Genomic DNA, 114,737 nt, shown 5'->3' with positions numbered 1-114,737 from the left:
GAGGCCGGCGTCAGCCCGAGGTCCAGGTTCACCCCGGCGCGGGGGCCGTCGACCTCGGTTCGGGACGCCGTGAGGCTCACCGCGCCGAGCGACGCGACGAGCGGCCGGCAGCGACGCGCCGCGTCGTCGAGTCGGGTGTCGACGACGTTCAGGCTCACGCTCGTGACCAGGGCTTGCTCGACAGGGGACATCACCGCGGAATGGTAGGCGTCGGGGTGGGGCGGCACTACGGGTTTATCACCCCGACGAAGCTCAGCGGTACGCGTCCAGCAGCGCCAGGACGGCCGCCGGATCCTCCACGTGCGCGTTGTGGCCGAGACCGGGCAGCGTGGCGACCGGTACGCCGTACTCCTTGAGCTGCGCGTCGGTGACCATCGGATCGTGCTCGCCGCGCGCCAGCAGCACCGGCACGTCGATCGCCGCCAGCAGCGCGCTCAGGTCGGGCTCGCCGACGGCGAAGGCGTTCGGATCCATGGCGAGACGCCACCGGCCGTCGACCTGACGGAGACCGGCGTCCACCACCGGGTGGTCCGGCGGGAGCAGGCCGGCCAGCCCGGAGACACGCAGGTAGCGGCGGGCCGCCTCGGTGCGGCTGGCGAACCAGCTCACCGGGCGGGCGGCCAACTCGGCGGCGCGGTCCAGCTCGGTGGGCGACCAGAGCGCCTTGATCCCCAACCCGACCACCGCGTCCACGGGCATCCCGGCGTCGCGCGCGGCCAACGCGAGGCCGACCACACCACCCAGCGAGTGCCCGAGCACGACGAGACGATCGTCGAGGGCGAGGGCCGGCGCGATCCGCCGGGCGAAACCGGCGAAGGAGTACGACGGCAGCGGCGGCGTCCAGCCGTGGCCGGCGAGGTCCGGTGCCAGCCACCGGCCGGGCCAGTGTCGTTCCAGGTGCGGCGCCCACGGCAACCACACGTCACCGGTCGCCCCCATGCCGTGCAACAGCAGCAGGACCGGCCGTCGACCGGTGTGACCACCCGATTCATCCACCACGGCCGCAGTCTCCCACGGTTCACGGTCCCGGACGAGAGTCGTCGACGGGGGCGTACCCCGGACCGGCGGGAGAGACACCACGGGCGCCGGCCCCTCGTGAGGGACGGCGCCCGTGGCGGTCAGCGTGCCTGGGTCAGGCGGAGTAGCCCCGGCTGGCGATCCAGTTGGCCAGGTCGATCGTGGTGATCCAGTACGACGGGTCGGACGGGTTCGCCGAGTCGGCGATGCGTACCGTGCGGCCGTTGTCCTTGTAACCCACGACGGCGACGTAGTGCCCCCCGCCGTAGGAGTGCCAGCTGCCGTCGGTGTCGGTGGCGTCCCCGACGACGTTGGCGACCACGCCCCGGCCGTCGGTGATGGCCTTGACGACGTCGGCCTGGAGGCGGTCCATCTGGGCCGGGCTGGGCGCGCCGGCGAACATCCGGGTCCGGTACGGGGAGCCCTTCACCTCGGCGTTGAGCACCCGCGTGGTGTCCTCGGCCGAGTTGGTGCCCATCTCGGTGGTGCCCAGCTCGGCGCCGAGTTCCTCCTGGGTACGGTCGATCCCGGTGGCGCTGAGCGCGTTGCGGGTGGCCGCCGGGCCGCAGTTGTAGTAGGTGTTCTGCGCCTCGTACTCGTAGTCCAGCACCTTTGTCGCCGGCGGCTTCGGCCGCTCCGGCTTGCGGGTCAGGTCCGGGTTGCTGCTCGCCTTGGCGGCGGGCGCGGCGGCGCTGGTGGCCGGGGCGGCGCTCGTCGGCGCGGCGCTGGCCGACGGGGAGGCGTCTCGCACCTCGCCACGGGAGGCGGCGACGTCGCTGCGCATCTCGGCGACAGTGGTCGCGGTGCGCTGGCCGGCCGGCGCGTCGTCGGTGGTGGCGAGCAGGGTGCCGGTGGTGGTGGCGATCACGAGGGCCGCGGCGGAGGCGGCGGCGATCTGGTACGGGCGCTGGGTGGCGATGCGGCGGAGCTGACGCTGCATGGTGTGCTTCACGGGGTCCTCCACGGATCGGGGGGAGAGCGGCACACCGGGGCCGGGCCGGTATCCGGGCAGGGGCCAGCGCGCGGACGATGGTCCGCGGATGGTGAACCGCTCAGGGGAACACCCGGCGTGGCCGGGCGGTTGGGCGATGACCCGGGGGTCAGCTCACCGTCACGTGACCGATGAGCGGGGGCACCGCTACGCCGTGGAGGCGAGGGAACAGCCGAGGGGTGGAGAGATGCTGCACGAGGATGGAACTCCTTCCGAGACCGCCTACCGGGTTAGCTGACGGATTCGGGCGGGAAGATCGCCCTACCGCGGGCCGTGGCTCGCGGATTCACCCCGGACTTACTGATGGGTCCCCGGTTCGTTCATCACGATTGAGCGGGTCGGCGCGGCGTCGCCTCTTGCGATCGGTTACCGCACCGGACGGGACGACACTACTGGCCCGTTCACACCCTGCCAAGCCAGGTTCACCTGCGTAAACCCGGATCGGCGCAGCAATTTCTCCGCGTCTGGCCGATGACGTGACTCGATGGGACAAGCGGTTACGGTGACGCCTACGGGCGACAACCGGACAGGTCGCCAAAAGTGCGGCCACAATCCCGGGAACAATCGAGCCGATCGTGCCGGACGCCCGATTTCGGAATGCGGTGAGCGGGCTCACATAACGGATCGAGCTCAACCCGCACGGGCGGGACGCCAGCGTGTCACGACGGCGGGGCGGGCAGCCCCGGGCACCAGCCGGCGGGCCGGTGCCCGGCTGGGCCGCAGCCGGGCCGCTGCCAAAGCCGCCTCCTGGGCAAGGACGCGCGCCGACTCGGCGGCCAGTTCCGCGGCCCGCCAGGCGGCCCGCTCAGCGTCGGCGGCGGCCTGGTGGTCGGCCCGTCGCGCGTCCCGGATCGCCCGGCTGAGCAGCGCTTCCTGCTCGACCGGGTGCCGCCGGGGATCCCAGCCGTGCCGCCGCCCGAACACGTCGCTGAGCTGCGCCATGCTCAGGTCGCCCCGCCAGTACGCCGCCGTCGCCGCACGGTGCAGGTAGCGCTCCCGGGCGGCGTACTCGGCCGGGGTGCGGGGGGTGCCCGGGGTGGGCAGCGCCCCGGATCCCGCGAAGCGGCGCGCCGCGGTGTCCGCCTCGTCGTACCGCGCCCAGGCCCGTTCCGCCTGCTCCTGACTGATCAGCCAGGCATCGCGCCGCCGCTGGGCCGTCCTGGCCGCGCCGGCCGCGGCGACAGCCACCTCCTCGGCGTACCGGCGCCTGTCGACGACCTCGGCCGCGGCCACCTCGCGGGCGGTCGGTACGGCCGGCGACGGGTCACCGATGGGACGGTCCCGTTCGGGCCTGGCGACCAGCACGGCGAGCACGCCCAGCGCCAGGAGGAACAGGGCCGACCAGATGGCGGCGGCCTGCGGTACCTCGGTTACGAACTGGTAGAAGACGGCGGTCTCCATAGTCGGCACCTCGCGGAGGAAGCAGAGCGATGAGGGCCCCGCGAGTCCCCTGGCCACGGGCGGGCCAAGGGTCGGCGGGGTGCGGAGCTGGTCTGTCGACAGGGCGCGGCGACGGGACGCTCGTCCCGGTGGCTCAGCGCCCGGGTGGACCCCGGGGCGCCCGGCTGCGGGAGCCGTCGACGAGGGGCAGCCGGTCGGACCCGGCCGCGCGCACCCGCAGCGCGCCGGTCACGACGGCGCCCTGGCCGCCGGGGAGCGCCGGTTGCGCGTCGACCGACCAGGCCGGGGAGGCCTCCCCGGCGACACCCGCACTCGGCCCGGCGCCCACGGTCGGCGCGGCGCTCAGGCTCGGCGCGACGGACGGGCTCGACGCGGCGCTCAGGCTCGGCGCGGCGCTCAGGCTCGACGCGGCGGACGGGTTCGGCACGGCGGCCGCGGCCGCGCCGGCGCCGAGCGCCAGGGCCGCGACGACGGCGAGGCTGGTCAGCACCCGGGTCGCCCAGCGCGCCACCCACCACAGGGGACAGGTGAACGCGACCGGAAGCACGTCCCCACGCTACCGTCGTGCCGACCCGGGCGCATCGACCACGGGCGTGTCGACGCGCGCCGCGCCGAGCCCGCTGACCAGGGTGGATGGCGTCAGCGCGTGTCCGCGTACGTGGATCGATTGTCGGTCTGGTCGGGCCCGCCGGCCTCGGTGCGGGTCCCCACGCCGGTCTCGGGGGCGTCGTTGCCGGCGGCCCGGCTGGGGGCCGTGCGTTGTCCGGGGACGGACGCCGCTCGGGCCGGACGGCGCGGTGCGAGCCGGCGCATCATCGGGGTTTCGACGTAGCGATGCAGCAGCCCGGCGAGGAGCAGTGTCACCAGCAGGAAACCGAGCACCACGACCGGGCCGCGCCAGCCCTCGAAGCCGGTCCCCCAGTCGCCGGTGAAGCGCAGCACGCTCGTCATCACCAACACGTGGACCAGGTAGAAGGCGAAGGAGACCTCGCCGAGCCAGACCAGCGGGCGGGACCGCCACGGCGACCGCCGGTCCCGCACGTCCGCGTCCGCGGCGGCGGTGATCACCAGCAGGTACGCGACCGCGAGCAGCGTGGTCCACAGCTCCGCGGGAATCCACTGCGTGGCAACCGCCCAGGTGCCCACGAAGATGACGCTGGCCCAGGTCAGCCCCGGGCCGCGCCAGAGTCCCCGGCGCATCAACTCGGCCGCCACCGCGCCCAGCCAGAACTCCAGCGACCGGACCGGCGGGAAGATCTGGGTGAACCACCACCGGCTCACCTCCGGCACCAGGTGCTGGGCCGGCCAGAGCGCGAGGATCAGCAGGGGCAGCGCGACGATCAGCACCACGAGCAGCTTCGGCCGGGCCCGGCGCAGCAGCGGCAGCGCCAGCGGCAGGCAGAGGTAGAAGAAGAACTCGCAGGAGAGCGACCAGCTCACCGTGTTGAGGCTGTAGAACCAGCCCGGCCGGGGATCCCACGCCTGCAACAGCAGCACGTTCTCCAACGCGGCCGCCGGCAGGACCGGGTCGGCGAACCACCAGGCGACGAGCAACGTCGCCCCGAACAGCACCAGGTGGTTGGGGTAGATCTTGGCAATCCGACGCCGCCAGAAGGTACGCCGGGAGTCGCCGACCCGGGCCGACCAGACCAGCACGAACCCGCTGAGGATGAAGAAGAACTGCACCCCGGACAGACCGAGACCGAACAGCTTGTCGACAACGGCCTTGTAGTCCGGCTCGGCGATGATCCGCATGGTGCCCGCGTGGAACCCGAAGACCAGCAGCGCGGCGATCCAGCGCAGCCCGGTCAGCGAGGGCAGCCGGGGCGGTGCGGGGGCGGGCCGGGCGGTCGACGGCGCGGCGGCGCTCGTCATGAGCGGATACCGAGGCTTGGCAGGGTCACCAGCACGTTCGTATCCTCCTCGGCACGGCGTGGACGGCCCGGCGGCGACGCCCGCGACGGCCCGGCGGGGCCGCACCCGGGGCACCCTACCGGGTCACTCCCGGGTGAACCGGACGAGTCCCACCGGTCCCGGGCGTGGTGGGGCGGGCGGCGTTAACCTTCCGCTGGGTGGGAGTTCAGCGACTCCACCATCGGCGGTCACGTGCGGTTCCGGGGCCGGCCACCCGGGTCGTCGAAGGTGGCGGGCGTGGTCAATGAGCCGACGCACGCACCGCTGCTGAGCATCGTCGTGCCCGTGTACGGCGTCGAGGCGTACCTGTACCAGTGCCTCGAGTCGATCCGGGCCGACATCCCGGCCGGCGAGTCGGACGCGGTCGAGTTGATCGCCGTCGACGACGCCTCCCCGGACGGCTGCGGCGAGATGCTCCGCTCGTACGCCGCCGGCCACGACCGGGTCCGCGTCGTGCACCTGAGCAGCAACGTGGGTCTGGGTCTGGCCCGCAACGCGGGGCTCGACGTGGCCACCGGCCGGTACGTCTGGTTCATCGACAGCGACGACTGGGTGCCGCCCGGCACGATCCCGGCGGTGCTGGACCGGCTGCGCCAGCACCAGCCCGACGTGCTGATGCTGGATCACCTGCGGGTGCACGAGGACGGCCGGCGGGAGGTCGACGCGAGCAGTCACCTGCTGCGCGGGATCGCCGACGTGACCCGCCTCGACGACCAGCCGCACCTGCTGCGGGTGCAGCACACCGCCTGGAACAAGGTGGTCCGCAGGGACTTCCTGGACCAGTTGGAGCTGCGGTTCTTCCCCGGCTGGTACGAGGACATCCCGTTCAGCCACCCGCTGCTGATCGGCGCGGAGAAGATCTCCGTGCTGGACCGGGTCTGCTACCTGTACCGGCAGGGCCGGCACGGCGCGATCACCTCCACCCGCAGTGGCCGGCACTTCGACGCGTTCGCCCAGTACGAGCGCCTGTTGGACTGGGTCGCCCGCAGGCACCCCGACGAGCTGTTGCGGGCCGAGTTGTTCCAGCTGATGATCAGCCACTACCTGGTGGTGGTGGGCAACGACGACCGGCTGCACCCGCACCTGCGGCGGGACTTCTTCCGCCGGGCCGCCGCGCACTACCGCCGGTACCGGCCCACCGGCGGCTATCCGCTGCCCACCGGCGTGACCGGGCTCAAGCACCGCCTCGTCGGGCGCGGTGACTGGCTGGCGTACTCGGCGCTGCGCCAGGCGCACCGGGTCGCCGGTCGTCTGCGCCGCGGCGCCCCGGCGGGTGGCGTCGGCACCGCGGCCAGCCCGGTGAACGCCGACGAGGACCCGGGGCGAGGGGCGGACGTCGCGACGACGCGGGACGGCGGGATCACCGCGGATCGGCGCGACGCGCTTGCCGGGAGCCGCCTGCCGTGACCACCGCACACCACGCCGGGAGCCGGAGCGACTCCCGGCGCACCGGTTTTCCAGGTCGTCCGCCCGCCGGGTGGACGACGACAGCGGCACCACCGCACGCGGGTGCGGGCAAACCTGAGCAGAGGTCGGAATGACGGCGACAGTCAAGATCGGACCGCACCTGGTCGGTGCCGGGGAGCGACCGTTCGTGGTGGCCGAGATGTCCGGCAACCACAACGGTGATCTGAACCGGGCGCTGGCCATCGTCGACGCGGTGGCCGAGAGCGGGGCGCACGCGCTGAAGCTCCAGACGTACCGGCCCGACACGATCACGATCGACGTCGACACCCCGGCGTTCCGGATCTCCACCGGGCACGAGTTGTGGGGCGGGGAGAACCTGTACCGCCTCTACGAGCGGGCGCACACCCCGTACGAGTGGCACGCGCCGATCTTCGAGCGGGCCCGCGAGCGTGGGCTGACCGTCTTCTCGTCACCGTTCGACGCGACCGCCGTGGAGCTGCTGGAGTCGCTGGACGCGCCGGCGTACAAGATCGCATCTTCGGAGCTTGTCGACCTGCCGCTGATCCGGCTCGTGGCCAGCACCGGCAAGCCGATGGTGATCTCCACGGGGATGGCGACGGTCGCCGAGATCGACGCCGCGGTACGCACCGCCCGGGACGGGGGCGCGGCGGGCATCGTCCTGCTGGCCTGCACCGCGTCCTACCCGGCGCCGCCGGCCGACAGCAACCTGCGCCGGCTGCCGGTGCTGGCTGGCGCGTTCGACGTGCCGGTCGGGCTCTCCGACCACACGCCCGGCATCGGGGTGGCGGTCGCCTCGGTGGCGCTCGGCGCCTGTTTCATCGAGAAGCACGTCACGCTGGATCGTGCCGACGGCGGCGTGGACTCGGACTTCTCGCTGAACCCTGCGGAGCTGACGGCGCTCGTCGCCGAGTCCGGCCGGGCGTACGAGGCGCTGGGTGGCACCGCGATCGGCCCGACCCCGGCCGAGCGGGAGGGACTGCGGTTCCGCCGCTCGCTCTTCGTGGTCGAGGACGTGCGCGCCGGTGACCAGGTGTCCACGCAGAACGTGCGCTCGATCCGGCCGGCCGGCGGCCTGCCCCCCGTGGAGATCGACCGGGTGTTGGGCCGCACCTTCACCACCGACGTCTCCCGCGGCACTCCCCTGAGCTGGGATCTCATCTGACCGTCGTCTGACCGTCGTCCGAGGCCGGGTCGCCGAGTGGGTGCGGCCCGGCCCGGTGCACTCCCCTGAGCGCCTGTAGAGCTGCCCCAGATGTGGGGCACGGGCAGCCGGCCACCGCGAGCCCGGGTCGGGGACACCACGGCGGGCGACGCCCCACACGTGGGGCAGCTCTACAGGACGCAGCCACCACCACCAGCACCCACCCCGTCAACAGCACCTACCCCGTCCGGAAACGCAACGACGGGCGACGTCCCACACATGGGGCAGCTCTACAGGGAGCGACGACCGACAGCAGCACCCCGATCGTCGGGCACGAAGCCGACGGTGACCACCAGGTCGGCCAGCCAGAGGGTCCGCCAGACCGCGGACCCGTCGGCCGGCGTACTCAATCCGTGCCGACGCCACCACGCCGCCACCGGCACGTTGGTCAGCTTGCAGCAGCACTCGGCGCGGGTCCACCGCGCCCAGAAGTCCTCAACGCCGAACCTGCGGGCCAGCGCCGGGGGCACCGGGGCGTCGGCCCGTTCCGCGTCGATGGCCACCCGCCACCCCGGCGTCCGCGGGCCGTACCAGCCGACGCAGCGTCCGTCGTCCAGGTGACTGCGGGTCACCGCGTCGGTCAGGGCGGCGGGAGCACCGATGCGCAGGTGTCGTTCGGCGACGGCCAGCAGCCCCGGCACCGGACGGGGCCGGAGCTGCCGGTCCAGGTCAGATGGCGGCGGCACCGTCCACCACGATGACCTGGCCGTTGATGTTCGTGTGCTCCCGCAGCAGCATCCGCACCACGGGCGTGACCTCCGCCGGCTCGGTCAGGTGACCGGTCGGGGTGCGGCGCACGATCTGGTCGAGCTGGGTCGGGCCGAGCACGGCGGACATCTCCGAGGCGAAGAAGCCGGGAGCGACCGAGTTGACGAGCATCCGGCCGCCCAACTCCCGGGCGAGCGAGCGGGTGGCGGCGTCCATGCCGCCCTTGGTGGCGGAGTACGCGACCAGGCCCGGAAAACCGCGCTGCCCGCAGATCGAGGTGATGTTGACGATCCGCCCGCGCATGCCCTTGCCGAGCATCCGGCGGACCACCAGCCGGGTCAGCTGCAACGGGGCGGTCAGGTTGGTCTCGATGATCCGGGCGATGTCGTCGGTGGCGGTGTGCACGTGCAACGAGTCCTGCCCGACGGCGGCGTTGTTGACGATGCCGTCGATGGGGCCGAGGCGTTGCTCCACCTCGCGGACGAAGCTCTGCGCGGCCCGCAGGTCGGTGACGTCCACCGAACCGACGTGCACCCGGTCGGGGTGTTCGGCGGCGAGTTTCGCCAACTCCGGCGTGACGGTACGGGCGAACGCCGCCACCCGTACGCCGGCGTCGAGCAGGTCGGTGACGATGGCCAGGCCCAGGCCCCGGGAACCGCCGGAGACGAGGACCACCGTGCTGGGCGGGACGAGCGGGGTGACGGCGGGATCAGACATCGCTCTTCAGGGTCTCCTTGACGGGAATGTCGGTGAGCACGCGGATCCGGCGGGGCACCGCGTGCTCGGGAAGCCGGTCCGCGCACCAGCGGACAAGCGCGGCCTCGTCGGGCACACCGGTGCCGACCGAAGGCGGGCCGGTGGAGTCGGTGGGACTGAGGACCACCTCGGCGACCACCATCCGGCCGAGCACCGGGGCGCGGCGGCCGGTCACCCGGGCCCAGGCCACCGCCGGATGCCCGGCCAGCACCGCGCGGACCACGCCCGCGGAGACCTTGCTGCCGCCGACGTTGATCTCGTCGGAGTCGAGGCGGCCGGTGATCAGCACCCGGTCGTCGAGCACCTGCGCCCGGTCCCCGGTGTGGATCGGGCCGGAAAGCCCGGCCCCGTGGTGCGGGGAGGTGACCACCAGCTCGTCGTCGCGGACGGAGAGCGTGGGCCGGCCCGGGGTGTCCCGGTCCAGCCAGTCGACCGGGAAGCCGGCGCGCCCGTCGTGCACCACAATTGACGCTCCCACCTCCGACGAGGCGTAGATCCAGGAGATCCGCGCCGAGGGGAACACGTCCCGGAGCTGGTCCAGGATCGCCTGGTCCACCGGCTCCCCGCCGAGGGTGATCTGGCGCAGGGGCACCCGGGCCAGCGCGGCGGCATCGCGGTAGAGGGTGCGCCGCCAGAAGGTCGGTGTGCCGGAGGCGGCGTCGACCCCGTACTCGGCGGCGATGCCGGGCCAGTCGTCCAACTCGTCGGGCTCGACCACCACGAGGTGCTGACCGGGCTGGGTCAGCGACAGGGTGACCACCTGCCACCAGGCGTACGTGCCGGGCGCGTACGGGCAGAGCCAGGTCCGGTCGGGCTGCTCGGCCCGCACGGTGGTCAGCGTGTCGAGGGTGTGCCCGACCCGCTTGGGACGCCCCGTCGAGCCCGAGGTCAGCAGCCACAGCCGGCCGGCCTCGGGGGCGCGGGGCCGGGCCGTCGCGCTCGGGTGTGCTCCGTCGTCGTCGAGGACGCCGACGGTGAACCCGGCCTCCCGCAACTCCGCGCGCATCGCCGTGTCGACCCGACTCGCGGTGCTGAGCAGTAGCTCGGTGCCGTGCACGGCGTGCTGCCGAGCGGCGGTGAGCGCGTGCACGCCACGGTGGGCGAGCACCGCGGCCGGGTCGGGCAGCGTCGGCGTGGGCAGTGCCCGCCAGGTCAGCGCGGTGCCACCGACGACGATCCGGTTGTCGGCGCCCGCCGGCTCCCGGGGCGTGGGTGCCGTGTCGCGCGCGGTCGCGACGGTCACTGGTGTTGAAGCTCGACGAGGAAGTCGAGGACGTCTCCGACGGTGGCGATGCGGCGTAGGCCGGGGGCGTCGAAGTTGAGCTCCTCCCCCGTCTCGTCCTCCACCCGCAGGGCCAACTCGGAGAAGTCGAGCGACCGGAACCCGATCTCCCGCAACTGCGCCGCGTCGTCCGCGGGCAGCTCCTTGTCCTGGTTCTTCAGCACCTGAGCCATGAGGTCGCGGATCTGCGCGCGACTCAATTCGTTCATGCGGCGCAGTCTACAACCCAACGAATGCATATCTGCTTTCCCGGTGCGCCCGGGTAAGGTGCTCCGACCGGACGTGAACAGCTAGGAAAGCGAGACGCACGTGCTGCGCGAAGCGACGGCGGACGACGTTCACCTGATGTTGTCCTGGCGTAATCAGGAAACGAACCGTCAGGTCAGCAAGACCAGCCACGAAATCACCGCCGACGAGCACGACCAGTGGTGGTCGGCGGTCCGCGACGACAGGTCCCGGCGGGTGCTGGTGTACGTCCGCGACGACCGGCCCTGTGGCGTCGTCACCTTCTTCGACCTGCGGTTCGACGGTCCTCGCACCGGTGCGTGGGGCTTCTATCTGGACGCCGACGGGCTGGCCGGGCGGGACGAGACGCTGCCCGCCTGGCTGGGGGTCATGCGGGAGGCCGTCGAGTACGCCTTCGACGGGCTGCACCTGGACCGACTCGACGGCGAGGTGCTCGGGCACAATACCGTCGTACGACAGATGAACCGGCGTTTCCGATTCGTCGAGGGCACCCCGAGACAGGAGTTGTCCGACGGTCGGGAAATCACCGTCATCCCGATTTCCCTGGCTCGGGCCGACCGCCGCCAACGCTGATTGTCGTACTCATTCGGGTCATGGTCCCGAATCATTAACCGATGGTGTTCCCGGTGGACATCCGCCGTTCACGACTAGCGGTGTCCACCGGGGTCAGGCCCGCCGCCAGGCCGCCCAGTGCTGCGCCGGGTTGCCGCCGAGCCGGACGAAGCCGTACGCGGCGCCGTCCCAGTCGTCTGGCTGGCCGGGCGCCCAGCGGGCGAAGACCACCTGCGCCGCGGCCGGCGGCTGCTCGCCGAACCACCGGACGTCGGTCCAGGTCACCTGGTGGCTCAGGTTGAACCGCAGGGCGTAGTGCACGCCGGTCGAGGCCCAGACCCGCTCGCCGGGGCGCACGCCGACGTCGGCGACCCGGGGCGTCGGCGCGGTGCTCGCGACGGCGGGCCGCACGACGCGGTGCTCGATCACCTGCATGGCGACGAGGTTGGCCACGACGAGCACGCCGAACATCGGCAACCGCAGTCGGGGCACCAGCGCGGCGGCGACGAGCAGCAGGCAGCCGCCGATCCCGACGAGTGACCCGAGCACCGGGCGCATCTCCCGCCAGCCCCCGGTCAACGCCGCCAGGTCCGGCGCGCTGAAACCGCCGTAGCGCAACCGGTGGCCCTGGCTGGCCACGTACGCGAGGCGGACGGCGATCAGCGCACCGCCGCCGACCAGCAGGGCCACCGCGACGGCCGCCCGGCGCAGCACCACCCGGCGCCCGGCGGTGAGCAGCACCCCGAGCCCGACCAGCAGCCAGAACGGCGCCAGCATCTGCACGTAGCGGCCGTAGATCGCGTCCAGCGGCTTGCCGGTGATGCCCGCCAGGATCACCGACGCCCCGCCGGCCACCCCGACGGTCACCACGAGCGCCACGCCCATCGTCCAGCGGGCGGCGTCGCCGTGCCGTGGACGCCACAGTTCGCGCACGGCGGCGGCCCAGGCCACTCCCGCCATCCCGAACGTGATCACCACGAGGTACCAGAGCTGGGTGGCGACGCCCGCGCCGACGCGGACCACGCCCTGGACGGAGGCGACCGCCTCGACCGTGCCGCCGCCGGGGGTGCTGCCGAGCAGGTAGACCCTGTCGCCGAGGTAGCGGATGGCGGCGGCGTTGACGAGCGCCATGGCGAGCACCGGCAGCAGCGCGGCGAGCACCGCGGGCGGGCCGATCCGGCGGCGGACGAGCAGCAGCAGGACCAGTCCGGCGTGCACCGCCACGATCACCAGGCCGCGCGAGTGCAGCAGGTGGAACCCGCCGACCAGCAGGCCGACGGTGGCGGCGGCGAGCGGGCCGGGCCGGGAGATCCAGCGGTGCACGGCGAGCAGCCAGGCGACGACGAGCGGGGCCATCACCGTGTCGATCATCGCGATGCCCGCGTAGAAGGCGGTGGCCGGCAGGGTCGCCGCCGCGACCGCGCCGAGCAGCGCGTACGAGCGGCGCAGTCCGAGCAGGCGGCGACCGAGCAGGTACGCCAACGGCAACAGCGTCGAGTTCACCATCGCGTTGATCAGCTGGACGATCCGGTAGCTGTCGCTGAAGTCCCGGTCCCCGAGGAACGCCGGCGAGATGAGCATCGGGTAGCCGACCCGGCGCAGCAGGTCGTTCTCACTGCTGAAGCCGCCCGGCCCGCCGGCCAGCGCGCGGGCGGTGTTCAGGTAGCTGTCCTCGTCGGTGTGCGCGATCGGCAGCACGATGTGCCGGGACAGCCACATCCGCCAGGCGACGCTGAGCACCCAGCCGACGACGAGCAGCAGCGGCACCAGCCAGCGCCGCGCGGGTGCGGGGTCCGGTGTCCGCGCCGGCGCCGCCGGCCGGTCGATCACGTCGCTACCGGATGCCATGAACGCCTCCAGAACTGCCGGCCGGACCGGTCCCCGCGTGGACCGGCCGGGCCTGTCGGCCGGCGCCGGTGACGCGTGGGATGACCCGCTCGCACCGAGCCGATGCGGATGTCGGGTGAACGCGCGACCGGCCGCAAACCGGGCTGCCGGGTCACTCGCGCGGTCACTGTAGCGGCCCGATCCGGCCTGGTCAGGCCGGTTACGGGCCGACCGGAAGTGTTTGCCTACGCGGTGCTCGGCATTCACAGGAGCAGGGGGCGCGGTTCACCCGCGAGCGTCGGGGAGTTAACCCGCCATGGTTAGCGTCTCACCCCGGTCGGCCGGCCGAGGGCCGCCCGTTCATCCACGATCACGGGAGCACCACATTGAGTGAGTTGAATGGATCGTCCATTCTGATCACCGGGGGAACGGGTTCCTTCGGCAGGACCTTCCTCCGGCACATCCTCACCGAGGCCGACCCCGCCCGCGTGGTCGTGTTCTCCCGCGACGAACTCAAGCAGTACGAGCTGCGCCAGCAACTCGGCGACGACCCCCGGTTGCGGTGGTTCATCGGCGACATCCGGGACCGGCACCGCCTCACCCGGGCCATGCACGGCGTCGACCACGTGGTGCACGCCGCCGCGCTCAAGCAGGTGGACACCGCGGAGTACAACCCCTCCGAGTACATCGCCACGAACATCACCGGTTCCCAGCACGTCGTCGACGCCGCGATCGAGGCCGGCGTCCGGAAGGTCATCGCGCTCTCCACCGACAAGGCGTCCAGCCCGATCAACCTGTACGGCGCGACGAAGCTGGTCGGCGACAAGCTGTTCGTCTCGGCCAACCACTACGCCGCCCAGCACCCCACCCGGTTCGCCGTGGTGCGCTACGGCAACGTGGTGGGTAGCCGCGGCTCGGTCGTCCCGCTGTTCCGCCGGCTGGCCGCCGAGGGCAAGAGCCTGCCGATCACCGACAAGCGGATGACCCGTTTCTGGATCACGCTCGACCAGGCCGTGCAGTTCGTCATGGACTCGTTCGACCAGATGCAGGGCGGCGAGTTGTTCGTGCCCCGCATCCCGAGCATGCGCATCCTCGACCTGGTCGAGGCCGTGGCCCCGGACGCCACCACCCACGAGATCGGGATCCGGCCGGGCGAGAAACTGCACGAGGAGATGATCGCGCCCGACGACAGCCGCCGGACGCTGCGCGCCGACGGCCGGTTCATCGTCCAGCCGACGATCGCGACCTGGGGCTACCAGCCGCCGGTCGACTGCGACCCGGTGCCGGACGGCTTCGCCTACCAGTCGGACACCAACGACGAGTGGCTCACCGTCGAGCAGCTGCGCGACATGCTCGGCCTCACCGCATGACGGGGATGCTCCCGTACGGCCGACACTCGATCACCGAGGACGACATCGCCGCCGTCGCCGACGTGCTGCGCGGCGACTGGCTCACCACCGGCCCGCAGGTCGACGCCTTCGAGGCCGACCTCGCCCGGTGGACGGGCGGGGTCGGAGTCGCCGCCGTCGCCAACGGCACCGCGGCCCTGCACGTGGCGTACGCGGCCGCCGGGGTGGGACCGGGCGACGAGGTGGTGGTCCCGCCGATGACGTTCGTGGCGACCGCCAGCAGCGCGGTAGCCCTCGGCGCGACGATCGTGTTCGCCGACGTCGACGACGAGACGTTCTGCCTCGACCCGGCCGCGGCCGCCGCCGCCGTCACCTCGCGGACGACTGTCGTCGCCGCGGTCGACTACGCCGGTCACCCCGCCGACTACGACGCGCTGCGCGCTTCGGTCGCGGGCAGCGACGCGTTGCTCCTGGCCGACGCGGCGCACTCGATCGGCGGGACGTACCACGGTCGGCCGGTCGGCTCACTCGCCGACCTGACCACGTTCTCGTTCTTCCCCACCAAGAACCTGACCACCGCCGAGGGCGGCGCCGTCGCCGCGCTGGACCCGCGGCTCCTCACGCGGGCCCGCCGCTTCCGTGGCGTCGGGGTGGTCCGCGAACGCGACGAGCTGCGCTTCGGCGACGAGGGCGGCTGGCACCAGGAGGTGCACGAGTTCGGGCTGAACTACCGCCTGCCGGACGTGCTCTGCGCCCTGGGCCGCAGCCAACTGCGCCGGCTCGGCGAGTTCAAGGCCCGACGCGCCGCCCTGGTCGCCCGCTACGACGAGGCACTGGCCGACCTGGACGGCGTACTCCGGCCGACCCGGCGGTCCTGGGCGGAGCCGGCCTGGCACCTCTACCCGATCCGCGTGCTCGACGGGCGTCGCCGCGAGGTGTACGACCGGATGCGCGCCGCCGGCATCGGCGTCCAGGTCAACTACCTTCCGGTGCACTGGCATCCGGCCTTCGCCGACCTCGGCTACCGGCGCGGGTCCTGCCCGGTGGCCGAGTCGTTCTACTCCCAGCAGTTGTCCCTGCCGCTCTACCCGGGGCTCAGCGACGCCGAGCAGGATCGCGTCATCGACGCGCTGACCGCGGCCCTGCGGGTCGGCTCGGTGCGTTCCGCCGCCTGATGGGAACCTGATGCACCACGCCAACCACTTCTACGGCCACGCGCACGTGCTGGCCCGCTACGCCGGTCTCGGCGACCGGCACCCACCGCGGATCAACGGGTACGTGCAGCACGGCTGGAACATCGGCGACGGCCTGGCGCCCGGTCACCCGTACGCCGAGCGCGCCCCGAGCCTGCTCTGGTCGGAACAGACCCGCCGGCGGGCCTGGTCGGTGGGGCGGCGCAACGTGGTCGTCATCGGCGCGCCGTTCGCCTACCTGCTGGCCCTGCGCCCCGAGGACCCGCCGGCGGAGGAGCGGGAGGGCACCATCTGGTATCCGTTCCACGGGTGGGAGGGCCAGCACGTCAAGGGCGACCACCGGAAGTTGATCGCGCTGATCCAGGACACCGAGCCCGGCCCGGTCACCGTCTGCCTCTACTGGCACGAGTACCGGATGCGCAAGGTCCGCCGGCTCTACGAGCGCGCCGGCTTCCGGGTGATCTGCCACGGCTACCGGGGACACTGGTGGAAGGACACCGACCCGGAGTTCCTCGACAAGCAGTTGACCGAGCTGCGTCGGCACCGCCGGGTAGCATCCAACCGGCTGACCAGTGCGATCTTCTACGGCATCGCGGCCGGCTGCGAACCGGCGGTCTACGGCGACCCGATGATCCTGTCCAACGAGGACCCGACCTTCGGCGGGACGGCCCGCATCCGGCGGCAGTGGCCGCAACTGCACGGCACCGAGGTCGACATGCCCACCGCGGTCGAGATCGCCCGCGCCGAGCTGGGCACCGACCACCGCTGCACGCCGGCAGAGCTGCGGGAGCTGCTCGGTTGGGCGAACCTCCAGGAGGAAGAGGACCACAGTGACGACTGAGACGGCATCCGCCGGCCGGATGACCCTTCCCGGCGGCGAGATGCTGGCCTGGTCCGACCTGCCGCGGCAGCGCCTGGCCGACGGTGGACCCGTCGCCGCGCTGGCCGCCCGGCTCGTGCCGCCCGGCGCCCGGGTGCTGGTGGCCGGGCCACACGATCCGGCCCTGCTCGACCAGCTCGGCCACGCCGAGGTGACAGGCCTGCTGCGCAGCCACCCGGACGCGGTCGCGCTCGCCCAGCGGGCCGCCCACCTGGTGGTGGGTGGGCCGGCCGGGTTGCCCGACGACGAGACGTACGACGTGGTGATCGCCGCGGCCGGGCTGGACCCGGTGGAGTCGGTGGAGGGCGCCCGCCTCGGTTGGGACGGCGTGCTGGCGCGACTGGTCGCCGCCCTGCGTCCGGGTGGCGCGCTGGTGCTGCGCGTGGACAACCCGCTCGGCCTGCACCGACTCGTCGCCACCACCCCCTGGTACGCCGGCCGGGACGATTCCGCGTGGACGATCGGCGGGGTCCTCGACCGGACCCACCCGGCCAACCGGGACCAGCTCCGCGAGCGGCTCACCGCGGCGGGGCTGCGGCCGGGCGCGTGCTGGGCCGCGTACGCCGACGCCGACGCCCCGACGGCGCTGCTCGACGCCGACCACCTCGACTCCGACACCGGCTCCGGGCTCTTCGACGCGGTGCTGCACGGCGCGTGCGCCGGTTTCCCGAGCGACACCGTGCTCCAGGACCCGTCCCGGCTGGCGGTGGACGCGCTGCACGCCGGCCGTGCCGCCGACCTCGCGCCGGGTTGGCTGGTGCTCGCCCACCGGCCCGCCGACCCGGCGGAAGCCACCCCACCGGCCGTCGACCGGGACCTGCCGGTGGTGCTCGTGCAGACCGGGCGGCCCGGGGTCGGTGTGCTGGAGGTGCTGCACGGCCCGTCGGGATGGCGGTGGGGGCGGATCGCGACCACCGAAACGGACCTGCCGGCCGCCGCGCCGTTCGCCAGCCGCGAGGCCGCGTACCGGGACGCCGGCGCGCTGTCCGGGCCGGTGCCGGCCGGCCGACTGCTGCGTACCCTGCTGCTCGACGCGGCCCTGCGCCGCGACCTGGCCACCCTGCGCACGCTGCTGCACGGGTACGCGGGCTGGCTCGCCGACCAGGCCGACACCGACGGCCGGATCCCCGGCGCGGCGGCGCTCGCCAGCGCCGACAACGTGGTCGTCGACGGCGAGCGGTACGCGGTGCTCGACCCGAGCTGGCGGGCCACCGAAGCGCTGCCCGCCGACGTGGTGCTGGCCCGCGGGCTGTGGCGCTTCGCGACGGCCCTGCTCACCGGCGGGTACGCCCACCCGTGGCCGTCCACCCTCGACGTCGCCGGCCTCACCGTGGTGCTCGGCGGCCTCGCCGGCCACGACCTGAACCGCGCGACGGTCGCCGAGGCGGTGGAGGCCGAGGCGGCGATCGCCGCGGCGCTGCACGGGCTGGACACCGACGGCAGGATCCACCTCGCCACCGAGCTGCACGCCGTCACACCCACCGACCCGCCGGTCGGCGCGCGCAGCTACCAACAGCTCCGCGAGGCGTGGCTGCGCCAGCGCGAGGAACTCGCCCGGCTGGCGGCACTGACCGCGTGGACCGAGGAGCTGCTCACCTCACGGGAACGGGCGCTGCGTAGGGCGGAGACGACAATCGGCCTGCTCAGCGGGTCGTTGAGCTACCGGGTCGGCCGACTCGCCATCACCCCGGCCCGGCTGGCCAAGCGGGGCGCCCGCGCCGCCAAGCGCCGGGCCACCGCCGCGCTCACCCCGAAGGAGGAGCAGCAGTGACCGGCGTACCGGCCGACGGGGTGCCTCCCACGCGCGAGGTGGCGCCGACGGACGGGGTGGCCCCGACGCACGGCGCGGCTCCGACGGACGGGCTGGCCTCGGCGGGCGGCGCGGGAGCCCGGATCATCGGCATCGTGCAGGCCCGGATGGGTTCGTCCCGGCTGCCCGGCAAGGTGCTCCGCCCGCTCGCCGGACGTTCCGTGCTGGGCCGGGTGGTGCGCGCCGCACGCGACAGCGGCGTCCTGGCCGACCTGGTGGTCGCGACCAGCACGGACCCCGTCGACGACGCCGTGGTGGCCGAGTGCGCGCGGTTGGGCGTGGCGTGCCACCGCGGGCCCGTCGACGACGTGCTGGGCCGATTCGTGGGTGCGCTCGCGGCGTACCCGGGCGACGCGGTCATGCGGTTCACCGCCGACTGCCCACTGCTCGACCCGGAGATCATCGCCCTGGTCGCGTCGGTCTACCGGGCGGTCCCCGGGCTCGACTACGCGAGCACGTCGATCGCCCGCACCCTGCCCCGCGGCCTGGACGTGGAGATCATCGCGGCGGAGACGCTGCGCACCCTGGACCGGCTCGCCACCGATCATCACCGGGTGCACGTGACCTCGTACGCGTACACCCATCCGGAGCTGTTCCGGGTGCTCGGGGTGACGCTCACCCCGGACCTGTCGGCGCTGCGGCTGACCCTCGACACCGAGCGGGACTGGGCGCTGGTCAGCGCGGTCGTCGACCACTTCGGCGACGTCAGCATGCCGCTGGCCAAGCTCGCCGACTGGCTGCACGGGCAACCCCACCTGCGTGCGCTCAACGCCGACGTCCGACAGAAGCGGCTGGAGGAGTGCTGAGCACGCCGCGGGTCGGGCTGCGCTGCGACGCCAGCCCCCGGCGGGGCGTCGGCCACCTCGTCCGCTGCCTGGCACTCGCCGAGGAGTTCCTCGCCCGAGGCGCCCACGTCGCCGTGTTCGGCACCGTCGAACGGCTCCCCTGGGCCACCGCGGAGCTGGCCGCGCGGGGCATCCCCCTGCACCCGGGCCCGGACTCGCCGGCCGAGCTGGTCGAGGCGGCCCGCCGACACCACCTCGACGTGCTGGTCCTCGACTCCTACGAGCTGGACCCGGCCGGGGCGGGCGCGCTACGCGCCGCCGGCGTGTTCACCCTCGCCGTCATCGACGGGGACAGTCGGGGCCAGGTCGCCGACCTCTACCTCGACCAGAACTTCGGCGCGGAGCTGCCGGGCCTGGGTTCCGCGGCGGAGCCGCCGGAGCTGCCAGGGCTGCCGGCGTCGCCGGGGCCGCCGGGGCTGCCGGGGCTGCCGGGGCTGCCGGGCCGGCTGCTCGCCGGGAGCGATTACGCCCTGCTGCGCGACTCCGTGATCTCCGCCCGGCCGGCGGCGCCCCCGCCCGCCACGACGGTCAGCCGACCACGGGTGCTGGCCTTCTTCGGCGGCACCGACGCGGTCGGCGCGGCACCGGTACTGACCCGGGTGCTCGTCGCCACCGGTCATCCGATGGACCTCACGGTCATCGTCGGCCGACCCGAGATCGAGGCCGAGGTCGAGGACGTCGCCCCCGGCCGCGGGCAGATCATCCGGCCGGTGCCACCCACCAGCTCACTGCCCGCCCTGATCACCGAAGCCGACCTGGTGGTCAGCGCCGCCGGCACGTCCACCTGGGAACTCTGCTGCCTCGGCGCACCCGCCGCGCTGGTGTGCGTGGTCGACAACCAACGCGAGTCGTACACCCGGGTGGTGCGGCACGGCCTCGCCGCCGGCCTCGGTGAGTTGCCGGAGCTGACGGCCGCCGGCGTCGCCGGACGCGCCGCCCGCGCGGCGGCGGCACGGACCCTGCTCGGGCTGCTCAGCTCACCGCAGCGCCGCGCGACGCTCGCCGCGCAGGCCTGGTCCACCGTCGACGGGCGGGGCCGGTCCCGGGTCGTGGACGCGGTGTTCGACGCCGTACGCGCCGCCGCCGGTCCCGGCCGACCGCCAACGGTCCGTCGCTAGCACGGGTGTACGAAAGTGCTGCTAGGGTGGCCGTATGACGCAGGCCGCCTACCAGCCGTCGATGCTCGACCTGGCCGACGCCGGGCCGACCCTGGGGCCGCTGCCCGGCCTGGTCCGCCGCCACCGGCTCAGCCGGGGCGCCTGGGTCGACCACCTCCCCGGCTGGGTGCACGGCTCCGACGCCGTCCTCGACACCCTGCTCACCGAGGTCCCCTGGCGGGCCGAGCGGCGCACCATGTACGACAGCGAGGTCGACGTGCCCCGCCTGCTCTGCTGGTATGACGGCGACCGGCAACTGCCGCATCCCGTGCTCACCGAGGCCCGGGCCGCGCTGACCCGGCACTACGCCCCCGAGCTGGGCGAGCCGTTCGTCACCGCCGGCCTGTGCCTCTACCGCTCGGGGCGCGACAGCGTGGCCTGGCACGGCGACACCATCGGCCGCTCCGCGCACACCGACACGGTCGTCGCGATCGTCTCCTTCGGCGCGCCCCGGCCGCTGCTGCTGCGCCCTCGTGGCGGCGGCGACAGCCTGCGCTTCCCGGTGGGCCACGGCGACCTGATCGTGATGGGCGGCTCCTGCCAACGCACCTGGGAACACGCCGTCCCGAAAACCGCCCGCCCGGTCGGCCCCCGGGTGAGCGTCCAGTTCCGCCCGGTCGGCGTGGCCTGAACTCAAGCCCCACCGTAGGTGGGCTAGAGAAGGCCGGCGAGTTTGTAGAGGACCAGCGATCCGGCGACGGCGACGTTCAGGCTCTGGCCGTGCCCGACCATGGGAATCTCCACGGCCGCGTCCAGGTGGTCGAGGGCCTCGGGCGGGATGCCTGTCGATTCGTGCCCGAGCAGCACCACGGTGCGCCCCCGAGCGGCCGGCAAATCACCGAGTCGGACGGCCTCGTCGGCCAACTCCACCCCGAGAATCCGGGTACCGGCGGCCCGTTCGGCGTCCAGCCACCGCAGCGGACTGCCGACCCGGTGGACACAACCCGGCCGGCGCAGGGTGTTGCCGCGGGCGAGAGCCTCGTCCACCCACCGAAACGGCGGCACTGCCAGGCAGGCACCGACCGCGTCGCAGGTACGCAGCAGGGTGCCCAGGTTCGCGCCGTGCAGCGGCCAGAGCGGGGCGGCGATCAGGTGGCCCCAGCAGCGATGCTGGCGGGGTCGGCGGGCGGCACGCAGCTCGCGCCTCGGCCGGACCCGGATGGCGGCGCTCACGCCGCGTCGGCGACTCCGCCGGACAGAAGAAAGGTCATGTGAGAGGTGCTTGGCGGCGCACCCAGGCCATCACCGACAACAGGAGCCCTCACCATACCGCCCCCGGGGCCTCCCTCCACATGATCGTGCTCCATCCAGGATCGAGTGGTATCGCCTCGTCGGTGATGCCACTACTTCCAGGATCGAGCGCGATCATGCGGAGGTGCGAACGTCAAGATCCGCGCAGCTTCCGGTAGATGCCGCCCGCGGCATGTCGGAGGCAGCACCTACCCGGAAGTCGCGCGGATCCCTCGGGCGAGACACACCCCGGGGACGGCAGGTTGAGATCAGTCGCGTTCGATCACGTGGCCGACCACGGTTGGGCCGAGCATCACCGCGAAGCCGGAGCCGTCGCGACGGGGATCCGCCGCCGGCAGCTCCACCGGCTCACCGGTGCCGGTCGCGCCGACCGGGCGCGGACCCACCCAGGCGACGACCACGTCCGTCTCACCCTTGAGGAAGCGGTGCGCACGCACGCCGCCGGTCGCCCGACCCTTCGCCGGGTACGACTTGAACGGCGTCACCTTGACCGTCGCCCCGGTGGAGGTGACCACCATCGGCTCGCCGTGCCCCGGGTCGTCGGTGCGGACCCCGCCGAAGAACGCCACCCGCGCCCCGGCCGGCAGGTTGATGCCGGCCATCCCGCCGCCCTTGAGGCCCTGCGGACGGACCAGCCCGGCCGGGAAGCGCAACAGCGACGCCTCCGACGTGACGAACGTCAGCGATTCGGTCCCATCGGCCAACCAGGTCGCACCCACCACCTCGTCGCCGTCGCGCAGGCCGATCACCTCGAACTCGTCGGAGCGCACCGGCCACTCCGGCGCGCAGATCTTCACCACGCCCTGCCGGGTGCCCAACGCCAGCCCCGGTGAGCCCTCCGCCTGCCCGCCCAGCGGGGCCAGGCCGACGACGGTCTCCCCCGCCGCCAACGGCACCAGCTCGGCCGCGGACATGCCACCCCGCAGCGACACCGTGCCGGCCTGCTCGGGCAACACCGGCAGCGGCAGGACGTCGACCTTGAACGCCCGACCGGCGCTGGTCAACAGCAGCACCCGACCACGGGCCGTCGAGTGCACGATGGCGCGTACGGTGTCGTGCTTGACCCGGCCGTTGCGCCGACGCCCCTCGGCGCTCTCCTCCGACTCGGCCGCGGTCCGGGCGACAAGCCCCGTCGCCGAGAGGATCACCTGGCACGGGTCGTCGGCGACCTCCAGCGGGCCGGCCGGCGCGGACGCGGCCAACACCTCCTTCAGGTCACCGTCGACAAGCGTCGTCCGCCGTTCGGTGCTGAACTGCTTGACCACGGCCGCCAGCTCGTCGGAGACCACCTTCCGGAGCACCCGCTCGTCGTCGAGGATCTTGCTCAACTCGGCGATCTCGGCGCGCAGCCGCTCCTGCTCGGTCTCCAGCTCGATCCGGTCGAACTTGGTCAGCCGGCGCAACGGAGTGTCCAGGATGTAGGTGGCCTGAATCTCGGACAGGCCGAACCGGCTCATCAGCCCGTCCTTCGCGGCCTGCGCGTCGTCGCTGCCCCGGATCAGCCGGACCACCTCGTCGATGTCCAGCAGCGCGATCAGCAGACCGTCGACCAGGTGCAGCCGCTCCTGACGCTTCCGCCGACGGTACGAGGTGCGTCGGGTGACCACCTCGTACCGGTGCGCCAGGAAGACCTCCAGCAGCGCCTTGAGCCCCAGCGTGCGCGGCTGCCCGTCGACCAGGACCAGGTTGTTGACGCCGAACGACTGCTCCAGCGGGGTCAGCCGGTAGAGGTCGGCGAGCAACGCCTGCGGGTTGACCCCGACCTTGCACTCGACGACGAGTCGGGTGCCGCTCTCCCGGTCGGTGAGGTCCTTGACGTCGGCGATGCCGGTCAGCCGCTTGGTCTTGGTGACCTCGTTGGTGATCGCCGCGATGACCTTCTCCGCGCCGACGCCGTAGGGCAGCTCGACCACTGTGATCGCCTGGCGGCCCCGGCTGCCCTCGATCGGGCCGATCTCCACCTTGCCGCGCATCCGCACCACACCGCGCCCGGTCTCGTACGCCCGGCGCACCTCGTCCAGGCCGAGCAGCACCCCACCGGTGGGCAGGTCGGGGCCGGGGACGAACTCCATGAGCTTGTCCAGGGTGGCGTCCGGGTGGTTGATCAGCCAGCGGGCCGCGGAGACGACCTCGGCGAGGTTGTGCGGGATCATGTTGGTGGCCATCCCGACCGCGATCCCGGACGCGCCGTTGACAAGCAGGTTGGGGAAGGCGGCCGGCAGCACTGTCGGCTGGGTCAGCGACCCGTCGTAGTTGGGCTCGACGTCGACGGTGTCCTCGCCCAGCTCACCGACGAGCAGCATGGCCTCGCGCGACATGCGTGCTTCCGTGTAACGCGAGGCAGCCGGGCCATCGTCTGGGGACCCAAAATTTCCATGTCCGTCGATGAGTGGCACGTTGAGCGAGAAGTCCTGCGCGAGGCGGACCATCGCGTCATAAATGGCCGTATCACCATGTGGATGATACTTTCCCATTGTATCCCCGACAATTCGGGCAGACTTCACGTGCCCGCGATCCGGGCGGTAGCCCTGCTCGTACATCGACCAGAGGATGCGCCGGTGCACGGGCTTGAGGCCGTCGCGCGCGTCGGGCAGGGCGCGGGAGTGGATGACCGAGAACGCGTACTCCAGGTAGGAGTCGGAGACCTCGGTGACCAGCGGGTTGTCGAAGACCCGCGCGCCGGCCTGGTCGAACGAGGAGAGATCGACCTTGTTTTCCTTACGGCGTGCCATGACTCAGCTCTCCACGGGAACTGGAAGTGGAACGGAACGGGCGCTCACGCGTCGATCGCTTCCCGGTCGACCCGGTCGGCCGAGTCGATCAACCAGTTGCGGCGCGGCTCGACCTTCTCGCCCATCAGCAGTTCGAGGATGCGTTCGGCGGCGTCGACGTCGTCGAGGGTGATCCGGCGGACGGCCCGGGTGGCCGGGTTCATCGTGGTGTCCCACAACTCGTCGGCGTCCATCTCACCGAGACCCTTGAACCGCGGGATGGGCGTGACGATCTGCTTGCCGGCCTTTTCCAGCTTGCGGACCGTCGTCTCCATCTCGGCCTGGGTGTAGGTGTAGACGGTCTGCGGGTTGCGCCCCCTGGTGGTGATCTTGTGCAGGGGCGGCATCGCGGCGTAGAGCCGACCGGACTCGATGAGCGGCCGCATGTACCGGGCGAAGAGAGTGATCAGCAGGGTACGGATGTGCGCGCCGTCCACGTCGGCGTCGGCCATGATCAGCACGCGGCCGTAGCGCAGCGCGGACAGGTCGAACGTACGCCCCGAGCCGGCACCGAGGACCTGGACGATCGCGGCGCACTCGGCATTGTCCAGCACCTGCTGGAGGTTGGCCTTCTGCACGTTGAGGATCTTGCCCCGGATCGGCAGGAGCGCCTGGTATTCCGACGATCGTGCCATTCTGCTCGTCCCGAGGGCGCTGTCACCCTCGACGATGAACAGCTCACTGCGTTCGACGCCGGTGGCCCGGCAGTCGACGAGCTTGGGTGGCATCGACGCGCCCTCCAGGGCGGTCTTGCGCCGGGCGGCGTCCTTCTGTTGTTTCTGGGTGAGCCGCACCCGGGCGGCGTCGACGATCTTCTGCAGGACGGTGCGGGCCTCGGCCTTGGTGCGCCGGTCCTCCAGCCAGGCCTTGACGTGCGCGTCGACAAGGCCCTGGAGCACCTTGGTGATCCCGGGGGTGGAGAGCTCGTCCTTGGTCTGCGAGGTGAACTGCGGCTCGGGGATGCGCACGTGCACCACTGCTGTCATCCCCTCCAGGACGTCGTCCAGCAGGGGCGGCTCTTCCTTGGCCTTGAGCAGGCCGCGGGTGTTGCGGACCGCGTCGGCGAGGGCGCGCACGAGGGCGCGCTCGAAGCCCTTGCGGTGGGTGCCGCCGTGCGCGTTGCGGATCGTGTTGGTGAAGCACTCGACAGTGCGTTCGTAGCCGGTGCCCCAGCGGAACGCCACCTCGACCTCGGCGCGCCGCTGCACGTTCGACTGCATGACACCGTTGGCGTCGGCGGCGTTCTCCCGGTAGGTCCCCTCGCCGTTGACCAGCAGGGTGCCGGAGACGGGCCGGTCACCTGCCGGCGCCAGGAACTCCACCATGTCGCTGAGCCCGTTGGGGTAGTGGAACCGCTCCTCGGCGGGCGCCTCGCCGGTCAGGTCCCGCAGCAGGTAGGTCACGCCGGGGACCAGGAACGCGGTGTTGCGCAGCTTGGTGCGGACCGCGTCCACGTCGAGCGCGGCGCCGGTCTCGAAGTAGCGGGCGTCGTGCCACCAGCGGATCGAGGTGCCGGTGCGCTGGTTGCGCTTCATGGCGCCGCTGACCTGGAGGCCGGGGCCGGCGGTGAAGGGCGCGTCCGGTCCGGGGCCGTCGAAGACGCCCGGGACGCCGTGCCGAAACGACATCGTGTGGATCTTGCCGGCTCGGCGGACGGTCACGTCGAACCGTCGGGACAGCGCGTTGACCGCCGAGGCGCCGACGCCGTGCAGGCCGCCGGAGGTCTTGTAACCGGAGCCGCCGAACTTGCCGCCGGCGTGCAGCCGGGTGAGCACCAGCTCGACCCCGGAGATGCCGGATTTGGCGTGCACATCGGTGGGGATGCCCCGGCCGTCGTCGTCGACCTGCACCGAGCCGTCGGTGTGCAGGATCACCTCGACGGAGCTGGCGTGGCCGGCGACACCCTCGTCGGTGGAGTTGTCGAGGATCTCGTTGACGAGGTGACCCACGCCACGGCTGTCGGTGGAGCCGATGTACATGCCGGGCCGCTTACGGACGGCGTCCAGCCCCTCAAGGTGGGTGAGGTCATCGGCCCCGTACAGGGTGTCAGGCTCTGCGGTCAACTGGTCGTACTCCCCGGTCTCGGCTGTGTGCTGCCGGTCACCGGCGACATCAGCCGGCGTGGCGCGCCGCAGCGAGCCTAGCCCGAGGCTAGGACAACTCCCGGAGGACCTACGCGACCCGCCGCGCGGCAGCCGCCGGACGTGAGCCAGCGAACAGTCAGCCGGTGAGCACGGGAGCACGCAACGCAAGGCACGATCACGGTCGGTTGGGGCGCACGGCTTCGGAAAGCGACCGGAGTGAGCCACGTGTCTTTCATCGAACGATTCTGTTACGGGCCATTGACGCCCGTTGCACGAGGGTGATCTGATCGCGCTCTCAGAGAATCTTTCATCTTTCGATGGATGGGGGCCCCATGCCCAGGTTCCGCCGTACCGCGCTCGCCGCGGGACTAACGATCGCCCTGGCCGCGCTGTCGACAGCCGTCGCGCTGCCCGCACCCGCGTCCGCCGCGCTACCCACCGCCGCGGTGGCGCTCGGGGACAGCTTCATCAGCGGTGAGGGCGCCGGGGCGTACACCCCTGTGGTCGACGTCAACGGCGTCGCCCAGGGCTTCCCCGGCTGGACTGCCGCGAACAACAACGCGTTCTTCTGCCACCGCTCGGCGAACGCCTCGCTCAACCAGGCCAACCTGCCGGGCATCCAGAACCGGTTCAATCTGGCCTGCTCCGGTGGCCAGCCGCACGACATCGCGACCGCCTCGCAGGCGCGGACCAACGGCCGTACGGTGGCCTCGCAGCTCGACCAGCTCCGCGCCGTCGCGCAGACCCAGGACATCGACCTGGTGCTGATCGGCCTGGGTTCCAACAACAGCTCGTTCACCTTCGGCAGCGTCGCGGAGAAGTGCGCCAACCGGTTCATCGCCGACGCGTGGACCGGCTGGTGGGAGTTCTGGGCGTACCTGAACGGCCCGGTCGAGCAGAAGCCGTGCAGCGACGCCGACCTGGCCACCGCCGCGCAGATCAGCGCCGCGACCGCCGAGACCACCGCCGCCGTCCGCCAGGTGCTGACCACTCTGGACCAGATCGACCCGGACGGGCAGCACCGGGTGGTGTTCCAGGACTACACGAACCCGCTGCCGCTGGACCTGAACCCGGCGTACTACGAGGAGGACGGCCGGGACGACACCCGGGACAAGTTCCGTGACCTCGGTGCCGAGCGGTACGCGGGCGGCTGCCCGATCCACCGCGCCAGCCTGGCGCCGGGCCACCGCTTCTCGCAGGCCCTGGGCGCCATCGTGAAGTCCACGCGGGACACCCTGGCCGCCGAGTTCCCCGCCGACGACCTGGTGTACCTGAACGTGCAGCAGGCCTTCAACGGCGCCCGGCTGTGCGAGCAGACGAGCAGCCCGACGGGTTCGCTGGCCACGCCGATCCGGTTGCAGGACGGCGCGAGCGGCACCTTCGTCACCAGCCTCGCCGGCAAGGACAAGATCGCCATCCAGCGGATCGCCAACACCTGCGTCAGCTACTTCCAGACCTGCCAGGAGTCGTGGCACCCGAACGCCACCGGGCACCAGGTGCTCGGCCAGTGCCTGAGCGGGGCGGCCTCCACAAGCGCCCGCGCGGTGGCCTGCGTCCGCGCCGGAAACGGGACGATCTCCGTCTCCTGACCCGTCGCCAACCGGAGGGCTCCGCCACGGCGGGGCCCTCCGTCGCGTCCGAGCGCCGTCGGCTACCCGCCGGTAACGCCGGAGCCGTAGGCTGGGCCGGTGGACGCAGACCCGGGGTACGCGCAGGAGTTCGTCGACGTCGACGGCGGCCGGTTGGGTGTGCAGGTCTACCCGGAGCCGGTGGGCACGACGGGCGCGCCGGTGGTCGTGATCTGGCCCGCGATGGGTGTGCGGGCCCGCTACTACCGGCCCTTCGCGACCGAGCTGCGCGCCGCCGGGCTGGCCGTGGTCGTCGCCGACCTGCGCGGGAACGGGGCGAGCACCCCGACGCCGAGCCGGGCCGACCGCTACGGCTACGCCGAGTTGGCCGACGACGTCGGCGCCGTGCTGGGCGCGCTCAAGCCACGGCTGGACGGGCGTAACCGGCTGCTGGTCGGGCACTCGCTCGGCGGCCAGGCCGCACTGCTGCACCTAGCCCTGCACGGCGCCGACGAGGTGGACGCGTTGGCGCTGATCGCGGTCGGCATCCCGTACTGGCGGAGCTACCCAGGGCTGCGCGGCCTCGGTGTGCTGCCGTACACCCAGGGGATCGCCGCCACCGCGGCCCTGCTCGGGGTCTGGCCGGGTTGGGGTTTCGGCGGGCGGCAGGCACGCGGCGTGATCCGCGACTGGGCGTACACCGCGCGGACCGGCCGTTTTCCCCGGCTCGACGGTACGGACACCGAGGCGGCGGTACGCGCGGTGCGTACACCGGTGCTGGCGGTCAGTGTGGACGACGACCAGTACACCCCGCACGAGACGATGGACGACCTCTGCGCGAAGCTCACCGCCGCCCCGCTCACCCGGGAGCGTTACACGGCGGCGCAGGCCGGTGCCGCCCTGGACCACTTCTCCTGGGTCCGCGCGAGCACCCCGCTGGCGCGGCGGATCGCCGGTTTCGCCGGCGACCTGCCGCCCCACTGAACCGCACCGGGTCACGGAGGGGCTCAGTCGTCCTGGTCCAGCGGCACCAGCTCACCGTCGCGCTCCACCTGGATCTCCGCGTGCTCCTTGCGGGGCGCGACCTCCGCGGTGTTCCGGTGTGGGTCGTTGTCCGGGTGCATGAGCACCGCGTCGGTCTTGGGGGTCTTCTCCCGACTTTCGTCCGGCTGCGACATCCCGTTCCCCTCTCCGTCAGCGTCGCTCGGGATCTACCCGCCACCGCGCGGACGACTCCTGCCGGCGGCGATGGTCGACGTCGAAGCCCGAACGTCCCGGTCGTGCCGTCGCGGCGCGGATCAGCCGCCGGGCGACGGGGTTAGCCGCCCGGGCGGCGGGTAAGCCGCAGCGCCCAACACGGCGGAAGGGGATCACATGTCCGAACGGCATACCGCACTGCGCTCGATGCACGATCTGGGTCTCGCGGCCTGGTTCGGCGGCTCCCTCATGGGTGCCTTCGGCGTCAACGGCGCAGCCGCGAAGATCAGCGACTCGACCCAGCGACTCTCGGTCGCGTCGGCGGGATGGTCCAGATGGACCCCTGTCAACGCCGCCGCCATCGGCGCGCATCTGGCCGGTGCGGTCGGCGAACTGGTGACCGAGAGCCCACGCGTGGCGGCTCAGTCGGGGGTCGGCCGGACCAGCGCCATCAAGACGGCGTTGACGATCGGCGCGCTCGCCGTGACCGGCTACAGCCGGTTGATCGGCATGCGCCTGGAGAAGGCCGGCGCCTCACCGGTGAGCGGGACGACGGAGCCCAACCACCAGACCCCGGCGAGCGTGGCCTCCTCGCAGCGGCAGATGAGGATGCTCCAGTGGGCCATCCCGGCGCTGACCGGGGCCCTGGTCGTGGTCACCGCGTACATGGGTGAGCAGCAGAAGCCCGGCCAGGTCTTCAAGGGGATTCTCGGTCGGGGCAGCAGCATGAAGGGCGCCTCGAAAGGCATGATCAAGATGGCCGGCATGAGTAACGGCAAGCGGCCGATGGCGATGGCCGGACGCTGAACGCCGGGCCGGCCGGCGTCCCGCCGCCCTCTCGACGGCGGGACGCCGGCCGGCCCAGCGCGCGCAGCGCCGCGACGACCCTCGGGTGGCGACACCGCGCGACCTGAGAACAGCACACCGTCCGCCGACCGCGGCGGACCGAGGAGCGGGGTGGCCATGACGGCGCACAAGGGACGCAGCGGTGACAACGACCGGCAGGAGCCGGAGGCGACCCAGCCGTGGGGCGGCGGCGACGGCGTCGACGCCGACGCGCCCTGGGGCACCGACGAGGACTCGCCGATGGACGAGGGCAGCGAGCAGACCGCGGTGCCCGAGGGACGACGCGGGGAGCGGCGGGCGGGCGCCCCGGCGGGACGGACCGACCCGGCGGGACGGCACGGCTTCGGCTCGGTGGAGCCGACCCGCACGACGATGGCCGGACCCGGTGCCCCACCGGACCCGGCGCCGAGCGGCCGGACCTTCCCGGACGACGCCGACATCGGCGAGTCGACGCAGGACGCGCTGCGCAGCCGGGGCCGACGCTCCTGACCCCACCGGGGACGGTCAGCCGCTCGATCCGGCCGCGACGCTCCGATCGGCGATCATCGTCTCGGTGAGCAGTTGCGCCAACCGGGTGGCGTCGCGTTGGGCCTGACCGGCGCAGCAGTTGTTGAACAGCACGTGCAGGTCGTCGGTCGCGCCGGCGAGGTCCGCGAGCAGGCCGGCCCAGTGCCGCAGCTCGTCGTCGCCGTAGGCGTACCGGAACTTCTCCTGCTTGTCGCCGTCACGCCAGGCCTGGCTGTGACCGTGGAACCGGACGATCACCGGCTCGGCGGTCCCGGTCAGGATCGGGGGCACCGACGACGGGTGCCCCTGCGGCATGTCGACGCAGACAAGTGACAGGTCGTGCGCGCGCAGCAGGTCCAGTGTCCGGGCCGCGGCCGGACCGTCGAACCAGGAGCCGTGGCGCAGCTCCACGCCGACCCGCCACGGGCGGCAGCGCTGCGCCAGCTCGACGATCCGGCGTTCGGCCGCGGCGCCGCGTGCCAGCCAGGGTGGGAACTGCAACAGCACCGCGCCCAGCTTGCCGGCCGCCGCGATCGGGTCGAGGGCCGCGCGGAACCGGGCCCACAGCTCGTCGTACGCGCGCTCGGGCAGGTCACGACGGCGGATCCGGCTCGGGCCACCGGCCGGACGCAGGTCCCGGGGTAACGCGGCGACAGGCGTCGGATGGCCGGTGAAGAGACTGAACGCCTTGACGTCGAAGGTGAAGTCGTCAGGTGTGGCGTCGACCCAGCCGTGCGTGGTCTCCGGGACGGGGACCGCGTAGTAGGAGGTGTCCACCTCGACGAGCGGGAACCGGCTGGCGTAGAAACCGAGTCGACGGGCCGGCGTGTTGGCCGAGCGTGGGTACCACCCGGAGCGCAGCAACGACTGGTCGGCCCAGGACGACGTGCCCACCTTAATCACACCCATGTCATTCAGTGGACCGCCACGGACGCGGATCGGCAACCGCTGGCGAATTACGCGTCGCACGCGGTGTCCGACACCGGAAGTGTCGGTGCCTCGCCCTAGGGTGGGTGAACATCGACGAGGGGTGGCGGCATGACCAGCACGGAGCAACTCACCGGTGAGCGGGCCGATCTACTGCAGACGCTCCGCCGGCACCGGGGTTTCCTCCTGCACACGGTGAACGGGCTCACCGACGAGCAGGCGGCCACCCGGCCGACGGTCAGCGAGCTGAGCCTCGGCGGCCTGGTCAAGCACGTGGCAGGCGTCGAGCACCGGTGGATGCTCTTCGCCGTGGGCGGAGCGGAGGCGATGCAGCGCGAGGAGATCGACTGGGTCGGTCAGTTCCAGATGACGCCGGGCGAGACCCTCGCCGGTCTGGTCGCGCGGTTCCAGGAGGTGGCCGACCAGACCGACGCGCTGATCGCCACCCTCGACCTGGACTCGGCGCACCCGCTGCCGCAGGCGCCCTGGTTCGAGCCGGGGGCGAGCTGGACGGTCCGCCGGGTGCTGCTGCACCTCATCGCCGAGACGTCCCAGCACGCCGGGCACGCCGACATCCTGCGGGAGTCGATCGACGGCACGAAGACGATGGGCTGACCGGCGAGGCCTATCGACCCTTGCCCGCGGACGCGTCGATCAGGCCGCGCACGTAGGCGGCCTGGCCGACGTGTTGCAGGTCGTCGTCGACGATGCTGACCAGCCGGACTCCGAGGGTGACCGGCGGGTCCCACGACTCGTCGACCACCCGGTCCAGGTCCGCCGGGCGCAGGCCGACCAGGAACGATCCGGTCCGCGACGCCACCGCCTCGTAGTAGTCGACGAGCGCCTGCGCGCTCTCCGGCCGCACCGTCTCGACCTGGTCGGCCGAGTGACCGTAGCCGGTGTTGTCCGGGTCGGCGGTGAGCCCGAACCGGCCCGCCCAGTCGCCGCTGACCCAGACCTGGTCGGCGTCGAGCAGGTCGGCGACGTGGTGATCCTGGACCCGGGTCAGGTGCCAGACGAGCCAGCCGATCGAGTTGGCACCCGGGCCGGGCGCCCAGCGCAGGTGCTCGGGTCCCAGCCCGTCGACCGCCGCGCGCACGAGGTCGGGCAGTCGGTCGTACGCCTCGGTCAGCAGGTCACTCACGTTCACTGGCACGCCCTTCGGGTCGGTTTCCTCCTCAGGTACCGCTGGGGCGTGCGATCAAACCTCGGCCACTACGGTGATCGGGTGGTCGCCGCGTTGGAGTTGTATCTGGACCCGGACGCCACCCGGCGGATCCGGGCCCTCTGGGACGCCCTGGAGGCCGAGGGCGTGCAGAGCATGCGTTCGCTGTGGGAGCGGCGCCACCGGCCACACGTCTCGCTCGCGGTGGCACCCCGCTTCAACCCCGAGCAGGTCGCCGAGGCGCTGCACGGCACCGTCGTCGCGGCCCCGCTGCGACTGGACTTCCAGCACGCCGGGCAGTTCGTCGGCCGGGTGCTCTGGCTCGGCCCGGCCCCCACCTCGGAGCTGCTGACCCACCAGCGGATGGTGTCCGACCGGCTCACCGCCGCCGGCATCCCCCTGACCGAGCACTACCGGCCGGGCCGCTGGGTGCCGCACTGCACGCTCTCCATGCGGGTGCCGAACACGCTGATGGCCGCGGCGGTGCGCCGCTGTCTCGAGGTGTTGCCGCTGGCCGCGACCGTTGTCGGCGCGGCGCTCACCGACCACGCCCGGGGCATCGCCCACCCGCTGCCCTGACCACCGCCGGCCCCGCGCCGACCGGACCGTCGTCCGACGTGGACGGGGTGGTCACCTGTCGCGCCGTCGTCGTGCGGAGACCGTCGCCGCCACCGCGGCGGCGAACGGTACCGACGCGCCCGCCACCAGCAGCAGGCGGGGACCCAGCGGGGCGAGCGCCCCGGCCAGTCCGATGCCGAGCGAGCCGGCGGCCCCCCGTAGCGCGGCCGTCGACACGAACACCTGCGCCCGCACGGCCTCCGGCGCGTACGCCGACCGCGCCGCCAGGGTGGCCACGAACAGCGGCGCCGTCGCCGCCCCGGCCAGGGCGAACACGACGACCGCCACCGGAAAGCCGGGTACGGCGGCGCAGAGCGCGAGCCCCACCGAGCTGAGCGCCGCCCACCGCAGGGCGAGTCGCTCCGGTTCGCCGACCAGCGGTAACGCGGTGACCAGGAGCGCGGCGGCCAGGTTGCCACAGCCGTACGCGGCGGCCAGCAGCGCGCCGGAGACCGCCTCCCGACCGAGGTCCGCCGCCAGCATGACGGCGAGCACCGGCACCGTCCCGCCGGTGAGCGCGGCGAGGGTGGTGACGCCGGTGACCCGGCGCAGTGGCCCGGGTCCGAGCAGCGCCCGGATCGCGCCACGAGCGGCAGGCCCGCTGCGCTCCGGCTTGCGCGGTCCGGGCACGCGCGCAGGCTCCCCCGACCCCGACCCCGGCACGCGCGCCGGCTTGCGCGGTCCGGGCACCCGCGCCGGGTCCCCCGATCCCGGCACGCGCGCCGGCTCCCGCGGTCCGGGCGCCCGCGCCGGCAGGGTGGCCACCAGGGCCGCCGCCAGCAGGGTGGCGGCACCCAACCCGACCAGGGACATGCGAGGTCCGGCCAGGACGGCGAGGGCGGCCACCGCGCCCGGTCCGGCACTGCCACCCACCCCGTACGTCACCGCGTCCCAGCCCTGACCGCGACGTTGCACCCGTTCGTCGGGGTCGAGCAGTCCGGCGAGCCGACTGCTCAGACCCCCGGTCAACAGCGGTCCGCAGGTCCCCGCGACGATCAGCAACACCGCGGGCACACCAACCGGTACCCGACCGAGCAGCAGCCCGGCCGCCGCGACCGCCGCGGCGTACGTGGCGAAGCCGGCCGCCAACCGGCCCCGGCCGTCCGGCGCGCGGTCCAGCCAGCGGGCCAGCAGCGGCCCGAGCAGGTGCGGCGCGGTCAGACAGGTGGCCAGCAGGCCGCCGAGCAGCGCCGGACGGGCCGCCCCCACCGCCGGCAGGGTGGCCAGCAGCACCACCCCCACCGCCGCGCCGGCGTCCGCGCCTCGGGCCAGCGTCGCGGCGGCGAGGTAGACGGGCAACGCTCGGCGGACGGGGACGGCGGGCGAGACCATCTCGGCGGCTCGGGTCACCCGGTCTCGCTACCCAGTCGTCAGGTCCGTCCAACGTCGATGCGTAATGTCCGGTTTGGCAGGGCGCAGTCGGAAACCCGTAAAGAAGCGGTGCGAATATGGCCGAACGTGGGAAGGTTCGAGTGGCTGTCGTACCGGTGGAGCGTGGACGTCGCGCCGCCGACGAGGGCTTCGACGAGGAGAGGCGGGGCCCATGCAGGCTCAGCGCAGACCAGCACGTGCGGAGCGGAGCCAGGCCCGGGACGACCGGACCGGCGGCGGCATGACCGGGGCGGCGACGCCACTGACGATCTGGGCCGCCGCCGTCCTGTTGGGCCGAATCGCCGCCGGCGACGACGACGTCGAGGACGAACGGCACATCCTGCGCGGCATCGAGTGATCCCGACCGCGCGGTTCACAGCCAGCCGCGCCGCTTGAAGATCACATAGAGGGTGCCGCAGACCAGCAGCATCAGCAGCAGCGCGAACAGGTAGCCGAAGCGCCAGTTCAACTCCGGCATGTGGACGAAGTTCATCCCGTACACGGTGCCGATGAGTGTGGGAGCGAACAGGATCGCCGCCCAGGACGAGACCTTCTTCAGCTCCTCGTTCTGCGCGTAGCTGGCCGCGGTGAGGCTGCGCATCTCCTCGTTCTGCTGCTGCGAGACGAGGGTCGCGTTGACGGTGAGGATGTTCTGCAACAGGTGCCGGAAACCGTCCACCCGCTCCACCACCTGGGTCAGGTGGTCGGTCACGTCCCGCAGGTAGCGGCGCAGCTCCTCGTCCGTGCCGGCGCTGCCGGCCCCGTCGGCGAGCGCGTCGAGCACGGCGAGCAGGGGGCGGGCGGCCCGCTGGAACTGGATGACCTCGCGGCTGAGGCCGTAGATGCGCCGGCTGGCGTTCGGGTCGCCGCCGAACACCTGGGTCTCGATCTCGTCGATGTCGTTCTCCAGCCCGGCCACCACCGGCGCGTACCCGTCGACGACCTGGTCGAGGATCGCGTACAGGACCGCCTCCGGGCCCCGGGCGAGCATCGGCGCGTCGGTCTCCATCCGCCGCCGCACCGCGGCCAGGTCCGGGACCTCTCCGTGCCGGACGGTGATCACGAAGCCCGGCCCGATGAACAGGTGCAGCTCGGAGAACTCGACCTCCTCGCGCAGGTCGTCGTAGCGGGCGGCGCGCAGCACCACGAACAGGGTGTGCCCGTACCGCTCCAGCTTGGGTCGCTGGTGGGCGTTTATCGCGTCCTCGACCGCCAGGTCGTGCAGCCGGAACTCCCGGGCCAGTGACGTGATCTGTTCGATGTCGGGTCGGTACAACCCGATCCAGGCCATCGCGGCGTCCTGCTCCTGCAGGCAGCGGTACGTCTCGGCGAGCCCGGACGGCGAGGCGAAGCGGTGCCCTCGGACGTAGACGGCGCTGTCCACCAGACCGCCGGTGGGCTGGTCGGGCGGCACCGTCGTCGGCGGCGGCACGCCAACCGGGGTCTCGTACTCGTCCAGTTGGCGACCGAAGCCACCACCAGGGCGGAAGCGACGGCCACCGACCATGCCTGTCCCCTCCCCGGCGCCGTCCGGCCCGGTGCGCTCCCGCACACCCGGGGGCGCTGCATCCCCCGTGTCCTCCGCCCGAAACCCCGGCCCGCGTCGGGTGGGTTCCGGGCACCAGGGGACGGGCGCGGCCCAACGGGCGGATACTCACGGTGACCATGGGCGGATGACGGGGGACGCGCCGATGGAGGTCGACAGGCGCGGCGGCCGGCTGCGGGGGTGGTTGCTCGACGCCGGCTCGGACCAGGCCGTGCGGCATCCGGGGCCACACGGACGCCCCCCGGAGCACCGGCAGCATCCGTGGTGGAAGGTGATGTGCCTGACCGGCGTCGACTACTTCTCCACGCTGGGCTACCAACCGGGCATCGCGGCGCTGGCCGCCGGGGCGCTGTCGCCGGTGGCGACCCTGGTGCTGGTGCTGGTGACGCTGCTGGGCGCGCTGCCGGTCTACCGGCGGGTGGCGGTGGAGAGCCCGCACGGTGAGGGTTCCATCGCGATGTTGGTACGCCTGCTCAGCTACTGGCCGGGCAAGTTACTGGTGCTGGTGCTGCTCGGCTTCGCGGCCACCGACTTCATCATCACCATCACCCTGTCGGCCGCCGACGCGACCGCGCACATCGACGAGAACCCGTTCTGGCCGGACGGGTTCAGGGGACACGAGGTGCTTGTCACCCTGGTGCTCGTGTCGCTGCTGGGCGCGGTGTTCCTCAAGGGATTCACCGAGGCCATCGGCATCGCCGTCGTGCTGGTGGCGGTCTACCTGGCGCTGAACGCGGTGGTGGTGGTCGACGCGCTGTGGCGGGTGGTGACGCACCCGAGCGCGGTCGAGGACTGGACCACGACGCTGACCACCGCGCACGGCGATCCCTGGCTGGTGGTCGGGCTGTCCCTGCTGGTCTTCCCGAAGCTGGCGTTGGGCCTGTCCGGCTTCGAGACCGGGGTGGCCGTGATGCCGAGCGTACGGGGCGACCCGCGGGACTCCGAGGCTCGACCGCTGGGCCGCATCCGCGGCGCGCGCCGACTGCTCACCACGGCCGCGGTGATCATGAGCGTCTTCCTGATCACCAGCAGCGTGACGACCACCATCCTGATCCCGGCGGAGGACTTCCGGCCGGGCGGGCCGGCGAACGGCCGGGCGCTCGCCTACCTGGCGCACCAGCACCTCGGGGAGGTGTTCGGCACCGTCTACGACCTGTCCACCATCGGGATCCTCTGGTTCGCGGGGGCGTCGGCGATGGCCGGCCTGCTCAACCTCGTCCCCCGCTACCTGCCCCGCTACGGCATGGCACCGGCCTGGGCGCGGGCCGTCCGACCGCTGGTGCTGGTCTTCACCGCGGTGGCCTTCCTGATCACTGTCGTCTTCGACGCCAGCGTGGACGCGCAGGGCGGCGCGTACGCCACGGGTGTGCTGGTGTTGATCACCTCGGCGGCGACGGCGGTGACGTTGGCGGCGGCCCGGCGGCGGCAGCGCGGTCGCACCGTCGCGTTCGGCGTCATCGCGGTGGTCTTCGTCTACACCACCCTGGCGAACGTGGTGGAACGCCCCGACGGCGTCAAGATCGCGGCCTGTTTCATCGGCGGGATCATCGTGGTGTCGGTGCTGTCCCGGGTGTCTCGTGCCTACGAGCTGCGGGTGGACCGGATCGAGCTGGATCCGGTCGCCACCCGGATGATCGACGAGCGTGCCGGACGGCGAATCCGGCTCGTCGCCCACGAGCCAGACCGGCACGACGAGGCCGAGTACCGCGCCAAGTTGGCACAGACGATGGCGGACAACGACTTCCCCGACGACAGCGACGTGATCTTCGTCGAGGTGCACGTCACCGACCCGTCGGACTTCGAGACCGAGTTGCTGGTACGCGGCGTCCTGGCCGACGACCGCTTCGCGGTGCTCAGCCTGACCAGTTCCTCGGTGCCCAACGCGCTCGCCGTCCTGCTGCTGGAGATCCGCGACCGGACGGGGCGGCGACCGCACATCTACTTCGAGTGGAGCGAGGGTGGCCCGGCCCGCAACTTCCTGCGCTACCTGGCGTTCGGGCAGGGCGCGATCGCCTCGGTGACCCGGGAGATCCTGCGCCGCCAGGAGCCCGACCCGTGTCGCCGGCCGCACGTGCACGCTGGTTGACCGGCGGCTTGACATGATCGGCTAGCTTGCCCGGATGAGCTACGACATGGTCGTCCAGCGGTTCGAGCAGGGCGATGCGGCACCGATGGCGGGTGCGGCGTTCCTGGCCGTCTTCGCGCCTCGCGTCGACAGTCGAGAACCCGAGGACAACTACTGGCACGTCAGCGCCGACGACGGCGGCACGGCGGACGTCTACGCCGCCCCTGCCGGCGGCACGCTCGGCAGCCTCATGATCAGCCATTTCTCGCCCGGCGCCATTCTCGACCTGCTCGTCGAGTACCTCGGGCTCGCTGATGCCGTCGTGCTTCCGCCCGGCTGCCCCACCCTGCTCGCGCACGAAGGGCAGCGGCGCCACCTTCCCGACGTGCTTCGCGCCGACGCCCTGGTCGTGAAGGCGGGTGCGGACATCGAGCGCGTCCTGCGGAGCTGCTAATTAGTCGTTGGGCTCGCGCCCCAGCAACCGGATCTCCTCGTTGTCCAGCGCGGCCTGAAGCTCCTGTAGCACCAGGTCGTCGATCTCCCGGTTGTCGCGCAGCCGGGTGACCTCCCGCCGCTTGTGGGCGAGGACCCCGAGGCGCAGTCGACGTTCCACGCGACGTTCCTCGGCGGTGCTCCCCCCGGTCTCGTTGACGTCCGCCAGGTGCCGTTGGTACTCGGCCTGCAACCGGCGCACCGACTCCTCCCGGGCACCCACCTCGGCGGCGACCTGCGGCAGGGCGGCCAGGCCCGCCTCGGTGGCGCGTCGCCGGGCGTGCCTGGTCTCGTGGACGCGTCCGGGATCGCCGACCAGTCCCGCCCAGCGCACCACAAGCGGCAGGGTGGTGCCCTGGAGCAGCATGATCAGCACGATCACCAGCGCGGTGACGAAGATGATCAGATCGCGTTCGACCACCGGCCGGCCGGCGACCGTCATCGTCGGGACGGCAAGCGCGGCGGCGAGCGACACCGCGCCCCGGAAACCGGACCAGCCGCCGACCACCCCCACCCGCCAGCCGGGGGAATCCTGGGCGTCGTCCACCATCCGGCGACGCCGCAGCCGCGCCGACAGCGCGGTGAGGTAGATGAAGACCAGCCGGGTGGCCACGACGACAAGGGTCACCACCAGCACGATCACCAGAGCCCGCTCGGGCGAGGTGCTGGTGATGCCCCGCACCGCCCTGGGTATCTGCGTACCGAGCAGGACGAACAGCCCACCGTTGATCAGGAACGTGGTCAGGTCCCAGAACGCGTACGCCAGCACCCGGGACCGGGCGCGGATGACCCGCGGGCCGGCGTAGGCCAGCACCAGCCCGGCGACCACCACCGCCAGCACCCCGCTGGCGTGCACCGAGTCGGCGAGCAGGAAGGCGCCGAACGGTGTCAGCACGCTCAGCGCGCCCTCGCGCAGTGGATCGTCGAGCCGCTTGCGGATCAGCACCACGGCGGCCCCCACCAGCAGGCCGGCGACCACGCCGCCGACGCTGGCGCCGACGAACTCCTCGCTGATGCCCAGCACGCCCGGCTTGGCGCTCTGGCTGAGCAGACCCACGGCCACCGCGAAGGCCACCAGGGCGGTCCCGTCGTTGATCAGGCTTTCCGCGTGCAGGGTGGTGAGGAGCTTCCGGGGCAGCCGCTTGGCCAGGCCGGTGACCGCGGCGGCGTCGGTCGGCGCGAGGACCGCGCCGAGCACCCAGGCGGCGGCGGGATTCACGCCGAACGCCTGCGCGGTGAACGACACCGTGACCATGGTGAGCACCACCAGCACCACGGCGAGCAGCCCGATCACCGGCAGGTTGGCCCGGATCTCCCGCAGGCTGATGGTGAGGCTCTCCCGGTAGAGGATCGCCGGCAGGAAGATCAGCAGCACCAGGTCCGGTTCCAGGGTCACCTCGGACAGCGGCGGCGTGAGCCCGAGCAGCACCCCGAACGCGATGAGCAGGACCGGCGGGGCGACCCGGTACCGACCGCCGAGGGTGGTGCCGATCAGGACGGTGCCGCCCAGCACCACGATCAGGACGAGCACCTCCACGCGTACCCCCTCGATCGTCGGCGCGACGGTGCGCGCGCCGGTGGTTACATCTGACCGCACCCCGGTTGCCGGTTCGGCACGTTCGGGCAAGTCGCCAGGGCCCGAGCGCCGGCGTGCCGTGCGGCACGTGGACGGGTACCCGGGGGAAGCGTGCGGCCGGGGAAGGAGAGCTTCGGAATCCAGCCGGGGTTGCCGGTCCGTTCGATGGGGTTTCCAGACGAGTCAGTCGCCGTCGAGATAGGGCGCCACGACCTCCCGGGTATCGGCGCTGTGCACCACCGGAACGATCTCGAACGTGACGCCCGCGCCGCGCCACCCGAGCACCCACTGCTGGAGCAGTCGCAGGTCGTCGCATCGCATGAGCTGGAAGCAGCGGCCGAAGGTCGGCTCGACCCAGCTGTCCACGTATTCCAGTCCGTCCGGGAGCTGACGGCCGCGGTCGCGGACCGCCCGGTATACCGGCACCATGTCGTTGTCGCGGAACCGCTCGATCACCATGAAGAGCATCGGGCATGGTAACCGCCTCGCCGCGGCGCTCAGGTGGGGCCGGCGGCACGGACGCGCGCGGTGAGCGCGTGGGCGGTACGGCGGTGCGCGGCGGCTTCCTCGTCGCGGCCCAGAGCGGTGGCCAGCTCGGCGAGGTGCCCGGCCACCGGGCCGGCGGTGACCATTCCGCTGCCGGCGGCCAGCTCGGCGGCGGCCGGCCGGAGCGCGGCGGCGACGCGTTCCATGGTGGGCCGGTCGCCGATGGCGAGCGCCGCCCGAGCGGTGAGGCACAGCCGCACCTCCCGCAGCAGGTCGTGCGGCCCGTCCGGGAGGGCCCGCAGCGCCGCCCGGGTGGCGACCCGGTCGCCGGCGGCGGCGAGCAGCAGCGGCCGGACCCAGGGCTCGTGCGGACCCCAGTCCAACCTCGCCCAGTCCTCGTCGTCCGGCCCGGGAATCGGGCGCTGACGCCCGGGGTCGGGCCCGGCTTCGCTGACGGCGTCGGCCAGTCGCAGGCCGAGCAGGGCGAGTGGCAGCAACCCCCGGGCCAGGCCCGGCATCGCGTCGGCGGGCAGGCGTTCGGCGGCGGCCCGGTACGCGGTCGCCGCAGCGTCCCGGTCGCCGCCCACGGCCAGGCGCAGCGCTGCGTACCAGCCGGTGAAAACCCCGACCAGCGGCAGCTCGTAGCGCTGCGCGAGGCGGTCGGCGGCGCGGGCGTGCGCGTCCGCGCCGGCCCGGTCGGCACGCGCGCAGCAGGACTGGACCAGGACGAGGTGACCCAGCACCTCGAAGGTCACCAACTGCTGCGGGGTGGCCAGGTCGACGAGCTCCGCGCCGATCCGGGCCCGCTCGTCGGCCAGCCCGACACGGTGGAAGGCGTGCATGAAACGCGCGTTCAGTGCGAATGCCAACAGCCCGGGATCCCCGACGGTCCGGGCGATCCGCTCGGCCTCGGCCGCGGCCCGGCGGCCACGGTCGCCGGTGGCGCCCCGCAACTCCAGCGCGAGCGTGCTCAGCAGCCGGCTGCGGTGCGCCGAGCCGGTCGGGCCGAGGCCGGTCAGGGCGTGCTCGGCGGCACGCACGATCCGCTCGGAGAGCGCGTCGTCGTCATTGCGGGTCCAGATGGCGGGCACGTCGAAACCGGCGAGTACCTCCGCGGTCAGCCGGGGGTCGCCGACCGCCTCGGCGTCGGTGATCGCCGCGGCGCGATGCCGCCGCGCCTCAGCCAACCGACCCGTCACCGCCAGCCCGCGCCCGAGGCCCAGCACCGCGCCGAGCCGCTCGCGCCGCTCGTCCCGCCCGGCCCGGTCGTACGCGTCGATGACCTGCGCCCACAGCCGGGCCGCCTCGTGCGGGTTGCCGTCGCGTTCGGCCTGTTCGGCGGCGGTTCGGGCGTAGCCGGCGGCGCGGTGGGCGGCCTCCTGCCCGCCGGCGTGCAGCAGGTGGTGGGCGAGCGCGGCGGGGTCGACGGGCTGCTGCCGTCGCATCGCCTCGGCCACGGCCGCGTGCCAGGCCGCGCGACGCGACGCGGACAGGTCGGCGTAGAGCGTGTCGCGGACCAGGATGTGGGTGAACCGCAGCCGCCCGTCGGACTCCTGCTCGGTCAGGAACCCGGCCTGCAACCCACGGTCCACGGCGTCCAGCACTGCCGCCGGGTCGTCCGCGAGCGCGCCGAGCACCGCGGGGTCGAGGTCCCGGCCGAGCACCGCCGCCTGCCGCAGCACGGTACGGGTCGGCGCGGGTAGCTGGGCGAGGCGGTGCCGGATCACGTCGCGCACCCCCGGTGGCACCGCCGCCAGCGCCGCCTGACCCGCGCTAGCGGACAACTGGGCCAGCTCCCGGACGAAGAACGGGTTGCCGCCGCTGCGGTGGTGGATCAGCCGGACGGTCGACGCATCCAGCTCCGACCCGGCGACGGCACGGGCCAACGCGCCGGTCGCCTCGCCGGACAGTCCGCCGAGGTACTCCCGCACCGGTTCGAGTCCGGCCGCGCGGGCCAGCGCGGCGGTCAGCTCCGGGCTGATCTCGGTGGCCCGGTAGGTGCCGAGGACCAGCATCGGGCCGGTGGCCGGCTGCGGGCCGGCGAGCAGGCCGGTGAGCAGGTCCAACGTGTCCCCGTCGGCGCGGTGCAGGTCGTCCAGGACCACCAGCAGGGGTCCCCGGGCGGCGACGGCGGAGACCAGCGCCGCCACCGCGCGGTGCCGACGGAACCGGGCCACGGCGGGATCACTCGGGCCATCGGTCACCGCCGGCTCGGCCAGCGCGCCGCCCACCGGCCCGGCCGGCTCGCCGTCCACCGGCCCGGCCGGCTCGCCGCCCACCAGCCCGCCGCTCACCGATCCGGCCGGCTCGGTGAGCGCGTCGGTGATCTGCGTCCACGGCCAGGCGGCCGGGGCGCCGTCGTACTCGGGGCTGCGACCCCATGCCGTGGTCCAGCCCTCGGCGACGAGCTGTCGGCTCAGCTCCTCGGCCAGGGCGGACTTGCCGGCGCCCGGGTCCCCGCTGAGCAGGGCGAGCGTTGGCCGACCCGCCCGGGTGGCGGCCTCGGCGGCGTGCCGCAGCCGCGCCAACTCCGCGTCCCGCCCGACGAACGGTCGCCCCGGCGGCGAATCCGACCCGCCACCGCGAACGGCACCGGCCGCGACGGCCACCGCGGGGGTGGGGGTGAGGTGTGCCGCCTGGGCCAGGATGTCGGCCTCCAGCCGGCGCAGCTCGGGCCCCGGGTCCACCCCCAGCGCGGACACCACGGCGTCGCGGGCTTCGCGCAGCGCGGCCAGCGCCTCGCCCTGCCGGCCGGCGCGGTAGCGGGCCAACGCGAGCAGCCGCCAGGCGTCCTCCCGCAGCGGATGGCCGGCGAGGTGGGCGGGCAGGTCGGCGGCGGCCTCGTCCGGCCGACCCAGCGCGAGCAGGGCCTCGGCCCGCCGTTCGACGGCGAGCAACCGCAGTTCGTCCAGCCGGTTGGTCTCCGCGACGGCCCAGACGGCGCCCACGCAGTCCGCGTACGCGGGTCCGCGCCAGAGCCCGAGCGCCGCGTCCAGCGCGGTCAGGGCCGGCGCGGGCAGGTCGGCGGCCAGCAGTCGTCCCGCCTCGCCGACGGCCGCCTCGAAGCGTGCCGCGTCCACCGCGTCCGGGGCGGTCCGCAGCGCGTACCCCGAGGGTTCGGTGAGCAGGAGGCGGGGTGGCTGCCGGGGGGGCCGGTCGGGCTCCAGCGCCCGGCGCAGGTCGGCGACGAAGGTCCGGATCGCGCCCACCGCGCCGTCGGACGGGACCTCCCACAGGTCGTCGACGAGGCGGTCCACCGGCACCACCCGGCCGTGGGCGATCAACAACCGGGCCAGCACCAGGCGCTGCCGGTGCCCCCGCAGCGGGACCGGGCCGCTCTCGGTGGCGGCGGTCACCGGCCCGAGTACGCCGAACGTCACCCGCGCCGGTGACGTCGACTGCCTGGTCATGACACCAATCTAGGCGGCCGTGCCGGCGGGCACTGATGCGGCGCTGACCGGGCTCTAGCCGGCCGAGCCGCCGGCCGGGTCTTCCGCGCCGTCCACCACGGAGCGAACGCAGGCCAACCAGTCGTCCCACGCGGCGGGGTCCGTTGGTCCGCCGTCTGCCTCGATGTGGATGTCTCCCAGAAGCGTGAACAGGTCGTCCCCGGCCCGGTTCGCGAACTGCCACACGAAGCGGGACATCGCCACGAATGCCTCGCGCTCGTCCATCGAATAGCGGCTCATCGGACCTCTTCCCGCGGGCGGAACCCGCTCTGCGGCTGTGATCGTCATCGTGCCGAGTGGGGCACAGGTGTGGCCACCGATAATGATCGTGGTGGAGCAGGGACGACGGTAATACCTCCGAAACGTGAGCGGGCCGCCGGACGCTCCCGTGCCGGAAGACCACCGAAGGTGGCCCTGACCTGCGGAAATGCGACTCTGCGCGGGTGGACGCGAACCGGTCGGCGGTGATACACAGGCAGATACCGGCAGCCAACGGCGGCGAGTCGCCCATCGACCGTCCAGCTGCACCGCCGCCCTCGGGCTTCGCCGCACGGACCGCCCCGCGGTCGCGACCCACCCCACGGCACAGGCCCGGTGTCGGTCTGGCGAGCACGGTCCTCGACCAAGGAGTCGCCGTGGGGCATCTGCGCAACCGCGCCAAGCACCAACCGTTCGAGGTGGCCGCGTTGATCACGACACCCGTCTGTGGTGTCCTGCTGCTCGCGCTCGACGTCCGGCCACCGTCGGTCCAACTGTCCATGCCGGAACCCATCCAGCTCGGTTGGGAGGTCGCCCTGATCGCCGTCGGCGTGGGCGGGCTGCTGGGCATCCGGTGGCCCGGTCGGCTCTCCACGGGCCTCGGCATCGAGTTCGCGTCCGTGCTGATGCTCGGCACCATCACCGGCATGTACGCGGTGGCGGGTCAGCAGGGCATCGTCGCCGCGTCGTTGATCAGCGCGGTGGTGCTGGGGTCCTTCTGGCGGATCGCCCAGATCGCGTCCGACCTCCGCTGCCTGGCCCACGGGCACCGGTGCACGACTCACCGACGGGTCGTGGGAGGTGTCACGTGATCTCGGTATCGACACCCGAGGCACCGCACTGGGTCCAGGTGTTGCTCAGCCTCCTCGGCGTCCTCGGCGGCACGACCGGCCTGGCCGCCATCGCCACGGTCGTGTCGCAGCGGGGCAAGTTCAAGGCCGACGCCGCCGACACGCTCACCGAGGCCGCCCTGACGCTCGTGCAACCCCTGCAGACGCGGATCACCGAGTTGGAGAGCGAGGCGGTGAGCGCCCGGTCGGAGTTGGGGCTGCTGCGCGAGCAGGTCAACCAGTTGCAGTACGTGGTCCGGGTGCTGACCCGCACGCTGGACAGGTGGCGTACGGCAGTGCACGCCCCCGACGCCACCCTGCGCAAGATCCGCACGGTGGTCGCGGAGTCCGAGCGACTGTCCGAGGACCGGTGAGGCTCATTCCTCGTCCGACCGGCGCAACCGGCCGGCGAGTTCCCGCAGGGCCGCCCGGAACTCGGGCGCGGACTCGTCCGGGTGGTGCCCGCGCAGCGGTGGCGGTCGACGCTCCCCCGGTGCGGGCAGCAGGTCCCGGGGGTCGCGCAGCCTCCGGTCGACACGCCCGGCCGGGTCGGCGGCGTCCGGCGGCGGATCCCCGGGCCGGTGCGCGGCGAAGATCCAACCGCCGACCGGGTCCGTGTCGCGCCAGAGGTTGAGCCACCGCCAGCCGACCCGCTCCCCCACCTCGCGCAACACGGTCTCGTTCAGGTACGCCGGAAAGAGCCGGGCGTAGAGGCGGTCCAGCGGGGAGCCGTAGGTGAGCAGCGCGACCCGTCGGCGTGTTCGCGGCGGCAGCCGCAGCACCGCGAGGGCCAGCAACGCCGAGCCGTGGCTGTGCCCGCACAGCACCACCCCGGCGTGCCGCTCGGCCAGTTGGGTGATCCGGTCGGCCAGCTCCGGCACCGCGCGGTCGGCGTAACTCGGGGGCGCGAACGGGTGGGCGGCCCGGGGCCAGAAGGTGCCCAGGTCCCACAGGATCCCGACGTGCCGGCGGAACCATGCCGTCCGGTAGGCGAACACACCACCCGACAACAGGACGAGGACCACTGCGGCGATGACGTAGGTGCCCACGGTGAGCGCCATCCCGACGAACCCGGTCGGCAGCCCGAAGACCTGCCACGCCACCTCGTCCGGTTCGCGCCCGAACTGCCCGAGCAGACCCGCGGCCAGCCCGACCACGGCGAGCACCGCGTACCCGGTGGCCAGAGGGCCCAGCCACTCGGTGAACCGCGCCCGGGCCACGGCCCCGGTGACCTCCCGCAGCCGTCCGGTCGCCTCCGGCGGCGGCGTGGGGAAGTCGCGGGCGGTGATGTCCGCCGCCGCATGCCACCGGCGACGCCGGGACAGGACGGTCAACGCGGTGCACACCAGCGCCGCCGCGACCAGGTGCAGGAACACCGCCAGGATCGTCCAGCGGTACGGCAGCGGCGGCTCGTCGTCGGCGCGATAGCCGCCGAGCAGCACCCCCGTCTGATAGACGAGGTCGGCGGAGAACGCGCCGGACAGACCGACCGCGATGGCCGCGATGACCGTCGCACCCAGTCCCCGCGGCAGGGCAGACCGGCGCCGGACGTGACCGTGCCGCCACAGCACCAGCCCGCAGAGCAGCACGAGCAGCACCATCTGGCCGAGCAGCGCCGCGCCCGTGATCGCGCCGTAGCCGGGGAGCGTGGCCGAGGATGCCCAGCCCCGCTCGTCGCCCGCGACGGCGACGAGGGTCGCCACGGTCAGCCCGGCCGCGACCACTCCCGCCGCGCGGGCGGCCCAGGTGGACATCCGTGCGGTCGCCGCCCGGTCGATAAGCCCCGGCACGGCGAGCAGACCGACGCAGGCCAGCAGGACCGCCGCGCTGAGCGTCAGCAGCAGCGTCGTCGCGGGCGTCGCGCCGCCGCCGCGGCGGGCCACGAGCAACAGCAGATCGAGTACGGCGAACGCGGCCGCGACGTGGATCGCCCGCAGCCGCCCCACCAGCGGCTCCACCGCCCACAGCGGGTTGCCGGACGGGCGGGACCTGCGGGTTCCGAGCAGCCGCAGGAGCGCGACCGCGGCGATCGGCAGCAGCGCCAGCACCGCCAGCCGCTGCCCGACGTGTCGGTCGTCGAGCCCGGCCAGCGTGTCGAACGGCGCCCGGCAGTCCGCCGCGCCGAGACAGCGCCAGGCGAGCAGGTCGAGGCCGACCCCGGCGATGGACACCACGTAGACCACTGTGAGGTTCAGCGCGAGGAGCCGGCACAGGACGGTGACCCCGGCGGCGGCGCGGCCGGCGGGCCGCATCCACACCGCCAGGTTGCTGAGCATGAACGGCAGCAGGAAGACCAGGGAGAGCGTCCGCGCCACGGTGCCCGAGGGCAGGTCACCCCAGCGGTACGCCTCCAGCGTCAGGCCGTCCGCGTCGGTGCCGTCGGGCCCGGCGCGGCGGTGGAAGCCCCCGCTGTCGTCGCCCGCGACCTGCCGCACCCTCGCCTCACGCAGCACGACCGAGGGTCGCGCCCCGGACACGCCGTGCACCCGCAACTCCACCACGTCGTCGCGTCGCGGTTGGTCGCCGTGCCTCGGTGGTCTCTGCGGCATCGGGCCGGCTACCCGGCCGCCACCAGCTCCGCCGCCACGTCCCAGAGCCGCCGCGCGTTGCCCGGATCGAGGGCGTACGCCGCCACGCCCGTGTAGTCGGCTGGCCGCTCGGTGACGACCGGGGCCTCGGCGCAGTCCTCGAAGTAGCGACCGCCGACGCCGTCGAGCAGCGGGGACGCGGCGAGCAGCACCGAGGTCGCGGCGCCCTGTTGCGGGGTCTTCTGGCGTTCCCTGGGCGTACGCAGCCCGCCGGTGTGCTTCTGCAGGCCGGTGGCGATCGCACCCGGGTTGAGCGCGTTGGCGTAGATGCCCTCGCCGGACCAGCGGCGGGTCGCCTCGACGGCGAGTAGGGCCTCGGCGCTCTTGGACTGCCCGTAGGCCAGCAGCGGGTCGTACGGCCGGAACGCGAAGTGCAGGTCGTCGAAGATCACCGGGGAGAAGAGGTTGCCACTGGAGCTGACCGACACCACCCGGGCGCCACCGGCGGCGGCGAGCGCGTCGTGCAGGCCGACGGTCAACGCGTAGTGCCCCATGAAGTTGGTGGCGAACTGCATCTCCCAGCCCTCGGCGGTGCGCTCCAGCTCGGGCAGCGCCATGATCCCGGCGTTGTTGACCAGGATGTGCAGCGGCTGGTCCCAACCGGCGACGAACCGGCGTACCGAATCCTGGTTGGCCAGGTCCAGCTCGCGGACGGTGACCCGGTCCGCGCCCAGGCCGGCCGCGATGTCCGCGGCGGCCTGCTCGCCGGCGCCGACCCGACGGACCGCGAGGACGACCTCGGCGCCGGCGGCGGCCAGCGAGCGGGCGGTCTCGACGCCGATGCCGGCGGCACCTCCGGTGATGAGGGCCCGTTTGCCGGTCAGGTCGACTCCGGCGAGGACCTCGTCGGCGGTCGAGGCGAACCCGAACGGGGTCGTGAGTCGCTCGCTCATCTCTGTCCCATCTCTCGTTGGTGCGTACGCCCCAAACTGTCACCCCGCCGGCCGGCGTTAGCCGGGTTCCTGGTTTTCCTGGTAGTGGCAGGACCAGGATGGGCGGCCGGTGGCCACTCCTAGGATGGGTTGGTGCGCACGGCCGGTCCGCTCGGTGAGTACCTGCGTGCCCGGCGCGAGCTGATCAGGCCGGGCGACGTCGGGCTGCCCGCGCACGGCCGTCGGCGGGTGCCCGGCCTGCGGCGCGAGGAGGTGGCGCTGGTGGCCGGCGTCAGCGCCGACTACTACCTGCGGCTGGAGCAGGGGCGTGACCGGCACCCGTCGACGCAGGTGCTCGACGCGCTGGCCCGGGCGTTACGGCTGGACGCGGCGGCCACGACGCACCTGCACCGGCTGGGCGAGCAGGCGTCCACCGGCCGCCCGGCGCGACGGCCCGAACGCGTGCCGGTGGGCATCCGACAGCTCGTCGGCTCGTGGACCCACACACCTGCCCTGGTGCACGGCCGGCACCTGGACGTCCTCTTCGCCAACCCGGTGGCGACCGCGCTGGCCCCGATCTACGCGGTCGGCGTGAACCTGCTGCGCGCGGTCTTCCTGGACCCGGTCGTGCCGTCGCTCTACCCCGCCTCGGCGGCGGTCGCGGCGAACGCGGTGGCCGGCCTGCGCGCGCAGGTGGGCGCCGAGGTCGACGACCCGCGGCTGACCGACCTGGTCGAGGAGTTGTCCGCCGGCAGTGAACGGTTCCGGCGGCTGTGGGCCCGGCACGACGTGGCCGCCCGCGCCGGTGGCGGGGTCCGGGCGTTCCGTCATCCGAGGGTGGGCGAGCTGGAGCTGCGCTACGAGAAGCTCACCATCGCCGGCACGACCCAGTCGCTCGTCGTCTACCACGCCGAGCCGGGCAGCCCGTCGGCGCGCGCGCTCGCCCGGCTGGCCCGGCACGCGGTGGGCACGTCGCCCGGTCCGGCCGGACACACGCCCTAACCGGCCGGACACACGCCCTAACCGGCGGTGGCCCGGTCGGCGACCACCACCGAGATCCCGTCGAGGACGCGTTGCAGGCCGAACTCGAAGGCGTAGTCCGGGTCGTAGGGGGCACCGTGCTGTTGGCCGGCCGCCGTGCCGACCCGCGCGGCGGTCGGGTAGGCACCGGCCGTCAGGAACGTCTCCAGCCAGGGCGCGTGCGACTGCCACCACTGCCCGTCGGTCATGCCGGTCTCGCGCTCCAGGTCGACCACCTCGCTGGCGGCACGGGCGGAACTCTTCACGTGCCCGAGGACGAGCGTGAGCACCGCGTCCATCTCGACGTCGGTGAGCCCGATGTCGGCGACCGCGCTCAGCTCGCGGTCGTACTTGGCCAGCAGGTGGGGGCCGAGCACCGGCCGGGTCGTCTCGGCCCGGAGCATCCACCGATGCCGCAGGTAGAGCGCGAGATTGTCGCGGGCGACCCGCTCCAGCCGGGCCCGCCAGTCCCCCTCGGCGGCGGGGTGCGGCATCTCGCCGTACGCGGTGTCGATCATGACGGCGACGAGTTCGGCCTTGCCCGGCACGTAGGTGTAGACCGACATGGTGCCGACGCCCAACGCCTCGCCGACCCGGCGCATGGTCAGCGCGTCGAGCCCCTCGGTGTCGGCGATGTCGATCGCGGCCCGGACGATCCGGTCGACGCTGAGCCCCGGGCCGGCGCTGCGGCTCGCCGGTTCCCGGGTGCGCCAGAGGATGGCCAGGCTGCGGGCCGGGTCCGCGGTCCCCCTGCGTTCACTCGCCATGATCCGGTCATCCTAACAACGCGGGCGTACGCCGTACGTCGCCCGCCGGCCCGACCTCACAGCTCCTCGCGGTCGTCGGACAACGTCGGGCCGGCGGCGGCGGGCACGAGGTGCCGCACCTCCGGTTCGTCGTCGGTCAACTCCCGGGCCCGTTCCTCGGCCGCGCGATCCTCGCCGGTCAACCGACCGCCGTGCTGACGCAGGTGTTCGTCCCAGGACGGCACCAGGTACACCTCGACGAACCGGTCCGTCGTCTCGGCCGGCCGGAACAGCCCCCACCGCATCGCGCCGGTCCGCTGCCGCGCGCCGCGCACCTGGTCCATCGCCGCGAGGAACGATCCGGCCCGCTCCGGCCGGACGGTGTACTGCACCGTCACCAGCACCGGCCCCACCCCCGGGTCCGGTTCCCGCGCCAGGTGCAGTTGCGGCCAGTAGGCCGCCGGCTCACGGTTGACCGACCGCAGGTCCGGCAACGGCCAGAGCCGGCTGGTCGCGGTGCCGACGAGCATCAGCGCCGCCGCCGCGAGATAGGCGACGACCAGCCCGGCCATGTCGGCCACCAGTCCCCAGACCAGAGCGCCGACCGCCTGCCCACCGGCGAAACACACCTGGTAGACGGCCAGGCCCCGGGCCCGTACCCAGCTGGGCAGGAAGAGCTGCATCTCGGCGTTGACGTTGGCCAGCACCGTCACCCAGGCCATCCCGGCGGGCAGCAGGGCGAGGAGCACCAGGGGTACCACCCGCACGGTGCCGACCACTGTCAGCGCGACGGTGAACAGCACGCCGGCGATCAGCAGGAGCTGGTTGGCCGACAGCCGGGTGCGGATCATCGCCAGCAGCACACCGCCGGTGATGGCACCCACGCCGAGAGCCGCCAGCAGCAGCCCGTACCCGCCGGAACCCAACCCCAGCCGCCGGGCGGCCACCAGCGGCAGCAACGCCCACAGCGCGCTGGCCGGGACCACGAAGACCAGCGCACGACGCAGGAGCCGGCGCACGGTCGGCGAGTGGCGTACGTACCGGCTGCCGGCGCGCAGGGCGGCGGTGAACCGCTCGGGCACCTCGACCGCGCGGGCGTTGCGGGGCCGCCAGCGCCACAGCGCGTACGCGAAGATCCCGAAGGCGACCGCGTTGATGCCGAAGACCGGGGCGACGCCGGTACGGGCGATCAGCACGCCGGCCACCGCGGGCCCGACGGCCCTCGCCACGTTCACGCTTATCGAACCGAGCGCGGACGCCGACCGGAGCTGATCCTGCGGCACCAGCTCCGGGATCACCGCCGCCCAGGCCGGCAGGGTCAACGCCTGCCCGACCCCGAACGCGAAGGTGAGGGTGAGCAGCAACGCCGGCGGCATCCGGTCGGTCAGGGTGAGCAGCGTCAACGCCACCGCCACGGCGACCAGGAACAGCTGCACGGCGATCAGCAGGTGCCGGCGGTCGAAGTTGTCGGCCAGCACCCCGGCGGGCAACGCCAGCAGCAGCACCGGCAGCAGGCTGGCGGTCTGGACCAGCGCGACGAGAGTGGAGGCGTTGGAGTGGTGGATCAGCAGCCACTGGGCGCCGACCGTCTGCATCCAGGTGCCGATGTTGGCGGCGAGCAGGGCCAACCACAGGTTGCGGTAGACCGCGGTCCGCAGCGGCGCCCAGGCCGACGCCGGACGGTCGTCGGGTCCGGCTCCGGCCGTCACCACCGCCCGTCCGCGCGCAGCACGCGCTCACCGGACACGTAGAGATCGTCGGGTTCGAGCAGCAGCAACCGGACGACCTCGGTGGCGACCTGTTCCGGCAGGGCGTACACCTCGTCCAGGAACTCGGCGCCCACCCGTTCCTGCAACCGCGTCGGCATCGGACCGGGGTGCAACTGCATCACCTTCACCCGGTTGCTGTGCTGCGCCTCGGCCAGCGAGTCGACGAGGCTGTTCCCGTAGCTCTTGGTGGCCCGGTAGACGGGGATGCCGGGCCGGGGGGCCGCCAGCGCCAGTGCGCCGATGTACACGACATTCCCGTGGCCCTGCCGGTGCAGGTGCCCCACCACCTCCCGCAGCAGGTACGTGAGGCCCAGAACGTTGATCTCCACGGCTCGGCGGATGTGCTCCACCGACAGGTCCCCCAGCTCGCCGCCCGCCCACATCGAGGCGCAGGCCGCCACCCCGTCGATCGTGCCGTAGCGCTCGACCACCTCGGCGAACCCGTCGCGGACCTGCTCGTAGGAGGAGATATCGCAGACCGCGCCGTCGCACCCCAGCTCGTCGGTCGCGGCGGCGACCTCGGCCGGCACGTTGCCGAACACCACGACCTGATGCTCGTCGACGAGCAGCCGGGCCACCGCGAGGCCGAGGCCACTGGTACCGCCGACAACCACGAAGGTTCTGGCACCCATGTCTCTCCAGCCGCTGCCCGGACAGGTCACGTACGCCGCGTTCTTCCCGTTTCCGGAGGCCGCACACGCGATGGGTCGGTAGTGCTGGACCTACCTCGGAAAGGGGATCTGGACGGCTGGGGCACCAGGTCGTGCCCGATTAGCGTCATCGGCATGACCCCGGAACCCCCTACTCGGCTGGACGAGGCGCTGCGTCGCCGCACCTGGCTGGTCTCCGCCTGGCCCTGGCGGGCGCTGGTCTACCTGATCAGCACCGTGCCGATCGCGGGCACGCTCTCCGTCGGGCTGCTCATCATCGGCGCGCCGCTGCTGGCCGCCGCCAACGGGTTGCTGCTGCACGGTCGGCCGCCCGGCGTCGCGCTGCTGCTGTTCCTGGCGGTCGGCAGCCTCAGCCTGCTGGCGGTCGCACCGATCGTGAGCTTCCCGGTGGCCGTCATCGAGCGGTGGCGGCTCCGGCTCGTGGACAACCGCCCGCTGCCCGCGCCGCCGTGGCCGGGTCTGGTCGCCCGCTACCGCAGCGCCGGGGCCTGGCGAGAGGTGGCGTACCTGTTCTGCCTGGGCGGGCTCGTGCCCGTCGTGTACTGGTTCTTCCTGCTGCTGGTGCTGCTCGACCTCGGGATGATCACCAGTCCCTGGCTGGCCGGCGACGCCGAGCCGGTCGTCATCTGGCAGCCGATCGAGACCACCGGGGAAGCCATCCCGTACGCGATCGTGGCGGTGCTGCTGCTGCCCGTCCTCTGCTACGCGGCCGGTCTGATCGCCGCCGCACAGGCAGCCGTGACCCGGTGGGCGCTGGCCTGGCCGGTGAACGCGGCGGCCCTGCGCGAGGTCGCCCGTTCGCGCAGCCGGCTGGTCGGCGCGTACGAGGCGGAACGGCGCCGGATCGAACGGGACCTGCACGACGGCGCGCAACCACGACTGACGAGCCTCACCCTCCAGCTCGGCCTGGCCCGGTTGGACGTACCCGAGGACTCCCCGGCGGCCCGACCCCTCGCCGTGGCACACGACCAGGCCCGGGGCCTGATGGTGATGTTGCGACAGTTGGTGCACGGCATCCGCCCGCAGAGCCTCACCGACCTCGGTCTGGCCGGCGCCGCGAGCGAGCTGGCCGACGTCGCCACCATCCCGGTCACCGTGCACGCCGACCTGCACGGCGAGTTGCCGGAGATCGTCGAGACGACCGCCTACTTCGTGGTGTCCGAGGCGCTGGGCAACGTCGTCCGGCACGCCGGGGCGACCCACGCCGAGGTACGCCTCGGCCGGTCCGGTGGGGACCTCGTCGTCGAGGTGACCGACGACGGCCGTGGCGGTGCCGACCCCACCCGGGGCACCGGCCTGACCGGTCTCGCCGACCGGGTCGCCGCCGTGGACGGCCGGCTGCTGCTGTCCAGCCCGCCCGGCGGGCCTACCCTGGTCCGGGTGGAGCTGCCGTGTCGTCGGTGACCCGAGTGGTCCTCGCGGAGGACGAGGTGCTGCTGCGGGAGGGCCTGGTCGCGCTGCTGACCCGCTTCGAGTTCACGGTGTGCGCCGCCGTCGGCTCCGCGCCCGAACTGCTGGGCGCGGCCCGCGAACACCAACCGGACCTGGTGCTCACCGACATCCGGATGCCGCCGGGCCGTCACGACGACGGGCTCCGGGCGGCCGTCGCGTTGCGCGCTGAGCGACCCCACCTGCCGGTGGTGGTGCTCAGCCAGTACGTGCAGACCGGGTACGCGGCGGCGCTGCTGGACAGCGGCGACGGTCAGCGGGTGGGTTACCTACTCAAGGACCGGGTGGCCGAGGTCACCGAGTTCGTCGACACGCTGCGCCGGGTCACGGCCGGCGGCACCGCCATCGACCCGGACGTGGTGCGGCAACTGCTGCACCGCCCGCGCGATCCGCTCGCGGCGCTCTCCGCCCGCGAACGCGAGGTGCTGGCGCTGCTGGCCGAGGGCCGGTCGAACGCCTCGATCGCCGGCCGACTGCACGTCACCGAGGCGGCGGTCGGCAAGCACGTCGGCAACATCCTGCTGAAGCTCGACCTGCCGCCCAGCGACGACACCAACCGCCGGGTGCTCGCGGTGCTCACCTACCTGCGCCGCGACCCGACGGGCTGACCAGCACCGGGCCGAGGTCGGGGCGTAGATTCGACGCGCGGTGCCGCCGCCACCGATGGGCGCGGGCCGGCGAGACGGGGGTACGGGCATGGCGGAGGCGCTGCGGGTCGGTCTGCTGGGATATGGGCTGGCGGGTCGGGTGTTCCACGCGCCGCTGATCGCCGCGACCCCCGGGCTGCGGCTCGACGCGATCGTGACCCGCGATCCGCAGCGGCGCGAACAGGCCCGGCAACACTTCCCGGACGCCCGCCTGGTCGACGACGCCGACGAGCTGTGGCGTACCCCGGACGCTCTGGACCTGGTCGTGGTGGCGACACCGAACCGGCAGCACGTGCCGATGGCCCGAGCGGCACTGGCCGCCGGGCTGCCGGTGGTCGTCGACAAGCCCCTCTCCCCGACCGCCGCGGAGGGTCGCGCCCTGATCGGCGAGGCCACCGAGCGTGGGGTGCCGCTGACGGTCTTCCAGAACCGGCGCTGGGACGGCGACTTCCGGACCGCCCGCCGACTGGTGGAGCAGGGCGAGTTGGGCCGCGTGCTGCGCTTCGAGTCCCGGTTCGAGCGGTTCCGACCGACGATCAAGCCGGGCTGGCGGGAGCTTGCCGGTCCCGAGGAGGCCGGCGGCGCCCTCTTCGACCTCGGCGCCCACCTCGTCGACCAGGCGGTGCAACTGTTCGGCCGGGTCGAGCGCGTCTACGCGGAGGTGGACCGCCGCCGCGCGGGCGCTGCCGTCGACGACGACGCCTTCGTGGCGTTGACCCATGCCAACGGGGTGCGCTCGCACCTGTGGATGGGCGCGGTGACCGCGCAGCTCGGGCCCCGGCTACGGGTGCTGGGCGATCGGGCCGGCTACACGACGTACGGCCTCGACGTACAGGAGGCGGCCCTGCACGACGGCGGCCGACCGGGCCAGCCGGGGTGGGGCGAGGTTCCGCCGGAGCGGTACGGCCTGCTCGGCGTGGATGGCGACCTGCGGACGGTGCCGACCGAGCCCGGCGCGTACCAGAGCTTCTACGCGCAGGTGGCGGCGGCGCTACGCGACGGCACGCCGATGCCGGTGGACCCGCGGGACTCGGTCGCCACCGTCGAGCTGATCGAGCTGGCGCACCGGTCGGCCGCCGAGGGCGCGGTGCTGCCGGTCCCGCCCGCCTGACCGAGGCGAGCACCGCCGGCCCCGCCCCGCCCCGCACCGACCCGACCCGCCCCGACCCGCCCCGACCCGGCCCGGCCCGTTCATGATCGACTCGGTTTCCGTGAAGTCGGGGTGTCAGACCGCCCCGGACACACCGACGTCACCGAAGGCGAGTGGACCTACTGGTCGGCGTTCAGCTCGGAGGGGGCCTCGTCCGGCACTCGCGCGTCGTCGTCGGTCAGCGCGTCGTCCGACGAGGCGGTGAGGTTGCCGAGCCGACGCTCGGCTTCCCGGACCTCCTCGTCGAGGCCGGAGTTCTCCTCGTCGGGGCTCTGCGACATGGGCGACCTCCATCGGGCACGACCGGCAGGTCTCCGTGTACCCGGCCTGCGGGCGGGAACACGGACCGCACGCGGCGTCCCTTGATCAGGTGATGAAAAGGAGTCGAATCCGCCCTCGGACACCTACTTTTCGTCACTTGATCGAGGAGAATCCACGTCCTCGGCGACCCACAGTCCACGGCCCTGAAGAGCCGGAGCATTGCTGGCCGATGAGCCGAGCGCCGGGCCGGCCGGGGAGCGCACCGGGCGGGGAACCCAGGAGCGTTTGCCGGCCCGGCCCGGTGCCGGATCAGCGCTGCTTCAGCTCGCGCCAGGATGGGTGGGTGCCGCGCCAGGCATCGGCGAGGATGGCCGCCGAGGCCCGGCTTGGGCACTGCTGCACCCGCTCACGACCCGACGCCCCACCGATCTGGGCGCGGACCTCCCAACCCTGCCCGTCAGTACGGATATACACGTCCCGGCGTCCGCGCGGGGTCGTGTCTCCGTTCCACCAATGCTCCTCGACCTTCATTCGCCGACCGTATAGCAAATTTTGCGCCGGGGGTACGGCGCAGGTGGGCTTATACCAGGGCGATAGCCGTAATTCCGGCGCATTTCGGCCTATGCGTTGACGAGGAGGACCCGCATCGGCGGATCCTCCCCGTCCTGAGCGACCAATCAGCGGGTGCTCACATGTCGCCGAGCACACCGGCCAGGGTGGCGGCCAACGCGTCCTGGCCTGCGGGGCTGGGGTGCGGCGAACCACCCTCGGCAGTGATCTGGATGTCGCCGGGCGTGAACGGCGGCGGGGTCGCCACCCGCACGGCCGGGTCGAACGGCACGCCGAGCTGGACCGCCCAGTTCAGATCGCTGATCACTGTCCGCACGGTGCCCACCCAGAGCGGGTCGATGAGCGGTTGCAGCGTCGACACCGGGGCCGCCGGCAGGTAGGACTGCAATCCGGTCGGCAGCAACGACCTGAGCTTGGCCCAGGAATACTGACCGATGTCGACGTTGGCCGGGGTGATGTCGTAATACAGCATCCAGACGACCTTGTCCGCGCCGGCGGCCAGCAACGAGTTGACGATTGTGGTGGCGTCGGCGGTGATGCCGGCGTACTGAGCCGGGCCGTTGTACCGCGGCACCCCGATGTTGATGTAGTAGTCCTCGCCGGCCGGCAGGTCGAGCCAGAAGTTGCAGCCCCCACCGTTGGTGACGATGCCCTGCTTGCCGCCGACGGCCGCCCACTCGAAGCGGAACAGACCCGTGGGGTTGAGGCTCTCCCCGGCGAACTCCAGCGCGCGACACATGGCCAGCCGGATCAGCACGGTGTTCCAGTTGGTGTTGTTCACCCCTCCGGTGGTGGCGTGGTACGCGTGGTGCCCGTCCGCCTTCGCCTTCGCGATCCGCGCGGTGGCGAGGCCGAGTGGGCTGGCCACCCGACCCCAGGCGTTCCCGCACGCGTCGGGGCCGGCGCGACCGGCGATGATGTCCCCGGTGCCGTACCCGGTGCGCGCGTAGTTGTCGTAGTCGACGACGCTGCCGTCCAGGTCGAAGTACCGCCGGCCGTAGCTGTAGACGCCGTTGTTGCCGGGCATGCCGCGGCCGTCGAACGAGGTCATCGGGCAGCCGGGGCCCACCCCGAAACCGAACTGGTGGTGCGCGGAACTGATCGAGTCACCGGTCAGGGTCAGCACCGTGTCGTCCGTGACCGTCTGCACCTCCCGGCAGCGGATCCGGTCCTTGTTCGCGTCCACCAGCGTGGGGTTGCCGGCCACGTTGGGGCAGCCGGTCGGCGGCGGGGGTGGTGGCGAGGGCGGCCCGCCGGTGGGCGGGTCGGTCGGGTTGGGCGGGTCGGTCGGCTCCGGCGAGCCGCTGCCGCTGGGCGACGCGGACCCGGACGGCGACGCGCTACCGGACGGCGAGGAACTGCCCGACGGCGACGCGCTCCCCGAGGGCGACGCACTGCCCGACGGCGACGCGCTGCCCGATGGCGACGAACTGCCCGACGGGGACGCGCTGCCCGACGGCGAGGAACTGCCGGACGGCGACGCGCTGCCCGACGGCGAGGAGCTGCCCGAGGGGGACGCACTACCCGAGGGCGACGCACTGCCCGACGGCGAGGCGCTGCCGGATGGGGAGGCACTACCGGACGGCGACGCGCTGCCGGAGGGGCAGGGCGTGCCGGTGGGCGAGGCCGTCGAACTGGGTGACGTCGTCGAACTGGGTGACGCCGTCGTGGTGGGTGCGGTCGCGGTGGCGGCCGGGGCACGCTTCGCGACCGGCTCCGCCGTGACGGGCGGCCGGGTCGCCCGGGTCGGCGCGGTCGAGGCCGACGGCGATCCGGTCGGGTCCGGGCAGTCGGCCGCCTCGGCCGCGTGCTGGGTCCGGATCTGCGCGAGCCGCGCCTCGACCTCCACCGGAAGCTTCCCGCCCGGCTTGACGCACGGGTCGAGCAGCCAGGTCGTACCCTCCAACTCGCGGGTGCACGGCGGCGTGTCGTACGACGCCCGCTCCGCACCGGCGGCGGCGGGGCTGGCCGGTGCGCCGCCGGCGGCCGGGGCGACAAGTGCGGTGACCGTGGCCACCGCCACCGCCACCCCGGCGGCGAAGAGAGCATTGTGGACGCGGGGCGACCTGGTGCGTCGCGGTCCTGGCGGTCCACCCGGGTGCAATTGGCTCATGCCGTCCTCCAGGGACTGAGGTGCGCCGGTAGTTGTTACCGCACGGTAGGCAGGTGTGCGGTAACCCGGTAGATCAGTCGCCCTTACCTACTGTGGAGGATCAATCGCGCCCGGTGACCTGTCCGATGCCCCCGCTCGGTCGTGGCCGAGCACCACTGCCAACTCCCGGCGGTTGCGCACACCCAGCTTCGTGAAGACGCGGGCCAGGTTGTTGTTGACGGTGTTCACCGACAACCCCAGCCGGTCGGCGATGCTGCGGCTGGGCAGGGTCACCGCGAGCATGGCCACGTCCCGCTCCCGGCGGGTCAGCGTCGCCTCCTCGGCGCCCGCGGCGGTCGCGGTGAGCAGGGGCGTCCGGACCGCTCGGCACTCCCGGGCCAGCGTCGCGGCCCGCTGCGCCACCGCCACCCGTGGTCGGCCGCGCCGCGCGTACGCCCGGGCGGCGGCACCGAGCGCCTCGGCGGCGAGCAGGGTGTGGCCACGGGCGACGAGCTCGCCCGCGGCGGTCTCCAGTGCCGGCCCGTCATCGCGGACCAGAGCGTCGGCCGCGCCGGCGAGCGTCGACGCCAGCCCGCCGAGCCGTTCGGCGAGAGCGCCCAGCCGCTCCCGTACCGACTCGGGCGCGCCCAGCCGCGCGCACTCGTAGAGCGCCACCGCCTCGATTGTCGGCTGCTCGCTGCCCCGAGCCAGGTCGGCGGCGGTGCGGGCGGTACGGATCGCGGCGGTAAGATCACCCTCGGCCACCTGCACCCAGGCGCGATCCAACTCCACCCACGGGTGGAAGATCCGGTTCGCGGCGCGCTCCCGCGCGTCGGCGGCGGCCAGCCAGCGGCGGGCGCCGGACGGGTCGCCGGCCAGCGCGCGGACCCCCGCCAACGCCGCCCAGTACGTGCGCACCAGGTGGTACTGGTCGTTCTCCTCGACGAGCGCGATGGCCTCCCGCAGGTCCGCCTCGGCGGCGTCGAGCCGTCCCTGGGTCTTGGCGACGATCCCCCGGAACCCGGCCCACACGGCGACCATTCCCCGCGCGTCGCTGGCCACCGCCGCGGCATAGCCGTGATCGGCCAGGTCGGCGGCTGCGGTCAGCTCGCCGGCAGCGTACTGGGCGTAGCAGAGCCCCAACCCGACCTGCGCCTCGTTCCACGGCATCGGCTCGGGTTCGGCGGCGAGCACCGCCCGGCCCCGCTCCGCCAGCTCGGCGGCGAGCCCGAGCCGACCGAGCATCCCGGCCGCCGACGCCGCGCCCATCGTCGCCCAACTGGCCGCCCGTACCCCGGTGTCGGGCCGGGCCAGCACGGCCTGGCCGACGGACAGCGCGGCCTCGCACCGGCCGTCGTAGAACAGCACCCACGACCGGGTGGCCTCGGCCAGGTCGTGGCCGGGCGAGCCCGCCGGCACCATTTGCAGCGTCTCGTGCGCCTCGTCGATCCGGTCCAGGCCCCAGTAGAGCAGGCCGGCGCGGGTGATCGCCCACATGGCGAGGCGCTTGCTGCCCGGCGGTGGGGCCGGCGGAAGCATGTCGAGCGCCTCCTGGCTGCGCGCCTGGTACTGCAACACCCGGGCCAGCAGCCACTGCGCCTCCCAGCCCGGCGCGGCGTCGTACGCCGTGCGGGCCAACCGCTCGGCCAGGTCGATGTCGAACCTGTCGATCGCCTGCCGGGCGGCGGCCAGCGCGATGCCCGGATGCCGGACGCTGCCCGAACGGAGCTGCCACACCCCGGCGACAAGCGCGTCGTCCCGTCGCCGCAGCGGCATGCTGGCCAGCACGTCGGCGAGTTGCCCGAACACGGTGCGGGACCGGCTGGCCGGCATGCTGGCGCGCAGCGCCTCCCCGTAGAGCGGATGGGCCATGCGCAGCGCCGTACGGGCGCCGGAGCGTTCCGCGACCACCATGCCGCTGCGTTCGGCGGCCTCGATCGCGGCCGGGTCGGTGAATCGTTCCAGCAGCGCCAGGGAGAGCGGTTCGCCGCAGGCGACCACCTCCAGCACCTGCCGGGCGGCCGGTTCCAGGGCGCGCAGCCGGGCACTGACCAGCTCGGCGAGCCGGGGGCTGCCCGAGGCGGTGCCGCGCCACCGCCAGACCCCCCGCGACTCGCGGAGCCCCCCGGTGTCCATGGCGTCGGCCAACAACTCCCGCAGCAGCAGCGGGTTGCCGTCGGCGAGCCGCGTCAGCCGCCGGCGGCTGATCGCGTCGAGCGGTCCGGGCGCGGCCTCGTCGAGCAGGTGTTCCACTGCGGTGGCCGGAAGCGGGCGGACGTCGAGTCGCCGGCCGGACCCGGTCCACAGCGAGGTGAGCGCGTCGGAGAGCGGGAGGCCCGCCCGGACGGTCGCCACCGCCACGGCGAGACCGTGTACGGCGAGCTGGTGCAGCAGCCCGGCGGAGGGTTCGTCCAGCAGGTGGGCGTCGTCGATGCCGATCACGATGGGGTGGTCACCACCGCGCCGGGCGAAGTCGCGTTCGACGGTGCCGACCAGCCCCACCGGATCGGCACGCGGTCGGGTCTGCGCGGGGATCAGGTGCGAGACCGCGCCGAACGGGATCGACCGGGCCGCTCCGGTCGCGGAGACCCAGTGGCACTCGACGCCGTCCTGGGCCGCGCGGGCCAGTGCCTCCCGCAGCAGCCGCGTCTTTCCCACCCCGGCGGCGCCGACGAGCACCAGCCCCGGCAACCGCGACGACACGACGTCCTCGATGATTTTCAGCTCGTCGTCGCGGCCGACGAGCGTCCATTCGCCACGTCCCGGCATGACGACCCTCACCTCGCCCTCGGGCAGCCCTACCACTCACCCTAGGGGGAGTTCCGGCACTCCCGCTCGACAGACGTCGATGCGAGGCCGGGTCGGCGGGCACGGCGGGCCGGCGGGGCGCGGCGGGCGGGCCGGGCGCGGCGGGGCGGGGCGGGGCGGGGCGCTCAGCTCTGAGTGGTCAGCAGGTAGTCGTCGGCTTCTGGGCTCCACCGCAGGTCGACCACGCCACCGGTGGCCGCGGCCTTGCAGAATTGCAGGAAGCTGCGGTAACCGAGCTTCTTCTCGCTGAAGTCGGGCCGGGCCCGGCGCAGTTGGTTCTTCAACCCGGACAGCGCCACCGGGTTACCGCTGCTGCCCAGCTCCGCCACCACGCCACGGAGCAGGCCGAACGCCACCTCCCGGTCGCCGTGCTCGGGCAGCGAGACCTCGGGGTCGCCCTTCGCGGGCCCCTCGGCCAGCTCGATCACGGTGTGCTCGGCGAGGTGCCGCAGCAACTCCCCGAAGGTGCGGAACCCGTAGTCGGACTCGCTGAACGTCGGGTCCTTGCGCAGCAGGGTGCGCTTGAGCCGGGACGCGGTGACCTCACCGTTGGCGCTGCCCTGCAAACCGGCCACCGTCTGGGCGACGAGCACGGCGAGCGCGTCCACGTCCCGTCCGGGCTCCTCACCGGCCGGCCGACCGACCTCCGGCTCCGGCTCCCGCTCGAGTTCCGGCTCGGGCGGGCGCTGATCCGGGCCGGCCGGGCGGGTCGGACGACCGCGCCGGCTGCGGGTCGGCGGGATGTCCACGCCTTCCAGGCGGTCGTAGTAGAGGAACTCGTCGCAGGCCGGCGGGAGCAGCGCCGACGTCGACCCCTCGACCCCGACGCCGATGACCCGCTTGTTCAGCTCGCGAAGCTTGTGCACGAGCGGGGTGAAGTCGCTGTCGCCACTACAGATCACGAACGTGGAGATGTAGTCGCGTTCGAACGCCAACTCGATCGCGTCGACGGCCATCTTGATGTCCGCGGCGTTCTTCCGGGACGCGCCCATCCGCTGCGGGATCTCGATCAGCTCGACGTGGGACCGGGTGAGCATCCGACGGTCCTCGTCGAAGTAGGACCAGTCGGCGTACGCGCGGCGCACGACCACCCGACCTCGTTCGGCGAGCGCGTCGGCGATCGGCCGGAAGTCGAAGTCCGCGCCGCCACGGTGGTCGCGCGCCCCCAACGCGAGGTTCTCGTAGTCGAGGAACAGGGCGATCCGGTCTTCTTGATCCACGAGGCCCAGCGTACGCCGGGCGTGGGCGGTCTGGGCGCAGGCGAAGCGCGACACCTCAACTCGCCGATCGTCCATTTCTTGCGGTCTAGTGGTCGCCTATTTTCGTTCTTCGATTGTGGTCTTGCAGTGCGATGTCCGGTGCTGCATCATGACGATCAATGTCGGGCGTCGGGGGAAGCGCCGGGCGGACCTCCACCACCACCCATCCAGGAGGGTCACCGATGATTCGCAGCATCCTGCCGGCCCGGGGACGCCCCGGCCGACGAGCCGGCACCGCCGTGGCGCTCGCCGCCGGCCTCGCCGTGCTCGTCGCCGTGCCCACCGTCGCCGTCGCCGGCCCGCCCGCGCCCGCCGGCACGCGACCGGTGGTCACCCGCGCCGCCCTCGACCCGGCACTCGTCGTCGGGCGCGGCGCCGACGTCGACTTCGTCGAACAGGAGGCGGAGAACGCCCGCACCAACGGCGAGATCATCGGCCCCGACCGGACGGCCTACACGCTGCCCGCCGAGGCCTCCGGCCGCCGGGCGGTCCGGCTCGCCCCCGGGGAGTACGTGGAGTTCGTCCTCCCCAGCGCGGCGAACGGGATCAGCGTGCGGTACAGCATCCCGGACGCCCCGTCCGGCGGTGGGATCACCGCTCCGCTGCGTGTCGACGCCAACGGCAGGCACGTCCGCACCATGACGCTTACCTCGCAGTACTCCTGGCTCTACAACCAGTACCCGTTCTCCAACGACCCGCAGGCCGGGCTGCTGCACCCGGACTGGTGGATCACCGAGTGCCAGTGCGTGCCGGCGGCCACCACGCCGTACCCGAGCATCAGCACGCCGTTTCGGCCCACCCACTTCTACGACGAGCAGCGACTGCTGCTCGGGCGCACCTACCGGGCCGGTGACCGGATCCGCCTGACCGCGCCGACCGGCAGCGCCGCCGCCTGGACCGTCATCGACCTGCTCGACTCCGAGCTGGTCGCGCCGCCCCGCGTCCGGCTGCTCGCGGCGAACGTGCTCGCCTTCGGCGCCGACCCCACCGGCCGGCGGGACTCCGCCGACGCGATCGATCGGGCAATCGCCTTCGCCCGGCGCGCCCACCTCAAGGTCTACGTTCCGCCGGGCACCTACCAGGTCAACCGGCACATCATCGTCGACGACGTGACGATCGAGGGCGCCGGCAACTGGTACACCGTCATCAAGGGCCGCGAGGTCGCCCTGCCCACGCCCGCGCCGGACGGCTCGGTGCACACAGGCGTCGGGTTCTACGGCCGCGACGCCGCCGACGGCGGCAGCCGCAACGTCCACCTCTCCGGCTTCACCATCGAGGGCGACGTCCGGGAACGCATCGACACCGACCAGGTAAACGCGATCGGTGGGGCGATGAGCGACTCCACGATCGACGGGCTCTACCTGCGCCACACCAAGGCCGGCCTGTGGTTCGACGGGCCGATGCGCAACGTCCGCGTCACCAACAACATCGTCGTCGACCAGATCGCCGACGCGCTCAACTTCCACACCGGAGTGACCGACTCCCTGGTGGCGCACAACTTCGTCCGCAACACCGGCGACGACGGTCTGGCGATGTGGTCGGAGAAGACCGCGAACGCGCGCAACACGTTCGACCACAACACCGTGCAGTCGCCCACGCTTGCCAACGGCATCGCCATCTACGGGGGTACGGACACCACCGTCTCGCACAACCTCGTCGCCGACCCGGTCCGCGAGGGCAGCGGCATCCACGTCGGGGCCCGCTTCGGCGCGGAGCCGTTCACCGGGCACCTGCGGATCACCGACAACACCACCGCCCGCGCCGGCACGTACGAGTTGAACTGGAACATCGGGCTGGGCGCCATCTGGTTCTTCGCTCTGGACCGGAGCATCGACGCGGCCGTCGAGGTGACCGGCGACGCGTACCTCGACAGCACCTACAACGCGATCATGCTGGTCAGCGACTGGCCGGTGAAGGACCTCTACTCGATCTCCAACGTGCGGTTCCGCGACATCCGGGTCGACGGCACCGGCACCTCGGTGGTCAGCGCCCGCTCGGCCGGGTCCGCCTCGTTCGCCAACGTGGACGCCCGTCACGTGGGCGCGGTGGGGGTCAACAACTGCGGTTCGTTCCACTTCACCCCGGCCGGTTCGGAGTTCACGGTGACCGACCTCGGCGGCAACGACGGCGGCTGGCTCGCGCCGTGGCTGCTGCCCAACACGATCACCTGCGACGACCGGCCGCCCGTGTCGCCGCCCCCGCCTCCGGCGCAGTGGTGAACGCGGTGGGCGGTCCGACTCGCCGGGCCGCCCACCGCAACGTCACCGCGCTCGCAGGTACGCCAGCGGCACGGTCGTCGGCTGCCCGCTCCACCTGCCGAGCAGCGCAGCGCCGTCGGCGTCGGCGGCGGCGGCGGGGCGGCGGACGACGACAAGTTCGACGGTGTCGGTGACGACGAGCGTGCTGTCCTCGTCGACCACCCGGCGCACCGCGCCGACCGGGGGCGCGTCGGCGTTCCCGGCGCCGCTGACGGTGACCGTCACACTCGGCTCGCGCACCTCACGCCGACCGTCCACCTCGAAGTACTGCTCCGCCTGGCCAGAGCCGGTGCGGATGGCGTGGGCCAGCGCGGCGGCGTACACCTCGTCGACGCAGCCGTCGTAGACCCAGCGCCGGCCGAGCACCGAGTGCTCGGTGGTGCCCACCAACCAGGTGTCCGCACCGTCGAGGGGTGCGGCCCGATAGGTCAGCGGGACGTGGTGCACCGGCCCGTCGGGGGTGCTGACCAGCAGTGTCTCGATGCCGACCTCGCCGGCCGGATCGTCGAAGCGGTAGGCCCCTCGGCTCACCACCTCGGCACCGGCGGGCCCGGTGTACCACTCTCGGTCGGGGAGCCAGGTCGCCAGCAGGTCGAGCTTCGTGGGGCGCAGGGTCGCCTTGTGCAGCAGTGCCATGCCGGCAGCCTAGTCAGAGGCCCGCGCAGGGTTGCCCGCCGATCGTGCAGCTCTCCGGTTCCCGGGCCTTCGGCCGGCTGTCGCGGACGTCGAAGCTGATCGTCTGCGAGCCTCCGGCCGCCACCGCGGCTCCGGTGAAGGTGATCGCCCGCCCGTCCTGTCGCCAGTTCGCGCCGTCGACGTCGTCGACAGTCGTGCCCTCGCCGAGAGTGACCACCACGGCCCAGTCCGCCACCGGCACGCCGCCGGGGTTGCCGACCACCACCGCGCCGGTGTAGCCGAACAGTCGGCTGGAGTCGGTCTCGTAACGGGCCACCATGGGCACCGGCGGCGCTGGCGGTGGGGGTGGCACAGCGGACGCGGGCGGACTCGGCGGCTGCGCCGACGGGGTCCGGCTCGGGCGGGTGCTCGCCGACGCGGTGCTCCGCGAGGGGCGCGCCGAGGGGGTTGCCGTCCGGGCGGCGGCGGTCGTGCCGGCCGGGACGGACGGCGACGGCGATCCGGTCGACACGGGCGCGGCGGTGGGCGTCGACTCGGGCGGCACCGTTATCCAGGCCGCCGTCCCCGTCAGCAGGGCGGCACCGGTGACCAGGGCGGCGACCAGGGTGCGACGCCGACGGCGGGTGCGGCCGGACGAGCCGGGCGCACCGATCAGCGGCAGCTCGGTGGTCATCCCACCGTCGGCGCGGCGCAGGTCGACCTGCTGGAACGCGAGCCAGTCGAGGATGGCCGGCAGCCGTACGGTGAGCGCCTGCCGCAGCTGCTGCTCACGCGGGTCGTGCTGGTCGGCGGACCACGCGCCGTGCGTGGTGACCTCTCGTACCTCCAACCGGCAGCCCTGGCTGGTGGCCGTGACCGCGCAGGTCAGCTCACTGAGCCGGCCGGCCTCGTCGCAGGCCAGCACGAGCAGCGCCGCCTCCTGCCGCTCGGTCACCTCGACCTCGACGTTGGCCTCGAAGCCGGGCAACTCGGCCGTGTGCAGCAGCAGTCGGTCCGCCACGCCCTCGACCGTGTCGGCCTCGGCGAACCACCGCCCGAGCAGCTTCCGATCGGTGAGTGCGCGCCAGACCCGGTCGGGCGGGTGGGACAGGTCGACCTGCGCACCGATCTCGATCACGGCGAGACTCTACGGGTTTCCCGGTCGGCGGTCCCGACCGCCCGAGGCCGCCGGTCAGCCCCAGCGCGCCGACCGCTCGACCACCGCCGCCAGCGCGGTTCGGGCGCCGGCACTCACCTCGGTGACCACCTCGGCCGCCGGCAGATCCCGGGCGAGGGGGTGCGCCTGCCCCGCCCACAGGTTCGCGACGGACGCGTCGCCGTCGCGCCGGGCGGCGGCCAGCAGCGGACGCGTCAGGTGCAGCACCTGCGGGTAACCGGTCGGCGCCGACGCGTCGTGCTGGCGCAGGAAGTCGTTGGCCACGCCCCGGGCCCGCTTGCCCGTGTACGACCGGGTCAGCGCGGTCGGCGCGGCCCCGGCCACCGCCGCCCGGTGCATCGGCGAACTGCCCGCCTCCGGGCAGCGCAGGAAGGCCGTGCCGAGTTGCGCGGCGGCGGCGCCGGCAGCCAGCACGGCGGCCAGCCCGGGACCGTCGACGATGCCCCCCGCGGCCACCAGGGGCCGGTCGCAGCGGGCGGCGGCCAGCCGGAGCAGGGGCAACAACGCGTAGTCGTCGTCGTCCGGCAGCCCGCCCCGGTGCCCGCCGGCCTCGGTACCCTGCACCACCACCGCGTCCACGCCCAGGTCGGCGGCGGCCGTCGCGGCGTCCGGGCGGGTGACGGTGGCCCACACCTCGGTCCCCCGCTCGCGCAGGGCGCGCACCGCCGCCCGGTTTGGCAGCCCGAACACGAAGGACACGACTCCGACCGGGTCCGCGAGCAGCGCGGCCAGCTTCTCCGGGTACGCGTCGTCGCCGCCGACCGGCTCGCCCAGCCGCACCCCGCGCGCGGCGGCCTGCGGGGCGAGCCGTTCGGCGTACGCCCGGACGGCGGCCTCGTCCACGCCGCCGGGGTCGGGCAGGAAGACGTTGACGCCGAACGGCCGGTCGGTGCGGGCGCGAACCTGCGCGACGTCGGCGGTCATCCGCTCGACGTCGATCATCCCGGCGGCCAGGAAGCCCAACCCACCGGCGGCGGAGACGGCAGCCGCGAGCGCTGGCGTGGACGGGCCACCGGCCATCGGGGCCGCGACGATCGGGTGACGCAACGTGGACAGCACGGACATCCCACCATCCTGCCGCACCGCCGGCGTGCGCTCAGCGGCGCGCCGTGTGCCTCCACCGCAGCACGCCGGCCAGGGCGAGCAGCACCACAAGTGTTCCGACGCCGGCCGCCACCAGCCAGGTGCGGTTGCCCGGGCCGGTGGTTTCCTCGGCGATCGGTCGGACGAGGGTGGGCAACGCCGAGGCGGCGGAATCTGTCGGGCGCGCGGCGGTGGCCGGTCCGTCGGTGGCCGGGTAGCGCAGGATCGTCGGACGGGTGCCGGGTGGTTGGTCGGCGGACTCGGAGACGGTGAGCAACGAGCGGCCGTCGCGACTGTAGGTGATCGACTCGCCCTGGGGCTCGTCCGGCAACGGGGTGATCCGCGCGGTGCCGGCGGTCAGCGCGCGGACCACGTCGCCGTCGGGCACGTCGTACTCGAAGGCGTCGGCGTAGCTGCGCAGCACCACCCGACGCCCGTCCGGTGCGCTCGCCGCGCCGGTGATCACGCCGCGCCCGAGGAACGAGAACGGGTTGCTGGTGTTCGTCGTCGGCAGGGTCACCTGGCCGACCGAGGCCATCGGCGTCGTCGCCCCGGACCGCAGCGCGGCGGTCGGGGCGTACAGGAAGACGGTGCCGCTGCCGCCCTTGGTGATGACCACCGGCCGATCGGACGCGTCGAGCAGCAGCGCCTCCGCGTCGTGCGGACGGTCCGGGTAGGTCAGCCGGTGCAGCACCGGCTCGTCCGCCCCGGGGGCGAGCCGCCAGACGGCGATCGTCGCCCGGGAGTGGTCGTTGTCGCCGATGTCGGCGACCCAGACCGTGCCGTCGCGGCCGATGGCCAGGTCCTCGGTGTCGCGGGGGCGGGACGGGAAGGCCACCGCCCGGACCACCGCGCAGCGCTTGTCGAGGAAGAAGATCCGGCGGCGGGCCTCGTCGTCGGCACCGTCGTTGATCATGACGTACCCGTCGTCGGTGGCGACCATCCCGGAGAGCTCGCGGAGCCGGTCGTCGCGCACCTGGCAGACGGGCGTCCCGGCCGCCGCCGCGCCCGCCGCCGCTGCCGGCGTCAGCGCGACGGCCGGCGCCACCGCCGCGGCGAGCAGCGCCGCCGACGCCACACCCGCACGGGTACGCCGCCCCCAGGTCAACCGTCCGCTTACCCGCATCGCCCACCCTCCTCGTCGCGGCCGGGACCGGCCACCTGCCCATCCTGGCCGATCCCGGCCACCGGCGTGGTCGGCGCGGCCGAGGTGGCCGCGCGTCGTCGACGTGCTGTCACCCCGCGAGCCGAACGGTCACCCCGCCCTCACGATGCGCCGAGGACGGCGCGGGCTTACGTGTCGGCCCGCACCCCGGTACGGTCCGAGGTGACCGCGGTCACGGCCGACCCGGACGACGGCGCCCCGCCGGGTCCGACGTCCGACGCCGTCCGGCCGCCCGGCACGACGGAAGGGGCGCGGGGTGCGGATCAGAGCGGGGTTGTGCGTCGCGGTGCTCGTCGCGGCGGGGCTGGCGGTCGCCACACCGGCCGCGGCCGCACCTGTGGACGCCGCCACTGTGGTGCCGATCCAGGTGACAGGTGATCCGGCGAAACGGTTCAACCTGGTGCTGCTCGGCGACGGCTACACCGAGGCCGACCTGCCCGCCTTCCGGTCACACGTGGACCGACACCTCAACACCCTGTGGACGATCGAGCCGTTCAAGTCCTACCGCAGCTACTTCAACGTCTACGCGATCGAGATCGTCTCACCGGAGTCCGGGGTGGACTGCGACCCCGGCCTGTCCGCGCCGCGGCGCGACACCGTCCTCGACATGGGCTTCTGGGGTGGCTGCAACCCGGCCAGCGTGCAACGCCTGCTCACCGTCGACGGCGTCGCCGCGAACGCGTACGCCGATCTGGCCGTCGGCACCACCCCGGGCAACCGGCAGTTGATCGCCCTGGCCAACAGCGGCACCTACGGTGGGGCGGGCGGCAGCAACGCCACCGCCTCCGGCGGCAACGCGCTCTCCGCGCTGATCAGCCCGCACGAGCTGGGGCACTCGCTCGGTGGCCTGCAGGACGAGTACGACTACTACGGCCGTGGGGTGCCCGGCGACACGTACGAGGGCCCGGAACCGGACTCGGCGCACCACACGGTGCTGACCGAGCGGCAGATGCGCGACACCCGCGCCAAGTGGTGGCGCTGGCTGGGCGAGCCGAGCGAGGCGGGCGGCACGATCGGCCGCTACGAGGGGGGCCTCTACCTCCAGCGCGGGGTGTGGCGGCCCAGCCGGCACTCGATGATGAAGTCGCTGGGCTTCTACTTCGACCAGGTCGGCCGGGAGCAGATGACCGAGCGGATCGCGGGCCGGGTGGGCATCGTCGAGGGCGGCACGGCCACGGACCAGCCGGTCGGCGCGGACCGGCTGCTCTGGGTGGACACCCTGCACCCGGTGAGCCACGCGTTGACGGTGACGTGGTCGGTGGACGGCCGGGCGGTGCCGCGCACCGGCAACGCCCGCCACCTGGACCTGCGGACGCTGCGCCTCAAGTCCGGCCGGCACACCGTCACGGCCACGGTGACCGACCCGACGGAGTTCGTCCGCGACCCGGCGGTGCGCCGCTCGCCCTCGCTGACCCAGACGCGCACCTGGACGGTGGACACCGGCGTGCGCACCCCGCCGGTGGCGCAGCCGCTGGCGATCACCGACTCCACCGCGACCGACCGACCGGTTGGCGCCCGCGACGTCGTGTACGTGCGCACCAGCCAGCCGGCCGACCGGGTTCCGCGCGTGCGCTGGTCGATCGACGGCCGACCGGTGGCCGACACGGGCAGCGACCGGGATGTGCGGCTGGGCGCTCTACGACTGTCGCGCGGCACCCACCGGCTGACCGCGCGGGTCAGCGACCCGGCGACCCGCGCGGTGGTGACCCGCACCTGGGCTGTCGACGCGACCGGACCCGACGTCGCGTCCACCCTCTCCGAGCCGCTGCTCACCACGACCCGGCCGGGCCGACCCACCGAGTACGTGTACAACGGCCCCTTCACCATGGGGTTGACCGGCACGGACGACGGCACCGGGCAGGTCACCGCCGAGTTCCGGCTCGACGGCGACGGGTGGCACAACTACTACGGCTGGCCCACCGACGCCCGGTCGCCGTTCCGGTTCACCGCCACCGGCACCGACGTGGACGGCCTGGTCTACGGCAACCTCGGCTCGGGCGGCCTGTCGGTGTCCCCGTTCGCCGAGCGGTCCCCCGGTTACGGCCGGCACACCATCGACTATCGGGGCATCGACGCGGTCGGCAACATCGGGGCCGCCCACACGTTCGTGGCCACCCTGATCCCGCCACCACCGGCCTGCACCCGCGTGGTCAGCGGCCGGCACACCGGCCCACTGGCGGTCACCACCGGCGTCACCTGCCTGCGTACGGCGACGGTGACCGGTCCGGTGACCGTCGCGGCCGGCGCCGCACTGGTCGCCGAGGGCTCGACCATCGCCGGGAGCCTGGCCTCCTCCCGCGCCGCCGCCGTGGAGCTGCTCCACACCGAGGTACGCGGCGCGGTGGCGCTGACCGGCACCACCGACCACGTCACGATGGTGGGGGCGCGGGTCACCGGCGCGCTGGCGCTGACCGGCACCACGTCGGCGCCCATCCTCGCCGGCGGTCAGGTGGGCGCGCTCACCTGCACGGGCGGCCCGGCGCCGGTGGATCTCGGCGCCCCGACGACGGTCCGGGGCGCGACCGGGGGGCACTGCCGCGCCAGTGGATCGTGAGCGGGTGGCAGGCCTGAGTGTCGCGGTGCGGGGTAGGCAGCGGCCCGGCGGCATGTCGACAACCGCCGGGCAGGAGGCTCCGATGAGCACGCACTCAGATGATCAGGGCGACACGTTCCCTCCTCCGGAGGCGGACGCCCAGGAGCAACGGCAGGACGCCGTCGACTACGGGCCGCCGGACCGGGTGTCGGGTGACGTCGACCCGGAGGCGTCCGAGGCGGACCTGGCCGAGCAGGGCGCCCTCCCGGGCGGCACGCTCGAGGAGGTGACGTCGCTGCCGGCCGACGCCAACCCGGCCGACGCCCTGGAACAGCGTCAGGAGATCTCGACCCGCGACGAGGGCCGCCGCACCTGACCACACCGGCCCCATCGGCCCCAGCGGCCCCAGCGGCTCAACCGGCTCAACAGCCCCGCCGGCTCAACGGGTGGTGACCTGCCAGAGCAGGAACGCGTTCAGCGCGACCACGAGCACGGCCACCAGCGACGCGGCGGCGGTGGTCAGCGGGTGGTTGACCAGGTTGCCCATCAGGTCGCGTCGCCGGGTGAAGGCGACCACCGGGATCAGCGCGAACGGGATGCCGAAACTGAGGATGACCTGGGACAGGACCAGGGCTCGGGTGGGGTCGAGGCCGATGGCGAGCACGGCCAGGGCCGGCAGCAGGGTGACCAGCCGGCGCAGCAGCAGCGGGACCCGCCGCCGCAGGAAGCCCTGCATGATCACCTCGCCGGCATAGGTGCCGACGCTCGTGGAGGCCAGCCCGGACACCAGCAGGGCGACGGCGAACCCGAACGCCGCCGCGGTGCCGATGGTCTGGCCGAGCCCGGCGTGCACACCCTCCAGGCTGTCCGCGCCACCCGGGCCGCCACCACGGAAGCTGGCCGCGGCGATCAACAGCATGGCGAGGTTCACCGCGCCGGCCGCGCTCAGCGCGAGCAGCACGTCGGCGCGCTGGCCGCGAAACAGGACCCGGCGCTCGGTGTCGTCGGTGGCCGGGATGCGGTCCCGGGTCAGTGCGGAGTGCACGTAGATGACGTGCGGCATGACTGTGGCGCCCAGGATGCCGGCGGCCAGCAGCACGCTGTCGGTGCCCTGGAGCCGAGGCACCAGACCGGCCAGGGCGGAGCCGGGATCGGAGCCGGACGCGAGCAGGTTGGCGGCGAAGGCCAGGACGATCACACCGAGCAGTACGGCGATGGCGATCTCGAAGGCGCGGAACCCGCGCGAGCGCAGGGCCAGCACGGCGAACGCCGCCGTGCCGATGAGGAGACCGCCGGGCAGCAGCGGAATGCCGAAGAGCAGGTAGAGGGCGACCGCGCCACCGATCACCTCGGCCAGGTCGGTGGCCATGGCGACCAGTTCGGCCTGCACCCACATCAGCCGGTTCAGCGGCCGAGGCAGCCGTTCCCGGCACAGCTCGGGCAGGCTGCGCCCGGTGGCCAGGCCCAGCTTGGCGGTCAGTGTCTGCACCAGCATCGCCATCAGGTTGGCCACCACCACGACCCACACCAGCAGATAGCCGTAGCGGGCACCGGCGGCGGAGTTCGTGGCGAAGTTGCCGGGGTCGACGTAGGCGACGGCGGCGACGAACGCCGGGCCGAGCAGGATCAACCGCCCGCGTACCCGCCCCCGGGCGCGAGCCACCTGTAGTGGAGTCGCTCTCGACGTCGCCACCTCGTTGGTGACCATCGAACACCTCTCCGTCGGCACGAATTCCGTGCCGGTCCCTTCCCGCTGGACTGGCCCGTTGGTGCCAACCTCTGGCCCGCCGGTGCCACCCAGCCCGACGCGCCGAACGCATCGCGACGCGCCGTGTACTTGACAGCGACGGGGGCACCGATGAAGCTGTCTATTAGTCCTACTGTCGTAGGACAACAGGAAGGATCATCACGCGTGATCGAGTTCGTGTTGGACAGCCGGTCGAAGGTGAACACCTACATGCAGCTCGTGCAGCAGGTGAAGCAGGCGCTGCGCGTCGGTCTGCTGACGCCGGGCGACCAGTTGCCGAAGGTCCGGGACGTCGCGCAGTCACTGGCGATCAACCCGAACACGGTGCTGAAGGCGTACCGGGAGTTGGAGATCGAGGGTCTGGTCGGCGGCCGACCCGGGGTGGGCACGTTCGTCCAGCGCACCCTGGCCGGCGCGTCCCTGCCCAACCAGGCCGAGCTACGCGAGGACCTGGTCGCCTGGTTGCACCGCGCGCAGGCCGCGGGCCTCTCGGCCGAGGACGTCATCGCGCTCGTCGAGACCACGCTGCGCGCCACCCTCGCCGACGACGCCCCGCAGACGGAGCCCGCCTGAGCGTGTACGGCGAGCGAACCACCAGGCATCGCACCAAGGGCTGCTCCGCCACGAAGCCGCGGGCGCAGCCGGGATCGAGAGGACAGAGGATGGACATGGTCTTGGAGGCCGACCGGCTGGGCAAGCGGTACGGCAGCACGTGGGCGTTGCGGGACTGTTCGCTGCACCTGCCGGCCGGCCGGATCGCCGCGCTGGTCGGGCCGAACGGCGCGGGCAAGAGCACGCTGCTGCACCTGGCCGTCGGGTTGCTCAAGCCGGACGCGGGCGCGGTCCGGGTCTTCGGCAGATCCCCGTACGGCGACACGGAGGGTCTGGCCGACATCGGGTTCGTCGCCCAGGACACCCCGCTCTACCGGGACTTCACCGCCGCCGAGCTGGTCATCGCCGGTGGCAAGCTGAACAGGCGGTGGGACGCCACGCTGGCCCGCCAGCGGTTGGCCCAGCTCGGCATCCCCCCGGACCGACCGGTCGGCAAGCTCTCCGGCGGTCAACGGGCGCAGGTGGCGCTCGCCCTCGCGTTGGCCAAGCAGCCCCGGCTGCTGCTGCTCGACGAACCGGTGGCCAGCCTCGACCCCCTGGCCCGGCGGGAGTTCCTCCAGTCGCTGATGGGCAGCGTCGCGGAGTCCGGCACCACGGTCCTGCTCTCCTCGCACCTGCTGGCCGACCTGGAACGGGTCTGTGACTACCTGATCGTGCTGAACTCCGCCCAGGTGCAGCTCACCGGCATGGTCGACGACCTGGTCGCCGGGCACCGCCAACTGGTCGGCCCCCGGCACGACGGCGGCGTCATCGGGGGCGTCGCCGCCGTGGTCCGGGCCAGCCACACCGATCGGCAGTCCACGCTGCTGGTCCGCACCGACGGCCCGGTCACCGACCCGGCCTGGACGGTGCGCGAGGTCACCCTGGAGGACGTCGTGCTGGCCTACCTGGCCGACGGCACCACGCAGACCCGGCACAGCGAGTGGGGAGTGGCGGCATGATCTGGTTGACCTGGCGGCAACACCGCAAGCAGGCGTTCTACACCCTGTTGGGGCTCGTGGCGCTCGCCGCCCTGCTGGTGCCCATCGGCCTGGCCATGCGGAACACCTACGCCGACCTCGGGCTGACCGACTGCGCCAGCCAGCTCGCGGACCCCAACGTGGCGGCGGCGACCCGGGAGGCCTGCGACGCGGGCTTCCGGCGCTTCGGCAACCAGTACGGCAGCCTCACCCTGGTGGCCGTGCTGTTGATCACCCTGCCGGCGCTGGTCGGCCTGTTCTGGGGTGCCCCGCTGGTCGCCCGCGAGGTGGAGCACGGCACGCACCGGTTCGTCTGGACCCAGGGCGTCGGCCGCACCCGCTGGGCTCTGGTGAAGTTCGGGCTGGTGAGCGCGGCCGTCCTGATCCTCGCGACGATCTACGGGCTGGGCATGTCGTGGTGGGTCGACCCGCTCACCCAGGCCGCGCACGAGGGCCGGTTCGGCATGATCGTCTTCGACCTGCAGGGCATCGTCCCGATCGGGTACACCCTGTTCGCCGTGGCGCTGGGCGTCTTCGCGGGCACCGTCTGGAAGCGGATGCTGCCCGCCATGGGCATCACCCTCGCCGGCTACATCGGCGTCCGGGCGGCGGTGGAGCTCCTGGTCCGACGGCACTACCAGCCGGCCCGCACCCAGACCTTCCCGATCGAGGGGGAAGGGCCACCGGAGATCAGCCGGGGGGACTGGGTACTCGCCCAGGGCGTCCGGAACCCCGACGGCACGATGATCTCGGAGGGCGGCCGGATCCAGTGCCCGCCGGGCGGCAAGGGACCGGAGGGCCGGGTCTGCGGTGCGGAACTGGGACTTGAGCCGGGCGCGTACAACTGGCAGCTGTACCAGCCGGCGGACCGGTTCTGGCTGTTCCAGGGGATCGAGACGGGCATCTTCGTCGCCCTCGCCCTGCTCCTGCTCTACCTCGCCATCCGCCGGGTGCGTCGGATCGCGTAGTGGCGACGGGTGATCGCCGGGCCACGGGGGCTCGGCGATCACCCGTCGAGTGGGTCAGCCGGCCAGTCGCCGGTAGCGGGCGACCGAGAGCGGCAGGAAGACCGCGACCAGGACGACCGGCCAGAGCACCGCCAGCAACGGGTAGTGCTGCGCCGCCCAGGAGTCACCACCCCAGCCGGGGTTTCCGAACAGCTCCCGGGTGGCGCCGACGGTCGCCGACAGCGGGTTCCAGGCGGCCACCGCACCGAGCCACGCGGGCATTGTGGACGGTGCGACGAACGCGTTGGAGAGGAAGCCGAGCGGGAACTCCAGGGTCTGCACGGCCACCACGGCCGTCTGCCCGCGGGTGACCAGCCCGAGGAAGATGCCTACCCAGATCAGGGCGAAGCGCAGCAGCAGGATCAGCCCCACCGCCCCGAGCGTGGCACCGGCCCCGCCGTCCGCCCGCCACCCGATCGCGAGCCCGGTCAGCAGCAGGACCCCGAGGGTGACCAGGGCGAACAGCATGTCGGCCACGGCCCGGGCCGCCAGCGGGGCCAGCGACGCGACGGGCATCGACCGGAGGCGGTCGGTCAGTCCGCGCTCCAGGTCCTCGGCGACGGCGATCGTGGTGAGGCTGATGCCGAACACCATCGTCATCACGTACATGCCGGGCATCAGGAACTCCCGGTAGCTGCCACCGCCGGGCACCTGCAACGCGCCACCGAACAGGTAGGCGAACATCAGCACGATCAGGATGTTGAAGCCGAGTGAGGCGACCAGCGGGCCGGGGTCGCGTCGCCACCGGGCCAGGCCACGCCAGATCAGCGTGCCGCTGTCGGCCAGGAGGGCGGGCCGACCGGGCGTCAGGTCCACCGCCGGGACCGGCGTGCTCGCCGCGCTCATGCCGCCACCTCCTCGACGGCCCGGGTGCGGTGCCCGGTGAGGTGCAGGAACACGTCGTCCAGGGTGGGGCGGCGCAGCGCGACGTCCGCCACCGGAATGCCCTCGGCATCCAGCGCCCGCAACACGTCGACGAGCGCGCCGGCCCGGTGGCCGACCCGGACGCTCACCATCCGCCGGTCCACGTCGACAGTCGGTTCGTCGCCGGCCACCCGGCGCACCTCGGCGACGGCGACGGCGAGGTCGGTCGGGGCCGCGACGACCACCTCGATCCGATCGCCGCCGAGGCGGGCCTTGAGGTCGTCGGGTCTGCCCTCGGCGATCACCCGGCCCGACTCGACCACCGAGATCCGGTCGGCGAGTTGGTCGGCCTCGTCCAGGTGCTGGGTGGTGAGCAGCACTGTGGTGCCGGTGCGCACCAACTCCCGGACCGCTTCCCACACCTCGTTGCGGCCCCGCGGGTCCAGCCCGGTGGTGGGCTCGTCCAGGAAGAGGACCGCGGGGGCCAGGATCATGCCGGCCGCCAGGTCGAGCCGGCGGCGCATGCCCCCCGAGTACGTGCTGACCGGCTGCTCGGCTGCGTCGGCGAGACCGAAGCGGTCCAGCAGCTCGACCGCTCGCTGCCGGGCGCGGCGTCGACCAAGGTGGAACAGTCGACCGAAGAGCACCAGATTCTGCCGGCCGCTGAGTGCCTCGTCGAGCGCGGGATGCTGCCCCACCAGCCCGATGCGGTAGCGCACCTGGTCGGGCTGGCGGGTCACGTCGAACCCGGCGACCTCGGCACGACCCTCGTCCAGCCGGAGCAGGGTGGACAGGATCCGTACCGAGGTGGTCTTGCCGGCCCCGTTGGGGCCGAGCAGGCCACACACCGTCCCCGGCCGCACCCGCAGGTCGAAGCCGTCCAGCGCGTAGCGGTCCCGATACCGCTTACGCAGCCCTTCCGCCACTATCGCGTCGTCTCTCGTCGGCACAGTGCTCCCCTTCCGCAGGCGTTCAGGCGCGGTTACCGTACACCATACGGTAGGACGTACGGGAGCGATGCTTCGACTAGGTTCGGCGGATGACGATCTCCTTGGACGGTCGGCGGTTCCGGGCCGTGGCGGATGTGGTGGCCGGCGAGGTGGGCACGCAGACCGTCTTCACGTACCACGAGCGGGCCGGCGAGGTGTGGGCCGAGTACGCCGGCGGATCCATCCGGCGCGGTCGCCTGGTCGGCACCCGCGCGGGCGACCGGCTGGACTTCCGCTACGTCCAGCTCAACGCCGACGGCCAGACGTCCTCGGGGCACTGCGTCTCCGACGTGTCGGTGCTGCCCGACGGCCGGGTCCGGCTGCACGAGACCTGGTCGTGGGAGTCCCGGCCGGGCAGCGGCAGCAGCGTCGTGGAGGAGGTGCCGACTCCCTGACGACTACCCGCCGGTCCCGACCTGGCCCGCCACGCCGACGTTCAGCGGGTCGACGAGGAGTTTGTCGAAGGCCAGCTCGGCCGCGCCGATCAGGGCGGCGTCCCGCCCCAGGGCCGCCGCGCGCAGCCGCAGGTGCGCGCGGGAGGCGGGCAGCGGCATGCTGTCCAACCGCTCGCGGACCACGTCCGCTCCGGCGGTGAAGATGTCGCGAAGCGAACCGCCGAACACCACGGCATCCGGGTTGACCACGTTCACCAGATTGGCCACACCGAAGCCGAGCCATCCGGCGACCTGCTCGACGGCGGCGCGGGCGGTTCGGTCGCCGTCCGCCGCCGCGCGCAGCACCTCGGCCACCGCGGCGCGATCGCTCGGATCACGGCCCGCATGCCGCAGCAGCGCGGCTTCGGAGATCTCGGTCTCCCAACAGCCACGTGAGCCGCAGCCGCAGGGCAGGCCGTTCGGGTTGACGACCATGTGACCGACCTTGCCGCTGTGACCGCGGTGGCCCATCACCAGCCGGCCACCGACGATGATGCCGGCGCTGATACCCAGGTCGCCGTGCAGGTAGATGACGTCGGCGATGCCCACCGCCACGCCCCGGACGTGCTCGGCCAGCCCGGCGATGTCGGCCAGGTCACCGGCCACGAAACCGGGGCCGCCGCTGAACTCCGCCTCCAGCGCGACGGCGAGCGTCTCGTCGATGCTGGCGATCCGGATCCGGCCGTCCGGGTCACGGGTGGTGTCGGTGACCGCGGCGGCGCCGCCGACCAGCAGCGCGTCGGTAGCCACCGACCGTTCCATGTCCCGGACCAGGTCGGCGAGGGGCCCGACGGCGTCGACCGCCGACAGGCCACTGGGCCGCGGGATCTCCCGCCGATCGAGGATCTGCCCACCGAGGCCGACCCGGGCGGCGCGTAGTCGGTCCGCGTCGATGCTCAACGCATGGGCGTAGACCCGGTCGGAGCGGGGACTGACCACGAGTGAGGGCCGGCCGGCGCGGCGGGCCGTGGTGGGCGCCTCCTCGGTGACCAGGCCGCTGGCGACCAGGTCGGCCGCGAGGGCGCCGATGGTGCTGCGGTTGAGGCCGAGCCGGCTTGTCAGTTCGGCCCGGGACGTCGGCCCGTGCACGTGGACGTAGCGCAGCACGGCGCCGAGATTCTGCCGCCGGATCTCCTCCTGGCTGGCGCCGGGGACCGACGGCAGCGGGGGTTCGGTGGGGCGGCCGACGCCGGCTGGTCTGGACCGGACGGGTGTTGCCACGGTCAGACCTCCTTCCGGGTCGAAGCCGGTTGGCGCGGGGGCGTAAGGACGACGATGGGTCCCGGTAGAGGAGACCCGGGACCCATCGGCGTTGCTGCCTACCGTGCGGTGATTACTTGGTGAGCGGCGCGAGCTTCGGGTCGTTGGCGTACGCCTCCGCGGCGTTCGCCTTGGTGACGGCGACCGGCGGGAGCAGGAACGTGTCGACGACCTTGCTGCCGTTGTTGTAGGACTTGGTGTCGTTCACCTGCGGGGCGTCACCGGCCTGGAGAGCCTTGACCATGTTGATGGTCTCCTTCACCAGGTTGCGGGTGTCCTTGTTGATCGTCATGTACTGCTCACCCTTGACGATCGACTTGACCGACTCGACCTCGGAGTCCTGGCCGGTGACGATCGGGGTCGGCTTGCCAGCGCCCTTGACCGAGGTCAGGATGGCGCGGGCCAGCGTGTCGTTCGGGGAGAGGACGCCGTCCAGCTCCTTGCTGCCGTAGGTCGAGGTCAGCAGCTGGTCCATGCGGGCCTGCGCACCCTCGGCCTTCCAGCCCTGGATGGCGGTCTGCTTGACCTCCTTCTGACCGGAGGCCACGACAACGTTGCCCTTGTCGATCTCCGGCTTGAGCACGCTCATCGCACCGTCGAAGAAGACACCGGCGTTGTTGTCGTCCGGCGAGCCGGAGAACAGCTCGATGTTGTACGGGCCGTTCGGCTTCTTGGCCTTCATGCCGTCCAGCAGGGCCTGGCCCTGGAGCTGGCCGACCTTGAAGTTGTCGAACGCGACGTAGTAGTCGAGGTCCGGCGTGTTCTTGATGAGCCGGTCGTACGCGATGACCTTCACGCCGGCCTGGTGGGCCGCCGCGACCTGGGTCGACAGCTGCGCGGCGTCGGTCGCGCCGATGACGATGACCTTGGCGCCCTTGGTCACCATGGAGGTGATCTGCGCCTGCTGGTCGGCGACGGTGGTCGACGCGCCGGCGTACTGCACGTTGCCCTCGAAGCCGGCCTCCTTGAGGCCGTTGGTGAACAGGTCACCGGCGAGGACCCAGTTCTCGGAGGTCTTGGCCGGCAGGGCCACGCCGATCAGCGAGTTGGCCGCGAAGCCCTTGGCGTCGCCGCCCTTGGCGTCGGAGTCGCCGTCACGGCCGGAGCCGCAGCCAGCGAGGGCCAGCATGGCGGCGGCGCTGATGGCGACCACCGACGTGCCGAAGAATTTACGCATGGTGAGGACTTGCCTTTCTGGATGTGTAACAGGGTGGTGAGGTCGGTGACCGTCAGCCGGACACCGCTGCCTTGGCGGGCTCGCGCTCCGCGTTCGGCGGTGAGGCGGAGTCGTCGCGGCGGAACGGCCGCATCAGGCTCCCGATGATGGAGAAGCGCCCCTGGCTCTTGTTGTAGACGTCGATCGCGACGGCCAACAGCAGGACCAGGCCCTTGATGATCTGGACCTTGTCGGTGCCCACGCCCTCGAGCTGGAGGCCGTTGTTGAGCACGGCCATGACGAGACCACCGACGATCGACCCGCTGATGGTGCCGATACCGCCGGCGACGGCCGCGCCACCGATGAAGACCGCGGCGATGGCGTCCAACTCCCAGCCGTTGCCGTCCTGCGGGCCGGAGGCCGCCGAACGGGCCACGAAGATCATGCCGGCCAGCGCGGCCAGGACGGACATGTTCATCATGACGAAGAAGTTGACCCGCTTGAGCTTCACGCCGGACAGCTCGGCCGCCCGGGAGTTGCCACCCACCGCGTAGATGTGCCGGCCACCGGCCGTGTTGCGGGTGTAGAAGGAGTACGCGATCACCAGGACCAGCAGGATGATGCCGGAGATCGGGAAGCTGGTGCCGACGCGACCGCTGGCGAAGCGCAGGGCGGCGAAGGCGATGACCCCGACCATGATGGCCATCCGCAGGATCGAGACCCACATGGGCGCCGGGTCGGCGTCCATGGCCCGCCGGGTGTTACGGGCCCGAAGCTCGCGCCACACCACCGCCACCGCCGCGGCCAGGCCGAGCAGCAGCGTCGCGTTGTTGTAGCCGGTGTCCGGGCCGAACTCGGGCAGGAACCCGGAGCCGATGTCCCGGAAGCCCTCCGGCACCGGAATGCTCTGCGCGTTGCCGATGAACTGGTTGCCGCCGCGGAACAGCAGCATGCCGGCCAGGGTGACGATGAACGCCGGCACCCCGATGTAGGCCACCCAGAACCCCTGCCAGGCGCCGATCACCGCGCCGATGGCGAGACCGAACACGATGGCGGCGGGCCACGGCAGGTCCCACTCGGTCATCGACTTGGCGACCAGGATGCCGGTGAAGGCCGCGACCGAGCCGACCGACAGGTCGATGTGCCCGGCGACGATCACCATGAGCATGCCGATGGCCAGGATCAGGATGTACGAGTTCTGCTGGAACAGCGCGATCAGGTTGTCCGAGCGCAGCGTCAGCCCGTTGGTCCAGATCTGGAAGATCAGGACGATCGCCACCAGGGTGAAGATCATCCCGAACTGGCGCGCGTTGGAGGTCGTACCTCCAAACAGATTCTTCTGAAGGTCCTTGATACGGCTCATCGGGAGGCCAACTTCTTCGTCGAGGTCATCTGCTTCATGAGGTTTTCCGGGGTGGCGTCGGCCCGGGCGATCTCGCCCGTGATGGCGCCTTCGAACACGGTGTAGATGCGGTCGCAGAGCCCGATCAGCTCAGGCAGCTCCGAGGAGATGACGACGACGCCCTTCCCCTGGTCGGCGAGCCGCTGGATGATGCCGTAGATCTCGTACTTGGCGCCCACGTCGATGCCGCGCGTCGGCTCGTCGAGGATCAGCAGGTCCGGATCGGTGAACATCCACTTCGCCAGCACGACCTTCTGCTGGTTGCCGCCGGAGAGCTTCGAGACGCCCTCGTCGACAGTCGGGGCCTTGGTCCGCAACTCCTTGCGGTACGCCTCGGCCGCCTGGTACTCCTCGACCTCGTTGAGGACGCCGTGGTGCCGGATCTTGGACAACTTGGCGGCCACCGTCGACGTCTTGATGTCGTCGAGCAGGTTGAGGCCGATCGCCTTGCGGTCCTCGCTGACGTACGCGAGCCCGTTGTCGATCGCGTCCGCGACCGTCTTCAGGACGATCTCCTTGCCGTCCTTGATGATGGTGCCCGACTCGAACACCCCGTAGGAGCGGCCGAAGACACTCATCGCGAGTTCCGTGCGGCCCGCGCCCATCAGACCGGCGAAGCCGACGATCTCGCCGCGGCGCACCACGAAGCTCTCGTTCTTGCAGACCTGCCGGTCGGCGGAGATCGGGTGCCGGACGTTCCAGTCGCGCACCTCGAAGAAGACGTCACCGATCTTCGGGGTGTGGTCCGGGAACCGACTGCTCAGCTCACGGCCGACCATGCCCCGCACGATCCGGTCCTCGTCGACCCCGTCCGCCTTGACGTCGAGGGTCTCCACGGTCCGGCCGTCGCGCAGGATGGTGATCTGGTCGGCGATCGCCTCGATCTCGTTCAGCTTGTGCGAGATCATGATCGAGGTGATGCCGCGGGAGCGGAAGCCGCGCAGCAGGTCCAGCAGGTGCCGGGAGTCCGCCTCGTTCAGCGCGGCCGTCGGCTCGTCCAGGATGAGCAGCTTCACGTCCTTGGCGAACGCCTTGGCGATCTCCACGAGCTGCTGCTTGCCGACACCGATGTCCTTGATCAGGGTGTCCGGGTTCTCCTGGAGACCGACCCGGGCCATCAGGTCCAGCGCCATCCGGTTCGCGGCCTTCCAGTCGATCGCGCCCCGCTTGCGCGGTTCGTTGCCGAGGAAGATGTTCTCGGCGATCGACATGCCGGGAATGAGCGCGAGCTCCTGGTGGATGATCACGATTCCGGCGTTCTCGCTGGCCCGGATGTCGGAGAACTTGCTCTCCGACCCCTGGTAGACGATCTGGCCGTCATAGCTGCCGTACGGGTAGACCCCGCTGAGGACCTTCATCAGCGTGGACTTGCCCGCACCGTTCTCGCCGCAGATGGCATGGATCTCACCGGCGCGAACCACCAGGTTGACGTCGGAGAGGGCCTTGACTCCGGGGAACTCCTTGGTGATGGAGCGCATCTCAAGGAGGGTCGGCACGTTGCTCATCGCTCGTACCACCTCGCCAACGTCATCGGTTGCCTCCGGAAGGTTGAACCTTCACTTGGTTTTGTTGTTGACGGCAACGTATTGCGGCCGAAGGGCCATCCGCAAGGCGAGGGACTGTTGAAAATGTAACAATCCGGCAATATCGACGAAGCACTCTTTTCGCCCGTCACAGCCGCCTCCGCAGCCCCTCCCGGCACCTTCGCCTGCCGGTGGCAACGTTGTCAAATGGAAGACAACGCCGCGATCGGCTCCCATCATCCCCGACAGGCCCGCCACCAGCCACGATCCTCGTCGGGCCACACAGGGGGCGCCACATCGCGCCCCGGTCACCATCGAATGATCGTGATCGGGCCGCGACGCCGGCACCCCACCCGGGACGGCCCGGCGACCCTCGGCCGACGGTGTGACCCATGCCTCCATCGGAGGGTCGGATCGACGGTGATCGTCCCGTCACCCCCGCCACCAGGAGACGGGTCCGCACCTTAACGTCCCTTAAGGGCGGATCGGGGACCGTCTGCCCGCCCGCGCCCCCGGTGCCGACAGGTCAACTCGGGCGCAACACCGCCTTGATCACCCCGTCCTCCCGGCGGTCGAAGCGGCGGTACAGCTCCGGCGCGTCGGCGAGGGTGCCGTGGTGGGTCACGACGACGCTGGGCCGGGCACGACCGGCGACGACCAGGTCGCGCAGCAGCACGGTGTAGCGGCGGTCGTGGGTGCGGCCGAACCGGACCGCGACGCCCTTGGTGAAGAGCGTCCCCCACGGTGCGACGAGATCCTCGTGGGTGTCCGCGCCGGGTCCGGGATGCAGGTCCTTCTCGGGATAGACGCCAGCGACCGCTATGGCGCCGGCGGGGTTGACCAGCCGGGCGGCGTCGGCGATGACCTGGTCCGGCCGTTCCCGGTCGGAGCGCTCCCGGTCGCGGGCCTGGAACCCGACCGCGTCGATCACCTTGTCGACTCCGCCCAGCTTCTCCTCGCCGAGCGGCAGCCCCACCCGGGCCCGGTCGGCGCGGATCTGCTCGACCGGATCCCCCCGGCGGAAGTCGACGGGCACGGCGCCGATCTCCCCCGCCTTGTCGAGCCGAGCGTCGACACCGTCGACGCAGTAGACGACCCGGGCACCCCGGAGCAGCGCCGCGTAGGCGCCGAGCAGCCCGATCGTGCCGGCGCCGAAGACGGCCACCGTGTCACCGGGCTCGACCCCGGCAAGGGTGGCGGCGGCATGCCACCCCGTGACGAACGCGTCGGCGAGCAGCACGAAGTCGTCCTCGTACCCGTCCCCCGGCTCACCGGGCAGGGGTACGCAGTTGGCGTCGGCCCACGGCACGCGCAGCAGGTCGGCCTGGGCGCCCCGGTAGGGGCCCATCCCGGCGTAGCCGTACGCCGCGCCCGGCCCCTCCGCCCGCGCCCGCAGACAGGCAGCCGAGAGCCCGCGGGCACACATCACACACGTCCCACAGAAGAGGTGCGTGGGAATCACCACGCGGGTGCCCGGCCGGACGGTCTGCACCGCCCGGCCCACCTCCCGCACCACACCCAGCGGTTCGTGGCCGAGCACCAGCCCCGGGGTGGCGCCGGTGCGTCCGTCGTACATGTGCAGGTCGGTGCCACACAGCGCGGTGGAGGTGATGCGTACGAGGGCGTCGGTCTCCGCCTCCAGCGTCGCGTCGGGCACCTCCCGCACGGCGACGGTCCGGACGTCGGCGTAGACGACGGCTCGCATCCCGGGTCTCCTGTTCGGCGGCGAAAGAGCCGGTCTTCCCGCAAACCGGGCCGTTCATGCCGGGGCCGGACAACCAGGCGGACGGCGGTGCTATCTTAGGGCTCCTAAGTTTCTTCCTAGCGAGACAAAGGTGCGCGATGCCACGGCAGGGTCTGACAAGCGCGCGCGTTTCGGCCGCCGCGGCCGAACTGGCGGACGTGGTCGGTCTGTCCCGGCTGACCGTCGCGGCCGTCGCCCGGCACTTCGGCGTCTCGGACGCCGCGCTGTACGTGCACGTCCGCAGTCGGGACGCCCTCATCGAGCACGTCGCGGTCCGGGCGGCGGCCGCGTTCGCCGACCAGCTCGCGATCGCCGTGGCCGGGCGAGCGGGCCACCGGGCTCTCGTCGGGTTCGCCGACGCCTGGCGCGCGTTCGCCGTGGCGCACCCGGGGCAGTACACCGCGACGCAGCTCCCGCTTCCGCCCGAGGTCGGCACCAGTTCGGCCGGGCATCTGCGCCTGATCGAGCTGAGCTACGCGATGCTGCGCGGCTACGGGCTCGACGAGCCGGCGCTCACCGACGCGATGCGATTCGTCCGCAGCACCCTGCACGGCTTCGCGAGTCTCGAAGCCGTGGACGGTTTCGGGCATCCCCGCGCCGTCGACACGTCCTGGCACTCGATCCTCGACGCGGTCCACACCACCTTGAGCAACTGGCCAACCGAGAAACGGGAGCAGCAGTGAACAGTCGTGACCAGTCGGTCGAGTCGGCCGACGGCACCCGCCTGGTGGTGCGACGCCTGGGCGTCGGAGACCCCGTCATCCTGGTGCACGGCTCGGGTGGCGGGCTGCACTCCTGGGCCACCGTGGCGGAGCACCTCGCCGACGACCACGAGGTGTGGCTGCCGGCGCGGCGCGGCTACGGCCCCAGCGACGTCCCGGCCGGCGCCAAATCCTTCGCCGACGAGACCGCCGACCTGCTCGCCGTCATCGAGGCGGCCCGCCAGTCCTCGAACCGACCGGTCCATCTCGTCGGCGCGTCCTACGGAGCGACGCTGGCGCTGCACACCGCCCTGGCCGATCCGCGCGACGTCCGCTCCCTGGCCATCTTCGAACCACCGCTCTTCGCGGCCGGGGCGGAGATCACGCCGCTGCTCGACCGGTACCGCGCCGCCTTCGAGCGCGACGACGCCGCCGCGATGGCAGCGGCTCTGAACGACGTGACGCGGGTCCCGGCCGAGATCGTCGCCGCGATCGCCGCCGGCGCGGCCGATCGGGTACCCGACCCGGTCGAAGCGCGCCGCTCGGCGATCGGCTGGCTGCACGATCTCGAGGCCCTCGCGCAGGACGGCACCGACATCGCGCGGTGGTCGGCGATCGCCGTGCCGACTCTCCTGTTGGCGGGCGCGGACACCTGGGAGCCGATGCCCACCACGATGGACACTCTCGCCAGGACGATTCCGGCAGCCCGCTACGTCGTCTGGCCGGGCCAGTCGCACTTCGTCACCATGACGGCACCCACCCTGGTCGCCGACGCCCTACGGCAGTTCTTCGTCGAGGCATCGGCGGCCCGACCGGGAGGGTGACCCCAGCCGGGATGGCGGCCCGACCGGGACGGTGACCGCCACCCACTGACGCCGCCGGGGCAGGAGCCCGCGCCACAGGCGCGGATCCTGCCCGTCGCATCGGCGGACGCCCCCGGCCTACTCGGGCACCTGCTGTTCGCGGAACTGTTGCACCGGGAGTCCGCCGCGACCCCAGTTGTCGGTGTCGACCTCGTCGATCACCACGAATGTCGACGTCAGCGGCTTGTTCAGGACGTCGCGCAGCAACTCGCTCACGCCCTTGATGAGGGCGGCCTTCTCCTCGGCGGTCGCCGCGGGCGCGCCCGCGGTGCTGCCCTCGCGGGTGATCTGGATGGTCACGATCGGCATCGTCTGCTCCTTTCTGCGGTGTGGGTGGCGTCAGTGACCGGCGTTCTGGCCGCCGTCGACGTGCAGGATCTCGCCGGTGACGAAGGGGGCGGATTCCAGGTAGAGAACGGCGTCGACCACATCGCTTGTCTCGCCCATCCGGCCGACCGGGTGCAGGCCGGCGAGCGTCTGGTGCGTCTCCACCGGGTGCATCGGGGTCTTGATGATGCCGGGCGCGACGGCGTTGACCCGTACGCCACGAGCCGCGTACTCGATGGCCAGGGACTTGGTGGCCGAGCTGAGGCCGCCCTTGGTCAGCGAGGCGAGCACCGACGGAACGTGCGAGCTGGGCTGGTCGACGAAGCTGGTCGTGAGGCTGACGATGTGCCCTGCGCCCCCGGCCAGCAGGTGCGGCAGGACGCGTCGGGTGAGGTGGAAGAACCCGGCGAGGTTGACGCCGGTGACCTGGTCGAACTCCTCGTCGGTGTAGTCGGTGAACGGCTTGGCGACGAAGATGCCGGCGTTGTTCACCAGGGTGTCGATCCGCCCGAACCGGTCCAGGGCGGCACTGACCACCCGCTGCGCGGTGTCGGCTTCGGCGATGTCGCCCCGAACCGTGACGACCTCCGGGTCGGTGGACGCGCCGATCGAGCGTGATGTCGCCACGACGCCGTACCCGAGCTTGCGGTAGGCGTCCACGAGGTCGGCGCCGATGCCCTGGGAGGCCCCGGTGATCACGACGACCTTCTGTCCCGGACTGCTGTTCATGAGGAAACCACCTTCACTAGATGACTGGTCTACTAAAAGCTAGCCGACCGGTCGTGTATCGTCGAGGCATGGGACGCACAAGTGACGCGCGGAACAAGATCCTCGACGCGGCTGCCGCGCTTATCGAGCAGCGCGGCTACACGGCGCTCGGGGTGGCCGAGATCTGCACGGCGGCGGGAGTGCCGAAGGGCAGCTTCTACTACTTCTTCGAGTCCAAGCAGGCGCTCGCCCGCACCGTCATCGACGGGCACTGGGTCACCCAGCGCCGCCAGTGGGAAGAGGTGCTCGGCAGCGAGCGCGACCCGCTACAGCGGCTTCGGGACCTGTTCGAGGCCACCGAGGAGGTCCAGCGCGTCGGTCAGCAGAAGGCCGGAGTCGTTGCCGGTTGCCTGTTTGGCAACCTCGCCCTCGAACTCAGCAACCAGGCCGAGGAGATCCGCGGTCGGCTCCAGGAGATCTTCGAGGAGCAGATCAGCCTCATCGAGCAGGTCGTCGTCGAGGCGAAGGAGAGTGGCCTGGCGGGCCCCGAGGTCGACAGCCGGGAAGCAGCCCGATCGATCGTCGCGCAGATCGAGGGGCGGGTCCTGTTCGCGAAGTTGCTCAACGATCCGACCCAGCTGGAAACGTTGTGGCGCAACTGCCTCGATCTCCTCCAGGTACCGGCGGAGGCGCGGACCACCACCGGCTGAACGGACGACTGTCGTTGACCGTCCACTCCGGGCGCGCTGCGCGGTCGCTCAGTACCATCGGCGGGGCACGATGTTCAGGCGGACCACCACCGACCCGATCGGGCAGCCGACATGACGACCGAGCAGACCACCTCTCCGCCACGTGCCGGCGTCGGCATCGTCGCCAGTGCCCTGGGCCAGAGCGTCCGCGGTCCTCGCCAGATCCTCGCCGACATCTCGCTGGCCATCGCACCCGGTGAACTGGTCGCGATCATCGGCGCCAGCGGCGCCGGCAAGACCAGCCTGCTGGAGCTGCTGGCCGGTGTCCGGCGACCGACGGCGGGCGCCGTGACCTACGACGGCGCCGCCCCGGCGGGCGCGATCGGTTTCGTCCCGCAGGACGACATCATCCACCGCGAGCTGCCACTGGCCCGCACCCTGCGCCACGCCGCCCGGTTACGCCTGGCACCCGGCACCGGGCCGACCGAGGCCACCCGCCGAGTCGAGGAGGTGCTCGCCGAACTGCGCCTCACCGAACGGGCCGCCACCCCGGTGGGCCTGCTCAGCGGTGGTGAGCGCAAACGCGCCAGCATCGCCGTCGAGCTGCTCACCCGGCCCGGCGTGTTCTTCCTCGACGAGCCCACCTCGGGTTTGGACCCGGCGATCGCCGTGGAGTTGCTCCGGGTGCTGCGTACGCTCGCCGACTCCGGGACCACTGTCGTGCTCACCACCCACCAGATCACCGACGTGGACCGTTGCGACCGGGTCGTCGTGCTGACCCGACAGGGTCGTCTGGCGTTCACCGGCACACCCGCCGCCGCCCGGGAGTTCTTCGGCCTGCGGTCCCTCGCCGAGGTCCACCTGCGGCTCGACGAGGCGGCGCACCCGGCCGAGTGGCCCGACCGCTTCGCCGCCCAGACCGAGGCAGCCCAGAGCGACGCCGAGCACCGCGACGCCGAGTGGCGGCGCCGCGCCGGCGACGACAGTGACATCGCCCCGACGCCGCCCCGGCGGGTCGGGCGGCTGCGCCAGTGGGCCGTCCTCACCGCGCGCAACGCGGAGATCGTCGTCCGCAATCGGCTGACCCTGGCGATCCTGCTCGGCTCACCGCTGATGGTGCTCGGCATGTTCGCGCTGCTGTTCCGACCCGGGGCGTTCGAGCCCACCCGGCCGAGTCCGACAGTGACCGTGATGATCCTGTTCTGGATCGCGTTCGGCGGCTTCTTCTTCGGGCTGACCTACGGGTTGCTGCAGATCTGCACCGAGCTGGCGATCCTGCGCCGGGAGCGGCTGGCGGGTGTCCGGCTACTGCCGTACCTGCTGGGAAAGGTCGCGGTGCTGCTGCCGCTGTTGGCCCTGGTGGACCTGGCCCTGCTCGGGGTGTTGCGCGGGATCGACCGGCTGCCGCCGGTCGACGGCAGGGACTTCGCGGCCCTGTACGCGACCCTGCTGCTCTCCTCGGCGGCGGCGCTCACCCTCGGCCTGCTGTGCTCGGCTGTGGTCTCCGACGCGGCCCAGGCGACGCTCATGCTGCCGATGCTCTGCTTTCCGCAGGTGCTCTTCGTCGGAGCGATCCTGCCGGTGCCGGCCATGGCCGTCGGCGGTCAGTGGCTCAGCTTCGCGATGTCGAACCGCTGGGCGTTCGAGGGTCTGGGGCACACCGCGGGGGTGGAACGACTCTGGCGCGACGGCGGTTCCCCGCTCGGCCCGCCGCTGCTGGCCACGTACGGTGACAGCTTCTCCCGGCCGGTCTGGGTGAACTGGCTGGTGCTCGGCGGTTTCACGGTGCTCTTCCTCGGCGCCGCCTGGGCGGTGCTGGCCCGACGGGACTCCCGTCGTGCCTCCTGAGCCGATCCCGCACGCCTCCCCCACCGCGCTGCCGGGCTACGCCGCCACCGGCCGGATCGACGAGTTGCGCGCCACCGAATACCGGCACCTGGACACCGCCGGGCAGGTGTACCTCGACTACGCCGGCGCCGGCGTCGCGGCACAGGCCCAGGTACGCGAACATCACGACCGGCTGCTGGCCGGCCTGTACGGCAACCCGCACTCGGAGAACCCCAGCAGCGCGGCGGCCGGTTCCCTGGTGGAGTCGGCACGACGCGCGGTGCTCGACTTCTTCCGCGCGGATCCGTCCGAGTACGCGGTGGTCTTCACCCCGAACGCCAGCGGTGCCTGCCGGCTGGTCGGCGAGGCGTACGACTTCGGCCGGGGCGCTCCGCTGGCGCTGACCTGGGACAACCACAACTCGGTGAACGGCATCCGCGAGTACGCCCGGGCGGCCGGCGCGGCCGTGCGCTATGTGCCGCTGAGCGGGCCGGAGCTGCGGGTCGCGGAGTCGGATCTGACCACGGTGCTCGATGCAAGCCGTGGCGGGCGATGGGGTCGGCGTCGGGGTCGGCGCGGCCTGTTCGCCTATCCGGCGCAGAGCAACTTCTCCGGTGTGCAGCACCCGCTGGGCTGGGTGGAGCTGGCCCACCAGCACGGCTACGACGTGTTGCTCGACGCTGCCGGCTTCGCGCCGACGAATCGGCTGGACCTCAGCGTCGTCCGGCCGGAGTTCGTGTGTCTGAGCTGGTACAAGCTCTTCGGCTACCCGACCGGGGTCGGCGCGTTGCTGGCCCGCCGCGACGCGCTGGCCCGGCTGCGCCGTCCGTGGTTCGCCGGCGGCACGATCCGGGCGGTAAGCGTGCAGGGTGACTGGCACCGGTCGATGGACGACGAGTCGGCGTTCGAGGACGGCACGCTCAACTTCCTGAGCATCCCGGACGTGGAGTTCGGGCTGCGGTGGCTGGACTCGATCGGCGTGGACCTCGTGCACACCCGGGTCGGCCTGCTCACCGAGTGGCTGCTGGCGCGGCTGACCACGCTGCGGCACGCAAGCGGCCAACCCCTGGTGCAGGTGTACGGGCCGACGACGGGCGCGGATCGCGGCGGCACGGTGACGTTCAACCTCCGCGACCCGGACGGCGTCCTGGTCGACGAGCGGCTTGTGGCGCGAGAGTCGGCGGCGGCCGGCTTCGCCCTGCGGACCGGCTGCTTCTGCAACCCGGGCGCGGGTGAGGGCGCGTTCGGCATCAGCCGGGACTCGCTGCGGCGGCGGCTGTTGGCGCGGGTCGACACGATCGACAGCTACCTTGCCGAGCTGCGCCTACCGACTGGTGGCGCGGTCCGTGTCTCGTTCGGGCTGGCGTCCACCGCGACCGACGCGGAACGCTTCGTCGACTTCGTCCAGTCGACCTACCTGGACCGTGGTGTCGGCGTCGAGGCACCGCTGCCACCGCGGTTGCGGTGTTGACCCGGACGCGCAGGCGCGTCAGCCGACCTGGGCCACCGGCGCCGGGCGGTGCCTGATCTCCTCCATGAACGGGAACTGGGCGGTGAGCTCGGCGATCGTCAGCCCGGACTGCCAGGCGGCGGCCACCTTGGCGACCTGCAACAGGTCCATCACGTCGCCGCGCGCCAGCACCTCGCCGGACACCCGCAGGTCGATCATGAAGTAGCGGGCCTGCGATCCCAGCTTCACACAGACCACGCCCTGCCCGGAGTGCAGCTCGGCGCAGGTGAATCGGCTCCGCCCCTGCTCGGGGGCGGTGACCCGACCGAGATCGAGCCCGTGTCGGGCGGCGGTTTCGATGAGCGCGGGGGCCAGACCACCTCGCTCGACCAGATCCGGGTAGAGGCGCACACCCAGCGCCGTCGACGCGTCGCTCATGACTGACTCCCACTTCCTTGTGACAGAGACCAGCAGCGCGCAGGTTACGAGGAGGTTTCCCGCACGCCTCGTCATCCTGTCCCGGGTGGACGCCCCACGGCAATAGGAAGGGTCGATTCGACCGCCATCGAGTAACAGACGAGGCCACCGCTCCGGGGGTCGTCGCCTCCATCTCGGAGTCCCGGACGGTCGCCGAGCCGCGCTCGGCGCCGGCGCGCGAGGGGCGATGCGAGCGTATTGGAAACACTCTTGACAGAAAGACATGATATCGACATGCTTCTCTACAGAGAGCGCTCTCCGCCCTTTTCGTCGCGCAGCCTCCACCACTTTCCGCTGAGGAGCCTCCCGTGTTCACAGCCCGCACCCGGCCTCGTCCCCTCGTACTCCTGGCGGTTGCCCTCGTCGCGGCCGCCGCGGCGCTCGTCCCGGCACACCCCGACCGCGCCGAGGCCGCCATCGGCGCGATCAGCTGGCAGGACGAGTTCAACTCTCCGTCCGGCACCCCCGTCGACCAGAACAAGTGGCGCTTCGACACCGGCGGCGGCGGTTGGGGCAACAACGAGCGGCAGTACTACACGAACAGCACGAGCAACGCCGTCCACGACGGCCAGGGCAACCTGGTGATCACGGCCCGCCGGGACAATCCCGCCAACTACCAGTGCCACTACGGGCGCTGCGAGTACACGTCGGCGCGGCTGCTGTCGGCGGCCACCTTCACCCAGACCTACGGCCGGTTCGAGGCCCGGATCAAGATTCCGCGCGGCCAGGGCATCTGGCCGGCGTTCTGGATGCTCGGCACCGGCGGCGGCTGGCCCGACGCCGGCGAGATCGACATCATGGAGAACATCGGCCGGGAGCCCAACACCGTGTACGGCACCGTGCACGGGCCCGGCTACTCCGGCGGTGGCGGCATCACCGGCAGTCGCAGCATCGGGGCGCCCCTCGCCGACGGCTTCCACACCTACCGGGTGGACTGGGAGCCGAACGTGATCACCTGGTACCTGGACGGGGTCCAGTACCACCGGGTCGATCCCGCGCGGCTCGGCGGCAGCCGCTGGGTCTTCGACCACCCCTTCTTCATGATCCTCAACGTGGCGGTGGGCGGCAACTGGCCCGGCTACCCGGACGGCTCCACGCAGTTCCCCCAGCAGATGCTCGTCGACTATGTCCGGGTGTCCAGCTACACCTCCGGCGGCGGCGACCCGGCGCCCGGCACCAGCCGGATCAGGGGCGCGCAGAGCGGGCGGTGCGTCGACATTCCCAGCGCCAACCCGGTCGAGGGCGCCAAGCTGCAGATCTGGGACTGCAACACCACCGCGGCCCAGGCCTGGACCTTCGCCTCCGACGGGACGGTCCGCGCGATGGGCAAGTGCATGGACCCCGCCTGGGCCGGCACGGCGAACGGCACCGAGGTCAACCTGGTCAGTTGCAACGGCAACACCGCGCAGCGCTTCACCCTCAACGCCGCTGGCGACCTGGTCAACCTCAACGCCAACAGGTGCGTGGACGTGCGGGACGCCAACCCCAACAACGGCGGCAAGCTGCACCTGTGGGACTGCCTCGGCGCCGCCAACCAGAAGTGGTCTCGCATCTGACCGGCCGAGTGCGAAGGCGTGGGCCGTCCGAGGGAAACTCGGGCGGCCCACCGCCGTGCGGGCCGGCGCTCACCTCCTCGAACCGGATTGACTCGATGAGCGGAGGGCATGACTTACGCCCACTATGTTCGGATTAGTCCATAATCCGGCAGTTCCGGGAGTGAGCTCATGTCGCACCACCTCGATACCCCCCTGGCCGCCCAGGGCGGCCAGTTGTACATCGACGACCTGTACGTCTTCAACGGTGACCGCGCCACGGTGTTCGTCATGGACGTCAACAGCTCGGTGACCAAGGCCGACATCAAGCGCGGCTTCCACGCCGAGGCGCGCTACGAGATCAAGATTCACATCAACCGGTCCGAGGTGGAGGACCTCACCTACCGGTTCGCCTTCGGCGAGCCGGACGGCGACGCCCGGCAGGCCCTCCAGGTGTACGAGCTCAGCGGAGCGGACGCCCGCGACGACGCCGCGATGGGCACCCCCGTCGCCGAGGGGCGCACCGGCGAGGTGACCACCGGCGGCACCGTCCGGATCTGGGCCGGCCGGATCACCGACCCCTTCTACGTCGACCTCGACGAACTCGCCACCATCAACGGCGCCGTCAAGAACGGTTCGCGGGTGGACCGCTCGGCGTGGCGGGTCGACCAGGCCAAGAACAGCTTCGCCGGCACCACAGTCGAGTCGATCGTCCTTGAGGTCTCCCATGACGAGCCACTGCTGCGCGACGGTACTGAGATCGGCGTGTGGTGTCGCACCATGCTGGCCACCGACGCCGGCGGTTGGCGCCAGATCAACCGCGCCGGCCACCCGATGATGTGGCCGATCTTCTGGCCACACGACACCGACTTCTCCGACCCCGCCAACTTCCGGCACCCCGGCAACGACCTCACCGAAGGCGGCGAGGAGATCGCGAACGCGGTCGCCGGGGTGGTCAAGGCGAACGGCACCGCACCGGACCCCCAGGCGTACGGCTGGAGCGTCGCACGGCAGCTCTACCCCGACCTGCTGTCCTACCAGGTCGGCACGGCGGCGAACTTCGGTTTCGCGGTCCGCAACGGGCGCACCCTGGCCGACAACGCGCCCGAGGTGATGTTCTCCCTCGTGTTGAACACCGGCACGACCTCCGGGCTCACCCCGGAGGTGACCAAATCGGCCCGCGCCGAACGGTTCCCGTACGTGATCCCCGCCTGACCAGGCAGCCGCGCGCTACTCGCAGGTGGGAAAACGCCCTCTTAGTCCGATATGCGGTTGTTTGCGCAGATAGTCTCATCAGTGCAATCCCACGGGGGATGTCAGGACGAAGGAGACTTGATGCGCAGGAAACTTCTCGCAGCCGGCCTAGCCGGTTTCGCCGCTGCCGCCGCCCTCGCCGGGCCAGCCGCCGCGGACACGACGGGCGACACGATCGTGACCCTCACCGTCAACGCCGCCGGTGGCCTCTCGATCACGGTGCCCGCGACAGCGAACATCGGAAACGGCGTGGAGGGCACGACCGTCTCCGGCCAACTGGGCCCGGTCACCGTGCTGGACCAACGGGGATCGCTCACCCCGAACTGGACCGCCACCGTCGTCTCGACCGACTTCGTCACCGGCGGCGGCACCTCCGGGGAGACAATCCCGGCCATCAACGTCCTGTACTGGTCGGGTAACGCGACCGGGACGGCCGGCAGCGGCACCTTCACGCCGGGGCAGCCGACCTCGGCCCAGGCGGTGATCATCAATGTTCCGCGGACGGCGTTCAGTCACACGGGTGGCACCGGCAACAACTTCGCGAGCTGGAACCCCACGCTGCAGGTGAACGTTCCGGATGGAACCGTCGAGGGCGTCTACACCGGGACGGTGACACATTCGGTGGTCTGAGCCGCTCGGCCGGCTGGTGCTGCTGGCCTCGGTCGCTCTCGTAGCGGTCGGGGCGTCGGCGGCACCAGCCGTTGCCGCGCGGGAGCAGCGGTACGAACCTGGGGACGATCCCGCCGCGATCAATTTTCGATTGCTGGACATCCCCACCGCCCGGGCCGAAGATCCCCGCGCCCGGGTCTACATCATCGACCACCTCAAGCCAGGCGCGACGATCAGCCGCCGGGTCGAGGTGCGCAACGATTCTCCGGCGACGCAGAAGATCGAGCTCTACGCCGGCGCGGCCTCGGTCGAGAACACCGCCTTCACCGTGCCCGATGACCGCACCGGCAACGAACTCAGCGGCTGGATCAAACTGACGACGGCCGCCGTCGAGCTCGCCCCGGGCGAACGTGACTCGGTGGCGGTGGACATCGCCGTTCCGAAGAATGCGTCCAAGGGCGAGCGGTACGCCGCCATCTGGGCGCAGGTGACCAGCGGGTCGAAGCAAAACGGCAACGTGGTGCAGGTGCACCGAGTGGGTATCCGCGTCTACCTCGACGTCGGTCCGGGCGGCGAGCCGCCGACGGACTTCCGGATCGGCGATCTGGCAGCCGAGCGCGGAATCGGTGGGCTCCCCGTGGTCACCGCGATCGTCACCAACACCGGCGAACGGGCGCTGGACATGACCGGACGTCTCACGTTGAGCAAGGGAGCGGTCCAGGCCGGGCCGTTCAAGGTCACCAACGGCGTGACGATCCTGCCGGGCCAGAGCGGCAAGGTCCGCATCGCGGTCGATCAGTCGCTGCCCGCAGGCGTCTGGGACGTGCAGGTGTTTCTCGCCAGCGGGCTGGTGGAACGGAAGGCGGAGGGACGTATCAGCCTGCCCGTTGCGGCACCGATGGAGCTCGCCCAGTCCCCGAGACCGATCTGGCTCGCCTACGCGATCGGCGTCGCGGCGATGCTCGTGCTGCTCGTGCTGGTCGGCTGGTATCTCGCTCGACGACGACGGACACGATTCACGCCCGGTCACCGCGTGAGCTGACGCGGACTGACCTCGTCGGCGCGGCCGAGGAGGTCAGTCCGCGGGATGCTGTCAGCCCTCGATGTCCCGCGGGTCGCGGCTGCGGGGGTAGGTGTTCTTCTCCCCGATCGTGCCGTCCTGCTTCTTGATCACGTGCTCGACGCCGCGGTCGGCCGCCATCTCGCGGCCCTGGGCCTGCGCGTCGGCCTTCACGTCATGCGTGCTGGTGGCCCGCTCGTGGCCCTCCGGCTTGTTCTTCCACTGCCCGTCCTCGTGGTACGTGTCGACGTCACCCTTGGCCATGGCCGGCTCCTCTCCGCGTCTGAACTGTCCCCCCAGTCAGTGCCCCGAGCCGGGCCGGGCAAACCGCGGTGCTCAGGAGACGGCCGGGCAGTTGTTGCTCACCCGCCGGAGGATCTGTTCACGTTCGTCGGTGGTGATGCCCGACGCCGTGCCGTCGAAGTACGTCTCGACCTTGTCCCAGCCGCGTCGCTGCTCGTAGTGCAGGTGCGGCGCGCCGGAGTTGCCGGTGCTGCCGAGCCGCCCGAGCTGGTCACCCTGGGCGACCTTCTGACCGACAGCGACCAGGGGCGGTTCGAGCATGTGCAGGTACTGCGTCTCCCACTTGCCGCCGTGGTCGATCTTCACCCAGTAGCCGCCACCGCGCCCCCGTGGGCCGTCCGGGGTCTCCGGGGTGCGGCCGCCCAACGACCCGTTGATGCCCGCCACCGTGACCGTGCCGGCGGCGGAGGCGAGCACCGGCCGCCCCCACGCCTCGCCCTCGATCGGAAAGAAGTCCACGTCGTAGTCGTCGTGACCGGGGTAGGTGCTGAGCTGCCACGTCTCGCCACAGGAGACCGGCATCTGGAAGAGCGGGCGCGGGCCGGCCGGTCGCAGCATCGGCACCGCGACCACCGCGATGCCCAGGACGGCCGCCACCGCGACGAGCGCGAGGAGGATGCGGAGGGCGCGACTGCGAGGACGGCGGTGGGAAGGGGCTCTGGGCGGGCGGCCGGTCGTCATCGAGCCGAGCATGGCAGATGCCGGCAACACCTCGGCCCCCCGCGGGTCTGCACGATGTCCACTTTGGCAGTGCGCAGGGATCACGGCCGATAGGCTCGGTGCAAGGAGACGCAGCGGATTAGCACGTGATGACGGGAACAACAATGCGCAGGCCCTTTGAACTGACCGTGGCAATCGGAGCGGCATGCCTGGTGGCTTGTCCCACGCCCGCCCGGGCCGACAGCACCGGCGACGTCACGGCCACCGTCGTCGTCGCCGGCGGTGAACTCTCCATCATCGTGCCGGCGAGCGCAGATCTCGGGCAGGGGTCGCCCGACGAGGGCATCTCCGGTCAGCTCGGCACGGTCACCGTCGTCGACGATCGCGCACAGCTCACGGCGACCTGGGTGGCGACCGTGACAGCGACTGACTTCACCACCGGTGGCGGGACGCCGGAAGAGACGATCCCGGCCAGCACGATCGACTACTGGTCCGGACCAGCTACGCAGGACGTCGGCACCGGCGTCCTCGTACCGGGTCAGCCCACCGCGGCCGAGGCGGTGCCACTCGCCACGGGACCCAGGGCGTTCAGCAGGACCACCGGTGACGGACTGAACAGGGCCAGCTGGAACCCGACCTTGATCTTCGAGCTGTCACCGTCCACGGTGGTGGGCGTCTACACCGGAACGGTGACCCACTCGGTCGGCTGATCGGCGCCGTACGACAAGCGCCGGCTCGGCAACCGCCTCTCGGCGGCCACCGCGGCTCGCGGCTCGCTCAATCCAGACTGACCGCGCCGGCCATTCGGTCGGTGCTCTCGGTCGGTCGGGACGCCGAGTGGGCGTGCGCGGGCGCAACCCGGCGTCGGCGGTGGCGAAGCAACACGATCGCGCCCAGGCCGACGATGAGCAGCGCCACCACCGCACCTGCGGACCAGAGCCAGGACATGCCGGAGCGCTCCGCGGCCGGGGCGACGGCACCGGCCGGGAGCAGATCGGAGTGGGTCGCGCAGACGAGTGGCTTCTTGCCGTCCCTGGCGGTGGCACACGCAACCGTGGCGAGTCGCAGAAGATCCTTTGGCGTCTCACCGACCCGGGCCACAGTGGTGAAGGTGGACTCCTGACCCACAGTGAGGTCGGCGTCCCAGGTGACCGCGCCGTCCCGAGACTTGCCTCCGCGGTCGGCGGAGACGAGGGTCAACCCGGTCGGCAGGCTCTGCGAGACCTTGATGTCCGCCACTTTGGTGGTGCCGAGATTGCGGACGGTGAGCCGGTAGGTCAGCTCGTCGCCGGCGGCGACCTCGGTCCGGCCGTCGTCCACCGTGATGCTGAGCAGCGGGCCGGGCGGCGAGGCCGACGCGGACGGCTTCGGCGTTGGGGCCGCCGCCTGCGCCGGGGCGACCGCTGGCCCGGCCAGCACCCAGGCGGCCAGTGCGGTCGCCAGGACAGGGATCCTTCGCATGATGCTCCTCAGGCTGTTACTCGGTAATCGCCACGTACTCCAACGTCGTGGAGTACTCGTCGGCTACGACCGCGGGAATGCTGACCTCGTAGTCGTTGCCGATCGCGTCCCCGCCCGGCGCCGACGGCCCGGGCTGGCGGTGCACCACCACCGGCGTCACGTCGGAGAGTTCGCGGAAGACGCTGGTACCGCTCTCCCGTACCCTCAGGTTCTCGATCGGGATCGTGTACGGATTCGCGGGATTCGCCCCGACCAGTTCGGGCGCCAGCCCGCGCACTGTCACGGCGTACCCGGTGGGGCTGTTGGTGGTGACGGTCATCGTGACCGCCTCGGGCCGACCGACCACCTGCTGGGGCCGGCCGGTCAGGGTGAACCCGGCCGGCAGGCCAGACAACGTGATCGACTGCGCGGCCACGACGACAGTTGCGGTGCACGCGGCGGCACCTCCACCCGCCGGGCAGGTGTTTCCGAGGGTGGTGGAGGCCACGGTGTTGACCAGGCTCCCGTCCCCGGAGACCGGTTGGTTGACGGTGACGCTGTAGGTGATCGCGGCGGTGGCGCCGACCGGCAGGTCACCGGTCCAGGTGAGCACCGGGGCGCTGTAGGACAGCACGCCCGTGGTGGTGACGGCGTCGCCCGGGTACACGGCATCGTCGAGGACGTCGACGAGTGAGTCGGTGACGGCAGCGCCACTGTAGGGCGCCTGCCCACTGTTGGTGATCAGCACCGAATACTGCACCGTGCCACCGGCGACGACGCTGCCGGTGTTCGCGGTCTTGGTGATGGTCAGCTCCGGGATCAGGATCGCGACCGTGGCGGTGCACGAGGGTGACCCAGGACAGTCCGCGCCCACCGTGCTGGAGCTGACCGTGTTGGCGAGACTCCGGTCGCCGGTGCTCGGGAAGTTCACAGTGACCGAGTAGGTGATCACCGCGACCGCCGCGACCGGGAGGTCACCGGTCCAGGTCAGCACCGGCGCCGCGTAGGAAACCAGGCCGGAGCTGGCGGTGGCGTCCGCGTTGTACACGGCGTCGTCGAGCACCCCGGTGAGCGAGTCCGCGAGGGTCGCGCCGGTGTATGGCGACTGCCCGGTGTTGGTGACCGTGATCGTGTACGTGACGGTGCCGCCGGCGGTGACGGTGGCGGTGTCCGCGGTTTTGGAGATGCTCAGCCCCGGGATCAGGATGGCCACCTGGACGCTGCACCTCGGGTCGGTGCTGCCCTCCGCGCAGTTGTTGGCCGGCGCGTCGGAACTGAGCGTGTTGACGAGGGTCCGCCCGCCGACCTGACTGTTGTTGACCGTCACGGTGTAGGTGATCGTCACGGCGGTGCCGACCGGCAGGTCACCGCGCCAGGTCAGCACCGGTGCCACGTAGGAGACCACCCCGGAGCTGGAGGTGGCGTCGGCGTTGTAGACCGCGTCCCCGAGCAGGCCGGCGAGCGAGTCGGTGATCGTCGTGTCGACGTACCCCGTCTCTCCGGTGTTCGTGGCGGTGATGGTGTAGGTGACGGTGCCACCCGGCGTGATGGTCGGGTTGTCGGCGGTCTTGTCGATGACAAGGCCGGGCAGCAGCACGGCGACGCTGACGGTGCAGGCCGGGCCGGGCGCGGCGGTCGGGCAGTTGCTACCGGGCGCGTTGGAGGTGACGGTGTTGGCCATGACCCGGTTGCCGGTGTCCGGGTTGTTGACCGTGACGGTGCCGGTGATGACGACCTCCCCGCCGATCGGGATGTCGCCGGTCCAGGTGACGACGGTGCCGACCACGGTCAACGTGCCGGAGCTGGCGACCTGGTCCCCATTGGGCCGGGAGTCGTCAAAGCGGTTCGCGAGGTTGGTCACCCCCTGGATGCCCACGTACGGGGTGGGCCCGGTGTTGGTCAGGGTGACAGTGAACCGGACGACGCTGCCGGGCGTGGTGGTGGCCACGTCGGCGACGTTGGTGATGCTGAGCGACGGGATCAGCACAGTGACGGTGACCGTGCAGGCCGGATCGGTTCCCCCGGCCGGGCAGTTGCTGCCCGGCGTGGTGGAGGTGACGGCGTTGGTCATGCTCCGGTCGCCGTCGGAGGGGTTGTGCACCGCGACCGAGTAGGTGATCACGGTGCTGCCGCCGACAGCGAGGTCACCGGTCCAGGTCAGGGTCGGCGCGGCGTACGACACCACGCCGCCGGTGGCGACCGCGTCGTCGTTGAAGGTGGCGTCGTCGAGCACGGCCGCGAGGCTGTCGCTCAGGGTGGCCCCGGTGTAGTCCGTCTGCCCGCTGTTGGTGACGGTGATGGTGTAGCCCACCGTGCCGCCCGGGGTGGTGGTGCCGACGTTGGCGTGCTTGTTGATGCTCAGGGCCGGCAGCAGCACCTGGACGGTCGCCGTGCAGGCCGGATCCGAGCCTCCGGGCGGGCAGTTGTTGCCCGCGGCGGTGGAGCTGACCGTGTTGACCAGGACGTTCCCGCCGGTCTGCGGATCGTCGGCGGTGATGGTGTAGGTGATGGTGACCGACCCGTCGATCGCCAGGTCACCGGTCCAGGTGAGGGTCGGCGCGGCGAAGGCGACGACGCCCGAACTGGCGACGGCGTCACCGTTGTAGGTGGCGTCGTCGAGCAGGCCAGCCAGGTCGTCGGTGACGGTGGCACCGGTGTACGGGGTCTCGCCGACGTTGGTGACGGTGATGGTGTAGCCGACGGTGCCGCCGGGGACGGTGCTGGCCCGGTCCGCGGTCTTGAGCACGCTCAGCGCCGGAATGAGGATGGTGACCGTCGCCGTGCACGCCGGATCGGTTCCGCCCGCCGGGCAGTTGTTGCCGGGTGCGGCGGAGCTGATCACCGAGGTCATGATCCGGTTGCCCGCGTCCGGGTTGTTCACCGTGAGCGTTCCGGTGACGGTGAGCACCGCACCGACCGGCAGGTCACCGGTCCACCTGATCGACGCCGTACCCGGCACCAGGACCAGAGCGCCGGTCGAGGCCGTCGCGTCGCCGGTGTAGGTGGCGTCGTCGACCGAGCCGGCGAAGTCGGCCGTGATCTCGATCGCGGTCAGCGGGGTCGTTCCGGTGTTGGTGGCCGTGGTGGTGAACCGGACGGTGCCGCCCGGTACCGAGGTGGGCGCGTTCGCCGTGTTGACGATGCTGAGCACCGCCACCGTCACGGTGGCCGTACAGGCCGGGTTGGTGCTGCCGACGGCGCAACTGCTGCCGACGGCCGGCGAGCTGACCCGGCTGGTCAGGAGGCGATCGCCGGTGTCCGGATCGGCGACCGTCACGGAGTAGGTGACAGTGGCCGTCGCCCCCGGGGCGAGGGTGCCGGTCCAGAGCAGGTTCGGGCTGGTGAAGGTGACCGTGCCGGTGCTCGCGGTGGCGTCGCCGTTGTAGGTCGCGTCGTCCAGCAGCCCGGCCAGCGCATTGGTCACCGTGACGCCGGTCTGCGCGGTCTGTCCGGTGTTGACGATGGCGATGGTGTAGCCCACCTGCGCGCCGGGCGTGGTGCTGGCCGTGCCGGCGGTGATGGTGATGCCCAGGCCGGGCGTGAGGACGGGTACCAGCACCGAGCAGTCCGGGTTGGAGCTGGCCGGCGGGCAGGTGCTGCCGGGCTCGGTCGAGGAGACGGCGTTCACCATCGTCTTGTCGCCCGGGTCGGGGCTGAGCACGGTCATGGTGTACGTGATGACCGTGCTCTGTCCCGCTGGAAGATCGCCGGTCCAGGTCAGTGTCGGGGCCGCGTACGCCAGGCTGCCGACGGTGGCGGTGGCGTCGTTGCCGAAGGTCGCGTCGTCCAGCGCGCCGGTCATGTCGTCGGTGACCACCGCGCCCAGGTACGGAGCGGTGCCGGTGTTGGTGACGGTGATGGTGTAGCCGACCGTGCTGCCGGGTGTCGTCACCGGCGTGTTGGCGACCTTGACGATGCTCAGCGCCGGCACCAGAACGTCCACCCGGACGGTGCAGCGCGCGTCGGTGCCGCCGACCGGGCAGTTGTTCCCCTGGATCGCCGAGCTGGCCGTACTTGTGATGATCTTGTTGCCCGGGTCCGGATTTCGGACCAGGAAGGTGCTGGTGATGGTGACCACGCCGCCCAGCGGCAGGTCGCCCATCCAGCTGAGACCGTCCGGTCCGACCACGAGGGTGCCGGAGGTTACGGTGTCGCCGATCGGCACGACATCGTCAAGCAGGTCGGCGCCGCCCAGGTTGACGGAGGCGCCAAAGTACGCTGTGCCGCCGTCGTTGGTGATGGTGGTGGTGAGGACGACCGTGCCGCCGGGCAGCACGGTGGCCATGTCGGCGGTGTTCTGAATGGTCACCTGGGACACGCTGACCCGCGCGGTGCACCGCGGGTCGACGCTGCCAGGGGAACAGTTGTTGTTCTCGGCACTGGAGACCACCGTGTCGACCATCAGGTTGTCACCGGTGACCGGCAGCACCGTCACGCTGTAGGTGATGGTCACCGACCCGGCTGCCGGCACGTTGCCGGTCCAGGTGAGCACCGGAGCGGCGTAGCTGATGGTGCCCACTCCGCCGGCCGAGGCGTCGTTGTTGTAGACGGCGTTGCCGAGCACGTCGGCCAACGAGTCGTCGAAGGTCGCGCCGAGGTACGGGGTGAGTCCGGAGTTCGACACCACCACCGTGTACGTGACCACCGACCCGACGACGGCCGAGGGCACGCTTGCCGTCTTGGCGAACGTCAGTTGGGTCTCGTCGGCGACCGCGACGGTGACGGTGCACCGGGGGTCGGTGCCGCCCACCGGACAGTTGGCTCCGGCCGCGGCGGTGCTGGCCACGTTGACAAGCGCGTCGTCACCGACCACGGGATTAGCGACGGTCACGGTGTAGGTGATCGTGACGGTGGCACCGACGGCCAGGTTGCCGGTCCAGGTGAGCACCGGCGTGGTGTAGGAGACCGTACCGGCCGTGGCGCTCGCGTCCGCGTTGTAGGCCGCGTCGTCGAGGACGCCGGTCAGGTCGTCGGCGACGCTGGTCGCGGTGTACGGAGTCTGCCCGCTGTTGGTGATGGTCAGCGTGTACGCCACCGTGCTGCCCGGAGACGTCGTCGGGGCGCTCGCGGATTTGGCGACGGTCAAGGCGGGGGTCAGGACCTGCACACTCGAGGTGCACCCCGGCGCCGTCGTCGTCGCGCTGCAGGAGCTGCCGACGGCGGTGGATTGCAGGGTGTTGAGCATGATCTTGTTGCCCAGGTCGGGCGAGCGCACCACCACCGAGTAGGTGACCGTGACGACCGCACCGACCGCCAGGTCACCACTCCAGGTGAGGGTGGTGCCGGCCAAGGCCACGGCGCCTGCGCTGGCGACCGCGTCACCGTTGTAGATCGCGTCGTCCAGCACCGCGGCCAGCGCGTTGGCCACACTGATCGCGGTGTACGGCGCAGTACCCGAGTTGGTGATCGTCACTGTGTAACCGACGGTCTGTCCCGGCACGGCGGTCGCCGTGTCGGCGATGACGTCCAGGGCGAGGCCCGGCACCAGCACGGCCACGCTGAAGACACACCGCGGGTCGGTACTCGCGGGTGGGCAGTTGTTGCCCGCGGCCGAGGAGAGCGCCCGACCGGTGATCAGCCGGTCGCCGGTGTCCGGGTCGAGAACGGTGGCGGTGCCGGTCAGCGTGATGGTCTGTCCCACCGCGATGTCACCGGTCCAGACCGCACCGCCACCGCCGGCGGTCAGCGTCCCCGAGGAGGCGGTCTGGTCGCCGGTGGGCAGCACGTCGTCGATGAAGCCGCCAAAGTCGAGGTTCACCCGGGTGTTCAGGTAGGGAACCTGGCCGGTGTTGGTGAAGGTCGCACCGACCCGGATCACCCCACCCGGCCTGACGGTGGCCGGTTCGGCGCTCAACGCGATCACCAGCCGGGCCACCGGCACGCTGACCGTGCAGCGGACGTCGCTGCCCCCCACGGTCGGACAGTTACTGCCGGACGCCCCCGAGCTGACCCGGTTGGTCAGGCTCAGGTCACCGGCGACCGGATCGTTCACCGTCACCGAGTAGGTGACAGTCACCGATCCCCCGATGGCCAGGGGTCCGTTCCAGATCAGGTTGGGGCTGACGAAGGCGACCGTGCCGGCGGAGGCGACCGCGTTGTTGTTGTAGCCCGCGTCGTCGAGCACGCCGGCAAGCGCGTCGGTGACGGTCAGCGTCGGGTACGCGGTCTGTCCGGTGTTGCTGATGGTGACGGTGTAGCCGACGGTCGCGCCCGGCGTGGTGGTCGGCACGCTGGAGGCCTTGGTGATGGTCAGTGCCGGCACCAGCACCAACACGGTGGCGGTGCACCGCGCGTCGCTGCTGCCCGTCGCGCAGTTGTTGCCCGGGGTGCTGGAGACCACCGTGTTGACAAGCGACTTGTCGCCCGGGTCCGGGTCGAGGATGGTCATCGAGTAGGTGATTGTCGCGGCGGCGCCGACGCCCAGCGGGCCCACCCAGCTCAGGTTGGGCGAGGTGTAGCTGACCGTGCCGGACGTGGCGGTGGCGTCACCGTTGTAGGTGGCGTCGTTGAGCGGGTTGGCCAGCGAGTCGGTGAACTGCGCGGCTGCGTACGCCGTCTCACCGGTGTTCGTCACGGTGATGGTGTAGGTCACCACCCCGCCCGGGACGGTGGTGGCGCTGTCCGCGGTCTTGACGATCGTCAGCGCGGGCAGCAGCACCGTGACGGTGGCCGTACAGGCCGCGGAGGGCGTGCCGGGCGGGCAGTTGTTGCCGGCCGCCGTCGAGCTGAGCGTCGAGGTCAGCGCCCGGTTTCCGGTGTCGGGGACCTGGACCGTCACGGAGAAGCGAACGGTGACTGTCGCTCCCATCGCGAGTGCACCGGTCCAGGTCAGCACCGACCCGGACACGCCGACGGTGCCGCTGTCGGCGGTGGCATCGGAGTTGTAGACGGCATCGTCGAGCACGCCGGCCAGCGGGTTGGTGACGCTTGTCGTCGCCGGGTAGGCCGACTCGCCGGTGTTGGCGATGGTGATCGTGTAGCCGATCGTGTCGCCGGGCGTGGCGGTGGCCGCGCTGGGGGTGTTGGTCAGGGTCAGTCCGGGCAGCAGCACGGCGACCGTCGCCGAGCAGCGGGCGTCGACGCTGCCGGTGGCGCAGTTGGCACCGGGCGTGGGCGAGACGAGCTGGTTGACCATCGACCGGTCACCGGTGGCGGGATCGCTTACCGTCACCGAGTACGTGATCGTGGCGGATGCGCCGACGGCGAGGTTACCGGTCCAGGAGATGGTCGGGCTGCTGTAGCTGACGACGCCGGAGGTGGCGGCCGCGTTGGCGTCGTAGGCGGCGTCGTCGAGCACCCCGGCCAGCGAGTCGGTGAAGCTCGCCCCGAGGTAGGCGGACTGGCCCGTGTTGGTCACGACGATCTGGTAGGCCACCACCGAACCGGGCGTCGTGCTCGGCACGCTCGCCGTCTTGAGCAGCGTCAGCCCGGGAATCAGGATGGTCACGGACGAGGTGCACCGCGGGTCGACGCTGCCGGGAGCACAGTTGTTGCCGACCGCCGAGGACGACACCACGCTGGTCAGGACGCGCTCGCCGGTGGTCGCCGAGCTGACCGTCACGCTGAACGTGACGGTCACGGTCGCGCCGACCGCGAGGTCGCCGGTCCAGGTCAGGTTCGGGCTGGTGTAGGCGAGGACTCCGGCGGTGGTGGTCGCGTCATTGTTGTACGTCGCCCGGCCGAGCAGCCCGGCCAGCGAGGTGGTGGCACTGATGCCGGTGTACGCGGTCTGCCCGGTGTTGGTGATGGTGACCGTGTAGTCGACTGTCGAGTTGGGTGTCGTGTTCGCGGTGCTCGCGGTGTTGGTCAGGACCAGGCCGGGCACCAGCACGGTGACAGTCGCGGTGCAACGGGCGTCGTTGGCGGCGGCCGGGCAGTTGCTGCCGAGGCTGCCGGAGCTGACCGTGTTCGTCATGACCTTGTCGCCGGGGTCCGGCACGCGAACGGTAACCGTGTACGTGATGGTGGCGCTGGCGCCGACCGCCAGGATGCCGGTCCAGGTCAGGTTCGGGGAGCTGAAGGAGACCGCACCTGTCGTCGCCGCCGCGTCGTTGTTGTAGACCGCGTCGTCGAGCACCGCGCCCAACGCGTCGGTGAAGGTCGCGGCCGGGTAGGCGGCCTGGCCGGTGTTGGTGACCGTGACGGTGTAGCTGACCACGTCGCCGGGTGTCGCGGTGGTCCTGTTCGCCGTCTTGACGATGGTGAGCGCGGAAATCGGGACGTTGACGGTACAGCGGGCGTCGAGGCTTCCGGTGGCGCAGTTGCCGTACGTCGGCGAGGTGACCGCGTTGGTCAGCATCAGGTCACCGGTTGGCGGGCTGGCCACGGTGACCGAGTAGCTGATGGTCACGGCCGCTCCGGCGGCCAGGTTGCCGGTCCAGCTCAGCGTCGGGTTGACGAACGAGACGGTGCCCGAGGTGGCGGTCGCGTCGGCGTTGTAGACCGCGTCGTCGAGCACCCCGCCGAGCGGGTCGGTGATCGTCACGCCACTGAGCGCACCCGAACCGGTGTTGGTCGCGCTGATCGTGTAGTTCACCGTTCCGCCGGCCGCCACGGTGGACACGTTCGAGGTCTTCGTCACGACCAGTGGCCCGGTGGTGATCACCAGGGTGACCGGTTGGGTCGCCTGTTGGCCGGCGGCGTCGACCACCCGCACTGTGAAGCTGGAGCTGCCCTCGGTGGTGGGGGTGCCGGAGAGCAGACCGGTGCTCGGGTTCAGGGTCAGACCCGGCGGCAGCGTGCCCGCGCTGACCGACCAGACGAACGGCGCGGTGCCGCCGTTGACCGTGAGCTGAGTGCTGTAGGGAATGCCGACCTGGCCGGGCGGTGGCGGCGGGAACGTCAGCGTCGGTGACGCGGTGATGCCGAGGGAGACTGTCCTGGTGGCGGCCTGGCCGAACGAGTCGACCACCCGGACGGTGAACGAGAAGTTGCCGCCGAGGGTGGGGGTGCCGGAGAGCAGACCGGTGCTCGGGTTCAGGGTCACACCCGGCGGCAGACTGCCCGCGCTCACCGACCAGACGAACGGGCCGGTGCCCCCGTTCACAGTGAGCTGGGTGCTGTAGGCGATGCCGACCTGCCCCTGCGGCGGTGGCGGGAAGGTCAGCGTGGGCAGCGGCGCTATGACGATGCTCAGCGCCTGGGTGGCCGCCTGGCTGCTGGCGTCGACCACCCGGACGGTGAAGGAGAAGGTCCCGGCCGTGGTGGGGGTGCCGGAAAGCAGACCCGTGCTCGCGTTGACGGTCATCCCGGGCGGCAGGCTGCCCGCACTGATCGACCAGGCGAACGGTGCCGTACCGCCGTTCACGGTCAGCTGGTTGCTGTAGGGGACGCTGACCTCGCCGGCGGGCGGCGCGGGGTTGGTGAGGCTGGGCGACTGGTTCGGGATGACCGGTGCGGACTGCGCCGAGGGCGGTCCGGCGCCGCCCGCGTTGCGGGCCGTCACCGTGAACGTGTACGCGGTGCCCGGGGTCAGCCCGGCCACCGTCTGGGTGGTCGCCGCGCTGGCGAAGGTCTGTGGGGTCTGCGCCACCCCGCCGATGTACGGGGTGATCACGTACGAGGTGATCGGGCTGCTGTTGGCGTTGGGGGCGGTCCAGGTCAGCGTGGCCGAGGAGTCACCGGCGCTGGCCGCCGTGATGGTGGGGGCCCCGGGCACCGCGTACGGCACCACCGCGTTGGACGCCGGACTCGTCGCGCTGGTGCCGATCGAGTTGACCGCCGCGACGGTGAACGTGTAGCTCGCGCCGACCGTCAGCCCGGAGATCACCCGGCTGGTGGTGGACGCGTCGTACGTGATCGGGGTCTGCGCCACCCCGTTGCGGACAGGGGTGACGATGTAGCTGGTGATCGGGCTGCCGTTGCTCGCCGGAGCCGTCCAGGTCACCGTGGCGTTGGCCAGGCCGGCGGTCGCGGTCGGCGCGGTCGGGGTGGCCGGCGCGTCGGTGTAGACGTAGGTGGCCGCGGCGGCGACACCCCGGGTGACCACTGTGACGTTCACCGTGGCGGCGCTGCTGCGCGCGGGCATGGACGAGATGCTCAACGTCCCGTCGCCGTTCACCGTGAAGCAGCCGGGCGCCGGGCCGGACGGGCAGGGCAGCAGGGTGACCGGGGTACCTGCCTGCTGCTGGGCCGTGGTGCCGATCTCGATGGCGGTCGCCCCGGCGATGTTCGTCCCGCCGACCGTCACCGCGACGCCACCGGCGATCGTGCTCGTCGCGGGCGAGACGGTGATGCCGCTCGGCGTCGCCGGCGGCGTGCCCACGACAGTGGTGGTGGAGATTCCGGGGTTGCCGTCGATGGACGAGGCGGTGACCGTCGACTGCGTCTGGATGATCGACGGTGTGACGGCGGACCCGGTGACGATGGCGACCACCGAGATCGGTGGCAGTGAGGTCCCGTTGGCGAAGGGTCCGTTGCTGTTGGTGCAGGTGACGGTCTGCCCCGTTGGCGCCGCGCAGACCCAACCGCTACCGAACGCGCCAACCGGCACCACGCCCGGCGGCGTGGTCGCGGTCATCGAGACCGGGGCTGTTTCGTTGGCGCCGACGGCGACCGAGGGAACCACCGTGTAGTTGACCGGATCACCGGGTTGGGGGTTCGGGCCGGTGTAGCTGGTCTGCGTGACGTTCAGGTCGGGCACCGGGTTGAAGGTCACCACGTTGGTGTTGTCGACCTCGTGGTTGTCCACCACGGAGCCGGTGGACGCCACCCAGCCGAAGGCGAGTTGGCGCGGGATGCCGTTGCTGTTCAGCCAGTTCGGTGAGGGGTAGAGGCCGGCGGCGACCGCGGGTAGCGCCCCCTCCAGGACCCGCGAGACGCTCGCGCCGACCGGCCGGAAGACCACCATGTAACGTCCGGCCGCCACCACCAGACCGGAGGCGGTGGTGAACGTCGAGGTGGTCGGGTTGATGACCACCTCGACCGGTACGACCGAGCCGGCGCGGTTGTTGGCCCGCAGTGGGACCACTGGCGACGATCCGTTGGTGGCGGTGCTGTTCAGACCGCAGTAGCCGACCGTGCCGCGACCAGGTCCCCGCACGAGCACCTGACCCGGAATCCGGGAGGCGGTGACGAAGGCTGGGTCGGTACAGCCGCTCCCCTGGTAGGTGGTGGTGCTGTAGTTGCCGAAGACGTCGAACCCGATGCCCAGGTAGCCGTTGGCCAGACCGGGCAGTGTCCTCGTACCGGTGTAGCCCAGCCCTCCCCCGGACTGGCCGATGCTGGCCGGCGCGGCCGGGTTGGCGGGGTCGACCGCCGCGAGGACGAGGGTCATCCCGTCCGCACCGCCGGTGTTGCCGTACTGGTAGAGGTTGAAGGTCATGTCCAGCCCGGACGCGGTGGGCACGCTGGTCGCCCCGAAGAGCCCACCGGTCCGGTTGATGGTGGCGTCGGTGAGTCGCAGCTTGCCGCTGCCGGGCGCGTCGGTCTGCGTCGCACAACTGTGCAGGGCTCCGGTGCTGACGTTGCCGGAGGCGCTCAGGCAGGCGAAGTTCGCGGTGGTGGACGCCGCGGGTAGGGCCGGCAGGACGATCGGGCCGAGTCCGTCCGGGGTGTTGTTGTGGAAGGGCTGGTTGAACAGGACGGTGCCGGCTGCCTCGGCGACGACCGGGTTGAGCACGGCGACCAGAGTGGCCAGCAGGGTGCCCACCACGCCAACTGCGGTTCGGCGTCGGACCTCGCGCCGACCGAACAGTCGCGAGGACCGGGTGCGGGTGTTCAACGGGCCACGTCCGTGCTGTCGACGATCGCGACAGTCAACGAGGGGCGCACGCCGTTCGTCGCGGCACCGCTCCGACCCCGTCTCGCCGTAAAGCCATTCACCATCGCCACGGACATGCGTCAACCCCCCATAAGACGCACTAAGGCTATGTCAGCCGATAAGCCGCTCTCAGGCATAATCCGGAAAGACAGGACAAATTGGGGCACGGACCGGACCTGAGCGTGATTTCGTGAATCGTGAAAGACGCTCGGCGGATGGCGGTCGGCCCGCCGGCCAGACCAATCGGGACGGACCGAGGGATAGCACGTGGCCTACCGGGTCAGGTCGTCAAGAACCGACGCCGGCAGCGCCGGATGCGCTCCTTCACCCGCCACCGTGGACGGCGCCGGTGTCGCCGCAGCGGTACCGCCCCGGCGACGCCGGAGCATCCAGCCGAGCAGGAGCAGGATGACGAGGCCCCCCACCGTCGGACCGATGAGGTGCAGCGGAAGGATGACGACCGTCGCCTGCGCGCTCCCCGCCCGGCCGGCCGGGTTCGGCACCGCGACTGTCACCCGACAGACGCAGATGAGGGGTGGATCGTCCCACCGGGCGCTGACCTGTCGGCTGCCGTCGCGCAGCAGGGTGAAGTCGGGGAACGTCACGTCCTCCCCTGCCACCCGGGCCCGCAACCGGTCGGCCGCGACGAAATCGCGGCGAAGGGTGCCGACGTTGCGTACCGTCGCGGTGAGCGCCAGCGGACCACGCAGCGCGAAACCGGGCGCATCGACGTCGCTTACCTGCACCGACTCGATCGCGTCGCCCGGCACCGTGACATAGATCGGCGCGCCGACACTGCGGCGGATGCTCGTCCCGGCCGCATTGGCCGGCGGTGGTGCCGAGAAGATCACCGCTACCTGGTGCTCGCCGGGTTCGGCGTTCGCCGGTACCGCGATCCGGAGGTCCACCGGTTCGGTCGCACCGGGGGCGAGCCGAAGGCGCTTCGGGTTCACCGTGACCCAGTCGATCGCCGTGTGTGCCACGTCCGAGCGGAACGTCAACACCCCCGCAGGATCCACCGTGAAGCTCGCCGTTCGCATCGAGACATCGATCGCCGACTGACCACGGTTGGTCACGGTGAACTGTCGCGGCTGCCCGATCTCGTCGGCTGGTACGACCATCCGGCTGGGGCTGACGGTCAACGAGAAGTCCGACTGGTCCGGCGAAACGGTGTTGGCCGGCACGATCGGCGTCAATGCCAGCAGTACCGGCAGCATGGCACCCGAAATGTGAGACAAAATCGACACCTTTCAGGGTGAATTGGGGTAGAAAATGGGGGTCATATCCTAACCAGACCGTGCCGTCGCCGAGCCGCGAATGGACTGTTCGCAACTGGGCGAACGCGCTACGCGGAGCGAGGCTGGTGGTCGGATGGCGAGGGTCACGTCGTGGAGGCTGGCAGGGTTGCCGCGCGGTAGCCGGGAGCCCCAGCCGCACGGTTTCCGGATCGGGTGTCTCGCGTACGGCGGCGGCCAGCGCTGTTACATTGCAGTCGCATCGCAAAAGAGGTATTGTCGTTTCAATGCAGTCGCATTGCAACGAGGGTAGGTCGCCATGCACGTGATCGCGTTGTCCGAGGTGACCGCCGCCATGACCGCAGTGGCTGGCGGTAAGGCAGCCGGTCTGGGCGAGCTGATCCGGCACGGCGAGCAGGTCCCCGACGGTTTCTGCGTCACCACCGAGGCGCACGGACTCGGGGTCGTCCCGACGGCCGAGGTCGTCGCCGCGTACCAGCGGCTCGGCGCCGGCCCGGTGGCGGTGCGCTCCAGCGCCACCGCCGAGGACCTGCCGGACGCGAGCTTCGCCGGGCAGCAGGACACCGTCCTCAACGTCACCGGCACCGCCGAGCTGATCGCCGCCATCGAGAAGTGCTGGGCTTCGCTGCACGGCGACCGCGCGACCGCCTACCGCGACGCCCACGGCATCGATCATCGAACGGTGCTGATGGCCGTCGTCGTGCAGCGCATGGTCACCCCCACGGTGGCGGGGGTGCTGTTCACCGCGAACCCGCTGACCGGGCGCCGCGACGAGATGGCCGTCGACGCCGCCGCCGGCCTCGGCACGACAGTGGTGGACGGCGCCACCGCCGTCGACCACTACCTCCTCGACGACGTCACGCGCGACGAGACCGGCTGCCTGACGGCGGCCCAACTGGCCCGCCTCCGCGCCACCGGCGAACGGTTGCAGGCGCACTTCGGCTGCCCGCAGGATGTCGAGTGGGCCTTCGACGCGGACGACGTGCTGTGGCTCCTCCAGTCCCGGCCGATCACCAGCCTGTTCCCCGCCCCGCCGCCGAGCGGGAAGCCCCTCCCCCGCGTCTACCTGGAGTTCGGGCACGTCCAGGGCATGCGGCAACCGGTCACCCCGATGGGCATGTCGACCCTGCGGGCGCAGATCGCCGGGATGCTCGCCGCGCTCGGGGTGCGGGTCGAGATCGTCGACATCGGCGGCCGCCTCTACGGCGATTTGACCGACCTCGCGCGGGACGGATCGTCCCGTAAGCGACTGGTGCGGCTCCTGGCTGTCGACTTCGGGCCGCGCGCCCAGGCGGTGATGCAGCACGTGCTCGCGGATCCCCGGTTCGCCCCGACCAAGGGCGGCGCCACGCGCGGCCGGGCACCGGGGGCCGCGTCGCTGCGGACGGCCGGCCGCGCGGTGGTGGGGATCCTGCGGGCGCTGGCCCGCCCCGAGGCCGCGCGGATCCGGCTGTTCGAGGCCGTCGAGCAGCTCAGAGTACGGTCCGCCGCCCCCGCCGACCTGCGTACCGCGGCCGATCGGCTGCGCTTCGTCCAGGCGACTGACGCCGACGCCGACGACACCGCCGACGCGATCATGTGGCCGATCGTCGCCGGGATGCTCGCCACCGCGTTGCCGACCACCCTCCTCAGGGGCCTCGCCGGTCCCGACGAGATCCACGCCGTGCTGGCCGGGATGCCGCACAACGTCACGATCGAGATGGACCTGGCCCTGTGGCGACTCGCCCAGGGTGCGGGCGACCACCGTCAGCTCCTGCTCGACACCCCGCCGGCAGAGTTGGCCGCACGCCACCTGAACGGCACGCTGCCCGACATCGGCATGGCGG

At 72.2% G+C, this 114,737-nt stretch carries 97 protein-coding genes and 1 riboswitch (2 of these 98 running past the window's edge); of the genes, 44 read left to right on the top strand and 53 right to left on the bottom strand.

The window, feature by feature from the left end:
• The 6 genes from ACGFH8_RS15370 to ACGFH8_RS15345 form a co-directional block, all read right to left on the bottom strand.
• Window positions 1-194, bottom strand: partial view of a hypothetical protein gene (locus ACGFH8_RS15370; RefSeq protein ID WP_393367410.1) — the beginning only. The gene continues 1,117 nt to the left of window position 1, outside the view; 194 of the gene's 1,311 nt are visible here — the first part of the coding sequence; its start codon is at window positions 192-194; its stop codon lies beyond the left edge, outside the window.
• 58 nt (window positions 195-252) lie between these two features.
• A complete protein-coding gene (locus ACGFH8_RS15365; RefSeq protein ID WP_393367409.1) occupies window positions 253-999 on the bottom strand; it encodes an alpha/beta fold hydrolase in 747 nt (248 codons plus the stop codon).
• Window positions 1,000-1,132: 133 nt separating this feature from the next.
• On the bottom strand, window positions 1,133-1,981 hold the full coding sequence (locus ACGFH8_RS15360; protein ID WP_393367408.1) for a C39 family peptidase: 849 nt from the start codon (window positions 1,979-1,981) through the stop codon (window positions 1,133-1,135).
• Between the two features lie 231 nt (window positions 1,982-2,212).
• Window positions 2,213-2,354, bottom strand: a riboswitch (cyclic di-AMP (ydaO/yuaA leader).
• 284 nt (window positions 2,355-2,638) lie between these two features.
• Complete coding sequence (locus ACGFH8_RS15355) at window positions 2,639-3,409, bottom strand: hypothetical protein (protein WP_393367407.1); 771 nt, start codon at window positions 3,407-3,409, stop codon at window positions 2,639-2,641.
• Between the two features lie 133 nt (window positions 3,410-3,542).
• A complete protein-coding gene (locus ACGFH8_RS15350; protein WP_393367406.1) occupies window positions 3,543-3,956 on the bottom strand; it encodes a hypothetical protein in 414 nt (137 codons plus the stop codon).
• 92 nt (window positions 3,957-4,048) lie between these two features.
• The gene (locus tag ACGFH8_RS15345) at window positions 4,049-5,284 is read right to left on the bottom strand and encodes an acyltransferase family protein (RefSeq protein ID WP_393367405.1); all 1,236 of its coding nucleotides are present in this window, start codon (window positions 5,282-5,284) and stop codon (window positions 4,049-4,051) included.
• 276 nt (window positions 5,285-5,560) lie between these two features.
• Between ACGFH8_RS15345 and ACGFH8_RS15340 the strand changes: the two genes are divergently transcribed.
• Together ACGFH8_RS15340 and pseI are read left to right on the top strand one after the other, a co-directional pair.
• Entirely contained in the window at window positions 5,561-6,730 is a 1,170-nt protein-coding gene (locus ACGFH8_RS15340; RefSeq protein ID WP_393367404.1) for a glycosyltransferase family 2 protein, read from the top strand.
• A 130-nt stretch (window positions 6,731-6,860) separates the two neighbouring features.
• Window positions 6,861-7,913: a pseudaminic acid synthase gene (gene pseI / locus ACGFH8_RS15335; protein WP_393367403.1), complete on the top strand. Its 1,053-nt coding sequence runs from the start codon at window positions 6,861-6,863 to the stop codon at window positions 7,911-7,913.
• Window positions 7,914-8,182: 269 nt separating this feature from the next.
• On the opposite strand, the gene ACGFH8_RS15330 is transcribed toward pseI, so the two are convergent.
• Genes ACGFH8_RS15330 through ACGFH8_RS15315 form a run of 4 tightly spaced genes read right to left on the bottom strand, consistent with a single transcriptional unit; the run spans window position 8,183 to window position 10,907 of the window.
• Entirely contained in the window at window positions 8,183-8,638 is a 456-nt protein-coding gene (locus ACGFH8_RS15330) for a hypothetical protein (protein ID WP_393367402.1), read from the bottom strand.
• Window positions 8,622-9,377: an SDR family NAD(P)-dependent oxidoreductase gene (locus tag ACGFH8_RS15325; protein WP_357569970.1), complete on the bottom strand. Its 756-nt coding sequence runs from the start codon at window positions 9,375-9,377 to the stop codon at window positions 8,622-8,624. The genes ACGFH8_RS15330 and ACGFH8_RS15325 overlap by 17 nt, the downstream gene beginning before the upstream one ends.
• Complete coding sequence (locus ACGFH8_RS15320; RefSeq protein ID WP_393367401.1) at window positions 9,370-10,659, bottom strand: AMP-binding protein; 1,290 nt, start codon at window positions 10,657-10,659, stop codon at window positions 9,370-9,372. The genes ACGFH8_RS15325 and ACGFH8_RS15320 overlap by 8 nt, the downstream gene beginning before the upstream one ends.
• Window positions 10,656-10,907, bottom strand: a complete 252-nt coding sequence (locus ACGFH8_RS15315; RefSeq protein ID WP_091401397.1) for an acyl carrier protein — start codon at window positions 10,905-10,907, stop codon at window positions 10,656-10,658. Before ACGFH8_RS15315 ends, ACGFH8_RS15320 begins: the two co-directional genes overlap by 4 nt.
• Before the next feature lie 100 nt (window positions 10,908-11,007).
• On the opposite strand from ACGFH8_RS15315, the gene ACGFH8_RS15310 reads away from it, so the two are divergent.
• Complete coding sequence (locus ACGFH8_RS15310) at window positions 11,008-11,517, top strand: GNAT family N-acetyltransferase (RefSeq protein ID WP_393367400.1); 510 nt, start codon at window positions 11,008-11,010, stop codon at window positions 11,515-11,517.
• Window positions 11,518-11,610: 93 nt separating this feature from the next.
• Here the strand turns inward: ACGFH8_RS15310 and ACGFH8_RS15305 are convergent, their stop codons facing one another.
• Complete coding sequence (locus ACGFH8_RS15305) at window positions 11,611-13,344, bottom strand: hypothetical protein (RefSeq protein WP_393367399.1); 1,734 nt, start codon at window positions 13,342-13,344, stop codon at window positions 11,611-11,613.
• Between the two features lie 365 nt (window positions 13,345-13,709).
• Here ACGFH8_RS15305 and pseB point away from each other — a divergent pair, with 365 nt between their 5' ends.
• From pseB to ACGFH8_RS15270, 7 genes are all read left to right on the top strand, one after another.
• Complete coding sequence (gene pseB / locus ACGFH8_RS15300; RefSeq protein ID WP_393367398.1) at window positions 13,710-14,693, top strand: UDP-N-acetylglucosamine 4,6-dehydratase (inverting); 984 nt, start codon at window positions 13,710-13,712, stop codon at window positions 14,691-14,693.
• Complete coding sequence (locus tag ACGFH8_RS15295) at window positions 14,690-15,847, top strand: DegT/DnrJ/EryC1/StrS family aminotransferase (RefSeq protein WP_393367397.1); 1,158 nt, start codon at window positions 14,690-14,692, stop codon at window positions 15,845-15,847. Before pseB ends, ACGFH8_RS15295 begins: the two co-directional genes overlap by 4 nt.
• A 10-nt stretch (window positions 15,848-15,857) precedes the next feature.
• Window positions 15,858-16,706 (top strand): hypothetical protein, encoded by an 849-nt coding sequence (locus ACGFH8_RS15290; protein WP_393367396.1) that lies wholly within the window; start codon window positions 15,858-15,860, stop codon window positions 16,704-16,706.
• On the top strand, window positions 16,696-18,516 hold the full coding sequence (locus ACGFH8_RS15285) for a class I SAM-dependent methyltransferase (protein ID WP_393367395.1): 1,821 nt from the start codon (window positions 16,696-16,698) through the stop codon (window positions 18,514-18,516). The genes ACGFH8_RS15290 and ACGFH8_RS15285 overlap by 11 nt, the downstream gene beginning before the upstream one ends.
• A gap of 92 nt (window positions 18,517-18,608) precedes the next feature.
• On the top strand, window positions 18,609-19,361 hold the full coding sequence (locus tag ACGFH8_RS15280; protein WP_393367953.1) for a cytidylyltransferase domain-containing protein: 753 nt from the start codon (window positions 18,609-18,611) through the stop codon (window positions 19,359-19,361).
• On the top strand, window positions 19,358-20,518 hold the full coding sequence (locus tag ACGFH8_RS15275) for a PseG/SpsG family protein (protein ID WP_393367952.1): 1,161 nt from the start codon (window positions 19,358-19,360) through the stop codon (window positions 20,516-20,518). The genes ACGFH8_RS15280 and ACGFH8_RS15275 overlap by 4 nt, the downstream gene beginning before the upstream one ends.
• Before the next feature lie 34 nt (window positions 20,519-20,552).
• Window positions 20,553-21,188, top strand: coding sequence for an alpha-ketoglutarate-dependent dioxygenase AlkB (locus ACGFH8_RS15270; protein ID WP_393367394.1), 636 nt, complete (start codon window positions 20,553-20,555; stop codon window positions 21,186-21,188).
• Window positions 21,189-21,211: 23 nt separating this feature from the next.
• On the opposite strand, the gene ACGFH8_RS15265 is transcribed toward ACGFH8_RS15270, so the two are convergent.
• The 3 genes from ACGFH8_RS15265 to ACGFH8_RS15255 form a co-directional block, all read right to left on the bottom strand.
• Entirely contained in the window at window positions 21,212-21,730 is a 519-nt protein-coding gene (locus ACGFH8_RS15265; RefSeq protein ID WP_393367393.1) for a TrmH family RNA methyltransferase, read from the bottom strand.
• Window positions 21,731-22,056: 326 nt separating this feature from the next.
• A complete protein-coding gene (locus ACGFH8_RS15260) occupies window positions 22,057-24,540 on the bottom strand; it encodes a DNA topoisomerase (ATP-hydrolyzing) subunit A (RefSeq protein WP_393367392.1) in 2,484 nt (827 codons plus the stop codon).
• Between the two features lie 44 nt (window positions 24,541-24,584).
• Window positions 24,585-26,642, bottom strand: coding sequence for a type IIA DNA topoisomerase subunit B (locus ACGFH8_RS15255; protein WP_393367391.1), 2,058 nt, complete (start codon window positions 26,640-26,642; stop codon window positions 24,585-24,587).
• Between the two features lie 353 nt (window positions 26,643-26,995).
• Between ACGFH8_RS15255 and ACGFH8_RS15250 the strand changes: the two genes are divergently transcribed.
• Window positions 26,996-28,252, top strand: a complete 1,257-nt coding sequence (locus ACGFH8_RS15250; RefSeq protein WP_393367390.1) for a hypothetical protein — start codon at window positions 26,996-26,998, stop codon at window positions 28,250-28,252.
• Window positions 28,253-28,351: 99 nt separating this feature from the next.
• Window positions 28,352-29,215: an alpha/beta fold hydrolase gene (locus ACGFH8_RS15245; RefSeq protein ID WP_393367389.1), complete on the top strand. Its 864-nt coding sequence runs from the start codon at window positions 28,352-28,354 to the stop codon at window positions 29,213-29,215.
• 23 nt (window positions 29,216-29,238) lie between these two features.
• Here ACGFH8_RS15245 and ACGFH8_RS15240 read toward each other — a convergent pair whose 3' ends face one another.
• Window positions 29,239-29,409, bottom strand: a complete 171-nt coding sequence (locus ACGFH8_RS15240) for a hypothetical protein (protein ID WP_393367388.1) — start codon at window positions 29,407-29,409, stop codon at window positions 29,239-29,241.
• 196 nt (window positions 29,410-29,605) lie between these two features.
• Between ACGFH8_RS15240 and ACGFH8_RS15235 the strand changes: the two genes are divergently transcribed.
• Together ACGFH8_RS15235 and ACGFH8_RS15230 are read left to right on the top strand one after the other, a co-directional pair.
• Window positions 29,606-30,235, top strand: coding sequence for a hypothetical protein (locus ACGFH8_RS15235; protein ID WP_393367387.1), 630 nt, complete (start codon window positions 29,606-29,608; stop codon window positions 30,233-30,235).
• Window positions 30,236-30,391: 156 nt separating this feature from the next.
• A complete protein-coding gene (locus tag ACGFH8_RS15230; protein ID WP_393367386.1) occupies window positions 30,392-30,763 on the top strand; it encodes a hypothetical protein in 372 nt (123 codons plus the stop codon).
• Between the two features lie 15 nt (window positions 30,764-30,778).
• On the opposite strand, the gene ACGFH8_RS15225 is transcribed toward ACGFH8_RS15230, so the two are convergent.
• Window positions 30,779-31,690 (bottom strand): DUF72 domain-containing protein, encoded by a 912-nt coding sequence (locus ACGFH8_RS15225; protein ID WP_393367385.1) that lies wholly within the window; start codon window positions 31,688-31,690, stop codon window positions 30,779-30,781.
• A gap of 129 nt (window positions 31,691-31,819) precedes the next feature.
• Between ACGFH8_RS15225 and ACGFH8_RS15220 the strand changes: the two genes are divergently transcribed.
• Window positions 31,820-32,323: a DinB family protein gene (locus ACGFH8_RS15220; RefSeq protein ID WP_393367384.1), complete on the top strand. Its 504-nt coding sequence runs from the start codon at window positions 31,820-31,822 to the stop codon at window positions 32,321-32,323.
• Between the two features lie 10 nt (window positions 32,324-32,333).
• On the opposite strand, the gene ACGFH8_RS15215 is transcribed toward ACGFH8_RS15220, so the two are convergent.
• Window positions 32,334-32,858, bottom strand: a complete 525-nt coding sequence (locus ACGFH8_RS15215; protein WP_393367950.1) for a DinB family protein — start codon at window positions 32,856-32,858, stop codon at window positions 32,334-32,336.
• Between the two features lie 78 nt (window positions 32,859-32,936).
• On the opposite strand from ACGFH8_RS15215, the gene ACGFH8_RS15210 reads away from it, so the two are divergent.
• Window positions 32,937-33,452, top strand: coding sequence for a 2'-5' RNA ligase family protein (locus ACGFH8_RS15210; RefSeq protein ID WP_393367948.1), 516 nt, complete (start codon window positions 32,937-32,939; stop codon window positions 33,450-33,452).
• A gap of 51 nt (window positions 33,453-33,503) precedes the next feature.
• Here ACGFH8_RS15210 and ACGFH8_RS15205 read toward each other — a convergent pair whose 3' ends face one another.
• Entirely contained in the window at window positions 33,504-34,841 is a 1,338-nt protein-coding gene (locus ACGFH8_RS15205) for an MFS transporter (RefSeq protein ID WP_393367383.1), read from the bottom strand.
• 193 nt (window positions 34,842-35,034) lie between these two features.
• Between ACGFH8_RS15205 and ACGFH8_RS15200 the strand changes: the two genes are divergently transcribed.
• Window positions 35,035-35,220: a hypothetical protein gene (locus tag ACGFH8_RS15200; protein ID WP_357245912.1), complete on the top strand. Its 186-nt coding sequence runs from the start codon at window positions 35,035-35,037 to the stop codon at window positions 35,218-35,220.
• A gap of 15 nt (window positions 35,221-35,235) precedes the next feature.
• Here ACGFH8_RS15200 and corA read toward each other — a convergent pair whose 3' ends face one another.
• Complete coding sequence (corA, locus tag ACGFH8_RS15195) at window positions 35,236-36,369, bottom strand: magnesium/cobalt transporter CorA (protein ID WP_393367382.1); 1,134 nt, start codon at window positions 36,367-36,369, stop codon at window positions 35,236-35,238.
• Window positions 36,370-36,535: 166 nt separating this feature from the next.
• Between corA and ACGFH8_RS15190 the strand changes: the two genes are divergently transcribed.
• Together ACGFH8_RS15190 and ACGFH8_RS15185 are read left to right on the top strand one after the other, a co-directional pair.
• Window positions 36,536-38,494: an amino acid transporter gene (locus ACGFH8_RS15190; RefSeq protein WP_393367381.1), complete on the top strand. Its 1,959-nt coding sequence runs from the start codon at window positions 36,536-36,538 to the stop codon at window positions 38,492-38,494.
• A 34-nt stretch (window positions 38,495-38,528) separates the two neighbouring features.
• Window positions 38,529-38,927, top strand: coding sequence for a hypothetical protein (locus ACGFH8_RS15185; protein WP_393367380.1), 399 nt, complete (start codon window positions 38,529-38,531; stop codon window positions 38,925-38,927).
• Here the strand turns inward: ACGFH8_RS15185 and ACGFH8_RS15180 are convergent, their stop codons facing one another.
• The 4 genes from ACGFH8_RS15180 to ACGFH8_RS15165 form a co-directional block, all read right to left on the bottom strand.
• Window positions 38,928-40,562, bottom strand: coding sequence for a Na+/H+ antiporter (locus ACGFH8_RS15180; RefSeq protein ID WP_393367379.1), 1,635 nt, complete (start codon window positions 40,560-40,562; stop codon window positions 38,928-38,930). It abuts the gene before it with no gap.
• A gap of 162 nt (window positions 40,563-40,724) precedes the next feature.
• The gene (locus tag ACGFH8_RS15175) at window positions 40,725-41,009 is read right to left on the bottom strand and encodes a DUF3303 domain-containing protein (protein ID WP_393367378.1); all 285 of its coding nucleotides are present in this window, start codon (window positions 41,007-41,009) and stop codon (window positions 40,725-40,727) included.
• A 29-nt stretch (window positions 41,010-41,038) separates the two neighbouring features.
• Complete coding sequence (locus ACGFH8_RS15170) at window positions 41,039-44,437, bottom strand: BTAD domain-containing putative transcriptional regulator (protein WP_393367377.1); 3,399 nt, start codon at window positions 44,435-44,437, stop codon at window positions 41,039-41,041.
• Window positions 44,438-44,491: 54 nt separating this feature from the next.
• Window positions 44,492-44,716 carry a hypothetical protein gene (locus ACGFH8_RS15165; protein ID WP_393367376.1) on the bottom strand — a complete coding sequence of 75 codons (225 nt, stop codon included), beginning with the start codon at window positions 44,714-44,716 and terminating at the stop codon, window positions 44,492-44,494.
• A 395-nt stretch (window positions 44,717-45,111) separates the two neighbouring features.
• Between ACGFH8_RS15165 and ACGFH8_RS15160 the strand changes: the two genes are divergently transcribed.
• Window positions 45,112-45,546, top strand: a complete 435-nt coding sequence (locus ACGFH8_RS15160; RefSeq protein WP_393367375.1) for a hypothetical protein — start codon at window positions 45,112-45,114, stop codon at window positions 45,544-45,546.
• Complete coding sequence (locus ACGFH8_RS15155; protein WP_393367374.1) at window positions 45,543-45,938, top strand: hypothetical protein; 396 nt, start codon at window positions 45,543-45,545, stop codon at window positions 45,936-45,938. The genes ACGFH8_RS15160 and ACGFH8_RS15155 overlap by 4 nt, the downstream gene beginning before the upstream one ends.
• Window positions 45,939-45,941: 3 nt before the next feature.
• Here ACGFH8_RS15155 and ACGFH8_RS15150 read toward each other — a convergent pair whose 3' ends face one another.
• Together ACGFH8_RS15150 and ACGFH8_RS15145 are read right to left on the bottom strand one after the other, a co-directional pair.
• A complete protein-coding gene (locus ACGFH8_RS15150) occupies window positions 45,942-48,113 on the bottom strand; it encodes a hypothetical protein (RefSeq protein ID WP_393367373.1) in 2,172 nt (723 codons plus the stop codon).
• Between the two features lie 8 nt (window positions 48,114-48,121).
• Window positions 48,122-49,045, bottom strand: a complete 924-nt coding sequence (locus ACGFH8_RS15145) for an SDR family NAD(P)-dependent oxidoreductase (protein WP_393367372.1) — start codon at window positions 49,043-49,045, stop codon at window positions 48,122-48,124.
• 132 nt (window positions 49,046-49,177) lie between these two features.
• Here ACGFH8_RS15145 and ACGFH8_RS15140 point away from each other — a divergent pair, with 132 nt between their 5' ends.
• A complete protein-coding gene (locus ACGFH8_RS15140) occupies window positions 49,178-50,026 on the top strand; it encodes a helix-turn-helix domain-containing protein (protein WP_393367371.1) in 849 nt (282 codons plus the stop codon).
• A gap of 17 nt (window positions 50,027-50,043) precedes the next feature.
• On the opposite strand, the gene ACGFH8_RS15135 is transcribed toward ACGFH8_RS15140, so the two are convergent.
• From ACGFH8_RS15135 to ACGFH8_RS15125, 3 genes are read right to left on the bottom strand one after another with little or no spacing between them, the layout of a single operon-like run.
• On the bottom strand, window positions 50,044-50,811 hold the full coding sequence (locus ACGFH8_RS15135; RefSeq protein ID WP_393367370.1) for a TetR/AcrR family transcriptional regulator: 768 nt from the start codon (window positions 50,809-50,811) through the stop codon (window positions 50,044-50,046).
• Window positions 50,812-50,867: 56 nt separating this feature from the next.
• Complete coding sequence (locus tag ACGFH8_RS15130) at window positions 50,868-52,502, bottom strand: MFS transporter (RefSeq protein WP_393367369.1); 1,635 nt, start codon at window positions 52,500-52,502, stop codon at window positions 50,868-50,870.
• Entirely contained in the window at window positions 52,496-53,191 is a 696-nt protein-coding gene (locus ACGFH8_RS15125) for an SDR family NAD(P)-dependent oxidoreductase (protein WP_393367368.1), read from the bottom strand. Before ACGFH8_RS15125 ends, ACGFH8_RS15130 begins: the two co-directional genes overlap by 7 nt.
• A 153-nt stretch (window positions 53,192-53,344) precedes the next feature.
• Between ACGFH8_RS15125 and ACGFH8_RS15120 the strand changes: the two genes are divergently transcribed.
• The 3 genes from ACGFH8_RS15120 to ACGFH8_RS15110 all read left to right on the top strand — a co-directional run bounded on the left by ACGFH8_RS15120 (window position 53,345) and on the right by ACGFH8_RS15110 (window position 56,437).
• Entirely contained in the window at window positions 53,345-54,634 is a 1,290-nt protein-coding gene (locus ACGFH8_RS15120) for a histidine kinase (protein WP_393367367.1), read from the top strand.
• On the top strand, window positions 54,622-55,287 hold the full coding sequence (locus ACGFH8_RS15115) for a response regulator (protein WP_393367366.1): 666 nt from the start codon (window positions 54,622-54,624) through the stop codon (window positions 55,285-55,287). The genes ACGFH8_RS15120 and ACGFH8_RS15115 overlap by 13 nt, the downstream gene beginning before the upstream one ends.
• A gap of 88 nt (window positions 55,288-55,375) precedes the next feature.
• Complete coding sequence (locus tag ACGFH8_RS15110; protein WP_393367365.1) at window positions 55,376-56,437, top strand: Gfo/Idh/MocA family oxidoreductase; 1,062 nt, start codon at window positions 55,376-55,378, stop codon at window positions 56,435-56,437.
• A 158-nt stretch (window positions 56,438-56,595) separates the two neighbouring features.
• Here the strand turns inward: ACGFH8_RS15110 and ACGFH8_RS15105 are convergent, their stop codons facing one another.
• From ACGFH8_RS15105 to ACGFH8_RS15095, 3 genes are all read right to left on the bottom strand, one after another.
• Window positions 56,596-56,757, bottom strand: a complete 162-nt coding sequence (locus ACGFH8_RS15105) for a hypothetical protein (protein ID WP_393367364.1) — start codon at window positions 56,755-56,757, stop codon at window positions 56,596-56,598.
• 289 nt (window positions 56,758-57,046) lie between these two features.
• Entirely contained in the window at window positions 57,047-57,268 is a 222-nt protein-coding gene (locus ACGFH8_RS15100) for a hypothetical protein (RefSeq protein ID WP_030335934.1), read from the bottom strand.
• Between the two features lie 157 nt (window positions 57,269-57,425).
• Window positions 57,426-58,493 carry a hypothetical protein gene (locus tag ACGFH8_RS15095; RefSeq protein WP_393367363.1) on the bottom strand — a complete coding sequence of 356 codons (1,068 nt, stop codon included), beginning with the start codon at window positions 58,491-58,493 and terminating at the stop codon, window positions 57,426-57,428.
• Here ACGFH8_RS15095 and ACGFH8_RS15090 point away from each other — a divergent pair.
• Window positions 58,480-59,439 (top strand): hypothetical protein, encoded by a 960-nt coding sequence (locus tag ACGFH8_RS15090; protein ID WP_393367362.1) that lies wholly within the window; start codon window positions 58,480-58,482, stop codon window positions 59,437-59,439. The genes ACGFH8_RS15095 and ACGFH8_RS15090 overlap by 14 nt on opposite strands.
• Window positions 59,440-59,507: 68 nt before the next feature.
• On the opposite strand, the gene ACGFH8_RS15085 is transcribed toward ACGFH8_RS15090, so the two are convergent.
• Window positions 59,508-62,168 (bottom strand): AAA family ATPase, encoded by a 2,661-nt coding sequence (locus tag ACGFH8_RS15085; RefSeq protein ID WP_393367361.1) that lies wholly within the window; start codon window positions 62,166-62,168, stop codon window positions 59,508-59,510.
• Between the two features lie 164 nt (window positions 62,169-62,332).
• A complete protein-coding gene (locus ACGFH8_RS15080) occupies window positions 62,333-63,427 on the bottom strand; it encodes an NYN domain-containing protein (protein WP_393367360.1) in 1,095 nt (364 codons plus the stop codon).
• Window positions 63,428-63,648: 221 nt separating this feature from the next.
• Between ACGFH8_RS15080 and ACGFH8_RS15075 the strand changes: the two genes are divergently transcribed.
• The gene (locus ACGFH8_RS15075; protein WP_393367359.1) at window positions 63,649-65,685 is read left to right on the top strand and encodes a glycosyl hydrolase family 28-related protein; all 2,037 of its coding nucleotides are present in this window, start codon (window positions 63,649-63,651) and stop codon (window positions 65,683-65,685) included.
• 42 nt (window positions 65,686-65,727) lie between these two features.
• Here ACGFH8_RS15075 and ACGFH8_RS15070 read toward each other — a convergent pair whose 3' ends face one another.
• The 4 genes from ACGFH8_RS15070 to ACGFH8_RS15055 are packed head-to-tail and all read right to left on the bottom strand — an operon-like array spanning window position 65,728 to window position 69,725.
• Window positions 65,728-66,360, bottom strand: coding sequence for a hypothetical protein (locus tag ACGFH8_RS15070; protein WP_393367358.1), 633 nt, complete (start codon window positions 66,358-66,360; stop codon window positions 65,728-65,730).
• A gap of 13 nt (window positions 66,361-66,373) precedes the next feature.
• A complete protein-coding gene (locus tag ACGFH8_RS15065) occupies window positions 66,374-67,477 on the bottom strand; it encodes an SRPBCC family protein (protein WP_393367357.1) in 1,104 nt (367 codons plus the stop codon).
• Between the two features lie 54 nt (window positions 67,478-67,531).
• Window positions 67,532-68,581: a nitronate monooxygenase gene (locus ACGFH8_RS15060; RefSeq protein WP_393367356.1), complete on the bottom strand. Its 1,050-nt coding sequence runs from the start codon at window positions 68,579-68,581 to the stop codon at window positions 67,532-67,534.
• A 31-nt stretch (window positions 68,582-68,612) separates the two neighbouring features.
• Complete coding sequence (locus tag ACGFH8_RS15055; RefSeq protein WP_393367355.1) at window positions 68,613-69,725, bottom strand: hypothetical protein; 1,113 nt, start codon at window positions 69,723-69,725, stop codon at window positions 68,613-68,615.
• Window positions 69,726-70,020: 295 nt separating this feature from the next.
• Between ACGFH8_RS15055 and ACGFH8_RS15050 the strand changes: the two genes are divergently transcribed.
• Window positions 70,021-72,318, top strand: a complete 2,298-nt coding sequence (locus ACGFH8_RS15050; protein ID WP_393367354.1) for a M64 family metallopeptidase — start codon at window positions 70,021-70,023, stop codon at window positions 72,316-72,318.
• 82 nt (window positions 72,319-72,400) lie between these two features.
• A complete protein-coding gene (locus ACGFH8_RS15045) occupies window positions 72,401-72,673 on the top strand; it encodes a hypothetical protein (protein WP_393367353.1) in 273 nt (90 codons plus the stop codon).
• Between the two features lie 63 nt (window positions 72,674-72,736).
• Here ACGFH8_RS15045 and ACGFH8_RS15040 read toward each other — a convergent pair whose 3' ends face one another.
• A complete protein-coding gene (locus ACGFH8_RS15040) occupies window positions 72,737-74,005 on the bottom strand; it encodes an Nramp family divalent metal transporter (RefSeq protein WP_393367352.1) in 1,269 nt (422 codons plus the stop codon).
• 204 nt (window positions 74,006-74,209) lie between these two features.
• On the opposite strand from ACGFH8_RS15040, the gene ACGFH8_RS15035 reads away from it, so the two are divergent.
• The 3 genes from ACGFH8_RS15035 (at window position 74,210) to ACGFH8_RS15025 (ending at window position 76,583) form a co-directional block, all read left to right on the top strand.
• Window positions 74,210-74,617, top strand: a complete 408-nt coding sequence (locus tag ACGFH8_RS15035) for a GntR family transcriptional regulator (protein ID WP_393367351.1) — start codon at window positions 74,210-74,212, stop codon at window positions 74,615-74,617.
• An 89-nt stretch (window positions 74,618-74,706) separates the two neighbouring features.
• Window positions 74,707-75,597, top strand: coding sequence for an ABC transporter ATP-binding protein (locus tag ACGFH8_RS15030; RefSeq protein WP_393367350.1), 891 nt, complete (start codon window positions 74,707-74,709; stop codon window positions 75,595-75,597).
• Entirely contained in the window at window positions 75,594-76,583 is a 990-nt protein-coding gene (locus ACGFH8_RS15025) for an ABC transporter permease (protein WP_393367349.1), read from the top strand. Before ACGFH8_RS15030 ends, ACGFH8_RS15025 begins: the two co-directional genes overlap by 4 nt.
• Window positions 76,584-76,637: 54 nt before the next feature.
• Here the strand turns inward: ACGFH8_RS15025 and ACGFH8_RS15020 are convergent, their stop codons facing one another.
• Both ACGFH8_RS15020 and ACGFH8_RS15015 read right to left on the bottom strand, forming a co-directional pair.
• Window positions 76,638-77,468, bottom strand: coding sequence for an ABC transporter permease (locus ACGFH8_RS15020; RefSeq protein ID WP_393367348.1), 831 nt, complete (start codon window positions 77,466-77,468; stop codon window positions 76,638-76,640).
• On the bottom strand, window positions 77,465-78,436 hold the full coding sequence (locus tag ACGFH8_RS15015) for an ATP-binding cassette domain-containing protein (protein WP_393367347.1): 972 nt from the start codon (window positions 78,434-78,436) through the stop codon (window positions 77,465-77,467). The genes ACGFH8_RS15020 and ACGFH8_RS15015 overlap by 4 nt, the downstream gene beginning before the upstream one ends.
• Before the next feature lie 89 nt (window positions 78,437-78,525).
• Between ACGFH8_RS15015 and ACGFH8_RS15010 the strand changes: the two genes are divergently transcribed.
• Complete coding sequence (locus tag ACGFH8_RS15010) at window positions 78,526-78,870, top strand: hypothetical protein (protein WP_393367346.1); 345 nt, start codon at window positions 78,526-78,528, stop codon at window positions 78,868-78,870.
• A 3-nt stretch (window positions 78,871-78,873) separates the two neighbouring features.
• Here the strand turns inward: ACGFH8_RS15010 and ACGFH8_RS15005 are convergent, their stop codons facing one another.
• From ACGFH8_RS15005 to ACGFH8_RS14985, 5 genes are all read right to left on the bottom strand, one after another.
• Window positions 78,874-80,130: an ROK family protein gene (locus ACGFH8_RS15005; RefSeq protein ID WP_393367345.1), complete on the bottom strand. Its 1,257-nt coding sequence runs from the start codon at window positions 80,128-80,130 to the stop codon at window positions 78,874-78,876.
• A 112-nt stretch (window positions 80,131-80,242) separates the two neighbouring features.
• On the bottom strand, window positions 80,243-81,346 hold the full coding sequence (locus ACGFH8_RS15000) for a substrate-binding domain-containing protein (RefSeq protein WP_393367344.1): 1,104 nt from the start codon (window positions 81,344-81,346) through the stop codon (window positions 80,243-80,245).
• Between the two features lie 52 nt (window positions 81,347-81,398).
• Entirely contained in the window at window positions 81,399-82,688 is a 1,290-nt protein-coding gene (gene mmsB / locus ACGFH8_RS14995) for a multiple monosaccharide ABC transporter permease (RefSeq protein ID WP_393367343.1), read from the bottom strand.
• A complete protein-coding gene (mmsA, locus tag ACGFH8_RS14990) occupies window positions 82,685-84,232 on the bottom strand; it encodes a multiple monosaccharide ABC transporter ATP-binding protein (RefSeq protein WP_393367342.1) in 1,548 nt (515 codons plus the stop codon). The genes mmsB and mmsA overlap by 4 nt, the downstream gene beginning before the upstream one ends.
• Before the next feature lie 544 nt (window positions 84,233-84,776).
• Complete coding sequence (locus ACGFH8_RS14985; RefSeq protein WP_393367341.1) at window positions 84,777-85,955, bottom strand: alcohol dehydrogenase catalytic domain-containing protein; 1,179 nt, start codon at window positions 85,953-85,955, stop codon at window positions 84,777-84,779.
• Between the two features lie 137 nt (window positions 85,956-86,092).
• On the opposite strand from ACGFH8_RS14985, the gene ACGFH8_RS14980 reads away from it, so the two are divergent.
• Complete coding sequence (locus ACGFH8_RS14980; protein WP_393367340.1) at window positions 86,093-86,677, top strand: TetR/AcrR family transcriptional regulator; 585 nt, start codon at window positions 86,093-86,095, stop codon at window positions 86,675-86,677.
• Window positions 86,674-87,519, top strand: a complete 846-nt coding sequence (locus tag ACGFH8_RS14975) for an alpha/beta fold hydrolase (RefSeq protein WP_393367339.1) — start codon at window positions 86,674-86,676, stop codon at window positions 87,517-87,519. Before ACGFH8_RS14980 ends, ACGFH8_RS14975 begins: the two co-directional genes overlap by 4 nt.
• A gap of 117 nt (window positions 87,520-87,636) precedes the next feature.
• On the opposite strand, the gene ACGFH8_RS14970 is transcribed toward ACGFH8_RS14975, so the two are convergent.
• Together ACGFH8_RS14970 and ACGFH8_RS14965 are read right to left on the bottom strand one after the other, a co-directional pair.
• Window positions 87,637-87,867 carry a 4-oxalocrotonate tautomerase family protein gene (locus ACGFH8_RS14970; protein WP_393367338.1) on the bottom strand — a complete coding sequence of 77 codons (231 nt, stop codon included), beginning with the start codon at window positions 87,865-87,867 and terminating at the stop codon, window positions 87,637-87,639.
• A gap of 30 nt (window positions 87,868-87,897) precedes the next feature.
• Window positions 87,898-88,614, bottom strand: a complete 717-nt coding sequence (locus ACGFH8_RS14965; protein ID WP_393367337.1) for an SDR family NAD(P)-dependent oxidoreductase — start codon at window positions 88,612-88,614, stop codon at window positions 87,898-87,900.
• Window positions 88,615-88,682: 68 nt separating this feature from the next.
• Between ACGFH8_RS14965 and ACGFH8_RS14960 the strand changes: the two genes are divergently transcribed.
• The 3 genes from ACGFH8_RS14960 (at window position 88,683) to ACGFH8_RS14950 (ending at window position 92,580) form a co-directional block, all read left to right on the top strand.
• Window positions 88,683-89,303, top strand: coding sequence for a TetR family transcriptional regulator C-terminal domain-containing protein (locus ACGFH8_RS14960; RefSeq protein ID WP_393367336.1), 621 nt, complete (start codon window positions 88,683-88,685; stop codon window positions 89,301-89,303).
• A 111-nt stretch (window positions 89,304-89,414) separates the two neighbouring features.
• The gene (locus ACGFH8_RS14955; protein WP_393367335.1) at window positions 89,415-91,130 is read left to right on the top strand and encodes an ATP-binding cassette domain-containing protein; all 1,716 of its coding nucleotides are present in this window, start codon (window positions 89,415-89,417) and stop codon (window positions 91,128-91,130) included.
• Window positions 91,120-92,580 carry an aminotransferase class V-fold PLP-dependent enzyme gene (locus tag ACGFH8_RS14950; protein ID WP_393367334.1) on the top strand — a complete coding sequence of 487 codons (1,461 nt, stop codon included), beginning with the start codon at window positions 91,120-91,122 and terminating at the stop codon, window positions 92,578-92,580. The genes ACGFH8_RS14955 and ACGFH8_RS14950 overlap by 11 nt, the downstream gene beginning before the upstream one ends.
• 18 nt (window positions 92,581-92,598) lie before the next feature.
• Here ACGFH8_RS14950 and ACGFH8_RS14945 read toward each other — a convergent pair whose 3' ends face one another.
• Window positions 92,599-92,997, bottom strand: coding sequence for a hypothetical protein (locus ACGFH8_RS14945; RefSeq protein ID WP_393367333.1), 399 nt, complete (start codon window positions 92,995-92,997; stop codon window positions 92,599-92,601).
• A 347-nt stretch (window positions 92,998-93,344) separates the two neighbouring features.
• Between ACGFH8_RS14945 and ACGFH8_RS14940 the strand changes: the two genes are divergently transcribed.
• The 4 genes from ACGFH8_RS14940 to ACGFH8_RS14925 all read left to right on the top strand — a co-directional run bounded on the left by ACGFH8_RS14940 (window position 93,345) and on the right by ACGFH8_RS14925 (window position 97,473).
• Entirely contained in the window at window positions 93,345-94,592 is a 1,248-nt protein-coding gene (locus ACGFH8_RS14940; protein WP_393367332.1) for a family 16 glycosylhydrolase, read from the top strand.
• Between the two features lie 168 nt (window positions 94,593-94,760).
• Window positions 94,761-95,783, top strand: a complete 1,023-nt coding sequence (locus ACGFH8_RS14935) for a DUF4331 family protein (RefSeq protein WP_393367331.1) — start codon at window positions 94,761-94,763, stop codon at window positions 95,781-95,783.
• 120 nt (window positions 95,784-95,903) lie between these two features.
• Complete coding sequence (locus ACGFH8_RS14930; RefSeq protein WP_393367330.1) at window positions 95,904-96,452, top strand: hypothetical protein; 549 nt, start codon at window positions 95,904-95,906, stop codon at window positions 96,450-96,452.
• A 16-nt stretch (window positions 96,453-96,468) separates the two neighbouring features.
• Window positions 96,469-97,473, top strand: a complete 1,005-nt coding sequence (locus ACGFH8_RS14925) for a hypothetical protein (RefSeq protein ID WP_393367329.1) — start codon at window positions 96,469-96,471, stop codon at window positions 97,471-97,473.
• A 51-nt stretch (window positions 97,474-97,524) separates the two neighbouring features.
• On the opposite strand, the gene ACGFH8_RS14920 is transcribed toward ACGFH8_RS14925, so the two are convergent.
• Complete coding sequence (locus tag ACGFH8_RS14920; protein ID WP_354942245.1) at window positions 97,525-97,755, bottom strand: DUF2188 domain-containing protein; 231 nt, start codon at window positions 97,753-97,755, stop codon at window positions 97,525-97,527.
• A 72-nt stretch (window positions 97,756-97,827) separates the two neighbouring features.
• On the bottom strand, window positions 97,828-98,475 hold the full coding sequence (locus ACGFH8_RS14915; RefSeq protein ID WP_393367328.1) for a M23 family metallopeptidase: 648 nt from the start codon (window positions 98,473-98,475) through the stop codon (window positions 97,828-97,830).
• Window positions 98,476-98,666: 191 nt separating this feature from the next.
• Between ACGFH8_RS14915 and ACGFH8_RS14910 the strand changes: the two genes are divergently transcribed.
• Complete coding sequence (locus tag ACGFH8_RS14910) at window positions 98,667-99,164, top strand: hypothetical protein (protein WP_393367327.1); 498 nt, start codon at window positions 98,667-98,669, stop codon at window positions 99,162-99,164.
• Window positions 99,165-99,231: 67 nt separating this feature from the next.
• Here the strand turns inward: ACGFH8_RS14910 and ACGFH8_RS14905 are convergent, their stop codons facing one another.
• From ACGFH8_RS14905 to ACGFH8_RS14895, 3 genes are all read right to left on the bottom strand, one after another.
• Window positions 99,232-99,915 (bottom strand): hypothetical protein, encoded by a 684-nt coding sequence (locus tag ACGFH8_RS14905; protein WP_393367326.1) that lies wholly within the window; start codon window positions 99,913-99,915, stop codon window positions 99,232-99,234.
• 16 nt (window positions 99,916-99,931) lie between these two features.
• Complete coding sequence (locus tag ACGFH8_RS14900) at window positions 99,932-111,616, bottom strand: putative Ig domain-containing protein (RefSeq protein ID WP_393367325.1); 11,685 nt, start codon at window positions 111,614-111,616, stop codon at window positions 99,932-99,934.
• A gap of 311 nt (window positions 111,617-111,927) precedes the next feature.
• Window positions 111,928-112,893 (bottom strand): hypothetical protein, encoded by a 966-nt coding sequence (locus tag ACGFH8_RS14895; RefSeq protein WP_393367324.1) that lies wholly within the window; start codon window positions 112,891-112,893, stop codon window positions 111,928-111,930.
• Between the two features lie 352 nt (window positions 112,894-113,245).
• Between ACGFH8_RS14895 and ACGFH8_RS14890 the strand changes: the two genes are divergently transcribed.
• Window positions 113,246-114,737, top strand: the 5' portion of a protein-coding gene (locus ACGFH8_RS14890; protein ID WP_393367323.1) for a PEP/pyruvate-binding domain-containing protein. 914 nt of this gene lie beyond the right edge of the window; only the first 1,492 of its 2,406 coding nucleotides appear in the window; it begins with the start codon at window positions 113,246-113,248; its stop codon lies beyond the right edge, outside the window.

The organism is Micromonospora sp. NPDC049175 (assembly GCF_043197345.1).
Classification (GTDB): Bacteria; Actinomycetota; Actinomycetes; order Mycobacteriales; family Micromonosporaceae; genus Micromonospora.
This window is presented reverse-complemented; position numbering and strand designations above follow the sequence as displayed.

What these genes read in the sequence shown, in the direction of transcription:
- ACGFH8_RS14930 (WP_393367330.1), top strand. Translation starts at nt 95,904, where the DNA reads ATGCGCAGGAAACTTCTCGCAGCCGGCCTAGCCGGTTTCGCCGCTGCC.
- ACGFH8_RS15055 (WP_393367355.1), bottom strand. Translation starts at nt 69,725, where the DNA reads ATGCGGGTAAGCGGACGGTTGACCTGGGGGCGGCGTACCCGTGCGGGT.
- pseI (WP_393367403.1), top strand. Translation starts at nt 6,861, where the DNA reads ATGACGGCGACAGTCAAGATCGGACCGCACCTGGTCGGTGCCGGGGAG.
- ACGFH8_RS14905 (WP_393367326.1), bottom strand. Translation starts at nt 99,915, where the DNA reads ATGCGAAGGATCCCTGTCCTGGCGACCGCACTGGCCGCCTGGGTGCTG.
- ACGFH8_RS15105 (WP_393367364.1), bottom strand. Translation starts at nt 56,757, where the DNA reads ATGTCGCAGAGCCCCGACGAGGAGAACTCCGGCCTCGACGAGGAGGTC.
- ACGFH8_RS15235 (WP_393367387.1), top strand. Translation starts at nt 29,606, where the DNA reads ATGTCCGAACGGCATACCGCACTGCGCTCGATGCACGATCTGGGTCTC.
- ACGFH8_RS14915 (WP_393367328.1), bottom strand. Translation starts at nt 98,475, where the DNA reads ATGACGACCGGCCGCCCGCCCAGAGCCCCTTCCCACCGCCGTCCTCGC.
- ACGFH8_RS15220 (WP_393367384.1), top strand. Translation starts at nt 31,820, where the DNA reads ATGACCAGCACGGAGCAACTCACCGGTGAGCGGGCCGATCTACTGCAG.
- ACGFH8_RS14955 (WP_393367335.1), top strand. Translation starts at nt 89,415, where the DNA reads ATGACGACCGAGCAGACCACCTCTCCGCCACGTGCCGGCGTCGGCATC.
- ACGFH8_RS15270 (WP_393367394.1), top strand. Translation starts at nt 20,553, where the DNA reads ATGACGCAGGCCGCCTACCAGCCGTCGATGCTCGACCTGGCCGACGCC.
- ACGFH8_RS15070 (WP_393367358.1), bottom strand. Translation starts at nt 66,360, where the DNA reads ATGGCACTGCTGCACAAGGCGACCCTGCGCCCCACGAAGCTCGACCTG.
- ACGFH8_RS15305 (WP_393367399.1), bottom strand. Translation starts at nt 13,344, where the DNA reads ATGGCATCCGGTAGCGACGTGATCGACCGGCCGGCGGCGCCGGCGCGG.
- ACGFH8_RS15000 (WP_393367344.1), bottom strand. Translation starts at nt 81,346, where the DNA reads ATGCGTAAATTCTTCGGCACGTCGGTGGTCGCCATCAGCGCCGCCGCC.
- ACGFH8_RS15345 (WP_393367405.1), bottom strand. Translation starts at nt 5,284, where the DNA reads ATGACGAGCGCCGCCGCGCCGTCGACCGCCCGGCCCGCCCCCGCACCG.
- ACGFH8_RS15325 (WP_357569970.1), bottom strand. Translation starts at nt 9,377, where the DNA reads ATGTCTGATCCCGCCGTCACCCCGCTCGTCCCGCCCAGCACGGTGGTC.
- ACGFH8_RS14920 (WP_354942245.1), bottom strand. Translation starts at nt 97,755, where the DNA reads ATGGCCAAGGGTGACGTCGACACGTACCACGAGGACGGGCAGTGGAAG.
- ACGFH8_RS15045 (WP_393367353.1), top strand. Translation starts at nt 72,401, where the DNA reads ATGAGCACGCACTCAGATGATCAGGGCGACACGTTCCCTCCTCCGGAG.
- ACGFH8_RS15125 (WP_393367368.1), bottom strand. Translation starts at nt 53,191, where the DNA reads ATGGGTGCCAGAACCTTCGTGGTTGTCGGCGGTACCAGTGGCCTCGGC.
- ACGFH8_RS15075 (WP_393367359.1), top strand. Translation starts at nt 63,649, where the DNA reads ATGATTCGCAGCATCCTGCCGGCCCGGGGACGCCCCGGCCGACGAGCC.
- ACGFH8_RS15355 (WP_393367407.1), bottom strand. Translation starts at nt 3,409, where the DNA reads ATGGAGACCGCCGTCTTCTACCAGTTCGTAACCGAGGTACCGCAGGCC.
- ACGFH8_RS15030 (WP_393367350.1), top strand. Translation starts at nt 74,707, where the DNA reads ATGGACATGGTCTTGGAGGCCGACCGGCTGGGCAAGCGGTACGGCAGC.
- ACGFH8_RS14970 (WP_393367338.1), bottom strand. Translation starts at nt 87,867, where the DNA reads ATGCCGATCGTGACCATCCAGATCACCCGCGAGGGCAGCACCGCGGGC.
- ACGFH8_RS15170 (WP_393367377.1), bottom strand. Translation starts at nt 44,437, where the DNA reads ATGACCAGGCAGTCGACGTCACCGGCGCGGGTGACGTTCGGCGTACTC.
- ACGFH8_RS15175 (WP_393367378.1), bottom strand. Translation starts at nt 41,009, where the DNA reads ATGCTCTTCATGGTGATCGAGCGGTTCCGCGACAACGACATGGTGCCG.
- ACGFH8_RS15200 (WP_357245912.1), top strand. Translation starts at nt 35,035, where the DNA reads ATGCAGGCTCAGCGCAGACCAGCACGTGCGGAGCGGAGCCAGGCCCGG.
- ACGFH8_RS14960 (WP_393367336.1), top strand. Translation starts at nt 88,683, where the DNA reads ATGGGACGCACAAGTGACGCGCGGAACAAGATCCTCGACGCGGCTGCC.
- ACGFH8_RS15165 (WP_393367376.1), bottom strand. Translation starts at nt 44,716, where the DNA reads ATGAGCCGCTATTCGATGGACGAGCGCGAGGCATTCGTGGCGATGTCC.
- ACGFH8_RS15260 (WP_393367392.1), bottom strand. Translation starts at nt 24,540, where the DNA reads ATGGCACGCCGTAAGGAAAACAAGGTCGATCTCTCCTCGTTCGACCAG.
- ACGFH8_RS15185 (WP_393367380.1), top strand. Translation starts at nt 38,529, where the DNA reads ATGAGCTACGACATGGTCGTCCAGCGGTTCGAGCAGGGCGATGCGGCA.
- ACGFH8_RS15295 (WP_393367397.1), top strand. Translation starts at nt 14,690, where the DNA reads ATGACGGGGATGCTCCCGTACGGCCGACACTCGATCACCGAGGACGAC.
- ACGFH8_RS15145 (WP_393367372.1), bottom strand. Translation starts at nt 49,045, where the DNA reads ATGAGCGAGCGACTCACGACCCCGTTCGGGTTCGCCTCGACCGCCGAC.
- ACGFH8_RS15150 (WP_393367373.1), bottom strand. Translation starts at nt 48,113, where the DNA reads ATGCCGCAGAGACCACCGAGGCACGGCGACCAACCGCGACGCGACGAC.
- ACGFH8_RS15290 (WP_393367396.1), top strand. Translation starts at nt 15,858, where the DNA reads ATGCACCACGCCAACCACTTCTACGGCCACGCGCACGTGCTGGCCCGC.
- ACGFH8_RS14980 (WP_393367340.1), top strand. Translation starts at nt 86,093, where the DNA reads ATGCCACGGCAGGGTCTGACAAGCGCGCGCGTTTCGGCCGCCGCGGCC.
- ACGFH8_RS15010 (WP_393367346.1), top strand. Translation starts at nt 78,526, where the DNA reads ATGACGATCTCCTTGGACGGTCGGCGGTTCCGGGCCGTGGCGGATGTG.
- ACGFH8_RS15315 (WP_091401397.1), bottom strand. Translation starts at nt 10,907, where the DNA reads ATGAACGAATTGAGTCGCGCGCAGATCCGCGACCTCATGGCTCAGGTG.
- ACGFH8_RS15250 (WP_393367390.1), top strand. Translation starts at nt 26,996, where the DNA reads ATGCCCAGGTTCCGCCGTACCGCGCTCGCCGCGGGACTAACGATCGCC.
- ACGFH8_RS15020 (WP_393367348.1), bottom strand. Translation starts at nt 77,468, where the DNA reads ATGAGCGCGGCGAGCACGCCGGTCCCGGCGGTGGACCTGACGCCCGGT.
- ACGFH8_RS15085 (WP_393367361.1), bottom strand. Translation starts at nt 62,168, where the DNA reads ATGCCGGGACGTGGCGAATGGACGCTCGTCGGCCGCGACGACGAGCTG.
- ACGFH8_RS15100 (WP_030335934.1), bottom strand. Translation starts at nt 57,268, where the DNA reads ATGAAGGTCGAGGAGCATTGGTGGAACGGAGACACGACCCCGCGCGGA.
- ACGFH8_RS15240 (WP_393367388.1), bottom strand. Translation starts at nt 29,409, where the DNA reads ATGTCGCAGCCGGACGAAAGTCGGGAGAAGACCCCCAAGACCGACGCG.
- ACGFH8_RS15225 (WP_393367385.1), bottom strand. Translation starts at nt 31,690, where the DNA reads ATGGGTGTGATTAAGGTGGGCACGTCGTCCTGGGCCGACCAGTCGTTG.
- ACGFH8_RS15120 (WP_393367367.1), top strand. Translation starts at nt 53,345, where the DNA reads ATGACCCCGGAACCCCCTACTCGGCTGGACGAGGCGCTGCGTCGCCGC.
- ACGFH8_RS15190 (WP_393367381.1), top strand. Translation starts at nt 36,536, where the DNA reads ATGACGGGGGACGCGCCGATGGAGGTCGACAGGCGCGGCGGCCGGCTG.
- ACGFH8_RS14985 (WP_393367341.1), bottom strand. Translation starts at nt 85,955, where the DNA reads ATGCGAGCCGTCGTCTACGCCGACGTCCGGACCGTCGCCGTGCGGGAG.
- ACGFH8_RS15060 (WP_393367356.1), bottom strand. Translation starts at nt 68,581, where the DNA reads ATGTCCGTGCTGTCCACGTTGCGTCACCCGATCGTCGCGGCCCCGATG.
- ACGFH8_RS14935 (WP_393367331.1), top strand. Translation starts at nt 94,761, where the DNA reads ATGTCGCACCACCTCGATACCCCCCTGGCCGCCCAGGGCGGCCAGTTG.
- ACGFH8_RS14945 (WP_393367333.1), bottom strand. Translation starts at nt 92,997, where the DNA reads ATGAGCGACGCGTCGACGGCGCTGGGTGTGCGCCTCTACCCGGATCTG.
- corA (WP_393367382.1), bottom strand. Translation starts at nt 36,369, where the DNA reads ATGGTCGGTGGCCGTCGCTTCCGCCCTGGTGGTGGCTTCGGTCGCCAA.
- mmsB (WP_393367343.1), bottom strand. Translation starts at nt 82,688, where the DNA reads ATGAGCCGTATCAAGGACCTTCAGAAGAATCTGTTTGGAGGTACGACC.
- ACGFH8_RS15230 (WP_393367386.1), top strand. Translation starts at nt 30,392, where the DNA reads ATGACGGCGCACAAGGGACGCAGCGGTGACAACGACCGGCAGGAGCCG.
- ACGFH8_RS15040 (WP_393367352.1), bottom strand. Translation starts at nt 74,005, where the DNA reads ATGGTCACCAACGAGGTGGCGACGTCGAGAGCGACTCCACTACAGGTG.
- ACGFH8_RS14965 (WP_393367337.1), bottom strand. Translation starts at nt 88,614, where the DNA reads ATGAACAGCAGTCCGGGACAGAAGGTCGTCGTGATCACCGGGGCCTCC.
- ACGFH8_RS15025 (WP_393367349.1), top strand. Translation starts at nt 75,594, where the DNA reads ATGATCTGGTTGACCTGGCGGCAACACCGCAAGCAGGCGTTCTACACC.
- ACGFH8_RS15110 (WP_393367365.1), top strand. Translation starts at nt 55,376, where the DNA reads ATGGCGGAGGCGCTGCGGGTCGGTCTGCTGGGATATGGGCTGGCGGGT.
- ACGFH8_RS15135 (WP_393367370.1), bottom strand. Translation starts at nt 50,811, where the DNA reads ATGGCGAGTGAACGCAGGGGGACCGCGGACCCGGCCCGCAGCCTGGCC.
- mmsA (WP_393367342.1), bottom strand. Translation starts at nt 84,232, where the DNA reads ATGAGCAACGTGCCGACCCTCCTTGAGATGCGCTCCATCACCAAGGAG.